We start from the raw sequence: 113328 nt of genomic DNA on the forward strand, positions 1-113328 counted from the left end.
GATGGATTAATCGTTATCCGGTACTGCAGCAGCATACCCGCTTTGGGGATCGATGTTGGAGCGGCTGTGGTACAATCCGGAGTAACAGGGCTCGAACCGCCGTCTCGTCGCCATCAATCGACCATTTCGATCCGCCGGCAACGCTTCAACGGGCGGTTGTCAGCCACAGGTAGCCATTGACCGAGTGGCCTTCAGTTCAATTCATCGTAGAACATTCTCGAACGGTCGTTGTCAAACCTTCAACTGGCTTGATACAATGTGGGTGGGGCCACTATGCGAGAGCAAGCACGCTCACCATGACGGTTTGTCGTGTATCGCCTGGGGGTGGGCGTGTGGAGGGAGAAAAACCATGGAACGACGAAAGTTTCTGATCGGAATGGGATCGCTCGCCGCCGGTTCGGCGGCTGCAATGGGGACGAGTGCGTTCACCAGCACATCCGCGAACCGACAGCTCTCCGTACAGGTGGCCAACGACGCGGCCGCGTACATGGGGTTGTCGGCCGTCGACGGGTCGCCGAACTCGGCGTACGTGAGCCAGGATGGATCGAACGGTGAACTCGCGATCGAGGTCGCCGATACGAGTGCAGGCGGCAGTGGGGTGAACCTCAACTCGCACACGCGCATTGATGATCTGTTCGAAGTCACGAATCAGGGCACTCAGCCTGTGTACGTGTTCGTCCGACTGACTGGCAATGGGTCGAAGACGAACGCGTACTTCTACGACTCCGATAACCCGAAGATGGCGCTCTCGCCGGATTACGGGAAACCCGGAGCGTACGCGGATCAGGGAGACGCCGACTCGCTCGGACCGAACCCCAAGGACATCAAACGGTCCGCGGCCAAACTCGAACCGGGGGAATCGATGGCCGTCGGGCTGGACGTCGAAGCGCTGGATACCGGGACGAAATTCGCCGCCGCGGGCGGGCTGCAGGTCAATGCCGTCGCCGAGAAGGACGCCGTCCCGGGACAAACGTATGATCCCTGAGGCGGTGTCCGACACGGAGTGTACTGATCAGCAATCGAAGACAACCATAGATACCAACGGATGAAACGACGAAACCTACTCTCAGCACTCGGCGCGCTCGCCGCCGGTGGGGCTGTGGCAACCGGCACGGGGGCGTTCACCGCGACCACCGCGGATCGGCAGTTCTCGGTCTCCGTCGCGGGGGATTCGAACGCCTTCCTCGGTCTCAGCCCGACGTCCGGGCCCAACGGTGCGTATGCGGACGGAGCGGACGACGGCGAGCTCGAGTTGGACTTCACCGAGGACAACGAGAACATCGGCAGTGGAATCGCGGGGGGAAACGGCATCAATTCGAACTCGATCACCCACTTCGACGACGTCTTCGAGGTCCAAAACCAGGGCACTCAGGAGGTCATCGTGTCGGTAACGCCGATCGGCTTCTTCGAAGCCGACAACGGCAACGCGATGTTCGTCCTGCTGGTGCCACCGGTTTGGGCATTCAACAAGTGGAATCTCACGAAAATGAAACTCGACGTTGGGGAGACTGCGAAGTTCGGTGTCATCGCTGCCAGTTCCAGTGAGTTCCCGCCGGGTCTCGCCATGAACGACGAGCTGACAATCACCGCGGAGGCACTCTGACATGACGGACGAACTATCCGTAGAGGCGTACTTCAGGGCGTCAGAACAGTACGATGCGGAAGACGTGACCGAGATCCCGGAGGATGTCCGTGAAGACATAAACGCAACACTGCGAGCGCTTGAGTCGAACGAAAACTGACGGATGGCAGTGCAAGTCGGGTATGCGGCCCGGCTCCACTGTTCGATCGATGGTGGGGCTGTCGTAGTTGGCGAAGGGATGATGAACCCGTTCGTCTTGGGGGCCAGCCGAACCGTCGCTCAGTTGGGGGACTGAGTAATCGGCTACAGTGGCCCGAACGAGCGGATTTTTGCCTCCAGATAGAGTGACTGTAACAGACGTCTAGTTGTGGCTTTCGGCTGCGTGTACGCTCGAATCGCCGGAACGTTCATTTCTCCCGGTGGTCTTACGGTCGGATATGCAGGTGTCTTGGAAGTTGTTCGCGACGCTGCGGGAGGCTGCTGGGGAATCCGAGATTGAGATTGAGATTGCCGACAGCGCGACGGTCGCCGACGCACTCGAGGTGCTTCTCGCCAAGCATCCCGTTGTCGAGACCGAAGCGGTCGATGGCGATGAACTCTATTCCCATATTAGCGTCGTCCACGATGGGGTCCGCGTCGAGGAGCCACTGACATCAGACCGAGAGGTCTCCGTAAACGACGAACTCGCGCTGTTGCCCCCGCTAAGCGGCGGATGAGGACGGGAGCATCGCCGGGCGGCAATCAATGTGGCTCCGGAACCTACAATATTCCAGCGACCGATTCGTGCAGCATGACCGAAGCGTTCACGCACGTCGACGATGGAGCCGCCGATATGGTGGACGTCGGCGACAAACCCGCTTCCAAGCGTCGGGCGGTCGCTGAAGGCGAGATCGCACTGACCCCTTCGACTATCGAAGCGATCCGTGCGGACGAGATCGGCAAGGGGAACGTCCTCGCGACCGCACGCGTCGGGGCGATCCAGGCCGTCAAGCACACCTGGGAGACAATCCCGCTGTGCCACCAGATTCCGATCACGAACGTGACAACGGACTTCACTGTCGGCGAGGACGCGGTACAACTCCGGGTAACTGTCGAGACGATCGGGCAGACTGGGTGTGAGATGGAGGCCCTAGAGGGCGTCACCACGGGTCTGAACGTCGTCTGGGACATGGTCAAGGCCGCTGAAAAGGACGACGACGGATCCTATCCTGAGACGGCGATCCGAGACGTAACTGTTGTCGAAAAGACAGTCCAACAAGCAAGTGAGTCAGAGTAACCAGTATTGGGGTTGATCGCTGCGCCAGGATGGCAGATTCCTTGTGAGGTCACCAGCGCGTCGAGAACTGTCCCTGTCCGAGGCGACAGTCCACGATGTGGCGAAGATGTTCGCTGCAAGGTCTTTCACGATGAGTCCCGTGGCTTCGTCCATGTCGGGAGCGACGGGAGATGATACAGCGGTCGATCCGGACGTGATTGCCCGCCGGGTTCGTGATCGTGCCGAGCAGACGAAACGCCGAGAAGTTGCCGTCGCGACCGCAAAACTCGACGGACGCTATCACGAAGAACTGGAAGCGCTCAGTGAGCAATTAACCGGCCGGCTTCTCGCGGGGCCGCTGGCCGCACTCGAAGTGGCCGCCGAACGTGACGACCAGGCACTCGCAGGGGACGTAGCGACGTTGTTCGGTGTCGACCGCTGTGCGGAAACAATGGAGGCGACTGGTGACGACATCCAAAAGCGGGTCACATCACTCGAGCATTAAGTATCGCAGTGTCGCGTGGTTATTGTCCGTGACTTGATTGGATGGTCGTGTCGGACTGGTTATTTGACCCGTCCAGGAACCCTTCCAGGAGATTGCGTTGGGCGGCCGCCAGATGTTCGGTGAACGTCGGCGTCGCGACGTCAAGTTCCGTTGCGACCGCTTCAGCAGTGGCGTTCCGTGGATATTCGAAGTAACCCATTTCGTGTGCAGTCTCTAAGACTTCCCGTTGGCGGGCCGTCAATTCGCCAGGATCAGTGACCCACAGCGGCCCCGATTCGCTCTCCGGCGGGGCTCGGACGAGTGTTCCCACCTGGACGCCATCACGGGATTCTCGAAGTGTTGAGACAATGGCTCTGATGCCATCGAGATCGGCGGCAAGGACGGTCACGAACAGCGTTCCGTCGACGACTTGTACGTCTCGAACGGTACAGCCTTCTCGCTCGATACATTCACAAGCACAGCCCTGGCCATGGGATCGCGCCAGCCGATAGATCGTCCGGCGATCATCCTGAAAGATCGCTGTGGCGTCACCCAGCGTGTCCGGACAATCGCCCTCGCGGACAGTGAACTCGTCGTGGACCCGCCCATCCTCGTCCGGGACGGCGCTCCGTGACACCGATGCCACTGGTCCACAGTCCCGGGACACAGCCGCGACGTCACACTGGGGTGGTTCCTCGATGACGAGTTTCGCCCGAATACCCTCCATTGGTGTACATACGGGCGGTGGATCCGTAACCTGTTTGGGCCGAACTGGTTCGGCTCTGCTCCCGCAGAGAGACTTAAAGGTCGTCCCGAATATATTTTACAAACTTTCAACATAAAACCCCTCAGCGTTGAGGGTCTGCCTCTTTGGAGAGTGCCTATCATTATCTAGGGGACCGGCGTCTTCACCCGGCCAACCCCGGTGGTCGGCCGTGGGACGCGTCAGTACACAGTGATCACTATGAGACGGTCCACACTCGTCATCGCCATCGTGGTGCTCGCCGTTCTCCTGCCGATGTGGTTCGTGGCGCTACACGGCGAGCCCCCGTCAGAAGAGATCGCGATCGATCAGAGCGTCTCCGATATGAAACCATTGGAGGGGCTGATCGATACGCCGAACAAACTATCGCCGAGTCAGGTCGGGGTGATCGTCTGGATCGCGCTGTTCGCACTGGTTGGTATCCTGGCCGGGGCTCATCAGTTCATGAACCGGGCAGTGAGACGATCGAAGCCGGGTGATTCCCCCTCGGTCCCGGACCGAATACTCCCCTGGTTCGAGACTGAGGACCGCTGGCTCGTCGCCTACGAGGATGCCCCGGACTCGATCGCGGGGCTGATCGCGATGGCCGGCCTGACGGTACTGGCTATCGCCTTTGGGGCGTTGTTCACCGGCGAGTACCTCACGCTGGCCAGGACGCAGTACTTCGGGCTGTACGCGACCGGGCTGTTCACCTCGTTGGCGCTGCTCACGGTCGCCTACTACGCCTGGTTCATGCCTCACGTCGCCGTCGCCGAACGGAGGGGTCACGGTGAGTGAGGATTGCCCCTGTGAGCACGACGGTGAGGAGTCCGGCCCCGTTCGACCGAGCATCTTCGACGACGACCGGGCGGAACTTCAGCGGCGTGACATCGCCAAGCTCCTGGCGACCGCGGGCGGTCTCACGGCGCTTGCGAGTCTGGCCGCGCCGCTCGCCGGCCTCCAGCAGGTCTTCCAGCGGACCTACACCGGCCCGATCTACGGCGACGGGATCCCGCTGGTCGACGGCGAGGGCAACCGAATCACGCCGGATCGCTTGGCTGAAGGCGAACAGCTAACCGTCTTTCCCGAGCCGCGGCCGGGGATCGGTGACGCGCCGACGCTGTTGGTTCGATTCCCTGAGACGGACTACGGCGACGGGACGGAACTTGCCTATACTGTCGAGGGTTACGCCGCGTACTCGAAGATCTGTACGCACGCGGGCTGTACCGTCTCGGATCGGGAAGACGATACGCTCGTCTGCCCGTGTCACTACGGGAAGTTCGATCCGAAGAACGGTGCGGTAGTGACCGGTGGCCCGCCGCCGCGGGCCTTACCCCAGCTTCCAATCACGCTCGCCAGCGAGGGACACTTGATCGCAACAGCCGACTTCGACGGGCACGTCGGCGCGGGGGGTGAGTGATGTCCCGCAGCCAACGCGTCTATGCGTGGGTCGACGACCGCCTCGACCTGGACGAGGCCGAGAAGTTCCTCGGGAAGGCCTTCCCCGCTGAGGACTCGTTCCTGCTCGGCGAGGTCGCACTGTTCTCCTTTATGATGCTCGTGCTGACCGGGATCTTCCTCGGCTTCTTCTACGAGCCCTCGACGACTGAAATGACCTACGAGGGTAGCGTCGCCCAGTTCCAGGGCGAGGACCTGCCGGCCGCGTTCGGCAGCGTACTCCAGCTAACCTACGACGTTCCCTTCGGTATGTTCATCCGCCGGTTCCACCACTGGGCGGCCCACCTGTTCGTCGCCTCGATCGGCCTGCACATGCTACGGGTGTTCTTCCACGGGGCCTACCGCAACCCGCGTGAGATCAACTGGGTCGTCGGCACGACGCTGGCGATTCTGGCGATGGGTGCGGCCTACACCGGCTACGCCCTGCCCTTTGACGAGTTCGCTTCGACGGCGACCGGGATCGGGTACAACATCGCGGGCTCGATCCCGATTCTGGGCGACCCGATCGCGTCGATCGTCTTCGGCGGGGACTTCCCTTCCAGCGCGACGATCCCGCGGCTATACTTCCTGCACGTCTTCGTCATTCCCATCCTGATCGCTGGCGGCCTGGCAGTCCACATGGGCCTGCTCGTCCGGCAGAAACACACTGAGGCACAGCGCGATGGGGATGTCGAACCCGTCGCGGCGTCCTCCGGGCAGGTGAACGACGACCGCGACACCGTCGACAGCGAGGACGACAGCGTCGTCGTCGGGCTGCCGGCGTTCCCGAACCAGGCGGCGGTCAGCGCCGTCGTGTTCTTCCTGACGCTGGCGACGCTGTCGGCGCTCGCCGGGTTCCTGCCCGTCCACAACATCGCCGAGTACGGACCCAACAACCCCGCTGGCACGCCCGCGTTGATCATGCCAGACTGGTTCTTCATGTGGCTGTATGGCTTCCTGAAGGTCCTGCCATCCTCGCTGGGCTTTCACCTGGGTCCGATCGAGATCAGCGCGGAGTTCCTCGGCGGGGTCGCGCTGCCGTCGCTGGTCTTCCTGGCGGTGTTTGCCTGGCCGTTCATCGACCGCCGGCGGGATAGCGTTCACTTCACGGCCGACCCCTTCGAGCGGCCGGTCCAGACTGGCGTCGGCGTCGCCGGCGTCGTCTTCATCATGATCGCCTCGATCGCGGGCATGAACAACCTGCTCGCGGAGGCCCTCGGCGTCTCGACCGGGGTCGTCAACCTCCCGCTCCTGCTCGCGATGGTGATCGGCCCCGTCGTCGCGTTCGGCGTCGTCCACTGGACGATCAGCCACGAGCGCGAGGACGCCACTGTGACGGACGGGGCGCAAGACCGGGAGGATCCAGCGGAGGTGCCCGACGATGAGTGAGCGCCTCCCCGCACTGTCCGGCCGGATGTATCGACGCGTGGATACGGCGAGTAAGCTCCTCGGTCTGGCAGTGGTCGCCGCGGCCCTCGAAGTTGGGCCGATGACTGCTGCCGGAGTGACACTTGCCGTGATCGGCGCAACGCTCGCGACAGCAACCGTTTTCATCGACAGCCAATGAGTAACTCAGAACACACCGACGACAGTACAGACGGCCTCTCGCGCCGCGACTTCCTGCTGGGTGCCGGCGCGGCCGGCGTGGTCGGCGCGACCGGTTTGAGCGTCGCCGACCGGGCACTCGACGGTCTCCAGGCCGTTGACGATCCCATCGGCAGCTATCCCTACCGCGACTGGGAGGACTTCTACCGCGAGGAGTGGGACTGGGACTCGGTCGCCCGGTCGACGCACTCGGTCAACTGCACCGGCTCCTGTTCGTGGGACGTCTACGTCAAGAACGGCCAGGTCTGGCGCGAACAACAGGCCAACGACTACCCTACCTTCGACGAGAGCCTCCCCGATCCCAACCCCCGGGGCTGCCAGAAGGGGGCCTGTTACAACGACTACGTCGACGCCGAACAGCGCGTCCAGTACCCCATGCGCCGGACCGGCGAGCGCGGGGCCGGCGAGTGGGAGCGCATCTCCTGGGACGAGGCGGTGACCGAGATCGCCGAGCACGTCATCGAGGAGGTCCAGGCGGGCCGATACGACGCCATCAGCGGCTTCACGCCGATCCCGGCGATGAGTCCCGTGAGCTTCGCCTCGGGGACGCGGCTGGTCAACCTGCTCGGCGGCGTCTCCCATTCGTTCTACGACTGGTACTCGGACCTGCCGCCGGGCCAGCCGATCACCTGGGGCCATCAGACCGACAACGCCGAGAGCGCCGACTGGCACAACGCCGAGTACATCATCGCGTGGGGGTCAAACATCAACGTCACGCGCATCCCCGACGCGAAGTACTTCCTCGACGCCGGCTACGAGGGCGCAAAGCGGGTCGGCGTCTTCTCCGATTACTCCCAGACGGCCATCCACACCGACGAGTGGATCGCGCCCGACCCCGGCACGGACACCGCGCTGGCGCTGGGCATGGCCAGGACGATCGTCGAGGAGGAACTCTACGACGAGGACCACCTCAAGGAACAGTCCGACATGCCACTGCTCGTCCGGAATGACACGGGCAAGTTCCTCCGGGCGAGCGAGGTGCCGGGTCTCGACATTGACGCCGACGAGCCCGAGAAGGTCATGGTCATGCAGGACGCGGACGGCAACCTCCGGGCTGCGCCGGGATCGCTCGGTGAACGCGAGGCCAAGTACGACGACTCCCTGTCGATCGAACTCGATTTCGACCCGCAACTGGCCGTCGAGGACACCGTCGGGACGACCGACGGCGAGGTGGCCGTCACGTCGGTCTGGAACAACCTCCGGGAGGAACTGGCCAACTACACCCCCGAATACGTCCACGAGGAGACCGGCGTCGGGAAGGAGACCCACCAGAAGATCGCCCGGGAGTTCGCCGCGGTCGACCGCGGGAAGATCATCCACGGCAAGGGCGTCAACGACTGGTACCACAACGACCTTGGCAACCGCGCGATCCAGTTGCTCGTCACGTTGACGGGCCACATCGGGCGGAACGGCACCGGCGTCGACCACTACGTCGGCCAGGAGAAGATCTGGACGTTCAACGGCTGGAAGACCCTCTCGTTCCCGACTGGTTCCGTCCGGGGCGTCCCGACGACGCTGTGGACCTACTACCACGCGGGCATCCTGGAGAACACCGACGCTGAGACCCGACGGAAGATCGAGGAAGCCGTCGAGAAGGACTGGATGCCCGTCTACCCCGAGGAGCGCGAGGACGGTACCCGACCCGATCCCTCGACGATGTTCGTCTGGCGGGGCAACTTCTTCAACCAGGCGAAGGGCAACGTCGCCGTCGAGGAGGTCCTCTGGGACAAACTCGACCTCGTCGTGGACATCAACTTCCGGCTGGACTCGACGGCGCTGTACGCCGACATCGTCCTGCCGGCCGCGAGCCACTACGAGAAACACGACCTCAACATGACGGACATGCACACCTACGTGCATCCGTTCACGCCCGCCGTCGAACCCCTCGGAGAATCCAAGTCCGACTGGCAGATCTTCCGGGAACTCGCGGCGAAGATCCAGAAGATCGCCCGCGATCGAGATATCGACCCGATCGACGACCGGAAGTTCGATCGGGAGATTGACCTTCAGTCGGTCCACGACGACTACGTCCGGGACTGGGTGAGCGACGAGGACGGTGCCCTGGAAGAGGACCGGGCGGCCTGCGAGGCCATCCTCGAACACTCCACGGAGACTAACCCCGAGGACGGCGGCGAGATAACCTTCGCCGACACCGTCGACCAGCCCCAGCGCTTCGAGGCCGCGGGCGACCACTGGACCTCCGACATCGAGGACGGCACGGCCTACGCCCCCTGGAAAGACTTCGTCCAGGACAAGGAGCCCTGGCCAACCCTGACGGGTCGCCAGCAGTACTACATCGACCACGACTGGTTCCTCGACGTCGACGAGCAACTCCCGACGCACAAGCGCCCGGTCGAAACGAACGATCAGAGCGAGTATCCCCTGCGGTACAACACGCCCCACGGCCGGTGGTCGATCCACTCGACGTGGCGCGACAGCGAGAAGATGCTCCAGTTGAACCGGGGCGAGCCCGTGGTGTTCATCCACCCCGAGGACGCTCAGCATCGGGGGATCGAGGACGGCGACACGGTCGAGATCTACAACGATCTGGCGACGATCGAGGCCAACGCCAAAATCTACCCGGCCAGCGAACCCGGGACCGTCCGGCACTACTTCGCCTGGGAGAAGTACCAGTACCCCAGCCGCGACAACTTCAACTCGCTGATCCCGATGTACATGAAACCAACCCAGCTGGTCCAGTACCCCGAGGACTCGGGCGAGCACCTCCACTTCTTCCCCAACTACTGGGGACCGACCGGAGTCAACAGCGACGTCCGCTGTGATATCAGGCCAAAGGAAGGGGGTGGTGACTGATGGCCCACGACGACGTCGACATCGCGGAGGGGGTCGACCACCAGGTCGCGATGGTAATGGACCTCAACAAGTGCATCGGGTGTCAGACCTGCACGGTCGCCTGCGAGACGCTGTGGACCGAGCGGGAGGGCACCGAGTACATGTACTGGAACAACGTCGAGACTCGCCCGGGGTCCGGCTACCCACGCGACTGGGAGGAGAAGGGCGGCGGCTGGGAGTCCGAGGAACACAACCAGCGTTCCGTCGGCGAGATTCCCTCCCAGCAGGATTACGGCGAAGACTGGGAGTTCGACCACGAAGGGATCCTCAAGGAGGGCGCCGAGAAGGCCCTCGAACCCGAGAACGTCGATCCCGAGTGGGGGCCCAACTGGGACGAGGACCAGGGGGCCGGCGAGCATCCCAACAGCTACCACTTCTACATGCCCCGGATCTGCAACCACTGCACCCACCCATCCTGCGTGGAGGCCTGCCCCCGGAAGGCCATCTACAAGCGCGAGGAGGACGGCGTCGTCCTGGTCGACCAGGAGCGCTGTCGGGGTTACCGCTACTGCGTCGAGGGGTGTCCCTACAAGAAGGTCTACTACAACGCCGTGACGAAGCGCAGCGAGAAGTGCGTCTTCTGCTACCCGCGCATCGAGGGCGAGGGGCCCGACGACGAAGTCCACCCGCCGGCCTGCGCCGATCAGTGTACCACCCAGCTCCGTCTGGTCGGCTACCTCGACGATCAGGACGGGCCGATCTACAAGCTCGTCGAGCAATACGAGGTCGCACTCCCGCTGCATCCGGAATACAGTACCTCGCCGAACGTCTACTACATCCCGCCGACTGCGCCGCCACAGCACAGCGAGGACGGCGAGACGGTCGACGTCGAGCGCATTCCGCGGTCGTACCTCGAAGAGCTGTTCGGCGAGCAGGTTAACGACGCCCTGGACACGATCGAGCGCGAGCGCGCGAAGGTCGAACGCGGCGGCCACAGCGAACTCATGGAGATCCTCCAGGACAAGAACCCGGCCCAGCAGTACAGATTGGAGGTGTTTTCCGATGACTGAGATCGTTAGGGGAGGTCGACCGCTGCTCGTCGCCGGTCTCCTTGCGGGCTTGCTGGTCGCGAGTGCTGCGCTCGCGCCGCTGATCGCCGACGCCAGGCCCGCCCGCGAGATTCCCGTCGAGAACGTCGAGAACTCGCTGGCCGACCCTGGCGCTGACGGGTGGGGCGAGGTCCCGGCGGCGACGGTCCCGCTTGCGAGCGCACCGAGCAGCGTCCCGAACGCCGACGACACGACGGTCCGCGAGGTCGAGGTCGAAGCGGCACGGACAGATGGCAAGCTGTTCGTCCGCTTGCGCTGGGCTGATCCGAGCGCGGATCGATCGGCGAGTTCCCCGCGTGCGTTCGCCGACATGGCAGCGATACAGTTCCCCGTCAACGCGACCACGCAGCCGGCGATTGCGATGGGGAGCGAGCGGAATCTGGTGAACGTCTGGCAGTGGTCGGCGACCGACACCACCCAGGAACTGCTCGCCGGCGGCCCCGGTACGACGACGATTTTCGAGCAGCCCGCGGTCAGCACGGAATCGACCCGGAGTGACGTTGGCGAGGGCGAGGGATGGAGCGTCGTCTTCGCGCGGGATCTGAATGCGTCAGTGGACAACCGGACGGCACTCGACGCTGACGCCGATCTGAGCGTCGCTCTCGGCATCTGGAACGGCGAGAACAGCGAACGGGCCGGCCAGAAGGCCGTCAGCGAGTGGTACTACTTCCCGTTCGGACCTGACGACGGGGGTGCACCGTTCCAGACGGTCCTGTGGGCGATTGCCGGCGCGGCGATCGCGCTGGTGATCGTCGTCACCGCACTCAGTGTCCGTCGAACCAACGAGGAGGGCAAACTGTGATGAGCCGGACTGATACTGGAGAGAAAACACCGCAAGGCGACCGCCTCGACCGCGAGGAAATCGCGGCGGATCCGGCAGCCAGAGGCGTCGTCTATCAGACACTCGCAACGGCGTTCGAACACCCGACCGAGGAACTCCACGCCGGCCTTCTCGCGGGCCAAGTGAAAAACGGCATGCAGGACGCCCTCGAGGCGACCGCACTTGACGTATCGGTGCCGGAATTTGCCCCCGGGGAAGGGTATGAGAGACTCAGTGCGCGATACAACCGTCTGTTCGCGCTCGGGTCGGCCGTCGTTACCGATCGGACGGACGGATCGGTCGACAAGGAAGGGCCGGCCGTCTCGCTGTACGAATCCAGCCATCGCGATGATGCGACGTGGCAGACGATCAACGTCGATCTGGCACGTGCCTACGAACACTACGGCCTCTCGGTCGACACCGAGGAGCGCGATCACCACGACAATCTCGGTCTCCAACTGGAGTTCGCGGGCTATCTCGCTCGCCGGGAGGCCCTCGGTGAGGCAGACGCCGGGGCCGCCCGCCGGGATTTCCTCGATCGCCATCTGACTGTGTTTGCGGAGTCGTTGCGAGACTCGCTGGAGTCGACGGACGTTGCCGGCGTGTATGCTGATCTGGCAACGCTGCTTGAACAGTTCGTCGTGGCCGACCATGCAGACTTGGCCGACCGATACGATGGCCCCTCCTCAACGGACCGGAGTGAGGTGAGCTTTTGATGAGCGGACGCGTCGCTACTCTCGGTGCGAACGGTGCCAAGACCCTGAACGGTGACTGGCTCGACGATATCGATCGAGAAGTACTGGCGCTGCCGGCTGTGATCGCGGCTGGGACGCTGTTCGTCAGTCGGGTCGCTATCAACGCCCGGGCGGAGGTTCCGATTGATCTTGTCGCACTCCAGGAGTGGCTTGTCCCACTTACGGCGATGGCATGTGCCGGATCGCTGCTCGCAATCGCTGTGGTTCACGGCAAGCCATTCGAGATGCTGGGGCTGGCGTTCGTCGGCGTCTTCGGCGTGGCCGGCAGCGTCGCGCGTCCAGCGTACACGCCTACCGTCGTCGCGATTGTCGTTGGGACGCCGATCGCGCTCGGCGATCGACTCCGGACTGACGAGGGCGTTCGCGTCGGGCCGGCTCTCGTCACTGGCGTCCTCCTTAGCGGCTTGGTCGCTTCACTGGCCGGAACGCTGGGAGTCGATGTGGCGCTCAGCCGGTCGCTCGGCTCCCAACTCACGCTAGTGGGCGTGGCCGGGACGCCGGTCTTCCTCGCTCGCGGTCGTGGGGACTGGCTCGTCGGCGCGGTCGGTGCCGGGCTGCTGGTCGCCCTGGGCGTGTTCACACCGTTTCTCCTCGGGGCGACCGGGCTCGTGGCCGGCGCAGTTGTCGGGGCGACCGTTCCCGTGATGGCGCTCGCTGTCGGCGGGTTGACGACGACCGCAAGCGCCGCGTTGCGAACGCGCCATCGTCCGGCCCTGCTGGGGGCTGGCCTCCTCTTGTTCGCTGGGATCCCCGCAACGGTCCCGCGGGCACTGCCATTCATCCTCGCGTTGACACTACTGGTCGGATCAGTGCCAGGAGGTGTTGGGGATGACTGAGCGTGACGAAGAGACGCCGCCGGAACCCAGCCCCGGCCCGGAGGGGTATCACCCGGACGTGACAGTTAGCCGTGAAGATATCGAGTTGGGAGAGTCCGGCGAAGCCGACTTCGCGGCGGCGGACACGAACCCAGTTGCCGACGAGAGTGTCGACGGACTGCTTGCAGCACTCGAAGCGGCGGACGCGACCGAACGACAGCGAGCGACGCTCGCGCTTTCCGAACGCGAGCCCGGCGAGGATGTCCGCGACGCACTTGCCGATCGGGCAACTGACGATCCCGAGGCGCTCGTCCGGCAGTTCGCCGTCGAAGCACTGGGTGATCTCGCGGAAACGACGCCGGATGCAGTCGTAGCCGCCCTTTCGGATGCCGACCCATGGGTTCGCGCGGAGGCGGTTGTCGCCCTCGATCACCTCGACCGGGAGGCACATGCTGAACGGATCGAGGCCGGCCTTGACGATGACCACCATGCAGTCCGCCGGAACGCCGTCATCTCGCTGTGGAAAAGCCGGAGTGAGGACGCCTTGCCAGCGTTGCTCGCACTGGCCGACGACGAGGCTGATCGGGTCCGGGAGTGGGTCGCGGAACTTCTCGGCCGGATCGACCATCCGGACGCCGAAGACGCTTTGAAAGAACTTCGAGCCGACGAGGAGTCGGTCGTTGCCAAGACCGCCGCGAACGCACTCGATGGCCCTGACGCGACGCCAGGCCCGCCAGGCGGAACGGCTCCGGACGGGACTAACCCAGCTGGTTCGAAGGATCAACCGCCACAGCTCTGAGCAGTAGATCAAGATATCGACCCGACCAACCCACGACTGCTGTCACCAATGACCACAGACACGATCGCAATGGCGGTTAGACAAACGATCGCGGATCTCACGGCCGACCAGGCGGAGAGTCCGGTCGAACTGCTGTTCGTCGGTGAGCACTCGGTCTGGCTGGTCGTCGCCCCCGATCGGATCGAAAGCGAGGAGGCCATCATCGACGTGTTCCGGGAAATTGAATCGATTCCGGGCGTCAAAACCCTCTACGTCGAACGAGACGACACAACCCGGGCAGCGCTTCCGTGAATCATATTGAACGGCGAAAACACCGTTGTCTTGTTGCAATACACTTCCTAACGGAAAATTAAAACAATAGGTATTTGTATTTGATCTTTTATTAGCGGCTATGGAACAGCGACGACGACATGTCCTTGAACGTCTCGGTGTCCTTGGGATTACGGCTCTCGCGGGTTGTAATACCCTCTCTAGCGATACAACGAATGCAGAGACGGACACTCGTTCGGACCACAATCCGAGTATCACCTCACAGCACACTGAAGGACGGTCTCCCACCGCGCCACCCACACCGCCGTCCACTCAAACCACGAAACTATCGGCTGGTGATGGCGACGCAGACGACTCCTTGGGCCAATCAGTGGCGGTGTCGGGAGACGGGTCAACAGTTGTCGTTGGGACCAACACTGATGAAGATCCAAACGGGAGAGGTTCGGGGTCGGCATACGTGTATTCGAACGCTGGCGGGTCCTGGATCCAGGAAGCAAAACTCGCCCCTACTGATGGCGATTTGGAGGACTGGTTCGGCATGTCAGTGACAATATCAGGTGACGGGTCGATAGCCATCATCGGGGCTCCTGGTGACGAGGATCCGAACGGCCCGACGGCGGGTTCGGCATACGTCTTTACAAAAGCGGGTGAAGATTGGACCCGCGAAACGAAGCTCGCAGCCAGCGATGGCGATGCAGGGGATCGATTCGGCAGGTCGGTGGCGATATCCGGAGACGGATCGACGGCGATCATCGGGGCCTCCTGGGATGCGGATCCGAACGGGACCTCCGCAGGCGCAGCGTACGTATTTTCACAATCGAGTGGATCATGGTCGCAAGAAGCGAAACTGTCCGCCGACGATGGCGAACCAAAAGACGGGCTTGGGAATCCAGTGGCCACCTCACGTGATGGCTCGACCGCGATTGCCGGAACCTCCGGTGGAACCTCGGCGTACCTGTTTTCGAAAACAGGGGGATCCTGGACGCAAGAAGCCAAATTGGCCATTGACGATGGCAATGTCACAGGCGGGTTCGGCTGGTCAGTGACGGTAGCAGGTGACGGATCAACCGCCATCGTCGGGGTCCCTTTCGAGGAGGATATGCTCAATGATTCGGGGTCGGCATACGTCTTTTCGAAGGCAGGCGGGTCCTGGACACAAGAAGCAAAGCTAGTGCCCTCCGATCGCGGTGCTGGGGACTTCTTTGGCAGGTCTGTCGCTATATCCGATAACAGCGCAATTGCGACCGTCAGTGCGATCACCGCCACGAAATCGGGCACATTCTCAAGCGGTTCGGCATACGTGTTTACTAAGGCTGATGGGGACTGGACCCAGGAAGCGAAACTGGCAGCCGACGATAGCGATACGGGAGACCAGCTCGGCTTCTCGATGGCACTGTCAGGTGACGGATCGACGGCCGTCGCTGGGGCACCTGGTGATGATGATCCCAACGGTGAGGATGCAGGGTCAGCCTACATATTCGAGTAACCAGTTTCACGGAGACCTCAAGTCGGTACCAAACGGCGACAGTGTGAACGGTGATCTCTACGTCAGTCGATCGCTGTAGCCCGGATTGTTCGCTCCTATCAATCGAGAAGCGTCGCATTCGGGGACGCCATTCCTGTTTTTCTGATAGCATTCAATCCATCGTAACTCGTGAGTGAGTTGTGCTAATGGAGGTGGAAGGTGCTGCCCTCCAAACGGAGGAGTACCGTATTGAACATATTCGGGAAGGTTGCCACTATCCCTGAGTGAAACATATCGGTATGGCCAATACTGGTGACTGCTTCACCCGTGATTCCGCCGAACCGTCTCTGCCCGTGGGAGGGGGTTGACGTGCGACCGACCGATATCGACCCGAGCGAGCGCCCGATCGTCCTCATCTGGGAGCTCACCCAGGCCTGTGATCTCGCCTGCAAACACTGCCGGGCCGAGGCCGAAGACCTCCGCCATCCGGACGAACTCACGACAGCGGAAGGAAAGCAGTTGCTCGCCGACGCGTCGGAATTCGGCGACGAGCAACTTGTCGTCCTCTCCGGTGGGGACCCGCTCTACCGGGACGACGTCACCGAACTCGTCGAATACGGAACTGACCAGGGACTCCGGATGACGCTGACGCCGAGTGGGACGGCCTCGCTGACGCCTGAACGCATCGAGGCGCTCGCCAGCGCTGGTCTCCGGCGCATGGCAGTCAGCCTGGACGGTCCGGACGCCGAATCACACGACGAGTTCCGGCAGGAAGCGGGGAGTTTCGAGCAGACGATCGCCGCTGCACGGACCGCTCGCGAGAAGGGGCTGCCGTTGCAGGTCAACACGACGGTCTGTGCGGAGACTGTCGACGAGCTGCCGGCGATCCGCGATCTGGTAGCTGATCTGGGCGCGGTGCTATGGTCGGTGTTCTTCCTCGTGCCGATCGGTCGGGGGACGGTACTCGATCCGATCTCGCCAGAGCGTGCCGAAGACGTGATGGAGTGGCTCGCTGGCGTCCAGCGAGACGCTGACTTCGGCATCAAGACGACCGAAGCGCCGCACTACCGACGGGTTGCGCTCCAACGACGGCAAGATGGAGCAGGTGGTCGCCCGCCCATGGGGCAGCAGCGTCACTCATCAAGCGGGGACCGGTCGACGGGGATCACCGCCGGCAACGGCTTCGCGTTCGTCAGTCACACCGGCGAGGTGTTCCCGTCAGGCTTCCTCCCGCAGTCAGCCGGCAACGTCCGCGAGACGAGTGTCGTCGACATCTACCGCAACGGGGACCTCTTCGAGCGACTCCGGGATCCTGATGAACTCTCCGGGAAGTGTGGGGCCTGTGAGTTCCGATTCGTCTGTGGTGGCAGTCGCTCGCGAGCGTTCGCGACTACGGGCGATCCGATGGCGAGCGATCCACTCTGTGCGTACGTTCCCGAGGGCTACGACGGTGCGCTCCCCGATGGAGCTCCGGAAACCGCGGACTGAGGAACAGCGACGACATTGGTGTGTGCCCGCTTAAAACTGCCCCGTGGTACGTCACTTCTTCGGCAACGTCGCGACGAATTTGCCCTCGCCCTGACACGCTACCTCGTAGTTGTCCGCGTCGAAGGCGTCGACTTCGGCCTGGAATTCATAAAACAGCGGTTTCGGTTCGTGGTCGTTGATGATTTCGAGGGACTCGCCACCCTCTAACTCCTCGAAAGCGTCGTGAATTTTCGGATGGCGCTCCGGCGGCGGCACGTCCCTGAGATCTAGCGTGGTTGCTGGCATACAGGCGTCTTCTGGGATGTGGCCGTGAAGCGATTCCCCCGAACATATTCCGCCGGTCGTCATCCGAGGACCTTGACCGGGTCGCCGACCGCGATCTCCGATTCCCTGTCGGACTTAGGAATCGACGCGATGAGCATCAGCGTATAATAGTGATTGAACGCGTCTTCGTCGGCCCAGTCGGGGAAGGTACGCTCGCGCATTTCGACGAACCGTTCGCGGAACGCGGGCGTCGGCTCTCCAGTGTCTGGATCGCGCTCGGGAACGACACACCGTCCACAGGGCGTCACACCGTCGAACCGGACGTCGGCAGCCTCGAAAATGGGGGCGTCGTCGCCGACAAAGCGGTCCTCCCAGAACGCGGGCACGCCGGAAACCTCGACGTTGGCCCGGAGTCTGCGGCGCACACTCCCGACTGTCAACTCGTCGAACCACGACGCGACTGCCTCTAGGGTCGCCGTGGAGACGACCGACGGCCCCATGTCCCGGCGGTCGACGAATCCCAGGGACTCGTCCCGGCGTAGCGTCAGGTCGGCCTCGAAAAACTCGCCGAACCACGACTCCGCCTGCCGACGATCATCCTCCACGTCGAGGTCGAACTCTCGTTGGTCGCCGGCAGGGGTTTCGACCGTCAATACACCGGTCGCCGTCTCGAACCCGGTCGTCAACTCGTGGATTCGATCGGTCCGCTTGCCGTTGAAGACCTCGCCGTCGGCGTCAAACAGTGCATACTCCCGGTCGTGCTCGAGCGTCCCTCCTTCGAGAACGCGAGCGGTTTCGACGTCGATCCCGTCGAGTCCCTTGACCGGGAATACACGAAGTCGTTCGAGCTGTGCCATCGCTTTTTCTTGGAACGATCCGGGGAAAATCTTGGCGTCCTCGACGTTCAGGCGTGCCGGATCTCGACGTGGTACTCCTGTGGACCGACCTGCTCGGTCTCATGGGTGAACCCGCGGGCTTGAAGAACGTCGTACAGCGGCTCGGGCTCAAAGCTATTGATCAACAGGAACGACCCATCTTCTGAGAGCGTTGCCAGGCCGTCCATGATTGCCTCGAAAGGCTCGCCGTCGATCTCTCGGGCGTCGAGCGTTGCCTCGTGAGCGTCGGCGTGTTGCTCCATGGGGTTCCTTGTGGGTTCCCCGGTATTCGCGTTCTCCCGAACTTGTTCGTCTCGCCACTCGGTCTGCGGTGGACACATCGAGTGGTGCTACCTGTCCAGGTCTCGCGCTAGTATTCGACGCCGCACCATCCGAACATGTTCTGCTCAACTCCTTTCGATGTCCGTCGACGACGTTCGATAGAGGCACAGACTGATGTCATCTATCCCGGTCGCCACACGACGGCGCGTTCTCCAGGCCCTCGGAGTCGGCGGCGCCGCGGCCCTCGCCGGCTGTGGTGCGTCGAGCGACACCGACGACCAGCCTGCCGAGAATACGTCACCCACCGAACCACGCATGAACGATCCCCAGACGACAGACGTCGACCGTATCGCCGCCGATCCGACCGACGTCCCTGATCCGATCGATCGATCCTCGCCGGCGACAGTCAACGTCGAACTCGAAACGCGCGAACTCGTCGCCGAAGTCGAGCCGGGCGTCACTTACACGTACATGACCTTCGACAACCAGGTTCCGGGGCCACTGATCCGGGTCCGCAAAGGTGACACGGTGAATATGACGGTCACCAGCCACGAGGACAACACGATGCCCCACAACATCGACCTCCACGCGGTCAGGGGGCCAGGTGGCGGGGCCGAGGCGTCGATGGTCGCCCCCGGCGAAACCGAGACCTTCCAGTTCAAGGCGACCTACCCCGGCGCGTTCATCTATCACTGTGCCGTCCCGAACCTGGACTATCACATCGCCTCGGGGATGTATGGCCTCATTCTCGTCGAACCCGAGGACGGGCTTCCCGAGGTCGATCACGAACTCTACTTCGGCCAGAACGAACTCTATACCACAGGCGACGTCTCCCAGGATGGCCACCACGACTTCGACATGGATGCGATGACGGCCGAAGAGCCGACGTACGTGCTCATGAACGGTGAGAGCCGCGCTATTACGGAAAATCGGTATGGCCCGGTAACCGTCGACGTCGGCGACACCGCCCGCGTGTACTTCGTCAACGGCGGTCCGAACCTCACGTCGAGTTTCCACCCGATCGGGTGTGTCTGGGACGAAGTCCATCCCCAGGGTGGGATCGGGGGCCAGCCCCATCGAAACATTCAGACGACGCCCGTCATGCCCGGCTCGGCGACCATCGCGACGATGCACTTCGAGGTCCCCGGCCCAGTGAAACTCGTCGATCACGCTCTCTCACGGGTCGCCCGGAAAGGGCTCCTGGCAGTCGTCGAAGCCGAGGGCGACGCCCGTCCTGATCTCTTCGATCCCGATCCGGACTGACGCTCGCCCCGGCGGGTCGGTCCCGCTCCGTCCCGTTCGGCCGATTCACTCACTCGCCAGTCGGTCGCGCAGTATCCGGACACCGGCTTTCTCCAGCCGATCCGCCGCGGCAACGATCTCGACGCGCTCTGTGCCGAGTGACACGAACGTCACGTCCAGGTCCGCAGCGGTTTCCGCCAGTGTGACCCCAGCGTCGGCGTCCCCGGCAACCACCCGCCGCGCGGGGCTTTCGAACGATCGCGTCTCGATCGTCCGGAGCGAACGCTGGAGCGTGGCTTGCGCCTCATCACGAGAATTCACGAGTTCGCCGATCGCCGCGTCGAAACTCCCAGCGAGTCCCCACTGGGAATCGACCGTCGCCACGAGGAGATCGCCGTCGATCAGGTCATCGAGACCGGTCACGTCGTCCGGATTGCCGGTGGGAACGGCCAGCCCCCACTCGCGCTCCCAGGAATCAAGGACCTCGCTGTCTGCCGGGGCTTCGATGGGACCGGCGATCACGGCCACATCCGTGACGCCGTCTTCGAGCAGGCGGACGCCGGTCCGCGATCCCTCAGCGAGATACCGAGGTCGGTCGAGTTGGTCCAGCAGATCCCACAGGTGTGGGTCGCCTTCGCCGGCCCCGAGCAACGACGGGATGGCGGCGGCAGCCGAGAACAACTCGACAGTGACGGACTCCTCGGGATCGAGGTACGCCGTTTGGGCGCTGACGTCGACGACGCCGTCGGCGTCGACCAGTGTCGTGGTCGCGCCGCTGCCCTTGTCGACGGGATACGCGAGCGTCCGTCCGACCCCATCTTCGACGAGGGCGACCGGGAGAAAGCGCCGTCGTCCTTCCTCGAAGCGTGCGCGAGTCGCCATGTCGGCGTCGACCGTTGCCGTCCGGCGCTCAGGGAGTCCGGCGGCCGCGCGGATCGCCGGTGCGACGAACACCCGGAATATCGTGAGCGCGGACACCGGATATCCGGGAAGCCCGATGTACGCTGCGTCCTCGAACTCCCCGACGATCGTCGGCTTCCCCGGCTTGACTGCTGTGCCGTGAAGCAGCAACTCCCCACGCTGCTCGATCACCCGATAGATGACGTCCATCGTACTCGCGCTCGTCGATCCCGAGGAGAGCACGAGGTCACACTCGTTTGCCGCCTGGGTGAGTGTATCCGCGATCGACCCCTCGTCGTCGCCGACGTGTGGGTACACCCGAGCAATGCCGCCCGCTTCTTCGACTGCTGCGGCGATCGTGTAGCTGTTGACGTCGTGAATCTGGCCGGCGGCACTGTCGAGAGTATCGTCGGGACGGACCAGTTCGTCACCGGTCGAGATGATGCCGACCGTCGGCGGTTCTCGAACCGTAACTGCGTCACAACCGATCGCCGACAGCAGCCCGAGCTCACGGGGCGTCAGTCGCGTTCCCGGGCCGAGGACGCGCCGGCCGGCCGCCACGTCGGCCCCCGCCGGCATGACGTTCTCGCCGGGGGTCACCGCATCCCGGATTGCCACCGAGCCGTCGCGCTCGCTCGTCACCTCGATCACGACGACCGCGTTCGCCCCTGGCGGCAGGACCGCACCGGTCGAGATCTCGATTGCCTCGCCCGCCTCGATCGATTCTGTCGGGTTCTCTCCCGCATGGAGCGTCCCAGCCACAGTGAGTTCGACGGGTGACACCTCGCCCGCGTCGACGGTGTCACCGGCCCGGACAGCGTACCCGTCCATCGCTGCACGGTCGAAGCCTGGCACGTCAATTTCGGCCGTGGTCCGCTCGGCGAGCACTCGCCCACGGGCATTTTCAAGGCTGACTCGTTCCGTCCCGGCTTCGAGTTCGAGACTGTCGATTGTTTCGGCCAGTTCTTCCCCTGAGGCCAGATCACGGAACTCGCGTCGATCAGTCACGGCGACCACTCCCAGTCCTCGACGCTGACTGTCGCTCCGGCCTCGATCCCCTCCTGTGATTCCGGGACGACGACCCACCCATCCGCGGCCGAGACGCTCGACAGGACGCCCGCCCCACCGGATCGGATCGGTTCGACACCCTCGGCGACGTGGCGAACGCGAACGTAGCTGCGGACGCCCGGTTCGCTGGCGATCTTGCGTGTCAGTTCGCCCGCTGTGGTCGGGGGCGCTTCGGGCTCCCGGTTTCCGGCCCACGCGACGGCCGGATACAGCAACTGGACGGCGTTGACGAGCGCGGAGACCGGATAACCGGGCAGCATGAGCACCGGCGTCCCGGAGACGGTGCCAAAGCCGACCGGATGGCCGGGTTTGTGCGCGACGCCGTGGACGACCACCTCACCGAGATCGTTGACGACCTCCGGCAGGAGATCACGTTCGCCGACCGAGGAGCCGCCGGTGGTGACGATCACGTCGGCGTCGAGGTCGCGCTCGATCGCGTCGGCGAGGACTTGCTGATCGTCGGTGACGATATCTCGGTACCGCGGATCGCCGCCCCACCGTTCGACTAACCGTGTGACGACGAGCCCGTTCGTTTCGACGATCTCGCCCGGGCCGGGATCGGCGTCGACCACCTCTTCGCCGGTTGGAATGACGGCGATCTCTGGACGCTCGTAGACCGGTACGGTCCCGATCCCCGTTGCTTTGAGGACGCCTAGATCCGACGGTCGAAGGCGGTCACCGGGCTCGAACAGCGTCGCCCCGGCGGCGACGTCCTCGCCGGTCGGGGCGACGTTTTCCCCTGGTGTGACAGCCGTCTCGATAGCGAGGCCGTCAGTCCGTTCGGTGACGTCCTCGACGCGGACGACGGCGTCGGCAGTGTCGGGCATCTCGCTGCCAGTGTGGACCCGGACGGCCTGTCCGGGCCCCATGCTCTCGGCCGCTTCGAGTCGCGCCGGAGCGCGTTCGCTCGCCCCGACCGTCTCCTCGGCGACCACGGCGAAGCCGTCCATCGCGGCCCGGTCGTAGTGTGGAACTGGCTGCTCCGCCGTGATCCCGTCCGCGATCACGCGGCCGGCAGCCGTTTCGGTCGGCATTCTCTCGGTACGGTCGACCGGCTCGACGAGTGATCGCAACTGTTCCCGGGCCGCGTCGACTGACGCTTGCCGTTTGAACCCCGCCTCGTGTCGGTCACCGCTCACCCGGATCCCTCCCGGACGTATCGGTCATGTGTGATAGTGAGGTGCCGCCGGGTAAGAAGGCTCGGCTGATGGGGCACCTTGGCCGTGTGACCGCCTCTAGTTTGGATGCTGCTCCCCGGTAGAGCCCCCGTCGTTGATCGCCTGGAGGTCTCCCACTGTGTTGACGTTCGTGAGCGAGCGTTCCAGCGTCGAGGGGCCGGTATCGATACTGACGTCCTCGACGGTCGATAGGTCACCGAGCAGCGCGTGGAGCCCTGCGGACGCGGGGAGGTCTTGGCCGGCTTCGAGAATCGCGGTCCGGCGATAGCGTCCGTGCAAGGGTTCGCGACCGCCGGCGGTCCGGGGAACGAGTGCGTCCGCCGCCGAGTCGTCTTCCAGGAACCATCGCACTGCCGCGACGTCGAGCAGCGGCATGTCACAGCCAGTCACGAACAGCCACTCGGCGTCCGCCTGTCTTGCGGCCCCCATGACGCCCCCGAGCGGCCCGTCGAACCGCTCGTCGTCGACCGCAAAAGAGAGGTTCTCCGTCGGATATCCGTCGCCACCGAGTCGATCGGTGATCGATTCGCCCTGTTCGCGATCAGGGACGACCACCAGCGCTGAAGCGTCCGTCGCTGCTGAGACGGTCTGGAGTACCCGTCCAAGGATGGGTTCGCCGCCGACGGTCGCGAACGCCTTGTCCCCGTCCGCAAAGCGCGAACTCTCCCCGCCAGCGAGGACGACGCCACGGATTGAACGGTCGTCGGTCATCGCTCGTGGGCCCAGAACTCCTCGGAGACGGTGACTTCCTTCTTGAACAGCGGGACTTCGTCCTTGACCCGGTCGATCCCGTCCTCGACTGTTCTGAATGCCTCTTTGCGATGCCCGGCGAGCACGACCACGTAGACGACATCCTCGCCCGCTTCGACGACTCCCGTGCGATGATGGAGGCGGACGTCAAAGACGCCATCTCGGTCGCACAGTTCCTCACGGATCGTCGCCAGCTGCTCCGTTGCGACCTCGTCGTAGCGCTCGAATTCGAGGTATTCGGTCGGGTCGTCGTCCGGGCTATCCTTCCGGCGGACCCGACCGGTAAACGTCGCGATCGCACCGGCCCGGTCGGCGTCGGCGGAACGTTTGACGTCGGCAACCAGCGACGGAAGCGTCTCGTATGGTTCGACGGACTCGATCGCGTTGACCGCATCATCGAGGTCGATGTCCGCGGCACTTTCGGCGGCAAGGACCGCCGCGGCGTCATCCTCGCCCAGCACGATCTGCGGAAGGTCCATCTCGGCATATCCTTCGACGACGGCGTAGTCACAGTCCGTCGAGAGCTCCTCGAGGGCGTCATGGAGCGTGGTTGACTCACCGGTCCCAAACCACGATCCGTCGGCGATCCCGTAGGTTCGCTCGGCACCGGCCGCCCGGTGGCGGGCAGTGTCTTTCCCCTCGGTATCAATGGTCGGGTCGCAATCGACATGCTTGACCGTTCCGACGGTCCCGCGCTCGCTCAATCGTTCGACAAGCGCTTCGACGAGCGTCGTCTTGCCTGCGTTCGACGGGCCGGTGACCCCGATGAGCTGCATGAACACACTTGCGGATAGGGGCGCTTGTAGGTGTCGTCTACGACACTCGCTACAGCCGGCGTCGACTTAGCTCTCTTCGGCCAGGAGCCCGACGAGGTGGCCCAGTACTGGCGTGACGAGTTCGGCTGTCCCGAAGTCCGCCGCGGACTCGCTGCCGGGGAGACAGAAGACCGGAACGTCGTCGACAATTCCTGCGGTGGCCCGAGTCAACATCGCGTGTGGTCCTGCCTGTTCGACCGATCGTGCCCTGAAGCGTTCGCCGAATCCCGGAAGTTCCCGGTCGAACAGCGGTGTAAGTGCTTCGATGGTCACGTCGTCGGGAGTGACGCCGGTGCCGCCGGTGGTGATGATCACGTCTACGTCTTCACGGTCGGCGAAGGTTCCCACGCGCTCGCGAATGGCGTCGACGTCGTCGGCAACCAGATCACGGGTGCTGACGGTGTGGCCCGCGTCTTCGAGCGCCGTGATGATCGCATCTCCGCTGTCGTCAGCGTCGAGAGAACGACTCGACGAGATTGTCAGAACTGCGGCGGTGACGTCACTTCTATCGTGCCCGTGGTGCCCGCTCATGGTGGCTGGTTCGGATCGCAGGCCGCTTGAAGGGACCGGTCGCGGTGGTCGGACGATGATTTCGACAGCGCTCTGGACTCTCTTGGCCGCTATGCGGTGATCACTACTTGCCAGGCTCGCGGGTGTCGAACCGGTCGGCAACATACGAGACGGCGACCAACAGCACGCCAAGGCCGAGGCCGATGGTGACCATGCCATAGATAGCCATCCCCAGGGCTGTCGGCGGGAGCGCGATGACGCCGAACAGCTCCGGCTCGACGACGTCCGGCCGCGCCGCGCCCAGGATCGCCCCCATCACCCCGGCAATCACGGTGATAATCAGGTACACCCCGACGACCACGCGACGGCCACGGATCGGACTGGAAGTCGACACACCCCCCGATATGTGCCGGAGGCGATTAGGCTTTTCACTCCCGGCGGGTATCAGGGAGTATGTCCGAAAAAGAACTCATGCTCGTGGCGCTCGTCGCGATCGCGGTGATGATGGGGGTCGCCGCGTTCATGCTCGTGCTTGGATAAGCCAGTCCTGTGACGCTCCTGCATCGAGTGGATCCTGCGTCGCTTCTATTGGCCGGTGAAAACTCGGACGGGGAAGAGAAACCGCGATTTCAGATCATGTGCGCCGCCTTTCAGACCGCAGCCGTCACTCGTTTGTCTCACGCTCGCCGCCGTCGGCCCACAGATCCGCGTCCGCTTGCGTATCGTCTTCGGCGATTCGAGCCTCGTTCCAGGCGAACTCACGGGTGAACAGCCCCTCGTCTTTGAGGTCCCACGGGTCGCCGTCCGTGAGTTTCGGGCCGTCGAGCCACGACTGGAGGACGTTCCAGACGAAGATGAGTTGGCCCACTAGCAGGATCAGAGCCCCGACGGTGGCTGCCTGATGGAGGAGCGTAATCACCTCGATCGGGCCGACCGTGATCGCGCCGTAGGTCGCGTACCGCCGTGGCAAGCCGAAGTAGCCCAGCAGGATCATGGCGAAAAAGGTCACGTTCGTGCCGATCATCGACAGCCAGAAGTGCCACTTCCCCAGTGTCCGCTGGTACATCCGGCCCGTAAAGATGGGGAACCAGTAATAGATGCCCGCGAACACCGCAAACGCGATCGCGCCCATGATGATGTAATGGAAGTGGCCGACGACGTAGTAGGTGTCAGTCAGGATCAGGTCGATCGGGATCGACGCGAGGAACACGCCGGTCACCCCGCCGATGATGAAGTTCGCGACGAACCCGATACAAAACAGCATCGGGGTCGTCAGCCTGATGCGGCCGTTCCACATCGTCGTGATCCAGTTGAACGTCTTGACGGCGCTCGGTACCGCGATCGCTAACGAGACTGCCATGAAACTCGCCCGGAGGCGTGGGTCGATCCCGGTAGCGAACATGTGGTGGGCCCAGACGCCGAAGGAGAGGACGCCGATCGCCAGCGTCGAGTAGACGACGAACTTGAACCCGAACAGTTTCCGCCCGGCAAATCGCGGGAGGATGTAGCTTATCAGTCCCATCGGTGGGAGCACGAGGACGTACACCTCCGGGTGACCGAAGAACCAGAAGAGGTGTTGCCAGAGGATCGGATCGCCCGCGCCGACCGCGAAGAACATCGTCCCGAGGTTTCGATCGAGCAACAGCATGATGAGCGCGCTCCCGAGTAGCGGGAACGCAAAGAGGATGATTCCCGACTGGGTGAGCATCGTCCAGGAGAAGATATCGAGGTTCGCCCAGGAAACGTCGTCACCGCGTTCGGTGAAGATTGTGACGATGAAGTTGATCGCCCCCATCGTCGCCGAAATCCCGGTGAGATGGAGCCCGAGCAACATCATGTCCGTCCCGAGGTGAGCCTGCTCGACCGACAGCGGCGCGTACATCGTCCAGGATGCCTGGGAGGGAGCGATCCCGGGAATCAGAAAGCCACTCCAGATGAGCAACGCGCCCGGCGGTAGCAACCAGAATGCGATCGCGTTGATCCGGGGAAAGGCCATGTCGTCGGCCCCGATCAGGAGTGGGATGAAGTAGTTGCCAAAGGCCGCGATGATCGGCGTCCCGAAGAGAAACAACATGGTGATGCCGTGACTGGTGAGCAACGCGTTGTAGAAGCTCGCACTCACGATGTTCGAGGTCGGCGTGACGAGTTCCAATCGCATCACGACGACGGCCAGCCCGCCGACCGCCAGCGCGATCAGCGCAAACAGGCCATAGAGGAGCCCGATATCCTTGTGATCGACCGTCGTGAGCCACCGGAGCACCCCGGCGGGTTTCTCCCGGTGACCGTAGCCAGTCTCGCTGACGGTTCCGCCACTGCCCGCCGGTGACGCGTAGCTCCGCCAGTCTTCAATGCGCGTGAGAAACGCCGCGACCACGACCAACAACACCCCCATCAAAACCGTCAATGCGAGCTGTTCGCCTGCCATGGCGTACACTCCGGGAGGTTCCCACTAAAAGGGTGCGTTAGAGGCACCATTCGCTCCCGATTCCGTCCGTCGAATCAGGGACGTGACGTCGAAATCGGTACCGCCCTCAGTCGAAGATCAGCGCGTGTAGTTTCGTCCCGAGTTTGGGCGTCCCGAAGTGCCGGCGGAGTTCCCGCTCGATCTGACCGCCGAGCAACGGTAACAGGCTCATCCCGAGGACGACTGCCCAGCCCTCGAGGCCGATCGGTGCGGTACTCAGCGCCAGCGAGATGCCGGGCAGGTAGGTCGCCCCGATCAGGATCAGCGTCGAGAGCGCGAGCGCGCCCCAGACGTAGCGGTTCTCGGTGACCTCGTTTCGGAGGATCCCCGACGTAAGCTCGCGCATGTTGAAGACGTGCCACAGCTGGGCGAACGCGAGCGTGAGGAAGGAGACGGTGACGGCCGCCTCGCTGCCGAGTCCGCCGGCGTATATCCCGCCGGCGATCGCGAACGCGCCGACGACGGAGACCGAGATGAACAGGCCATAGAGCCCGAGCTCGGTCCAGTTGGTCCGCGTCATGATCGGTTCGTCCGGGTCCCGCGGCGGTCGCTGCATGATATCCTCGCCGCCCTCGCAGGCTCCGAGCGCGAACGCCGGGAAGATGTCGGTCACGACGTTCAAGAACAGAATCTGCAGCGGGAGCAGCGGCAGCGGGAACGCCAACAACGTCGCGAGCAGAATCGTCGTGAGTTCGCTGAGGTTACACGACATGAGATAGAGGACGAACTTCCGGATGTTGCCGAAGATGATCCGGCCTTCCCGGACCGCGTGATAGATGCTCTCGAAGTTGTCGTCGCTAAGGATCATGTCGGCCGCCTCCTGGGCGACCTGTGTGCCGCGTTTCCCCATCGCGACGCCGATGTCGGCCTTCTGTAGGGCCGGGGAGTCGTTGACGCCGTCGCCGGTCATGGCGACGATCGACCCGGCGCGCTGATGGAGGTCGATCAGGTCGAGTTTGTTCTCCGGATTGACCCGGGCGAAGATCGAGGCGTCCTCGAAGCGCTCTTTCTCCGCGTCCGAGAGGCTCTCCGGGTCGTCGAGTTCGCTGCCCTCGACGACTTCGGCATCGTCGGAATCGACGATCCCGACGCTCCGGGCGATGTTTTTCGCCGTCCCGGCGTGGTCGCCGGTTACCATGACGACGCGCATTCCGGCGTCCTTACAGCCCTGGATTGTCGACTTGATCTCCTCGCGTGGCGGATCGATCATCCCGACCAGCCCGATCAACTCGAGGTCGCCGTAGGGATCGTCCTCGGTATCCGTGACCGTTTTCCGCGCGAGTGCGAGGACGCGTAGACCGTCTGCAGCCATGCGGTCGGCCTTTGCGATCCACTCGTCGGTTTCCTCGGGTGAGAGGTCCGCGACACCCTCGTCCGTCACCTTCCGGGTGGCCGACTCGACGACTGACTCCGGTGCACCCTTCACGGCGACCCGGTAGTGGCCGTCCTCCTCGTGGTAGGTCGCGACGGACGGATCGCCCTTGGCGTGGTAGGTCGCCATCATCTTCACCGAGGGGTCGAAGGAGACTTCCCGGGCTTCCGGCAGCGAATCGAGCAGCGATTCCCGATCGATGCCGGCTTTCAGCCCCGCGATCAACAGCGCGGCCTCCATCGGGTCGCCGGTCGTCTCAACCCCCTCGTCGGTCCCGGTCACGGAGGCGTTGTTACAGAGGACGCCCACCTCGAGGGCTTCCCGCAACGGATGGTTCTGTGGCTCGTCGAGTTGGAGTGTCGCGTCGCTCTCTGGGGAGTCTGTGCCGTCAACGTCCGGATCACCGCGCCGGAACGACCCCTCGGTGTCGAGGCCGGTCCCGGTGACTTCGACCGACCCAGACGCCAGTTCGAACCGGCTGACGGTCATCTCGTTTTCCGTCAGCGTCCCGGTCTTGTCCGTGGCGATGATGTTCGTCGACCCGAGCGTCTCGACGGACGCGAGATCGCTGATGAGGGCGTTGCGCTCGGCCATCCGCCACATCCCGCGGGCGAGGACGAGCGTGGCGACGATCGGCAGCCCCTCGGGGACGGTCGCGATCGCCAGCGCGATCGCCTCCTCGACCATGAGAAGGAGGTCCTGACCGCGGATCCACCCGGCGATCAAGACGATCGTAGCCACAACCAGCAGGAACGGGACGAGTTTGTGTCCCAGACTGTCGAGTTTCTCCTGTAGCGGCGTCTTCTCCTCGGCGGCCTCCTGGAGGGACTGGGAGATCTTCCCGAGTTCGGTGTCCATCCCGGTCGAGACCACGACGGCCTCGACAGAACCACGCGTCACGTACGTCCCCTTGTACAGCATGTTCGAGCGCTCGGCCAGTGGAACATCGGCGTCGAGTGGCTCGCTGGTCTTGCCGACCGGGACGCTCTCGCCGGTGAGGGCCGACTCGTCGGCCTGGAGCCGGGACGGTTCGATCACCCGGAGGTCGGCCGGAACGATGTCGCCGGCCTCAAGTATCACGACGTCCCCCGGGACGAGTTCCTCGGCCGGGATCTCCTGATCCTCCCCGTCGCGGCGGACCCGGGTCTCGATCTGGGTCATCTCCTGGAGGCTCTCCATCGAGTTCCGGGCCCGCATCTCGGTCACGAACCCGACGAGGCCGTTGATGACGAGGACAGCGACCACGGAGATCCCCTCGATGGTTTCGCCGATCGCGAGTGCGCCGATCGCGGCGATCCCCAGCAGGATGATGATGAAGCCGGTGAACTGCTCGACGAGGATCTTCCACCAGGGCTTGCGGTCGGTTTTCCGGAGTTCGTTCCGGCCGTACTGGTCACGTCGGTGCTCGACCTCCCCTCCGCTCAATCCGTCGTCCGTCGAGACGTCGTGATACGTGAGTATGTCGTCGACGGACTGTGTCCACGGGTGGTCTTCGTCGGTTTGGGCGTCAGTCATTGTCTGGCAGTCGTATCCGTACTGGCGTTTGCGTCACATGATCCACGTCTCTCTGTGCGAGTCGGCTCGCCGAATTAGCTGGATGCATGGTAGTACGATATCATATGTTTGCTGCTGTGTGAATGGCCGTTGGTAGTCGCTCCCCTGTTGGACTGTCTTCGTCCTCGGCGTGCCGGTGGTGACACTGTCGGCGTGTGATCCCTCTTATCTGCGGACGGCAGCGTCCCACCACCAGACGGGGTGGCCCTACTCGCGCGGGGACGTAAGCGATGGGCGGGGCGTGCCACCGTCGACACACCATCGCGGGCGACTGACGGACACGTCAGTACCATTTAGTAGCGTGCAACGGAGAATTTGCGCAAACTTCAAATTAAACGTTTTGGTATACCTGCTAAATTAACCGGTATTTCCTCAGGCGGCCCCGATCATTCCCGGGTTTCGGGCACGACGCCCGGTGGTTCTTCGGCTTCGCCATCGGCTTCCGCTCGCGAGACGGCCCGGCCGGCATAATAGGACAGCACCGCCAGCAGCACGATCATCGATCCGACGATCGCAAGCTGAATCCCGGAGGCGACGCTGTTCCACCCGAACGGACTGGCGACGACGAACGCGACAAAAAAGAACGTCAGGATTGCGAGCGGAATCGCATTGACCGTTAGATCGAGCACTGTCTCGCGATCGAGGTCCCCGAGTTGCATACGTGCGCGTTCGCCGACGGAGATAAATAGACTGTTGAAACCGGAAATCGGCGACCGGCCCGTTATTCGAAGAGGGAGCCCGTCAACCCGAAGGCAACGAGAATCCCACCCGCTCCAACGACCGACAGCCCACGTCCGACGACGCCGCTTGGCTCCTCGACGAGGGCGACGATTTCGACTGTCGCCGGGTCAACAACGGTCGCGACGATGGCGACACCGAGAACGGAAAACGCCGCACCGAGTCCGGTTAGCGGCCGCCAGAGATCACGGACATACCCTGATTCCCGGAGGATGCCGGCGACGCTCGCACCGAGAAGCAAAAGTCCGCCCACGGCGACCGGATACAGACCGATGAAGATGCCGACTTCCGAGAGTGCGAACCCGAGTGCGACGAACACCGGCCACGGGCTGGCACGCCGGCTCTGGGTCCGCACGTTCGGTTGTTCGCTCATACCGTTGGTTGGGCTGGTGGCGTCAAAGGTCCGTCGGAGGCGACAATGCCGGCCGGAACGCCCACTAGCCGATGGTTGCGGTTCCTGTATCGGACCGACAATGGGCGATGACACCGACGATCGGCGAACCTATCGAAGGGGGATTGTAATCGCAACTCTGTCATTATCAAGCTCGCGCGCTGGCGCAAAGTATATGGCGCGCATGGGATTTGTTAGGGATAATGACTACACGTGCGATCGAGCGCATCGACCAGTGGGAGACGCGCTCGTTTACTGGGGGATATCGCGGCGTTCACGACCTCGCGGATCGAGAATTCTCGGGTGTCGTGCGCGCAGACATCGCCACGCTGTGTATGCTCAACGGGGCTGTCGTCGGCGTGCTCGACGGCACGATCGAGGACTTCGAAGAAGCCGAAGGAACGGCCTACGTCGCGCCGACGCCCGCGTTGCCCCTGTTGATCGTCATGCAGGAACGCAGCGACGAGGTCCGGGCAAAGTACTACACTGAAGACACGCCGCTTTCGAAGGTCGATCAGACTCTCTCGGACGGGAAGTTCACCGGGTTCGTTGTCCTCTCGGAGAACGTTCTCAGCGGGGACTACTACCTCGTCTACCACGGCGGGCGCTCGATGAGCGTCGCGTTCGTCGGCGAGCGTGGGGAGCTCCTGACTGAACAGGAGGCCTTCGAGCGCGCCGACGGTGAGGTCGGCATCTACGAAGTTCGGCCGGTCGACATCGACGTCATCGACATTCCCGATCCGAAGTCCGGGGTCACGTCCACGCCGTCAGGCGTTGCCGGGACTGGTGGCAACGAAGCTACTGAGACGCCAACCGAGGCTGATTCGACTTCCGCCGGTGGCAGGAATTCGGCGGACATCACGGACGATTCGTCGGACGGATCCGATATCGCCGCTGACAGCGGTGAGGAGGGCACACCTCCAGAACCGAGCAGCCAGGAACCCGCCGTCGAAGACGACCCTGATCACGCGGAGACTCCGGATGCTGAGGGCGATGGGTCTGGTGATGCCGATGTGAACGTCGAGGCGACTGACGGTGCCCCGGATGCATCACGGCGATCCGCCGACACCCCGGCTGAGGACACACCCGATCCGGACACACAGGACACTGCCGTCGCCGAACAGCCAAGGACAGATGAGCCCCAGTCGTCGACTTCGAGGTCTGAGCCACAACCGAAAGCGGCAACTGGGGCAGAGCAGGCCACCGAACGGACGCAGACAGAGACGACTCCTGAGGAGACCGCTGGCGAGCGGAATCAGGCCGACACCGCGCCGGCGACGGCAACCGACCAACGACATGGGCCAACCAGTGACGCAGGCTCGACGACGGCGTCCGGGACGGAGTCACGTTCCTCCCGGGACGAGCGCGTCGAAGAGCGGAGAGAGGCGGTATCGCCAGACCATCCCGGTGCGGGTACGAGCGGGCGGATCCGGGCCGAATCGACTGCGTCCGCCGGGAGCGCGTCGGACCTCGAAATACGGACGATCCCGTCGCTCGATCCCGAGCGGTCCTGGGGTGAAGACGAGAACGGCTCAGGGGCGAGTGGCCCGCCGATACCGCCGGTCGATGCCGGGCAGTCACCGTCCTCCCGCCGGAGTGTCGACGGTCATCAGCAGGATCGGGACGGTTCGAACGGCCGATCGTCGGATGGCCAAACAGAGCAGCCGGCCCAATCGGGGTCGGCTGGACAAGCCGAGCCGAACGACCCGAAGGCAGCCGCTGGGGACACCGAAACAGCCCATCAATCGCCCGCGGGGGCCCACCAACAAACCCAACAGACTGACGAGCGATTGCGTGAACTAGAGGAAATCATCGACCAGCGCGAGGCCCGAATCGAAGATCTAGAGGATCGTGTCGAGACGACAGCGGAACAGCGAGACGAACTCAAAGCCGAACGTGACGAGTTACAGGCCGAGCGCGACGAATTGCGTGAGGAACTCTCAGAGGTTCGTTCGGAACTGGCGTCACTCAAGGAGGAACGCGATAGCCTTCAGGCCCAACTCGACGGCCTCGATGTGGACGCCGAGGGTGTCCAGCGTCGGATGAGCCGGGGCGAGGCGATCGACGGGACGAACCTGTTCGTCAGATACGGGTCGAAAAGCGAGCCCACGCTTGCGGCGGCCCGGGAGTCCGGCGCGAGCCAATCGGACGTCAGGCAAAACCTCTCGGTCGAATATCACACCCAGTTCGAAGTCGAGGGCACACACGTCGAGGGCGACCCCTTCGAGGCCTTCCTCGAAAGCACGATAGAACACCAGTACGTCTCGTGGGTGGTCCAGAACCTGCTGTTCGAGATCCGTGATACCGGCCATCGCGAGGCGCTGGCGGATCTTTACGACGGGTTGCCACATATCGACCGCGTCGAACTCAACGGCTCCGTCGGCGTCGAATTTACCGAAGACGGACAGACCAAACGCTCCCAGGAGTCGTTTGACGTCGTCTTCCGGGATCGGATGGGGAACCCACTCATCGTCGCCAACATGAACGACTCCCGCCAGGCGGCGACCGAGAGCCAGTTGAACTCCCTGGTCACCGCTGCAACCCGGGTTGGCGAAACCAGTGACTCACTCGCAGGCGCGATGTTCGTCACGTCGAGTTTCTTCGAACCGGCCGCCCTTGAGACGACAGCCGAGGCGACCGGCGGTGGCTTACTCAGTCGCGACAAACGGGAAAGCTTCGTCAAGCTCTCGCGAAAACAGGGGTATCATCTCTGTCTGGTCGAGGCACGTGACGATCAGTTCCACATGGCGGTTCCCGAATTGTAGGTGCCAGCCGATCCAAGATATCAGAAAGTCACGACTGGGGCAGTATCCAACTGCCGGCTTCCCAAGATGGATCTCTTAGCCTTCGACTTCGGCCGCATCCTCGATTTTCATCCCTTCGAGCTTTTCGATCGTCTGGTCGACCTTGTTGTCGAGGTCGTCGACGAACTCGTGGGTGTGGTCGGTGGTGATAGCACCCTGACTCGAGGGCTCGATGAGGTTCTCCTCTTCGAGAACTCGCAGCGAGTACCGTACCTTGTGATGGGGGTAACCTGTCTCGTTGGACATCTTCACGATGCCGATCGGTTCGTTCTCGATGACCATCCGGAGAACCTGGAGATGCCGCTCCAGCATATCGACTTCCTTTTCGAGCCTATCTATCATGGCACTTGTTAACTTGTGTTCGGAGGGTTTAAAGGTTGCTGTCCGAACGTCAAAAACAACTGGTGTAGGTTTGCTGCTTGGAGATATAACCCTTGTGGAAGAGTGACTATCAGGACGCGCCGACCGTAATCTGTTTACCGGGGTGGAAAAAACGACCGAGTGATGACCGTTACGATCGTTGGGTCACAACTCGGCGACGAGGGAAAAGGCCGGGTCGTCGACCTCTATAGCGACGAGGCAGACGTCGTCGTCCGATATCAGGGCGGCGATAACGCCGGTCACACGGTGTGTCACAGTGGGGAGGAATACAAGCTGTCACTGGTTCCAAGCGGTGCGATCCGTGACAAAGTCGGTGTACTCGGAAACGGGTGTGTCATTAACCCGCGGACGCTGTTCGACGAACTACAAATGCTCCGGGATCGGGGACTCGATCCCGACGTTCGGGTCGCCGAGCGCGCACACGTGATCATGCCGTTCCACCGCGTCCTCGACGGGATCGAGGAGGACGTCAAAAGCGAGGACGACCAGGAGGTCGGCACCACCGGTCGTGGGATCGGTCCGACTTATGAGGACAAAGCCGGCCGCCGTGGCGTCCGAATCGGCGACCTGCTCGACCCCGATGTCCTGCGGGATCGACTCGAATACGTGGTCCCGCAAAAGCGTGCGATCGCCGAGGACGTCTACGGTCTCGATGTCGACAACCTCGAGGAGTATCCGAACGCCTTCGACGTCGAGGCGCTCTTCGAGGAGTTCAACGAGTACGGCCGCCGGATCGAACGCGAGGACATGGCCGTCAACGCCGGTGCGTACCTGAGTGAAGCACGGGCATCCGGGAAGTCCCTCATGCTCGAAGGTGCCCAGGGGACGATCATCGACATCGATCACGGAAACTATCCGTTCGTCACCTCCTCGAACCCGACAGCGGGCGGCGCGACGGTCGGCACCGGGCTCAGCCCCGGCGTCATCGGCGACGGCGAGGTCGTCGGCATCGTCAAGGCCTACCTCACGCGGGTCGGCAGCGGGCCACTCCCGACGGAACTCGCTGGCGTCGAAGGGGACACGCCGGGCTACGACGGCGAGGCCGATCCCGAGGAAGAGAAACTCGCAACCTCAATCCGCGAGGCCGGCGACGAGTACGGCACCGTCACCGGTCGGCCGCGCCGGGTCGGGTGGCTCGACCTGCCGATGCTTCGGCATTCGACTCGCGCCAGCGGGTTCACTGGACTTGCGATCAACCACGTCGACACGCTCGCGATTCTGGACGAACTCAAAGTCGCCGAGACCTACGAACTCGACGGCGAGGAGCGACAGACGATGCCCGCGACGACCGAGCAGTGGGCCGAATGCGAACCGGTCTACCGGACGTTCGAAGGCTGGGAGCAACAAGACTGGGAAGCGATCGCAGCGGACGGCTACGACGCGCTTCCGGCGAACGCCCGCACCTATCTCGATTACATCAGCGACGAACTCGACGTCCCGATCTACGCGATCGGCGTCGGTCCCTCGCGTGAGGATACGATCGTCCGCGAGACGCCGTACTGAGCGTCGAACGCCGAAACTAGCTCTCGTCGTCCGGACCGACCTCACCCGCTTGTACCATCGCCTCGAAGGGGTTGTCCTCGATATCCAGCGGGAAGTCGACGCGCCCACGACGACGGACCGACTCGTAGCCACCGAAGATGATCTCGGCGGTGTTCAACCCGTTTTGCGCCCGGAGTTCGGACTCGCGGTCGCTTCCGAGCGCATCGATCACGTCGTCGATCGCGCGCTGGTGATAGGCATTGCCGTACTCGAAGTTGCCCGTCCCGGCGTGATGGAGCGTCTCGCCGTCGACGTCGACAGTCTCCCAGGTCCCCGACCCGGCCCGCCGGCATTCGAGCATCGGCCCGTCGTCGGTATCGATCCGGATCGCCCCGTCGCTGCCGACGAGATGGAACGCAGCCCCGACCAGGTCGGATCGGTCGCCGGTCGAAAGGAGCCCATCGACGCCGTTGTCGTACGTCCACTGGGCGAGCATCTGGTTCTCCTGATGCATCCCGAATCGGACGTCTTCCTCGCGGTAATCGAGCTGGGCCAGCACCCACTCCGCCTGGGGCTCGCCGGCGAACATCCCCGCGAGGTCGATGCTGTGTGCGCCGGTGTCATAGAAGTCGTCCCACCCGATCTCGATCCGCTGGAGGTCGCCGATCTCACCCGCGTCGAGTAGTTCCGTCGCGGCCCGAAACGGCCGGCCGAAGCGACGCATTCGGTGGAACGTCAACTGGGCGTCGGCTCGCCAGGCTGCCTGTGCCATCCGTTGTGCGCCGGCCCACGTGGCTGCCATCGGCTTCTCACAGTGGATCGCGTCGACCCCGCCGCGGGCGGCCGCAACCGTGAGATCAGCGTGGGCCTCGGGCGGGACCGTCAGGCTCACCACGTCCGGTTCGACCGCGTCGAACAGTTCGATTGCATCGTCGAAGCGGCCCTCCTCCGGGATGTCAAACCGATCAGCGAACGCGTCGACGCGATCGGGGTGTCGATCAGCGGCGGCAACGAGGCGGGTGTCGTCGTTTCGCTCGTAGGCCTCCGCGTGCCGATATGCCATCGACCAGCTGTCGACCGTCGGGTTCTCGGGCTCGGCACCGGTCCCGACGACGGCGACGTCGTAGGTTGCCATGTTCGTCCCGAGGGTCGGCTGGACCACGTAATGGCGTTTCGGTGGGGGCCTCTCTCACGCTCCCCACCGGGACCCATCGAGCGGCACGTTTTTGCCGAGGCGGGCGTAGACCTAGGTATGCAAGACGATCTGATGGACATCATCTGCTGTCCGCTCGACAAACACGATCTCGAACTCGACGTCGAGGAACGCGAGGACGGGGAAATCGTCGCCGGGACGCTGACGTGTACCGAGTGCGGCGAGACGTACCCGATCGAGGACGGCATTCCCAACCTGCTCCCGCCGGACATGCGCGAGGACGCACCGGCCTAGAGCTTTTTTACCGGTCCCGTCGGAGAAACACGTGTGGTAGACCCGCTCCCCGTCCACGTCAACCGCGAGGAACTCCACGAGATAGCGGTGCCCACGTCCTTCGAAACCACCGGCACGTTCGACGTTCGACTCGTCAATCACGGTCAGCCACTGCACGTCCATCTCCACCTCGACGACGACCTCTCGACCGTCGCGAGCCTGGAGGCGACTAATCACTACGTCGACGGCGAGAGCGAGCGACGGGTTACGATCACGGTTCGTGATGGAGCGACCGTCCACGGCAAGCTCAAGGTCGTCAGCGGGTACGGCGCACAAACCCGCTACGTCGACGTGATCGTAACCGAACCCGACGAGGAGGAAGGCTCCGTTCGAGTCGACGAATCGCTTGCCGAACCCCAGCCTGTCGCCGCGGACCAGACCGAGGGGCTCGTTGCCGACGGGCCGGTCGTGCCGGTCGCTGCCCTCGCTATCGGTGCCCTCGTCGTCACTGCCGGGATCGCATTTGCCCTCCAGGCGTTCGTCGTCGGTCTCGGTGCGCTCGTGGTTCTGGCCGGCGTGATCGTCGCACTGTACGTCCTTTTCGTCGAGTGAGTGTCACGGCCTCGCAGTACAGTTATGGTGGTGTCCGCCGGAGACGAACACATGACGCTGGCAGCGAGAGCCCGCGAAGCCGCCCGCGCCCACCCGTTCGTCCACGAAGGCCTGCGTGCAGGCGTGATCAACTACTCCGCCGCCGCGCGGCTGCTCGACGTCGGTGACGAGGAAGCGGTTGCCGCTGCGCTTCGGCGATACGCCGCGGAACTCCCCGAACGTGATATCCCGGATGGGTCCCCACGGGTCACGATGCACAGCGGGCTGGGCGCTGTAGAGCACGGCGACGACGGCGACGGCGGGTTACTCACAGTCGGCGAGACGACGTATGCAGAGAACGCCGGGTCCTTAACCGCCGTGGCGGCCACCGGCACCATCGACGCACGATCGCTGGCCCGTGTGCTCGCCCGACTCGAGGCCGAGGACGTCGCCGTCGAGGCTGCCGCCGTCGCCGACGGGTATCTCGTCCTCGTCGTCGATCGCCGTGACGGGCCGGACGTGGTCCGGTTCGTCGAAGCGATGATCTGAGAGACGTGATCGGCGTGTCGGGCCGGCTTCGACGGATTGAAGCGCTCGCCCCGTCGACCGTCCCACGATGACCCTACGCGTGACGAACACGCTCTCGGGCGAACGTGAGGCCTTCGAGCCACAGGATCCGGACGCAGTCACCTTGTATTACTGTGGTCTCACGACGTCCGATCCGCCGCATCTCGGCCACGCCCGCGGCTGGGTGCACGTCGACGTGATGCACCGCTGGCTGTCGTGGCTCGGCTACGATGTCCACCACGTCGAAAACTTCACCGACGTCAACGAGAAGATCGTCGCCCGCGTCGGCGAGGTTGGCGGGAGCGAAGCCGACGTCGCCCGGACGTATATTCAGGACGTGATCCGGGACATGCGGTCGCTGAACCTCAAACGGGCCGAGGTGTACCCGCGCGTCTCCGAACACGTCCCCGAGATCATCGACCTCGTCGAGACGTTGATCGACCGAGGCTACGCATACGAGGCGAACGGCTCGGTGTACTTCGACGTCACCGCGTTCGAGGACTACGGCGAACTCTCGAACCAGACGGTCGAGGAACTCGACGCCCAGGGCGATCCCGACGAGCGGGGCGAGAAGCGCCATCCGCAGGACTTCGCGCTCTGGAAGGCCGGCGGCGTCGACCCCGCCGACATCGGAGCGCACCGCCATGCTGACGCTGCACCCGCCGAGGACGCCTGTCAGACAGCGCAGACGTGGGATTCGCCCTGGGGCGAGGGCCGGCCGGGTTGGCATATCGAGTGCTCGGCGATGAGTATGACCCATCTCGGAGAAACCATCGACATCCACGTCGGCGGCCAGGATCTGGTCTTTCCCCATCACGAGAACGAGGTCGCCCAGAGTGAGGCGGCGACCGGCGATCGGTTCGCCAACTACTGGCTCCACGTCGGGTTGCTCGAAACCGGCGAGGAGAAGATGTCTTCCTCGCTCGGGAACTTCGCGACTGTCGAGGACGCCATCGCCGAATACGGCCTCGGTGTCGTCCGGACCTTCCTGCTGTCGACGGCCTATCACAGCCGCGCGGCCTACACCGAGGAGACGCTCTCGGAGGCCACAAAGCGGTTCGAGACGCTCGAACGCGGTTACGAACGCGCCGTCGAGGCGGCCGACAGCGTCGACGCGACCGCCAAGACGACCGACGACGCGCTCCGGGACGCGGTCGAAACAGTCCGCGAGGCGATCCCGCGTGCGATGAACGACGACTTCAATACCCGCGAAGCACTGGCAGCGCTGGTCGAGTTCACGAGCGCGGTCAACCGCCATGTCGACGAGTTCGAGACCCACGACTACCGTGGCCTTCGACGCGCGATCGACGTGTACGACGAGTTTGCGGTCGGCGTCCTCGGTCTCCCGCTGGGTGACGGCGGGGGCGACACCGGCGACATCCGCCTGGCCGAGGATCTGGTCGAACTCGTCCTCGACGTTCGTGCCCAGGAGCGCGACGCCGGCAACTACGAGCGCGCCGACGAGTTACGCGACGAACTCGCCGCACTCGGTGTCGAGGTCCAGGACAGCGACGACGGCCCGACCTATCGGCTGCCCTGAGATAGCGGCTTTCCCCGTTCGGTCGGAGTTCTCACGCCAACGCTTTTTTCACAGGCTCACGAGGAACGGATATGCGAATGCTGATGGCCGGAGGGGTGCTTTCGCTTCTCGGCTTCAGTGGCTACCTCGCGGGCGTCGTGACTGCCTATCCGGGGCGATCAATCTCGCTTGCCGCGATCATGATCGGGCTCACGTTCGTTGCGATCGGTCGGGCGAGTGCGATGGAGGGATCGGCGTGATCGACGCGCTCGTCTACGACGGGACCGGCGTCGAGTCCGTCGAGGATATCGCCGCCGCACGCGCGGCAGACGGAACAACGTGGGTCCACGTCGAGGATGCGAGCGACGCGGAGATCGATGCCGTCGCCGACGCGTTCGACCTCCACGCGCTGGCCATCGAGGACGTGCGGAACAACGTCCGGGCGAAATCCGAGGAGTTCAGCGCCTACACCTTCGCCCTGGTCAAGACCGCCCGCCTGACTCGGGGCGAGACCACCTTCGAGGAGGAGATCGACGACGAGCCGGTTGGCCTCTTCATCGGCGATGACTGGCTGGTCACCGTCGCCACCGGCAGTGCCGACCCGGTCGCTCGTGTTCAGGAGAGCGTCCGTCGTGGGGACGAACGGCTGCTCGAACGGGGGCCGGATTTCACCGCCTATCGAGTTCTGGACGTGCTCGTCGACAGCTACTTCGAGATCCTCGAACATCTAGAGGGCCAGATCGAGGCCATCGAGGACGAGGTCGTCGAGTCGCCCGACGCCGACCTGCTCGGGGAGATCAACAGCGTCCGCCGGGAACTGCTTTCCTTCCGGAAAGTCGTCTGGCCCGTCCGGGAGACGCTTGCGGTGCTCGCCCGCGGTGACGTCACCACGATCCATGCAGACACCCAGAAGTACTACCGCGACGTCTACGATCACCTGGTCCAGCTCGTCGACCTGCTGGAGACGTACCGTGATCTGGTGGTCGGGACGCGGGATATCTATCTCAACGCCCTCTCCCAGTCGACCAACGAGGTGATGAAGGTCCTGACCGTCGTCGCGACGATCTTCATCCCGCTCACGTTCGTCGCCGGCGTCTACGGCATGAACTTCTCCGGCGGGCCGTACAACATGCCCGAGTTGACCTGGGAGTTCGGCTATCCGGCGGTCATGCTCGGCATGGCCGGCGTCGCGGCACTGATGGTGTTTTACTTCCGGCGGCAGTCGTATCTGTGAGAAGTAACGCTGTCTGTGGCCTTCGCTGCCACGTTAACGGCCCAATTGTTCAAGACGAACGCATTGAGTGTAGTCATGCTTCGTTGGATGCCCTTCGTATGTCACATTTCCCTGCTGTGACTGTCCGCTATCACTGAGAACTCATGAACAAACCACTTTAAAATAGACATTTCATGTTTGAGACTGTATCCTCTCTCGCAAAACAATAACAGCCACAAAAGACATAATCGTGAGAATCACGGATGGCAGAGATGTCCGTATACCCATGCGGTAGACGCTGTCATACACCCATACAGAGAAAATGAGTGGGATAACGAAAAGCACGTTCCTTTTTGAAACAAATATGTCCAAATACGCGAGGGTGCCAGCAATCAGTGATAAGACGGCAATGACCTTCGTTGCAAGCATCTCTGGACCGAAAAACATAATCAGACATATGAATATCAAAATCCCAAATAACAGTCCTCGTATCTTTTGTGAATACAGTGGATTGTCGTGCATGGGTTAGGTATACTTTCGATCGTTTCTTTCTGGGTTTTCCGGTGTAATTGGTACTGTATCAACGTGAATTTTCGTGGAGACGGAATCGGTACCAAACGATATCGGATTATAGCATACTAAATCATTCTGTCTGAGTATCACTCGCTGTTTGAACGATCCAGACATACGTCGCCTCATTCTCACTCACACGCCCAAGATCAACGGGCCGATCAACACGCCCATCAGCGAGACACGTCGGGCACCCAATCTGGCAGGGATCAGGCCGACCAGCGTGCTGACGGCGAAGACGACAACCCCGATCGGCCCGGCGAACAACCCCGAGAGCAACGCCAGTACGGCAAGCACGCCGACCGACAGCCGGACGTGATCGAGCCGTCTGACTGCCCGGAGATACCAGTCGCCGACCACCACGACGAGGACGAAACCGACGGCCGCCGCGATGAGAACCGAAGCGACGAGCAGCGGCCACGCGAGCGGCGCGCCCGAGCGGTCGAGCGCGACGAGCACGCCGGTTCGTGGATTGCCGAAGGCGATGAGTGCACAGAGTGCAAAGAGTGTATTCGACGTATTGACACCGCTGGTGGTCACGACGAACCCGCGGCTGCCGTACTTCGACGGCGCGCTGACGAGCGCCAGCGTCGCCGCGATGGCGCTGGAGACGCCCGGCAGGTAGCCAACGATCGCCCCCGAGACGGTGCCCAGCAGCGCGAGTCCGCCGACTGACTTTCGTGTAGTTCGGACGGTGGGGCCGTCCTGGCTCGGGACGCCGGCGCCACGCATGGCGTCGATCAACACCGGCGCGCCGAACAACCCGCCGAACAGCGGCGCGAGCATGCTTCCGACCGGAAGGACGCCGTCGGCGGGCACGTCGAGGGTGACGACGCCAAGGGCGGCACTGACGAGAAACGACAACAGGGCGGCCTTTCGGGCGTGATTGGTCGGCTCCGTCGCGATGACTGCGGCTGCGATGGCCGTCAACACGACCGGCAGCCGGGCGGCAAGCATGGGATAGACTTCCAGCATGACGAGCGTCACCGGGACCGCGAGTGGGAGCGCGAAGACGACAGCGAGCCCGCTCCCCAGCGCCGAAAGTCGAAGCGCCTCGCGACCACGCCCGCCGAGGACGAGGCGATGGCTCGGCAGCGCGCTCGCGGCCATCGCGGGATCGGGGACGCCGAGCGCCAGTGCGGGCACGAAATCCAGAAATGTATGCACGACGCCGGCGGCGAGCATGGCTGCCCCGACCAGCCGCGGCGGGGCTGGTACGCTCGGCGCGACGGCTGCGAGGAGCAACGCGAAGTTGTTCGCGTGCAGTCCCGGCGTCAGCCCGCTGATCGTTCCCAGGCAGATCCCGCCGGCGATGGCCACGATAGCGAGGGCAGTGGCTTCCGGGGCGAACGCGAGTCTGACGCCGAGGTCGAACACGGCGGAAGTGGTCTCCCTCTGTGATTTAAACCTCCGTCAAGAGTGAGTCTCGATGCCCGCTTCCTCGACCGAAAGCGACTCGTTAAGTGAATCCACGACCAACCTTTCGGTAATGACGGAAACCGATCTCGAAGATCTACGTCGGGGTACTGATCTCGTCAAGCGTGGCTTCGCGAAGATGCAGAAAGGCGGCGTCATCATGGACGTCGTCAGCCCGGAACAGGCCCGGATCGCCGAGGACGCCGGTGCTGTCGCCGTCATGGCCCTAGAGGCCGTCCCGGCTGACATCCGCAAGCGCGGCGGCGTCGCCCGGATGGCCGACCCGGCGGACATCCAGGAGATCATCGACGAGGTTTCGATCCCGGTGATGGGCAAGTCTCGGATCGGCCACACCAAGGAGGCCCAGATCCTCGAAGCCATCGGCGTGGACATGGTCGACGAGAGCGAGGTCCTGACGCCCGCCGACGACGCCTATCACATCGACAAGCGCGACTTCACGACCCCGTTCGTCTGCGGGGCACGGAATCTCGGCGAAGCCCTGCGCCGGATCGACGAGGGCGCGGCGATGATCCGGACCAAAGGTGAGGCCGGCACGGGCGACGTCAACCAGGCCGTCCACCACCAGCGGACGATCAAGGGTGCGATCCGGCAACTCGACGGCATGAGCCACGAGGAACGCGAGGCATGGGCACGAGAACACGAAGCCCCAGCCGAACTCGTCCACGAGACCGCCGAGATGGGTCGTCTCCCGGTCGTCAACTTCGCCGCCGGCGGGATCGCGACGCCCGCCGACGCAGCCCTGATGATGCACCACGAGTGTGACGGCATCTTCGTCGGCTCGGGCATCTTCGGCGCGGAGGACCCGGAAGCGATGGGTCGGGCGATCGTCGAAGCCGTCAACAACCACGACGACCCCGAACGGCTGGCCGAGATCGCCGCCGGAACAGGCTCCGGCATGAAGGGTGACGCCAACGTCGATCTACCCGAGGACGAGCAGTTGCAGGGACGGGGCGTCTGAGACGTTTTTACTACCCTCGTGTCGTCATTCGGCAAGACATTGTTTTTTCACTGTGACCAACAGCCATCACCGTCACAGAAACATCCAAGTTCGCGCACCCCGCTTTGGCGGATATGGCCTCTCTCGCCTCTCTGGTCTCGGAATTTCAACAGTTTCTGGAGAGCCTGGCATCGACACAGGCGCGCATCGCGGCGACCGTTGCCGTCGGGATGCTTGCCATCATCGTCGCCGCGTTCATCCTGCCGGTCGGCCTCGATCGAGCGTATCGGCTCATGTCGACCCGTCTCGGGACAAGTCGACTCGCCGATTGGATCCGACTCGTCGGTGAGTACGTTCCACGGACGGTCGCCGAGGCCTTTGTCCGCCTCGTTCAGGGTCTGGTCCTGGCGGCAGCAGGGCTTGCTTTGCTGGTTATCTGGGGGCTCGTTGATACCGCGGAGTTGGTCCTGCGATATCTCGGCGGGTCGTTGCCGGTTCTCGGTCGTGGGAGCCTAACGCTGGTGGTTGCTCTTCTGGCGTACGTCGGGGCGGACCAGTACAAACAGATGGTCGTCCGGATCGGCAAGGAGGCCACCTGGCTGACCGATCACCAGCAGGAGATCGTGATCCGGCTGGGACAGATTGGGATCCTCCTGACAGCCGGCCTTGTCGTTCTCACCGTCTGGGAGGTCAACTTACAGGGACTGCTGGTCGGGGCGGGCTTTCTCGGCATCGTCGTCGGTCTCGCCGCCCGCCAGACGCTCGGCGCGCTGATCGCCGGCTTCGTGTTGATGTTCTCGCGCCCGTTCGAGATCGGCGACTGGATCGAGATCGGCGAGGAGGAAGGGGTCGTCACCGACATCACGATCATGAACACGCGCCTGGAGAACTTCGACGGCGAAGTCGTTTATCTCCCGAACGACCGCGTCAACGAACAGGCGATCGTCAACCGGAGTCGCCGTGGCTCGCTCCGGCTCCGCGTCGACGTCGGCATCGACTACGACAGCGACCCCGAACACGCAAAGGCCGTTGCCCTGGAGACGATCAAGGAGATCGACGTCATCGCGGACGGCCCGCCGCCACAGATCGTCCCGAAGTCCTTCGGCGATTCAGCCGTCATCCTGGAGATGCGCTTCTGGATCGATCACCCGACGCCGCCCCGGAAGTGGAACGCGGTCGAACGGGTCGTCACAGCGGTAAAGACCGCCTTCGAACGCGAGGGGATCAAGATCCCGTTCCCACAGCGCGAACTCAGCGGCCGCGCCGAAACCAACGGCTTCCAGGTCCAGGAATCAGCAAGTGGGAGCGAGGATGTCAGATAACAGCAGCACAGCCGGCTTTCATCGACGTGTTCAGTACAATCGCGCCCCGTCGCCGATGCTGGTCTGATAGGCACGGGCGTCGATACCGCGATCGTCGAACGTATCGAGCATCGCGTTGGCAACAGCCCGCTGGTCGTGGGCTCGCGTGACTGCGAGGACGGCCGGGCCGGCCCCGCTGATCGTGACGCCGGTCGCACCGGCTGCAAGCGCTGCATCCCGGACGGCATCGTAGCCGTCGATGAGCTTTGCCCGTGCCGGCGTGACGACGCTGTCCTCCATCCCCTGCCCGACGAGCGCCGGGTCGTCGCGGTACATCCCGGCGGTGAGCGTCGCCGCGTTGCCGACCGTCTCGACCAGTTGCTCGACAGTCGTCTCCGTCGGCACTACCTTCCGTGCGTCCCGTGTCGAGACGACGATTTCCGGGAGTGTCACGACGATGGAGATATCGGTATCGACCTGTGTAACGCCGCCGGGTGTGGCGATCGTGAACCCGCCGAGAATCGCCGGAGCAACGTTGTCGTCGTGGGCATCGCCGGAGACGACGGCTTCGCCCTTTGCGGCGATCGGGACGAGTTCCTTCCGGGATTTCCCCCGCTCGTAGAGATCGTTGAGTGCGACGGCCGCCGCCGCGGCGCTGGCGGCCGAAGAGCCCAGGCCCGATGCCGGTCGAATGCCCTTGTCGATCTCGATGTGGGCGGGCGCATCGAGTGCGTCGGCGACGGCTCCCACGGTGTTTTTCTCGGGATCCTCCGGAATGAATTGACTCCCGGCTCCAGTCACTTCGATGGTCGTCCGGTCGGCTCGCTCGACGCGAACGACATCAGCCGGGCGGGAAAGCGCGATCCCAAAAACGTCGAACCCGCTCCCGAGATTCGCGCTCGTCGCCGGGGCTCGCGCCGTGCGCATACCCGTCATTTCCGGACTGCGGTCAAAAAGGTAGCGAACCCAACCGCGGCGATGACCCCTAAACATAAGCCACCGTCCCCCGAATCGGGGACATAGTAGCGTCGATGGTGCAACTCTCAGTCCCCGTCCTGGTTGCTGCTGGTAGTGCTGGTGGTGGTGTCATCTCCGCCTGGTTGGCCGTCTTCGCGTGGCAACGGCGTGCAGTTGACGCGGCCGGTCCCTTTGCCGCACTTGCCGCCGCCGTCAGCGTCCTGTCGTTCTGTTATGCGGGTGGGTTGATAGCGGACTCGACAACGACCGCGTCGATACTGCTGACGGCCGGGAACGTCGCTGGTTCGCAAGTGGCTCCGCTATGGGTCGTGTTTGCGATCGTCTACACGCGGTTCGAGCAGTATCAGCGACCGTCGATCTACGCGTTGCTGTGGGTCGGCCCGCTGGCCTATGTCCTGTTGCTGGTGACGGCACCGGTCCACAGCCTCGCTGACACGGCGGTACAGTTCCAGACCGTCGCCGGAATTACGGCGCCAGTTCCCGCCACCGACATCGCCACGGAGGCCTATACGGCGTTTTCGTATCTGCTGTTGGTCGGCGGATACCTCCAGCTTGTGCGCTTTCTGATCGAATCCCGGAACGTCTATCGCCAGCAGACTGTCGCGATCATCATCGGGAGTGTCGTCCCGCTAACCGCCAACGCGTTGTTCGTGATGGGCTTTAGTCCGCATCCCGGCTTGAACCCGACGCCGCTGGCCTTCGTTATCACTGGTGGGATTGTCGGCTGGGCGCTGTTCGAGTACGATCTGCTCTCGATTGCGCCGCTGGCCAGCGATCTGGTCGTCGACGAGTTGCCCGACCCGGTGATCGTTCTCGATGAGAGCGATGTCGTGGTCGATCACAACACGGCAGCCGAGGCTGCGTTCGAAGCGAACGAACTGACCGGACGGGACATTTCGGCGGTCGTTCCCGAGTTCACCGAGCGTCAGGGCACTGATCGGCTGATTTCGGCCACCGCACCAGCCCAGTCGGACTCAACGGCATTGTACAACCCTCAGACGACCGAGATTACCGACCAGCATAGCCAGTACCGTGGCCGGCTGATCGTCTTCCGAAACGTGACGGCCCAGCAGCGGCGCCTCGACCGGATCGAAGCCCTTCAGGCGGCGACCGAGGCACTCATCGACGCACGTATCGACGACGAAATCGCCGAGGTCGCCGTCTCGTTCGTCGATCGGATCCTCGATCAGGAGATCGCCGTCGTCTTCGTCGCCACCGACGACGGCGCACAGCTCCGTCCGGCAGCAGTTTCGGAATCGATCGACGCAGCGAGCGACGGTCAGCCGCCGAATCTGACCGCCAACGACGGAACGCTCTGGGCCCGATATCAGCAATCGGATGCGGACGGTGTCGTCTCCGCGGACTGGGAGTGGGAACCGCTGACTGCGGTCGACCTCGACGAACTACTGGTGCTATCACTGGGCGATCACGGGCTGTTCTGTATCGGCTCCGCCGAAACGGGATATACAGTCGGGGATCGACAGTTCGCCAGGATACTTGCCGACGGGACGGAAACGGCACTCGACCGCGTGGCCCACGAACAGGATCTCCGGGAGAGTCGCCGGGTCGTCCGACAGCACACCGAACAACTCGAATTCCTCAACGGCGTCCTCCGACACAACATCCGCAACGGGATGCAGGTCATCGAGAGTAACGTCAGCTTACTCGATGCACACATCGACACCGATCCGGACAGCCAACAATATCTTTCACGGATCCGGGATCGAACGGGAGAACTCTCGACGCTGACCGCCAGGATCCGTTCGATCACCGATACCGTGACGACCGACCCGGGGAACCGTTTGTGGCCAGTCGAACTGCGCCCGGCACTCAAAGAGCAGATCGCGGAGATCGAACGGCGACATAAAGACACGTACATTGAACTACACCACGACGGAAACCCGGTCGTCCTGGCGAATGGACTGCTCGAAGACGTCTTCGAGATCATCTTACAGAACGCCGTCGAGCACAACGATGCCGACCGGACGCGCATCGAGATCGACGTGAAACACGTCGGGGACTGGATCCAGGTGCACATTGCCGATAACGGCCCCGGCGTCTCCGATCACCTGAAAGAGTCACTGTTCGAGCGGAACGTCTCGGTCAGTGAGACGGCACACGGGTTCGGATTGTATTTCGTGGCGCTGATTCTCGACCTCTTCGGCGGCGACGTCTGGTTCGAGGACAACGAGCCACGGGGCGCGATCGCCGTTCTGGAGTTCCAGCGCGCACCCGACGAGTAATTCAGCCCGGAATATCCGTTGCTGTCGGGAATCGCCCGGGGACCACAGCAAAAAGCATATTCACCGTACCGGCCAATTCCAGTCCATGATCGGCGTCGTCGGCGGCGGGGTCGCAGGACTGGCAGCAGCACGTCGTCTCCAGAAGGCGGGATACGACGTCATGGTGCTCGAAGCGAGTGACGACCTCGGCGGACTGGCGGCGACCTACGAAACGAAGGGGGACCCGATCGAGCGGTACTATCATCACCTCTCGAAGTCCGAAGAGACGATCGTCGAGCGGTTCGAGGAACTGGGACTCGGATCTGACCTGGTGTGGGGCTACGGCAGCGACGCCTACTACGTCGACGGTGTGGTCCATCCGATGGACAAACCCTGGGAGATTCTCGCCTATCCGCACCTCTCGCTGTATGACAAGTTCCGCCTCGGCCTGCTCGTGTTGGACGTCGATATCCGCGGGGGGATCCCCTCCTTTGACACCTACGAGCAACTCGAAGACTTCGAGGACGTTCCAGTCAAGGAGTTTATCCTCGATCACACGTCTCGGGGCTGTTTCGAGCGGTTTTTCAAGCCGTTGCTCGAGGCGAAGTTCGGCGAGCGCTGGGAAGACGTCAGCGCCGCGTGGCTCCTCGGCCGCGTGAAGTTCCGCGGCGAACGGGATCCGTTGCGGGGGGAACTGCTGGGCTACCCACTTGGCGGATTCGGCAGCCTGATCGACGCGCTTGTCGATTCCGTCGGCATGATGGACATCTTTACCGGGGAGCGTGTGACCGATATCGGTATCGAGGACGGGGCCGTTCAGTCGGTGACCGCCGAAACAGACCTGGGAGCCGTTCCTTACACAGTCGACGGCGTCGTCATCGCCACGATGCCCGACGTACTGGAGTCGATCACGGGCTATGCATGTGACATCGACTTCCAGGGCACCGTCTGTTCGGTCATCAGCATGGCGGAAACGCTGACAGACACCTACTGGCTCAACATTGCCGACGACGCCCCCTTCGGCGCACTCATCGAACACACGAACTTCGTCTCGCCGGAGCAATACGGTGGCGAGCACCTGCTGTACGCCGTCAAATACATCCAGGATTTCGAGGACGAACTCTGGCAAATGGACGACGAACGCGTCGAGGAAACGTGGCTCGCCGGCATCGAGGATCTATTTCCCGACTTCGACCGGGCATCCGTCAACTGGATCGAAACCTCGCGAAGCCCGAAGACCGCGCCCATCTACGAGCGGGGCTATCTCGAGAAGGTGATCCCCTATGACCTGAGCGGGGAGGTGGCAGACGGCGTCTATTACGCCGGCATGGCCTCGCGGGCACAGTACCCCGAACGCTCGCTCAACGGCGCGTTCGTCGCCGGTGAGACAGCCGCCGAGCGACTCATCCAAAACCAGTAGCACAACGCAGCTGCGTACTCCAGACACATTCGACAGGCCGGCTCTCAGCCCTCTACCTCAGCGTCGTCGACGGCGTCCGGATCAACGCCGGGGGCTGCCTCGACATCGACTTCCTCGGGTTCTTGGCCGCCGCCGATCACGACCTCGCCGTCATCCGTCTCGACGTAGACGTCGTCGGCGAACCCGCCGATCGCGTGCGGGTGGTCGGGATCGTCGAGTTTCTCCGGCGTCGAGGGTGCGTCCGGGAGTCCGCCCTCGGGTGCGAACTCGCCGAGGGGGTCGTCGATCGTGATGCCGTGGGATTCGAAGAAGTCGGCGTAGCGGTCGTAGTGGGCCTCGACTTCCTCGACGGGGAACTCCATCATCTCGGTCCAGCCGTGGTTATAGAAGTCGAAGTTTGCCTGCGCGTGAGTGATCTCGCGGGCTTGGGCCTCGGGATAGCCTTCCTGGAGTGCCGCGACATAGGTGTCCATGGTCGCGTCGAACATGGCCGCTAAGCGCTCGCGCCGCTCTTCCTGGCGTTGTTCATCGGCCCAGTCCAGGAAGAAGTCGGTGTGGATATCGACCAGTTTGTCGGCCACCATCTCACCGACGACCGGGGCAGTCAGACTTTGCTTGGCTGCCCAGTGTTTGACGCCTTGTTTGAGTTTCATCGTACCGGGGCCTATACCCTCCATTCACATCAATTCCGGGACGACGGCAACGACGCACAGGGCGCTCGTTGTCCCTCTCGGCGTGACTCTCGTCAGTTGCTTGGTCGTCGTTTACGGGTTGCGCTGGGCCGCCATCGGTTTCATGGCCGGCACACGGCAATCGGATCCGAACCCCGCGGTTCAGTTCACTCCGTTCCTCGGGCTCTTGCTGGTGGTGATCGGGCTGGAGGTGTGGGAACGCAGATGGACTGCGTGGTCGCTTGCTGTCATCATCTCTGGCGAGATACTCATCACATCTCTTCACCGGATGGCGTTCACGTTCGACGTCGTCGTGGCCGTGATCATCGTCGGCTACCTGTTCGTCAAACTGAACTAGTATTTCACCGCTAGGTTGGGGGCACGGCAGTCTAGCCCTGAGTGAATGCCCGTGTGGAAACGGGAACGGTCGAACTGGGCTAGACGGGAGAGACCCATCACAGGGTGTTCGGTCTCTCGCCTCGAACAGTTCCAGCCGATAGATTGTGACGATAGCAATCCACATTAGGCCCCGGTACGAACACCGGGAGCATGACCACGTCGCACGTGATCCTCGGCGACGGCATCGCCGGGAGTTCCGCCGCGGAAACGATCCGTGAAGCGGATCCCGACGCCGACGTCACGATCATCACCGACGAGGGCGAACCCCTGTACAACCGCATTCTCATCAAGGAGTTCGCCAAAGGAACCCTCCCCGAAGAACCCGTCTCGATCCACGAGGAGGAGTGGTACGAGGAACGGGACATCGACCTCGAACTCAATACCCGCGTCACGTCCGTCGATACCGACGCGAACGTCGTCGAGGCCCAGGACGGAGCCACCTACGAGTACGACAAACTTCTCGTGGCCACCGGCGGCACGCCGACGAGGCTCCCGGTCGAAAACAGTGACGCCGAGGGAGTCCACTACTTCTGGACGTTCAAGGACGCACGGGCGATCCGTGACCACGCTGCCGAGGCTGAAACGGGTGTGATCGTCGGGGCCGGGCTGCTCGGCATCGACCTCGCTGCGATCTGTGGCGCACAGAACGTCGAGGCCGACTACCTCATGCGTGGCAACCGGTGGTGGCGCTACGCGCTGAGCCTCGACGGCGCGGAGATCATCCACGAGGCGCTCAGGCACAAAGGCGTCACGCCCGTCTTCGATAGCGGCGTCGAACGGTTCGAAGTCGACGACGACGGTCATGTCACGGGAGCTGTGGACGCAAACGGCGAATTTCACGCGGGAGAATTCGCCGCCGTCGCGATCGGCCTGGATTTCAACACGGCATTTCTCGAAGACACGGCGGTTGAACTCGATGACGGCATCGTCGTCGACGAACACATGCGGACAGGCGTAGAAGATATCTACGCGGCTGGCGACCTGACGCGGTATTACGACGTCATTCTCGACGAACGCGCCCAGAACGGCTCGTGGGGGAGTGCCAAAGAACAGGGCGTCGTCGCCGCCGAGAACATGGTCGCCGACGAGCCAGTCGAGACGTTCCGGTACGTCTCTTCGTACTCGATTACACACTTTGAGTTCCCGTTTCTGTCCTTTGGTCACCCGACGATCGGCGACGACGAGGCCGAACGGAAGTACTCAGACACCGAGTGGCGGCGGCTCACGTTCAAGGACGGCCAACTCATCGGCGGCGTCCTGATCGGCGACCTCTCCCAGCAACAGGCGTTCAAACAGATCATCCGTGAAGAGCGGCCTGTCGCCGACCAAAAGGAGAAGCTCCTCGAACCCGACGTCGATCTCGACGCACTGCCAGCCCCCGCTGTCGAGTGATCGGACTCGCCGGATCGACACCGTTTTGCTCGCCACGCCAATTTTTCAGGACATGGACGCCGACGCCGATGGAGAGATGACGCTCGCGTTCGATCTCGACGCATTGCAGCACCTGGCACATCCGGACGCGGTATTCACCGATGCTCGCCAGTGGAGCAAGTACGTGGGTATCGTCTCCGATGAGCCGACCTACGTCGTGACGAACTTCGCCCGGAAACACCGGATTCGACAGGATTTCTTCTCCGGGCCACGCGGACGAGCCGAGAGCTTCGAGACGATCAAAGACCAGTTCGACACCCCGCGGTACGTCTACGTCGGGACCGACGACGCGGCTGCGGAGGCCGCCACAGCCAACGGCTGGGAATACCTCGACGTGGAAGCCGCTGCCGACGCTGCGGAGTGGACACTCGGTGACCCAGAGGTGCCTTCGGCGGCGGACGAATCCGAAACGCGCGACGACTGGCCCTGAACGATCGACGCGTTTTCGCGCAGTCGAATCCCTTCGGGTACCGCGTCGTTTAACCACCCGGACGCGCAATCTCCGCCGATGGCTACCCCCCGCGTGCCGAGCGACGAAGACCGCCTGGAACTCCCGTGTGGCGAGACCGTGGACGTCCACACCTTCGACATGGGCCGTCGTGAATTCGCGTGTCAGTGCGGCGAAACCCACGCGCTCGTCATGGACATCCACCCGCTGACACGGTTCTTGCCGACGTTTCTCGTCGACACTCTCTCCGAGACGGTCGAACCGAGCGGGGACGCCGACGAATTCGGAACCCCCCACCTCATGGGCATCGTCCTGGAGGAGTTTCCCGACGACGTGGTCGCGAAGGATGTCGAGGACGACGGCGCGATCGGTTGTGGCCTGTTGTGGGTGACGGACTTCGACTCGCGTCGCCTCCACGAAATCGTGGTGGAACTCGTCGTCGAACTTATGGAACACGCGATCAGCCACGCCGAAGATGAGACCGCCCGGGACGCCTTCGAGGAGGACATGCGCGAGTTCGACGTGGCTGCGTTCGTCGACGCCTACCGGGCTGACCGCGACTTCGATGGCGAACGCGACACACCAGTCTGACTGGTTCTGGGTCGAGTTCGTCCCCGGCGCTGGAGGTCTGTGTCGTCTGACCGGCGTGTGTGACACGGCCGGCGTCGATTCCGTCTGTGTGACGAGTTACTCCGCTACTGTCCCCCGAATAGACGCCAAGGGCCGTCAGACGCTAGTCTGACGGTGTTTAATGGTGTTCGGGGACGTTTGTCAGACCATGCTGCGTCACGGCGAGTTCGAGCGGATCCGCGCCGTGCTTCGGGAGTCGGATCTCGACGAACCCCTCACCGCGCGTGAGATCCACGACGTGCTGGAGGCCCACGATGAGTCCTTCGAGAGCCCCCACGAGATCGCGACCGTGCTCGGCCGTCACGCCGAGACCGGCGCGGTCGAAGTGATCCGCGGCCACCCCTACCGGTATCGATTCGACGACCGCGGGCAATGAGGTCTCACGCGTAATTCTCGACCACAACTGGTTTGAAACGACCCGGCGTGGCTCCGTTTGTGAATCGTGTCATCGATCGGCTGGGGCTGAAAGAACCGCGGCGAGCGCTCGCTCTTGTCGTGCTCGCCGCACTTGTTGCCCGACTTATCGCTCTGGACGTCCGGGTCGCCCACTGGGACGAGGCGCGGGTCGGGTACTGGATCCTCCACACTGCCGACACGGGATGGTGGGAGTACCGGCCGATCATCCACGGCCCGTTCGTCCAGCACGTCACGCGCTGGACCTTCGCCGTTGCGGGCGTCTCGGACTTCACGATGCGACTGCCGGTAGCTCTGATCGGGTCGGCGCTCCCGGCGACGGCCCTGCTGTTCCGGTCGCGTTTGCGCGATGTCGAAACCATCGCGCTCGGTGTCATTCTCGCGGCGAATCCACTCCTCCTCTACTACTCGCGGTTCATGCGCAGCGACCTGCCGCTGGCCGCATTCGCCTTCGTCACGCTCGGTGCGATCGTGGCCGCGATCGATACGGATCGGCGGCGCTACCTTCACCTCGCTGCGATCGCGTTCGCGCTCGCACTGACGACCAAGGAGAATGCGGTCCTCTATCCCGTCTCGTGGCTCGGGGCCGGCACGCTGGTTGTTCTCTCCCGGTTGGCCGCGGATCACTACGATGGGGGTGATCCGATCGCGACCCTGCGAAGTTGGGTGACAGCGACCCGGCGGCGCGCGTGGGCCTGGCGACGGACGCTCCTTGCGCTTCCGTTTGAGATTCTCGCCGTAGTCGCGTTCTTCTATGCGCCGCGCTCGCCCGAGGCTGACGCCGGCCTCTTCAGTGCGCTTGCCGACCCGACGTTGCTCCCCGGCGTCCTGGGGCAGGCGACGGTCGGCGCGACTGGTGAACTCATGGACCTCTGGCTGTCGCCCAGCGTCCGTGGCCACGCCTACGCCCCGTATCTCGCGCACTTTCTGGTAGTTCTGGCCATGGCTTCGGCCGGCACTGCGGTGCTTGCAGTCCTGGCAGTTCGTTGGCAGCCTCGTCCCCTGGTAACGTTCTGTGGCTGGTGGGCGCTGTCGGGGGTTGTCGGCTACCCGTACGTCGCTGACATCAAAGCGCCGTGGCTCGCGATTCACGTCGTCGTTGCGCTTGCGATCCCGGCGGCTGTCGGGCTACTCGCCGTCGTCGAGCGGTTCCGGGCGGCCCGCATCGAGCGCCGTCAGCTTGCATCGGTCGGATTGGCGCTGCTCCTCGTTTTTTCGGGCGTATTCGCCGTCGCTTCGGCGGGATTCACGACATACCACCAGCCACCCGACGGCTTCAACGTCGTCGCACAGAGCGGTCAGCCGGGCGGGGATATTCGCCCAGTTCTCCAAGACATCCGTGCGGTGGCAGGCCACAACGATGGAACCGATGTCCTCTACTACGGGAACCTCTCGTTCAGGGACGAGACGTGGGCGAACCACCCCCCCGCGCCCAGCGACTGGTTCAACCGATTGCCGATACCGTGGTACACCGAGCGGGCCAACGCCACCGTCGATAGTGTTGAGACCGCCGAGGGACTCCCCACGAACCCGCCGCCGGTCGTGATCGCCGAAGGCCGCGATCGGGCGGAACTCGCGGCTGCGCTTGACGGATATGCGGTCCGCGAGGAGGCGATTTTGATCCGCGGCGGGCGACGGACCATCGAGGTGTTCGGGTTCGAATACCACCTCGGCGGGAAAACGTTCGCCTTTTTCATCGACCGTGACGCCCTCGAAGCCGCCACAGCCGGCCGTGATAGCGCGCCCCCGTGATACGATATTCGAAATCAAACTTCGAGGATCGTAACCTTTCGCCGGGTTTATTACGATGAGCGAACTCCGAATGCACAATGACAGCTGAGGACCAACCGACGATTCTGCTGATCGGGAGCGGCCCGATCAAGATCGGCCAGGCCGCGGAGTTCGACTACTCCGGCGCACAGGCGTGTCGCGCGCTCCAGGAAGAGGGCGCGCGTGTCGTCCTGGTCAACTCGAACCCGGCGACGATCATGACCGACCCGGAGATGGCCGACAAGGTTTATCTCGAACCCATCAACACGGAGGCCATCGCCGAGATCATCCGCAAGGAACAGCCCGACGGCGTCATCGCCGGGCTTGGCGGCCAGACCGGCCTGAACGTGACCGCTGAGCTTGCTGAAGAGGGTGTCCTCGACGAGCACGATGTCGACGTCATGGGCACCCCCCTGGACACCATCTACGCGACGGAGGATCGCGAGCAGTTCCGAAAGCGCATGGAGAAGATCGACGAGCCGGTCCCCGCCTCGACGACGATCAAGAGCATGGACGAGGTCGAGGCGGCCGTCGAGGAAGTCGGCGGGCTCCCCGTCATCATGCGGACGACCTATACGCTCGGTGGCGCTGGCTCGGGCGTCATCGACGACATGGACGAACTCAAGGAAGCCACACGCAAGGGGCTGCGGCTCTCCCGGGACGACCGCGTGATGATCACCGAGTCCATCGACGGCTGGATCGAACTCGAGTACGAGGTGATGCGCGACGCCGATGACTCCTGTATCATCATCTGCAACATGGAAAATCTCGATCCGATGGGGATCCACACCGGGGAGTCGATGGTCGTCACGCCCTCTCAGGTCATCCCCGACGAGGGCCACCAGGAGATGCGCGACACGGCGCTGAAAGTGATCCGGGAACTCGAGATCCACGGCGGCTGTAACATCCAGTTCGCCTGGCGCGACGACGGGTCGCCCGGCGGCGAGTACCGCGTCGTCGAGGTCAACCCTCGCGTCTCTCGCTCGTCGGCACTCGCATCGAAAGCGACGGGCTACCCGATCGCCCGCGTGACCGCGAAGGTCGCGATGGGCAAGCGCCTCCACGAAATCGAAAACGAGATCACCGGCGAGACCACCGCGGCCTTCGAACCGGCCATCGACTACGTCGTCACGAAAGTTCCCAGGTGGCCGATCGACAAGTTCCAGGACGTCGACTTCGAACTCGGCCCGGCGATGAAGTCGACCGGCGAGGCGATGTCCATCGGCCGGACCTTCGAGGAGTCACTGCTGAAGGCGCTGCGCTCGACGGAGTACGATCCGGCGGTCAACTGGGCCGAGATTGACGACGACGACCTCGAATCGGAGTATCTCGTCCGCCCGTCGCCCGATCGGCCCTACGCGATGTTCGAGGCCTTCGAACGCGGCTATTCGGTCCAAGAGGTCTCGGAACTGACCGAGATCCGCGAGTGGTACGTACAGCGATACAAGCGGATCGCCGACGCCGCCGAGGCCGCCAGTGCGGGCGAACTCGATATCGCGGCCGAGGCCGGGTTCACCAACCACGAGGTCGCGACGCTCGCCAGCGGCGGGGCCTTCGAGGACACCCACGCCTCCTGGCTGCCGGATCGCCTGCTCGACGAGCGGGGTGTGGTCAGCGACGACAGTGAAGCGACGCCACAGACCGACGGCGGCGGCGTTTCCGTCGCGGACGTCGAAGACGCCGCGCCGGCCCGGTCGTTCAAACAGGTCGACACCTGTGCCGGCGAGTTCGAGGCCTCGACGCCGTACTACTACTCCGCGCGGGAACCCCTCTCGGGACTCGAACGTAACGAAGTCCAGGTCGATCCGGATATCGAGAGCGTCGTGGTCGTCGGCGGCGGCCCGATCCGGATCGGGCAGGGCGTCGAGTTCGACTACTGTTCGGTCCACGCCGTCCGGGCCCTCGAAGAGATCGGCATCGACGCCCACGTCGTCAACAACAACCCCGAGACGGTCTCGACGGACTACGACACCTCGGATGGCCTGTTCTTCGAGCCGATCACCGCCGAAGAGGTCGCCGACGTGGTCGAGGAGACCGGGGCCGACGGCGTGATGGTCCAGTTCGGCGGTCAGACGTCGGTCGACATCGGCCATCCCCTGGAGGCCGAACTAGAACGCCGTGACCTCGACTGTGAGGTCATGGGGACCTCGGTCGACGCGATGGACCTCGCGGAGGATCGCGACCGGTTCAACCGACTCATGGACGACCTCGGTATCGCCCAGGCGGAGGGTGGCACGGCGACCAGCGAAACCGAAGCGCTCGAACTCGCGCGTGATATCGGCTATCCGGTGCTCGTCCGGCCGAGCTACGTGCTCGGCGGGCGTGCGATGGAGGTCGTCTACAACGACGACGACCTCAAGACGTACATCGAGGAGGCCGTCCGGGTGAGTCCGGACAAGCCGATCCTCGTCGACGACTTCCTCGCGGACGCCATCGAACTCGACGTCGACGCCGTGGCCGACGGCGAGGATATTCTCATCGGCGGCATCATGGAACACGTCGAGACCGCCGGCGTCCACTCCGGCGACTCGGCGTGTATGATCCCGCCCCGCAGCGGCGAGATCGAGGACGTCATGCCCCGGATCCGCGAGGTGACCGAACAGATCGCCGGCGCCTTAGAGACGGTCGGGTTGATGAACGTTCAGCTCGCGGTCCGGGACGGCGAGGTGTACGTCCTCGAAGCGAACCCGCGCTCCTCCCGGACGGTCCCGTTCGTCTCGAAGGCGACGGGCGTCCCGATCGCCAAGCTGGCTGCGAAAGTAATGGCGGGTGCGAATCTCGACGAACTCGACGTCGCCGAGCAACAGCCCGAGCAGGTCAGTGTCAAGGAAGTCGTGCTTCCGTTCGACCGGCTTCCCGGTTCGGATCCGCGTCTCGGCCCCGAGATGAAATCCACGGGCGAGGTCATGGGCACCGCTGGCAGCTTCGGGAAGGCCTACCAGAAGGCCCAGATGGCAGTCGACAAGCCGATTCCCCTGGCGGGAACCGCGATCGTCGATCTGCCGATCGTCGGCTTCGAGGAGCACTTCGAGACGCGTTCCCTCGATGACTACGAGTCACAGGAAGCCGTCGAGGCCGCTCTGCGCGACGGCGAGATCGACCTCGTCGTTTCGCGGAACCGAGACGTACTCGAAGTATGCGTCGAGGAATCGATCACGTATTTCTCGACGATCGCAAGCGGCAAGGCCGCCCTGGAGGCCATCGAGTCGGACGACCAGCCGCTGTCGGTCCAGGACATCGCAACGCGGCCGAAAACGACTCGGAAGTGGGGCGGAAACTAGCTGGCACATGGATCCCAGCGAACAGGCACTGGCATCGCTGCTCGATGAGGGTGAGTCCCTCGAAGAGACCTGGACAGTCGATACGATCTCCCGGGGCTTCGAGTTGGCCGCCCCCGGACTCGGCAGCCGAGAGACACTTGGCTTGACCGGCAAGCGGCTCGTCTGGCTCGACGAGGAGTTCGAAACGGTCGACCTCGAGGCCGTCGAATCGGTCGAAACGAATGCTGTCAGCCAGTCACCCACGTCGATCCTCATCGTGATCGGGGTGTTGGGGATCGTGCTCGGGACGATCGTGACGCCGCTTCTCTGGGTATTTACCTCACTCTCGATGGAACTGACGCTTGCACCGCTGGTGGTTGGGTTGCTCGCGCTCGTCCTGGGTGTTGTCGGCACCCGTCTCTGGGACCGCGAGGATGCCGAGCAACAGCATTATCTCGACGTGAAGACGATGACGGAGACGATCCAGATCTACGCCACGGAAGCGACTGTCGAGACGATCACCGAACGCATTCGATCCGAGACCGAGTGAGCCCCGGCGGCTCCCAGCGACCGGCAAACACTTGCCCCCGTCGGTCGATAGAGGGGGTATGAGCGACGTGGACCTTTCGGCCGAGAAGTACGAGAAACACAGACAGGCAGGAAAGATCTTGGCAGAAGTACGCGACGAGGCCGCCGATCGCGTCGAAGTCGGTGTGAGCCATCTCGAAATCGCCGAGTGGGCCGAAGACCGCATTCGGGAACTGGGCGGGAAACCGGCGTTTCCGGTCAACATCAGTGTCGATGAGGAGGCTGCGCACGCGACCCCCGGCATCGACGACGAGGCGACCTTCGGCGAGGAATTGATCAACCTCGACATCGGCGTCAGCATCGACGGGTGGCTCGCGGACACGGCCGTTACAGTCGACCTGTCGGGCCACGCCGAACTCACGGAGGCCTCTGCCGAAGCTCTCGAGGCAGCCCTCGAGATCGTCGAACCGGGCGTCGAGACTGGCGAGATCGGGCGGGTCGTCGAGGAGGCCATCGACGGGTACGGCTTCAACCCGGTCGTCAATCTCACTGGGCATGGACTCGGCCAGTACGAACAGCACACCGAACCCAACATCCCCAACCGGGCGGTCTCCCAGAGTGCAACGCTGTCGGCCGGCGACGTCGTCGCCATCGAACCGTTCGCCACCGATGGGGCCGGCAAGGTCCGGGAGGGCAGCGACGAGGAGATCTTCGCACTCGACCGGGAGGGGTCGGTTCGCGACCGGCGTGCGCGCCAGGCACTCGAACAGATCACCGAGGAGTTCAAGACCCTGCCCTTCGCAACGCGGTGGCTCGACGTCAAACGGCCGTCGATGGCACTCAAACGCCTGAAGCGCAACGACATCGTTCACGGCTATCCCGTCCTCAAGGAGGAAGATGGAAAATACGTCAGCCAGAAGGAACACACGATCATCGTGACCGAGGACGGGTGTGAGGTCACGACCCGGAGCCGGTAGGTCGCCGCGAGACGGACGAGTACAGTCGGCCGAGCGGGGAGTCCTCAGGCGTCGTTCATCCGGCGTTCGGTTCGCTGCCCGCAGGATCGACAGACAGACACCCGATACGGTTCCCGGGAGTAGGCGGCGTTGTCCGAGGCCTCGTTTTCGGTCAGCAACGTGATCGAGACGTCGTGTGGGTGTTCGCCACGACAGGAGGAGCAGTACTCGACGCGGGTATTTGTCGCCTGATTGGCGGTCGCCATAGAGGAGAGAAGTCGGCAGGTACCTTTTAATTGGAGAGTCGTTCGTACTGTTCAGCGGCTGTCGGGGGACCAATTTGGGTGTCACGGCCCAAAATCCTCCTAACGCGGCTATTGAGCGTTCTACGCTCGTTTCATGGGATAAAAACAGTCCGAAAACGGCCGATAGATATTTATATTTGGGTTAACGAAGCGAGGTCGCTTCCAATTTTGAGACCGTCAACCGCAACCGATCGAATCCGTCTCCGCTCAATTCGGTATTTCGACGCGAGTCGACGATACTCCCCTCGGAAGCTTCTTTGGACCCCAGCGGCGAGTGTCCCAGCATGGATCAGGTCTTCGCCCCGTGGCGCATCGAGTGGGTCGAACGCGCGGAGAAGAACCCCGACGTCGATGAGTGTATCTTCTGTGAACTCCCCGCGTGGGACGACGATCGGGAGCACCGCCTCCTCGCCGAGAACGACCACGCCTACGTTCTTCTCAACAACTACCCGTACAATCCCGGTCACGCGATGGTGATCCCGCGCGCACACGCCGGGGCCTACGGCGACCTCGACGACGCACAACTCCTGGATCACGCCCACCTCAAACAGCGAACGATCGACGCCATGGACGCCGCCTTCGACCCCGACGGCTACAACGTCGGGCTGAATCTCGGCGGTAGCGCGGCCGGCGGGTCGATCGACGACCACCTCCACACCCACGTCGTCCCGCGCTGGTCGGGCGACAACAACTTCATGGCGGTGATCTCCGACACGAAAGTCATCGTCGAGGCACTTGAGGACTCTTACGACCGACTCCACGACGCCTTTGCCGATCAACCCGGGGCAACCGTCTCCGATCCGGACGACGCCGTCTCCTTTTCGTGATCCGATTCGCCCGACAGCAATTCACGCCGCTGTCGATCACAGTCCCTGGTCGGTGAACCGACCCTCTTGCTCGTAGATGGTCACCAACTCCGTGAGGAACTCCTCGATCGTTTCGTCGTCTTCGAGATGTGGCTCGATCCGTTCGACCAGTTCGTCGTCGAGCTCGATCGTGTGTGGCATTATATACCGTACATGCTATTGACTCTTATAGATGCCGACCGGGTGGCTAACGGCTGTCAGTCAGTCTTGCCTGGATGCAAACACGAAGTCACTTTAGGCCCGGATCACCAACTCACGATCGATGACTCGTCGCAGGACGCTCCGGCGTGTCGGATTACTGTTGTTCGGAGCGAACCTGGCACTCTTCCTGTCAAAAGGCGTGGTCGCCGTCGAGACGGGGAGTCTCGCCGTCCAGTCCGAAGCGATCAACAGTCTCGCCGACACCGTGTATTCGCTGGTGATCGTCGGCGGGCTGTACCTCACGACGCGGCCGCCCGACTTCGAGCATCCCCATGGCCACGAACGGATCGAGCCGTTCGTCTCGTTGTTCGTTGCGGCCGGTATCTTCCTGGCCGGCGGCGCGGTGATCTACCAGTCCGGAACGGCTTTGCTTGCCGGTGACATCGAACCGTTACGGAGTCCAGCCGCCGTCGGCATCCTCGTGCTCACCATCGCCGCGAAACTCGCGCTCTATCGATACTGTCTGACTGTCGGGCGAACCTGGCAGTCCCCGGCACTGGTCGCGACGGCTCTCGATAATCGAAACGACGTGCTGACAGCCGGGGCTGCACTGGTCGGCGTCATCGGGGCAGCCGTCGGGGCACCGATTCTCGACCCGCTCGCTGCACTCGTGGTGGCCCTCGGGATCCTCCATACCGGCGTCGAGGTCGTCCGGGACAACGTCAACTACCTCGTCGGCGCGGCCCCGCCTGACGAACTCCGCAAAGAAATCCTCCAGACGGCGCTGGACCATCCGGACGTCGAGGGTGCCCACGATGTGATCGCCCATTATGTCGGTCCGGAAATCGACGTCAGCCTTCACGTCGAGGTCGAAGGCGATCGAACGCTCCGGGAGGCCCACGACATCGAATCGGCCGTCGTCACATCCGTCGAAGCCCTCCCGCAAGTCGACGACGCGTTCGTCCACGTCGATCCGCGGGAACTCGGCGAGTGGAAGGCTGACGAGGAGGTCGAGCAGTTCGTGGATCCAACGCCCGACGATGGCGAGACAGATTCGAGATGAGTGGATAGCTACACGAGGCCGCGGGATACGCTGACACGAAACCACCACACTCAGTGCCTACCGTCCGTTCTGCGGTTCGATACGGGCGGACGGTGTTGACGCGGAGGCCGATATTGAGGACATTTGGGCGTATAAATCGATATGCGGCGTTGTTCTGTCTATATAATTCTATATATGCAGGCATGTGCTGGATATATTCATACGTTTGGCCGTTCTTTCGGGGAATTTGGCACAAGCCTTTTGGTGTATATCGCCGAAAATTCATACGGGGTAGTATGGCATTACTCGATAATACGGTCGCCGTGGTCACCGGCGGTTCGAGTGGTATCGGTCGGAATATCTGTGAGACGTTTGCGTCGGAAGGCGCGTCAGTAGTGAACGCTGATATCCGAGAGGAACCCCGGGAAGGTGGAGTCCCCACCCACGAGATGGTGACTGAAGCGTACGGCGTCGCGGCGACGTTCGTCGAGTGTGACGTCTCGGAGAGGGCCGACTTGGAAGCCGTTGCCGACGCGGCTGAGGATCTCGGTGGGCTCGACGTCTGGGTCAACAATGCCGGGATCTTCCGCGGTGAGGAGTTCACCGAGGTCACGGAAGCGGAGTACGATCAGTTGATGGACATCAACGTCAAGGGGACGTTCTTCGGTGCCCAGGTCGCCATCGAGCGAATGGTCGAGGACGGCGGCGGGAGCCTGATCAACCTCTCCAGCGTGGCCGGCTTGGAGGGGTCGGGTGACTTCGTCACGTACTGCTCGTCGAAGGGGGCCGTCAGACTGATGACCTACTCGCTGGCGGACAAGTACGGGCCGGACGGCGTCCGCGTCAACGCCATCCACCCGGGCGTCATCGAGACGGAGATGGTAACCGACGACGTGCCGATCATCGGCGGCGAGAGCGAGGACGCGTTCCGCCAGCAAATCCCCTCCCGACGGTTCGGCAAGCCGGAAGACATCGGCAACGCAGCGCTCTTTCTCGCCAGCGACATGAGCGACTACGTCAACGGGGAGTCACTGGTCGTCGATGGCGGCCAGACGAACACCTGACGGGTTCCATCCGCCGCGTCGGGTGCCGAACCGCGGACCAGCCGTTTTTTAGGGACCGCGAGATTGGTGAGTACATGGACGAGGCGATCGAGTTCGGTACTGACGGCTGGCGCGCAGAGCTTTCGGAGTTTACCACACCACGGGTTCGAATGGTCGCACAGGGGATCGCGGACTATCTCCGTGAGGAGGCCGACCGCGCGGGCCATACCGTGGCTGTCGGCTACGACGCCCGGGAAACGTCACCCGGGTTCGCGGCGGACGTGACGGAAGTGCTGACGTCGAACGGGTTCAACGTGCTCCTTTCGGAGCGTGACTGCCCGACGCCGGTGACAGCGTATACAATCGTCAACCAGAACCTCGCAGGGGCAGTTGCGATCACGGCCTCGCATAACCCGCCGGAGTACAACGGCATCAAGTTCATCCCGGACGACGGTGCGCCCGCACTCCCGGAAGTGACCGAGGCGATCGAATCCCATCTGCGTGAGCCTGATCCGTTACCGGCCGAAGAGCACGGTGTCTATCGCGAAGACGATTTCATCGAACCGTATCAGGAGAATGCGTTCATGCTGACGAACGCCAATCTGAATGACCTGACAGTTGTCTACGACGCGATGCACGGGAGTGGTCGCGGCGTGACCGACGAGCTGCTCGAACTGGCCGGAGCGGATGTCCACAAGCGGCGTTGTGAGTACGATCCGACGTTCGGCGGTTCCCCACCCGAACCATCCGCTGAAAACCTCGAGGGACTCGTTGAAGCCGTCGAGGAACACGACGCGGATATCGGCATCGCCAACGACGGCGACGCGGACCGGATCGCCGTAGTTACGCCCGAACGCGGCTTCCTCAACGAGAATCTCTTTTTCGCCGCGCTGTACGATTATCTGCTCGAATACAACGACGGCCCGGCGGTTCGATCCGTCTCGACGACGTTCCTGATCGACCGGATCGCCGAGGCCCACGGTGAGGAAGTTTACGAGACGCCGGTCGGGTTCAAGTGGGTCGCCCAGGCGATGGGAGAACACGACGCGCTGATCGGCGGCGAGGAGAGCGGCGGGTTCTCGATCCGTGATCACGTCCGCGAGAAGGACGGTGTGTTGATCGGACTGCTCGCCGCGGTGATGACAGCCGAACGCCCGATCGACGAGCGAGTCGACGACATTCTCGACACCCACGGCGAGATCTACCAGGATCGACGGAGCATCGACTGCCCGGACGCTCGCAAGGAACCCGTCGTCGCGGCACTCGAATCACAACTTCCCGACACCGTCGCCGGCGTCGCCGTCGAACGCGTCAACGACGCTGACGGGTTCAAGATCCTGTTAGAAGACGGCTCGTGGCTGCTCGTTCGGCCCAGCGGGACCGAGCCGAAACTTCGGGTCTACGCCGAATCGGACAGTCAGGAACGGATCGAAACGCTGCTGGCTGCGGGCGTCGACCTGGTCGAGCCGCTGGTCTGACGACGCACTTCGGCTTACCGGGTGGGGCCTCGCGGACGTCAGGCTTCGACGTCGAGATGGCGGCAGTGTTTTGCCTCGGCATCGTAGCAGTCCGGACACTCGGGCCGTCGCTCGACGTACCGGGTTAACCGGGCTGCAACGTCGTCGCTAAGGGCGTGTTCGAGCCGGCAGGCCTCGTCATGGAACCCCTCAGTCACGTCCAACCCCTCGACGAGGAACCGCTCGATCAGGCAGTGTTTGGCGAGGAGATCCCTGGCCTGTTCAGCCCCGGCCTCGGTGAGTTCAGCGCCGCGTCGCTTCTGATATTCGAGGAGGCCCTGATCTTGCAGCCGCGAGAGCATCTGCGTGACACTGGGTGGTGAGACGCCGAGTCGATCGGCGATGGCCCCGGTCCGGGCCGGATCACCGTCCCGCGAGAGGAGGTAGATCTCCTTGAGATACATTTCCACGCTCTCGCTCGTGGCGGACTCGCTGTGGTGACTCACAATTACCAGTATTACATGACGAGCCAAGAAATACTCACCGCTCCCCACAACCACGTTACCCGAGGGCGGCCCACAGTATCGCTCAGGTTCGACCGATTCACGGATATATTACTACTGGACATTTTCATGAATAGGAAATATTAAGCCTCGTCATTTCCTACCCCGGTGTAATGACACAGGTGGTAGCTACCACGACCGGACTGTATCCCCTTCCGGACTGGGCGAAAGACGAACTGGCGAACCTGAAAGGCCACCAGCGAAGCGATCTGATCGATGGCGAGGAAGGGCCGGAGATCACCTCGGCGTACGATCAGGCGCGCGAGGACGTCATCGAGGCCCAACAGGCTGCGGGACTCGACCGGGTTGTCGAAGGACAACTCCGATGGGACGACATGCTCGCCCACCCGCTTTCGGTCCACGATGCCGTCGAGACCCGCGGGATCGTCCGGTATTACGACAACAACAACTTCTATCGCGAGCCTGTCGTCGAAGGCGAACTCACGTTCGACGGCGACGTCGGTGCGGAACTCGACGCGGCAGCCGAACTTGCCGAGGAAGGACTGCAAGCAGTGCTTCCCGGCCCGTACTCCCTGGCTGACCTGGCCACCGACGAGTACTACGGCGACGAAGCCGCCTTCCTCGACGCGATCGCGGACTTCCTCGCCGAGGAGGCCGGTGCGTTCCCCGAGGTCGAGACGCTGTTCCTGCTCGAACCGTCCCTCGTAACCGACCCGCCGGCTGACGGTGGCGAGCACGCCAGCGAGGCGATCGACACGGTCGCGGACGCGATCGACGCCGACGTCGTCGTCCAGACGTACTGGGGCGCACTCGAGGAGAAAGTCTACGCCTACCTCCTTGACGCCGATATCGATGCCGTCGGTCACGATCTCGTTTCCGATCACGAGCAGGCCATCCACAACGTCAACGAGTACGGGACGACCGACGACGTGGCGCTGGGGCTGGTCGACGGCCAGAACACACTCGTCGAGACGCCCGCGGAGATCCGCGAACGCATCGAGTGGTTCCTCGGCGAGACGACCAACGACTTCGAGACGATCTATGCGACGCCGAACACCGAGTTGCTGTATCTGCCCGACAACAAGTTCGAGGCCAAACTCGACGCACTGGCCGCAGCCACAACGGAGGCGATCGACCAATGAGCGACACACGCGAACAGTTCCGACCGGACGACCACGACAACGACCACTTCCTGCTGACGACCGTCGTCGGCTCCTACCCGAAACCGGAATGGCACGATCGCGCCCGGGAACTGTTCGAGGCCGAAGACACCGGCTTCGACGAGGACGACTGGGAAGAATCCAAAGACGATGCCTCCCGCGTCATCACCCACGAGCACGAACGCGCGGGCATCGACGTCGTCACCGACGGCGAGATGCGGCGCAACGAGATGGTCGAGTACTTCGCCCACCGGATCGACGGCTACGAGTTCAACGGCCGCGTGAAGGTCTGGGGCCACAATTACTTCGATAAGCCAAGCGTCGTCGAACCGGTCGAGTACGACCAGCAATGGCTCGTCGAGGAGTTCAAGTTCACCGACGAGGTCGCCGACGTGCCGGTGAAGGTTCCGATCACCGGGCCCTACACGCTGGCGTCCTGGAGTTTCAACGAGGCCTACGACTCGGAGGCCGAACTCGCCTACGACCTCGCGGACCTCGTCAACGAAGAGATCGAGGCCTTGGTCGAGGCCGGCGCGCGATACATCCAGATCGACGAACCCGCGCTGGCAACGACACCCGACGATCACGCGATCGTGGGAGAGGCGCTTGAACACATCGTTGAAGACGTGCCCGATGAGGTCCGCCTCGGACTGCACGTCTGTTACGGTGATTACTCGCGGATCTACCCCGAGATCCTGGAGTTCCCCGTCGAGGAGTTCGACCTCGAACTCGCCAACGGCGACTTCGAGCAGATCGGCGTGTTCAAAGAACACGAGTTCACCAAGGACTTCGCACTGGGGGTCGTCGACGTTCACGACACCGAGGTCGAATCCGTCGCCGAGATCAAGGAAAACATCAAGAAAGGACTAGAAGTCGTCCCGCCCGAGCGACTGACCGTCTCGCCGGACTGCGGCGTGAAACTTCTGCCCCGTGAGGTGGCCTACGAGAAGATGGCCAACCTCACGACCGCCGCCCGCGAGATCGAAGCCGAACTCGACGCTGGTGAAATCGACGTCCCGGCTTGCGAATGATCCCGCCGCAGTGAGTGCCGACTCGAGAACGGCCGTCCGATTGCGAACCCGATGCAGTTATTTCGCCGACCCACAGATTGAACAAGTGTCGGAGAAAACCATCATCTGTAATATATGGTCGAACAGGAGGTGAACGGCGCTACGCACACCTGGCCATATCGACCGCGGAATGTCGGTGGCACACTGCTCGCCGCTGTCCCCGTCGTGCATGTCGCGGCTCGGGCCGGCGTGGAGCCACCGGTGATCGGATTCGGGATGCTTGCCGTTGGCGGTCTTCTCGTGGTGATTTCACGGTTCGAACGAACGCTTCGGCCGTTTGCCGTCGGGATACTTCTCACCGGAATGAGCGTGTTTCTCCAGGCAAGCTTGGACGGTGCCGGTGTCGAGCGGGCAACGATCTTTCTGGGACTGTTCGGGGTCGTTCTCGTGGTCAGCGAAACGAGTCCGGTTCGTCACATCAGCCGCCGTATCAATGAACGGATCGACCCGTACGTCGAGGCTGCGGGAACTCGGCTCGGCCGCTGGCTCGCACCTCTCCTGTCCAGACTGAGTTAGGACGGGAACGGGGGACCGGATCATTCCGCTTCGACCGTCTCGATCGCCCGCTTGCCGATCTCGATCACGTCACTCGGGAGTCGGTCGCTCGCCGCGTCGAGGTCGGCCGGCGAGAACCACTCCCAGGCGTCGGCTGGCGCTTCGCCATCCCCGGGCTCAATATTTCGGCTGTCGGCTTCGCCATAGAAGATGAAGTCGACGTGCTGGTGGCCGACCTCGCCGTCGTGGACGTTGATGTCCTCAAGCAGGAAATGCTGGGGCTGGGGGATACTCTCGACCGTTGATGAGGTAATGTCCTCCTGTGGTGCGAGGAGGTCGACGTCGAGTCCGAGCTCTTCCCGGGTTTCCCGCTTCGCCGCAACGTGGGGGAGTTCGTCGCGGTCGATGTGCCCGCCGGGCGGGAGCCACATGTCCAATTTCTCGTGATCGTGTAGGGCTGTCTCGCCGTCGTGGACGACGTACACCGTCGCGACGAAATGACGCGTCGTTTCCATGGACGCCTTCGAGAACGGGCCGGAGTTGAACCTGCCGAAACTGGCGAAGGCCAAAATCAGACTGACTAGCTGACGGTCCTCAGGCCGTCCGGATGTCCTGTTTGGCTTCCAGCAGTTCGTGATACCGGTTGCGGATCGTAACCTCGGAGATGTTCGCGACCTCGCTGACCTCGTTTTGGGTCACCTTCTCGTTGGCGAGCAACGAGGCCGCGTAGATCGCAGCAGCGGCGAGGCCGACCGGGCTCTTCCCGGAGTGGACGCCCTCCTGCTTTGCGTTTTCCAGCAGGTCACGTGCGTGGCGTTCGGCCTCCTCGCTGAGTTCGAGATCCGAAGCGAATCGCGGGACGTAACTCGTCGGATCAGCGGGCTTCACTTCCAGTTTCAACTCGCGAACGACGTATCGATACGTGCGAGCGACTTCGTCTTTTTCGACCCGCGAGACGTTGTCGATCTCGTCGAGACTGCGGGGGTTGCCGGCCTGTCGGGCGGCGGCGTACAACGACGCCGTCGAGACACCCTCGATGGAGCGGCCGGGCAGGAGGTTCTCGTCCAGCGCGCGGCGATAGATGACGCTTGCCGTCTCCCGAACGTTTTCGGGCAGACCGAGCGCCGAGGCCATGCGGTCGATCTCGCCGAGTGCCTGCTTGAGGTTGCGTTCTTTCGAATCGCGGGTGCGGAAGCGCTCGTTCCAGGTGCGCAACCGCTGCATTTTCTCGCGCTGGCGGCTGGACAGGGAGTTACCGTAGGCGTCTTTGTCCTGCCAGCCGATGTTGGTCGAGAGCCCCTTGTCGTGCATCATGTTCGTCGTCGGTGCGCCGACACGGGACTTTTCGTCTTTTTCCGCAGCGTCGAAGGCCCGCCACTCCGGGCCGGGATCGATTTCGTCCTCTTCGACGACGAGGCCACACTCGCCACAGACGGTCTCGCCGCGCTCGGAATCCGTTACCAGGTTGCCACCACACTCCGGACAGACCTGTGTCTCGGTCTCCTCATCGGTGGTAGTCTCGTGCTGATTCGCTCGCTCGTGGCTTCTGAGGGTCGTATCTGACATTGGTCAATTACGTAACGGGCACGATGCCCGGAGAACGCCATCACTCGATTCACTGTATTTTCCCTGAGAACTTAAATTCTTTGGTCAGCCAAAACCTTGGTTTTGCGGAAGGATAAACGGATCCCGGGGGTTTCGAAACCCTTAGTGGCAATCCCGCACTGAGCACAGCCATGAGCGAATCGGCCGTCGATCCTGATGAGGTCGAACACGTCGCGGACCTCGCGCGAGTGAATCTGGATGACAACGAGCGCGAGCGATTCACCGAACAGTTCGCCGATATCCTCTCCTCGTTCGAGACGCTCGACGAGGTCCCCGAAGTCGACCCCGAGACCGAATTGACCAACGTCATGCGTCCCGACGAGGTCGAGGCGAGTCTCGACCAAGACAGGGCACTCGAAAACGCGCCGGAAACCGAGGACGGCTTCTTCAAAGGGCCACGTGTCTCATGAGCTACAACGCCTACATTACCGAGGAGACGATTTCCGGCGACGGGGACACCGATGGTCCACTCGCCGGCCGGACCGTCGCCGTCAAGGACAACATCTCGACGGACGGCGTCCGGACCACTGCCGGTTCGGCGATGCTCGCCGAATACGTTCCACCCTATGACGCGACCGTCGTCGAGCGACTCAAGGAGGCGGGCGCGACGATCCCCGGGAAGACCAACATGGACGAGTTCGGGATGGGGACAACGACGGAGACCTCCGCCTTCGGACCAACCGAAAATCCTGCCGCCGAGGGCCACGTTCCCGGCGGGTCCTCGGGTGGCTCGGCTGCCGCCGTCGCCGCCGGCGAGGCCGATCTCGCGCTGGGCAGCGACACGGGGGGATCGGTCCGGTGTCCGGCCGCATTCACGGGCACTGTCGGTATCAAACCCACCTACGGGCTGGTCTCGCGATACGGCCTGATCGCCTACGCCAACTCACTGGAGCAGATCGGTCCCATCGCGCCCACCGTCGAAGAAGCGGCCGAACTGCTCGAAGTCATCGCCGCTCCCGACGAAAACGACGCCACGACGCGGGCTGCTCACGAGGAAATCGATGGCGAAACCCCCGAGGACATGCGCGAGTATGCCTTCGCCGACGCAGCAGACGGCGACGTCGACGGGCTGGACATTGGTATCCCTACGGAACTACTCGACGGTGCCGACGAGGACGTCGTCGAGACGTTCTGGGACGCCATCGACGAGCTGGAATCGCTGGGCGCAAGTTACCACGAGGTCGATCTCCCCTCCGTCGAACACGCCGTCGAGGCCTACTACGTCATCGCGATGAGCGAGGCGTCCTCGAACCTCGCGCGCTTCGACGGCGTCCGCTACGGCCCGACGCCCGACTACGAGGGCAACTGGAACGAGGAGTACGCGAAGGTTCGCGAGGAAGGTTTCGGCGAGGAGGTCAAGCGCCGGATTCTGCTGGGGACATATGCGCTCTCGGCGGGCTATCACGACAAGTACTACAAGAAAGCCCAGGACGCCCGCGCGTGGGTCAAGCAAGACTTCGATTCGGCACTCGAGGAGGCGGACGTGCTCGCATCGCCAACGATGCCGGTCCCGCCGATGGAACGCGGCGAGAGCCTGGACGATCCGCTCACGATGTACCTCGCCGACGCCAACACGACGCCGGTCAACCTCGCGAACCTGCCCGCGATATCGGTGCCGGCGGGCGAGACGAGCGACGGCCTCCCGGTCGGTCTCCAGTTCGTCGGCCCCGCGTTCGGCGAGCGCGCGATCATTCGGGCCGGCAGTGCGCTGGCGTAGAACGCAGACGAGTCCCGGATGGGGCAGCGTTCCGGTAAACGCAGTTTCTGACGGCAGTGGAGGCACTCATTCTCACGGACTGTCACAAAGCATTTACCGAATAAATGTGGACCTGGTGATGTGAAGCGGCGATCAGTCATCGCCGGGGCCGTGGCCGGTCTGGCTGCCGTTGGCGGCATCGGGTCGGCAGTCCTGGGTTCAGAGGCCAGCGTGGAGACGAGACGACCGGACGAGCAAAACGGAACAGTCACGCCGACGGGCGACGGGTCGACCGGTGACCAGTCGGCCACACCGTCGCGGACGCCGGCGGATAGTGTTAAACCTGGACAGGAGTCCGAATCGGAAGGTGAAGCGAATCAAACGGACACGGTCGAGTCAGATCGGATCAACGCCGGCGCGTCGATCTGTCTCTATCCGGGCGAATCCAGGGACGGGACGCTGACGGTTGATGTCGCCGAATCGTCGTTCGTTTCGGTCGGGACGGATCTCGTCACTGAGCACTTCGAGGCGACGGTGACGGGGACCGACCCGTCGCCGAACGCAACGCTGGAGTCGGACCCACCAGTCTGGAGTTGGGGCCGGGATAGGACGGTCTCGATTTCGTATACCGTGTCCGTCGGCGACGATATCGAGCCGGGAACCTACACCGTCCCGGTGTCCATCAGAGAAGAGCTATCCCTGGAAGGGGACTCGCCTGAGCGTCGAGCGGACGTCCACATTGCTGTCAGGTCACCTGACGCGGACTGTCGCCCGTAATTCACAGCAGGTCCCGATAAACGTCTTCGAGCGTGTCGACGGCGTTCTCGATGCTGATCGCCTCCCGGCTGTCGAGACATGCCTCGCCGAGTGCCTCGCGTTCGTCGAGCACGCGCTCGATTGCCTCCCGGAAGGCCCCGATGTCTCCTTGGGGATACGTGTAGCCGGTGACGCCGTCCTCGATAGTGACTGAGAGTGCGCCGCTGTCGACGCCGGCGACTGGCGTCCCGCAGGCGTTGGCCTCCAGGGCGACCAGTCCCTGGGTTTCGACGGGACTCGGGAACGCAAAGGCGTCAATGACGGAGTAAAACGCGGGCAACTCCTCGCGGGGGAGAAACCCGAGGAAGCGGACGTCGACGTCGGCCGCGGCGGCACGGGACTCGAGGTCCTCGCGGGCGGGGCCGTCGCCGCCGAAGACGACCGTAACGTCCATCCCGTCGGTGGCAGCGACGATGTCCGGCAGACACTTCTCGTAGCCGTGGCGGCCGGTGTACCCGACGATCGGCCGGTCCTCGGGCAGGTCGTATCGATCACGGAAGTCGGCCGTCTCGACGGGCTTGAACCGCTCGATGTCGACGCCGTTCGAGACCACCTCGACGGGCGTTGACACGCCAACCGATTCACGGACGTGCTCGCGTGTCCGCTCGCTCGGCGTGACCACCACGTCGGCACGATCGAAGAACCATCGTTCGTAACTCTGGGCCGTCTTGCGGATCGTCCGCTCGACGCGATCACCAAGCGAGACGTACGACGCGTATTCACTGGTCGGCGTGTGATAGGAGGCGACCAGCGGGAGATCCTGTGAACGTGCAACTCGCTTTGCACTCATTCCGAGCCCGAAGGGCGTGTGAGCGTGGACGAGGTCCATCTCGCCAACTTGGTCCGGGACCTGCGGGACGCCGATCCGGAATCCCTCGTAGAACGGAAACGGCAGGCTCCGGACCGGATACTCCCGATCGCCAGGTTCGTAGTCGTCGGCAGCGGGGTAGATGATCGGCATATCACCGCCTCGACGGTGCCAGGCGTCGCGCCAGGACTGGACCGTGTAGGTGACGCCGTTGACCGTCGGGAGATAGGTGTCGGTGAACGCGGCGACGGACGGCAGACTCATGCTGACCGTGGATTCGGCGACGAGTGATTAATGCGTTGTGACTTGTTTCGACGGCGGATCGACATCCCTAACCGCGACTCGCCGCTATCGCTAGCCAATGAGTGATGACGCAGCCATCGCCACAGAGCGGATTCAGCGGCTGCACGAAGCAGCCCGCGAGGCTGCCCGTTCCGGAAAGGACCAACGGGCTCGAAGCCACGTTCGCCGGGCGAAACGTATCGCCCAGCGCCATCGGTTGTCACTACCCGACCGGTTCGATCGATTCACGTGTGCGGACTGTGGGGCGTACTTGCTTCCCGGTCGATCGGCCCGCGTCCGCACGCAGAACGGTCACGTCGTGATCACCTGTGACTGTGGTAGCCACGCTCGCTATCCCTACGACGACCAGTAGCCGATCGTTCGTCAACGACATTTTCTGCGCCGCTGTGGTGGCTCAACCCCGGTCCAGTGCCGAAGCTTCAAACAGTCTGGGGACGAACAACGGGGTATGAGTGACGTGACACCCGAAAACGCGATGCATGACCTGGACGTGACGGTCTGGGTCGGCAAAAAGGGGCTCGACGCGGTCGTCGACGAACTCGGTGATCAGTTGCACGAACGCGGCCTGGTCAAGGTCAAGTTCTTACGTGCCGCTCGATCCGAGGGCGAACCGGCGACGCTCGCCGCGGAGCTTGCCGAGCGGACGAACGCAACGGTCGTGGACACACGGGGCCACACAACTGTTCTCAAACGATGAGCTCGATCACGTTCGTGCCGCTGGTGGGCGTCATCAGTGATCTGCTTGCCGAACAGAACGTCCCGTATGCGGGGGCGATCGGCTCGACGATCACGTTCGTCCTCGTGCTCGGGCTGGTGTCGCTTCTCGGTCGTGCCACAGTCCAGCCCATCGTCCGACGTGGCCTGCGATCACGTGGCGTGGACAAACACGCATCGATACCGATTCTGAAGCTCACGCGGGGCCTGATCGTCTTCGTTGCCGTCGCCGTCGCCTTCCAGATGGCCGGGTTCGGCAACTTCCTCACGTCGCTGGCGACCATCGCCGCCGCCGCGACGCTCGCCATCGGCTTCGCGATGCAGGACGTCATCGCGAACTTCGTCGCCGGCGTGTTCATCTTCACCGACAAACCGTTCCGGATCGGCGACTGGATCGAATGGGACGACCACTCCGGGGTCGTCGAGGACATCAGCCTCCGGGTGACTCGGATCCGCACGTTCGACAACGAACTGCTCACCGTTCCCAACTCCCACTTGACCGACGGCGTCATCAAAAACCCCGTGGCCAAAGACGAGCTTCGGATGAAGTTCACCTTCGGTATCGGCTACGACGACGACATCGACGCGGCGACTGAGATCATCATCGAGGAGGCCGAGGCACACGACGAGATCCTTGAGGATCCCGCCCCGTCGGTTCGACTCGTCGAACTTGGCGATTCCTCTGTGGGTCTGCAATCTCGGATCTGGATCTCGAATCCAAGCCGGTCGGACTTCGTGAAGATCCGCGCCGAATACGTCAAGACTGTCAAGGAACGCTTCGACGAGGCCGACATCAACATCCCGTACCCCAACCGCACGATCGGTGGTGAACTCGAACTCGCGGGCTCCGGTCCTCTCGCTACCGAGGAGTAAACGGCGTCCGCAAACGATCTGTGACAACGCGAGAATTATTTTCGGCGTTCGTCGAGGCGCGGTGCCAGCCCCGCCGCGATGGAACGCATCCCCTCGTCAGCAGGATGGAGGATGTCCCAGGTGAGTTCCGATGCGTCGAGAAGCTCCGTGCCGTCGACAAGGGAGACATTTTGGTGCGGTGAGTCTTCGACGACAGTTCCCAAGGCACTCCGGAACGCTTCGGCGCGCGCCGGATCGCCCGATTCGGTGACGTCGGCGAAGTACGGGAACAGCGTCACGCAAACGACCGGTTTCTCGGGATGGGCTTGTGCGATGGTATTGACGAAGTACTCGGCGCGCTCGCGGAACTCGGCCCTCGTGAACTCGGCGTTCGCCATGTTGACCGACAGCGCCAGCGTCGCGACGTCCCAATCCTCGCGATCGGCGATGTACTCGGCCATCGCGGGGTCCGCGTACGCCGACCCGGAACAGCCGAGGTTCACCACGTCGTAGTCGTTGGCCCGCGCGATCTGTGTGACGAAGCTCAAGTGTGCCGCGGAAGCTTTCGCCCCCTCGGTGATCGAGGTGCCGTACGCGAGATACCGCCGGTCCGGGAGTTCCGCCGCTGTCGGTGGGCGACAGTCCCCGGCGACGTCGTGGAGTGCGACGGGGACGAACCGCTCGAAGGCGATCCAGCAGACGCGCGGATCGAATCGGCCCTCGTCGACGCTGTCATCGAGTTCAGCTAATCGCTCGGGCACACCGAGCGTGAACGTCTTCGGCGTCGAATCGATCGCCTTGGCCTCCCACGGCTGAAACGACCCCCAGAAGATCCGAAGCTCCGCTCGCTCGGGAGCCGAGAGCGTGATCTCGATCTCCTCGGTGTCGTCTTCGGGGACGAACCGAATCTCGCTGTGCGTGGGATGGCGAACTCTGTGACGTGCCTCCTCGTTCAGGTCACTTCTGACTGATTCCGGGACGCGAGACAGTCGATCGCCCTGAGTTGTCCATTCCGCGTTCTCCAACTCCGCGACGTTGTGCAGCGAAACGGACGGGTACTTCTCCGTGGACATTGGGACACAGTGTGATCGATAGGGGCGAATAAATCCCTGGCTATTTCGATCGCGTGACGGCGATCCAACGGGATGGAGTTTTGGGACCCATCGCTCACTGATTGCTGAATCGGTATGAATGGAGTGGACGCCCGGGATTGCCCGGCGTTCGAGCGTGGGGAATCCCGCGTGCCTCCTCCACCCCGCGACCCTGCGAGCGGCAGGTGTCCGGGGGTCCGCTGCTCGCTTCCGCGCCTGGCGGATTGCCCCCGGTTAACGACACCGGCACGCCCCTGCAGGCGATTCAGCGTCGACCGCTACCCCCGCAGGACGAGGCTTCGACGTTGGCTAACGGGGCCCGCGCCCGTCTGCACGGACGCCCCCGGGGTTTGGCCCCCGCTGAAGACCATAGCGCGGGGAAAGAGCGGGGCCTAACCGCCCGGCCTAGTCCAGTTTACTCTTCCTCACTAACCCATAAGGGCCTTTCGGCTCGTGGATTTGCTGGCGAAACGACCGCTCACCAGATTCCCAATTCGCGAGCGTACCAGATCGCCGTGATCGGGATCGCGACCGCCGTCCCGGCGAGTGCATACCGGTGGAGCCAGGTGATCGAGAGGACGTCCGTTCGGGCGGTCACGAGCCAGAGAACGACGATCGCTGCGATCAGGATACCAAGCGCCAGTGCGACACCGGCTGCCAGTGGCGGATCCGTGCGATCTTCCCGACCCGCGGCAAAGACGATCACCGTGACCAGGGCAAATAACCCACCAAAGAGAGGATTCAGCGCCCCTGACGTATAGTACGTGCTCACCGATCCAGCGCGGAACGGAAACACCAACGCGCCCAGAAACGACAGACACGCGAGGATCCCGACGGCTGGCGCGAGACGCATTCGGTTCATAGCAGGCAGTCCGACCGCCGGTATCTTAACACCGACGCTCGTCGATCCCCACCGAAAAGCGCACAAATCCCGAGTCGCAATTGCTGGGCATGGGATTCGGAGACACGGCCAAAAAACTGCAGAAAGTCACCAGTGCGGCAGAGGATCTCTACGAAAAGATGAACCAACTCCGCGGGCAAGTCCAGTCACTCCGCGAGGAGGTCGCGACCACGAGCGAGCAAGTCGACGAGATCGAGACTGATCTCGCCGAACAACGCGCTCTGATCGAAGCCATCGCCGAAAGCCAGGGCCTCGATGTCGAGACCGTGATCGCAGATGCCGACATCGACGCCGTCGAAGAGGGTGCGGAGGTCACCGACAAAGCAGGCGACACTGATGGGAACAGGAGTGAGGCCGCCGATGTCGACGCCGAAACCAGTGACGCCTAATCAGTGAACGCCACCACCTGGCAAGTGATGCTGGGCATCGATTCGGGCCCCGGACGGATCACCCGAGCAGCCGCTGGTGTTCGACCTTCATACACCGGTCCTGAACGAATTGGCGACCCGCAGCTTCCGCCTTTCGCGCGCTCTCGTCGTGGGTGATCCCCTCCTGAAGCCAGATCACGGCGTCGTCCTCGCGGTCGAGTGCACTCTCGACGATATCGGGGACTTCCTCGCCCGGGCGGAACACGTTGACGACGTCGACCTCGTCGGGGACGGCCAGCAGGGAGTCGTACGCATCACGGCCGAAGATGGTTTCGGCGAAGGGATTGACGGGGATCACGTCGTAGCCCGCTTCCAACAGGTACTTCGGGATATCGTGAGCGGCCTTGCCGGGTGTCGATGAGCAACCCACAACTGCGATTGTCTCGCTCGTTTCGAGGATCTCGGCCATTAGCTCGTCGTCAGTGACAGGCATTGGGAATATTATGGGCATGGTATGGAAAAGCGTGGCGCAATCTGGGAAATGAGGTGGGGTCGCCGGGACGGATAGAGACATTTTTTACAGTGGGTACGTTTTGGGGTAATGCGAAGGGTCGGCCACGGCTCCGTGGGCGCTTAGCTCAGCCTGGACAGAGTACTTGGCTTCGGACCAAGCTGTCGGGGGTTCAAATCCCTCAGCGCCCGTACTTCTGTCGCTCGCAATTCGCGAGCGACGAATTCGTCATTCTGAGGGATTTGAACCCTGGCAGTCGCAGCCCGCGCAGCCGAGCGAAGCGAGGCAAGCAGGACCGTCTCCATTCGGTTCAAATCCCTCAGCGCCCGCTTGCTATCGCTCGCACGAAGGCGATCGACCTGTTCGAAATACAGAGTAGTTGAACCCCGTTCGATGAACGGCTACGGGGACCGGAATGGGAAGTATGCGCACCAATCGACCGCGACAGAGAGTTCGGCACGGATGGAAAGACCTCGCGGTTGCGTGGACCGGTCTGTCCAACCGGGGTGTCCAACCCTCACGACAGACGCAACCACTTGAACCGGTATCGGTGATTCTTCACTCCCCAGCGAGGCCGGTCAGCGGCGACGCGCCGCCGATGATCGCGGCAGCCGAAATGATCGCCGCCGACAACGTCACGAAGCCGGCGTCCGGTGACAGTCCCGCCAGCCCCGCGCCGGCGTCCACGATGAACACCGTCACGAAGAAGCTCAATATTGCGAACACCAACAGTACCAGGGCCGCGATGAGACTCGCGACCAGGCCGCCGAACGAATCGAGTATTGCCATTGGAATTTTCACTCCATCAATGTAGTCAGCCCGCGGACAGATAAATGGCCGTGCTCCGCTCGGCGGAATGCTTTTCACAGAACGTCTATCCTTTGATAGCATACGCCGATGTCCCTGCTCGATCCGATACGGCGGACTGGGGAGTAGTTCTCCGAATGGTCGTTGCGATACATTCCGGACCCATACACGATCGAAATAATACTCACGTTCCTGACGTTTCTGGGGGCGCTCGCCGCCGGGACGGGCCCGCGGGCGACCATGGAGGGGTGGGTCGACGGCGTCTGGACGCTGCTGCCGTTCATGGCGACGCTGTCGGGCATGCTGATGGCCGGCGACGCCATCGCCAAGTCGCCGGCGCTGATGATGACCGACGTCTCGCTGATCCCGGCGTCCTGGCCCGCCGAGTTACGGGAAGTCATCCCGCTGGTCGAGACGATCGGCTGACCCGGAACCTCGACTGGCACACGAAGCTCGATCGGGATCCGCAATTCATCGAGACGCTGATCGAGGACGGACGGGAGTCGGCTCGGAGGTTCCTGTCGGACCACGACGCCGGCTGACCGGCCGGCCAACGCTCTTGAGTGTGCGGAGGGATGGGTCCGTATGAGCGTCCTCTCGACACTGGTTCCCTCGGTCGTCGCCGTCGCCATCCTGCTGGGCGTCAGCGCCTTTTTCTCCAGCAGCGAATCGGCGCTGTTCTCGCTGCCCGCGGACTGGATCCAGGCCGCCGCGGCCGATGAGTCGGCGGCGAGTCTGACACTGCAGGAGTTACGCGGGAACCCACACCGGCTGCTGGTCACGCTGCTGGTCGGCAACAACCTCGTCAACATCGCGATCACGAGCATCGTCACGCTGCTGGTCGCGACGTACGTCCCGCCCGGGATCACGGTCGTGCTTTCGACGCTGGCGACGACCGTCCTCATCCTCGTCTTCGGCGAGATCGTCCCGAAGTCCTACGGACTCGGACACGCCGAAGCCTGGAGTCTGCGGGTCTCGCGCCCGATCGCCGCCGTCGAATGGATCCTGGGCCCGCTCGTCACGGTGTTCGACAGGGGGACGCGGTCGCTGACTGGCCTGCTCGGCGGCGATCAGGGGATCGAGGAGACGTACCTGGAGGACTGACGCGTCACGCCGGCGGTCGACACGGTCGGCAAGTCGGCCGAACAAGATCGATCCCGGGCCCCCGACGATCGCGGCCGTCGAGGCCAACACGCCGAGCTGGACCGGCGACGCGCCCAGTTCGACGATGTACCGCGGCACGAGAAGCGAGGCACCTCCCGAACGCCACGGAGCCCAGTCCCCATGGATACAGCCAGCGATCACTCATGTGGTGACGGCTCCGCGTGCGGCCGTCACGAGGGGGGATCGACCCGCGTCGTCGCTCGTCAGTATGTCAGACTCATCCCACCCTCGTGGGTCATGTCGCCCCCGTTGAGGTGGTTGCTGTGTTCCGAACACCCCATCACGAAGAGGTTCGCGACCTCGTAGGGTTCCATCATCTCCTTGACGCGGGTGCGTTCGAGCATGACGTTCTCGACGACCTCCTTGACGGTCATTCCGCGTCGGTCGGCGGTGTCGGGGAGTTGCTTCGCGACGAGTGCGGTCTTGACGTAGGCCGTACTGACCGAAAAGGCCCGGACCTGCCCCTCGCCCTCGGCGGCGATCGACTGGGTCAGTCCACGGAGGCCGAACTTGATGGTGTTGTAGGCCACTTTGTCCCGGGTGACGATGTGACCGTGGACCGAGCACATGTTGCCCACGACGCCGCGGCCGTCGTCGTTCGCTCTGAAGTGCGGGAGACAGTGTTTGCTCAGCACGAGCGGCGCGCGCTGCATCACGTCGTGCATCAGGTCGTACTTCTCGATCGGGAACGCCTCGATGGGGGCGACGGTCTGGATCCCCGCGTTGTTGATCAGGTACCGGAGCGATCCGTGCTCGCCCGCCCGATCGACGATCCGTTCGAGCGCGTCGTCGTCGGCCAGGTCCCCGGCGACGGTGACGACTTCCCCCGGAAGATCCATGGCAGCCGCTTTTGATCGCGTGTCCGCGAGTCCCGCTTCGTCCCGGTCAGTGGCGACAACGGTCAGGCCGTTCGCCGCGAACGCGTGGGCGGTCGCGCGCCCGATCCCCGCCCCGCCACCCGTGACGATGGCGACGTTCTCGGGGGCGTAGTTCGGATCGTCGATCTCCAGGAAATCCGCCCGAGTCGTCTCGCTGGGCCCGTACTTCTCCAGGGCTTCGTCGGCAGTCATGTCAGCCATGGTGGTTTCGACGGGTGCGGAACAGATAATAGCTCGTCCGCCACCGGCGAGTGAACGCTCCGGCTCCGCTACCCGAACCCTTCGGCTTCGATCCGGGTTTGGGGGACACCGAGCTCTTCGACCACCCTGACGAGTCCATACACCATCGCGTTGATTCCGCAGGCGTAGACGTCCATGGTGGACGGATCGAGTCGGGCATCGACACCAGACCGCGGTCGTTTCCGGAGCCAGCCTTCGAGCGGCTTGCCGAGCCCTGCCGTCACGACCGACGGATCGACATGTTTGAGCAGGCTGTGCTGGACGAACTCCGTCTCCCCGTCCCAGTCGGCCAGTAGCGGCTCGAAGACGAGACACGGCACGAAGTGAAAGTTCTCGTGCGTTCGATCGAGTTCGCGGAGCTCCTCGCGGTATGGCAGATCGTCGTCCCAGTCGGCCCCGAGGAACAGCCAGATGTCACGCTTCTCCCCGGCGTACTCATCGCGCCCAGTCTCGAAGATGTAGTCGATCATGCTCTTCAGCGGGGCGACACCCGTGCCGGTCGCGACGAACACCGTGTCCCGCGGCGAGTGATCGCCGAGGACGAGTTCGCCGTACGGGCCGCGGATGGTGACCGAATCGCCGGGTGAGAGGTCGTCACAGATCCGCGGCGACAGCCGGCCGCCCGGGACGCGCCGGACACAGATCTCGAGGTCCTCGCGCGTCGGCGAGCCCGACAGCGAGTAGGCCCGTGGGATGCCGTCGTACTGAAAGCCGACGTACTGTCCCGCGACGAAATCTACGTCCTCGTCGGTCTCGAACCGGACGCGCGTGAGCATCGGCGTCGGTCGATGATAGCGCCTCGACAACGTCGTCACGGTTCGAGCCACGTCCGCATGCCCGTCCTCGACAAGCCGTTCGGACAACTTGTCCCACGTTTCTGGATCGTCGAGCGAACCGTACGTACCTCCGAGCCCTGCCGTTTCGAGTTGTCGGGTGACGGCGTCCTCGACGTCCGAGCGGCGGTCGGCGTCCATCGCGACGACATCGGTGATCCGGGCCAACTCGGTCACCAGCGGGAGGTCCGCGATGGAATCGTGCTGTGACGCATGTTCACGAACGCCTGTCATTTCGATAAGGATACAGCCCGACGTCGAAAGTCCTTGTGCCTCGATGGCGGAAATCCGACATCCCCCGGGCAAGTGGCCAGTGTGGGCCACCGACGGAACGCCTACCGCCAAATGACGCCGTTGGACGACCGGCGAGCCATCGCTTCACTCATGCCCGGATGGATGGGGCCGCGTGGGCTGGCCGAGTGCGTCCTGACGGCCACCCCATGTGTGGTACTTACACCCGCTGTCCCGTCGATTGAGAACGCTTTAGCCGCCCATGGCCCGCTAGTCGCCAATGAGCTACAAGATCGGTCTCGTGGGCAAACCCTCGGTGGGGAAGTCCACGTTCTTCAATGCGGCGACGATGAACGACGTGCCGGAGGGGGCCTATCCGTTCACGACGATCGACCCCTCGGTCGGCGAGGCGTACGTCCGGGTCGAGTGTGCAGCCCCCGAATTCGGCCACACCTGCACGCCGAATCACGGCTACTGTGACGATGGCGTCCGCTTCGTCCCGACGAAGCTGGTTGACGTCGCGGGGCTCGTCCCCGGCGCTCACGAGGGCAAGGGGCTCGGCAATCAGTTCCTCTCGGACCTGAACGAGGCGGACGTCCTGATCCACGTCGTCGATTTCACCGGCGAGACGGATCTGGAAGGCGAACCGACGACGGATCACGACCCACGCGCGGACATCGACTTCCTGGAGAACGAACTCGACATGTGGTATGTCGATGTCTTCGAGAAGGGGATCGAGCGCCACCAGACGGGGTATAATGGCGCAGATGGGGACATCGAGGCCGACCTCGCCGAACAGCTCTCGGCGTTCGGGATCGGTGAAGACGAGATCAAGCAGGTCATCCTCGCCGAAGAGTTAGAACTCGATCCCGACACGTGGGACGAAGCCGATCGGCAAGCTCTGGCCCGCGAGATCCGGATGCGGACCAAGCCAATCGTCATCGCGGCCAACAAGATGGACACCGAGGCCGCACAGGACAACTGGGACGCGGTGACGAGCGATCCCGACTACGAGCACCTGACGTTCGTACCTGTCTCGGCCCATGCCGAAAAGGCGTTGAAGAACGGCAACGAACAGGGTGTGCTGGACTACCGGCCCGGTGACGAGGACTTCGAAGTGACGGCTGACCTCCCCGAGGCAAAAGCAGCGGGCCTCGAAGAGATCCGCGAGTTCATCGGAGCCTACGGCGGGACAGGTGTCCAGGACGTCATCGAAACGGCGCTGTTCGAAGTGTTAGACGCGATCGCCGTCTTCCCTGGCGCGCGCAAGCCACAGGACGACGGCACCTTTTTGCAGGACTGTTTCGTCCTCCCCGACGGCTCGACGGCAGAGGACTTCGCGTATTTCCTGCATACCGACATCGGCGAGGGCTTTCTTCACGCTCACGACGTCCGTTCGGAGCGTCAGGTCGGCGCGGAGACGGAACTCGATCACCGTGACGTCGTCGAGATCACGACGACGAACTGAGGCGACGTGCCGACTGCCGGAAGACGGCTATATTCGCTACAGAATACCCATCGCTTCGAGACGCTCGGGTAGATACGTATCAGTCACGAAGTCGAGGCCGTAGGAGGCCAGGGCCTGCTGTTCGGACTTCTTGTCGATGTCGAGCTGGAGTTCGATCTGTTCCTCCCAGTAATCGGTCTGGAAGCGGGGGTCTTCGAGTTCTGATTCGAGGGCGTTGACGTCCGAATCCGCGAGGGGGTCGGTCGGGAGGTCGTACTCGACGATGTCCTCGGGCTGGACGCCGATGAACTGCGCTTCCGGCGTCGCGAGGTACTTCGAGAGGTGGGCGGATTTGATCGACCCGTAGGCGACCGATCCGTAGATCCGGTAGGACCACGGGTCACCGTCAGTGAACACCGTCACCGGCAGATCAAGTTCGTCGTGGAGTCGCTTGGTCAGCCGGCGGGTCGCACGGGCAGGCTGGCCGCCCAGATGGACCACGAGGGCGTTGTACTCGTCGTCGAAGCCGTTCTCGACGAGTCGATCGCGCATACCACCGGTCTCGACACAGAGGACGAAGTCGGCGTCGTTGTCAAGGAACTCGATGGTGTCGGGGTCGTTCGGGATCTGATAGCCGCCCTGGCCCACGTCGTCCTGGCAGTGGATCTCCCGATCCCCGCGGTTGGTTTGCTCCCGAAGTCGCAACGGGCCCATCACCTTCGCGCCGGACTCCTCGGGACGCATATGGAACTCCTCACGGCGCACGTCCGAGACGATTTCCAAGTCCTCGATGATCTGATTTGACTCGTCCTGGCTGTTGAACTGCGCCTCGTCGAGGTCCCAGGATTCGCTGAGGTAGTACAGTTCACGCAGCGTCGAAGAGCGGTCTTCTTCGAGTTGATTCGCGAGGAAGTCGATCGAATAGATGACCTTCAGGAGCTTCTGTGCCCCCCGAACGCTGTTGGCCGAGCGTGTACTCTTCCGATCGCCGTAGACCCAGACTTTCTGTTCGGGGTCGTACTCGATGTTGGTCTTCGTCCGGGTCGGGACGTCCATGTGGGGCACGTCACCGCGGTCGAACTGGTCGTAGAACTGTGCCGCCAGCTCGATCAACCGCTCGCGGGCGTCCCCGTCGGTTCCGTCGGTTCCGTCTGTGTCCGTGCTCATTGTTCACCGTCCACTGTGAGTTTCTCCTCGGCGATACCCTCGACCGAAATGTCGAACGCTGCGTCCTCGCTGACCTCGTAGGTCAGAACCGCCTCGTCGCCACTCGAAACGGTCGGCGACCACTTGATGAACCACTCGCCGTCCATCTCGACGACGCGGGCCTCGTCACCGTCGGCATCGACGCTCACCGGCTCGGCGGTCACGATCTCCGTGATCTCGACGTCGGCGTTCGTGCTGTCGTTGTTCTCGACGACAAGACTGACTGTCCCGTCCTCGCGCTCCCGCTCGAGGAGGACGTTGTTCATGATCCGGGCCAGCGAATCGTCGATGTTCAACTCTGCGCGCCCGGTCACCGCAGTCAGCTTCGTCGCCATCTCCGGGAGGATCGTCCCGAGTTTGTCCTGCTTTTCGCGGCGCTGACGACGCGACCGCCGCTCGTTGAGGAACGACTTGAGTTCGCGGGCCGCCTCCCGGATCGCGAGTTCGATCTCGTCTTCGATCTCGGGGATGTTGGCGATGGCGTCCTTCGATTCGCTCGTGAAGGGGACGTTCGTCGAGGCGACGTGGACCATCACGACGGCCGGCCCGCTGGGAATGCCGCTGCCGCCCGGCTGGTCGAGCCCGTAGTTGCGCCAGTTGATCGTCTTGACGACGTCCGTCGTCGCACACGCCCCACGCTGGTAGACCAGCGGGACGCGGTTCGCGAATCGCATTACGTCGACCGGCCCCCCTTCCTCAAGTTCGCCGCCATAGGCGATCCCGGCCTCGACGATGAACGGATCGCCGCCGTGGACAGAGGCGTCCCGCGTGGATGCGGCGTAGAAGTCGGCATCGAACTCCTTGCGGAGCCCTTCCTCGACGAGCCGCTCGGAGATCGGGGCGAGACAGCCGGTCGGCGGCGCGATGATCTCGGTCTCACGCATCGCTTCTAAGAGTTCGGCGGCCGCGTCGCGGTCGTCGGCAAGGGTCGCGACGTTCGGCACGTCGTCAGGGACCGTCGCCATCACGCTCCAAACCGCTTCGACAACGTTCTCGCGGGCGGTTTCACCGATCGTCGCGTCGTCGTACTCCTCGGTGTTTTCGGCGGCTCGCTCGACGTACTCGGCGAGCTGCTCGCGGGTGCAACGGTGGCGGTCATCCCTATCGGCGAACTTCGAGGCGATGCGGTCGGCCAGCCCTTCGATCGTCGCGTCGTCTTTTCGTTTGCTGGTGGCTTCGTCGACCAGGCCATAGAGGTCCGAGGCCAGCGTCTCGCGCTGATCGCCCTCGTCCGTGTCCCCGACGATCTGGGCCCAGGCTGCCGCCGTGGCTTTCTCCCGGACGGTGCTGCCGAACGTCGTCCCGAAGCCCTCGGCGGCGGTTTCGGCTGCCTCGTCGACGATCGTACGGAGCTGGTGATGGGCGATCCGTTCGCGACCATCGACGGCGTCGGCCACCTCACGGGCGAAGGATTTGGTGGCGTCTTTACCCTTGTTGGCGACGGCAGCCCTGACGGCCACCTCGACGTCACCTTCGTGAACCTGTGGTGGCTGCCAGGCCATCTCGCGGCCGAAGTGCCGATCCCGGAAGTTGTCGAGGATCTTGTCCGACGTCTTCCCACCCACGCGGGTGAACTCCCCCTGCAAGAAGCCGGACACGGAATACGAATCGGTGGCATCGAGCATCTTGAGTACCGTCCCGAGTTCGACGCCGTGGGGGTGGGGACGGATCTCTTCGGTCTCGGCCGGGAGATCCGCGCCCTCGACGCGCTCGAACTTCGCCGGCTCGGCCATGTTCGGTTCGTGGAACTCGATACGGGCATGTGGATTAACCACGGCCGTGTGCTTGATGTAATCGTGCAGTTGCTGGCGCGCCCGGAGATTAGCTTCCAGTTCGAGTTCGATTCGCGTCCCGTGGGGGCGATCCCAGGCCGTCGTCTCGTCGACGTCGATCTCGGGCTCGTTGGTGTCGGTGTCGATGATCAACTCGAAGTAGTGGGCCTCCTCGCTGCCCTTCGTCCGGGAGGTGATCTTGGCGGGCTTGCCGGACGTCAACTGCGAATAGAGGACGGCTGCGGAGATTCCGATCCCCTGCTGACCGCGATTCTGCTCCCGTTTGTGAAACCGGCTGCCGTACAGCAGCTTCCCGAAGACTTTGGGGAGTTGTTCGCGCGTGATCCCCGGACCGTTGTCCTCGATGACCAGCCGGTAGTACTCGCCGACGTCCTCGATTTCGACGTAGACGTCGGGGAAGATATCGGCCTCCTCGCAGGCGTCGAGGCTGTTGTCGACACCTTCTTTGACGGCCGTGACGAGTGCGCGGGCTCCCGAGTCGAACCCGAGCATGTGCTTGTTTTTCTCGAAGAACTCGGCGATGGAGATCTGGCGCTGACTTGCGGCCAGTTCCTCGGCGATCCCCTCTTCGCCGAGCGTTGACTGCATCGATGGCATTCTCTATCAAATCAGGGACCGCGGTCGGGTTAAAGCCTTCCGGGTGGTCGATGGCTCGGCCGTTGGCGCTCACTCAGCGGCCTCGAGTGTGACCGTCCTGGCGGCGTATTCCTCCAAGAAGGCTCCGTGGCCGCCGACCGTCGTCCGTCCCTCATCGGTCTCCAGCACGAGCGTGTGTTCGATCGGGAACTCGTTCGTAATCGGGTCGACGACCCCCTGACGGGTCGCGACGACCCGGCCGGTGACCGTTTCGGTGTCCGTCTCGGAAGCGGCCGGCGTCGCTTCGACCCGGGCAGTAATCGCAGTGTCATTTCGCAGGTGCAGCGTCGCCTGGAAAACGGCCTGTTCGATGCTCTCGTAGGTCCCCGGCAGCGACGCAGCATCGATCACGTACTGTTGGTCGGCGCTCGACCAGAAGTTCGCCAGGAACGATCCGAACAGCGTCGGGACGATCCGGTCCTGTACCAGCGAGATCGCGCGCTCGTCGCTGTTTGCGACCGTCATCATCTCCGAAGACGAGATGATGCCGAGTTCGTGATCGACGGCCAACATGACCGGAATCGGGACGTTCCAGCTCCGAACGACACTCGCGATCGGGCGATCGTACTCGGTGAAGTCAGCTGGGTCCGAGTCGACGTCAGTTACCAACAGGAGGACGAACACGCCGCGGTCGACGGCAGCCTGTAACTCCTCGACGACTTGGGGGAGCGTCGAATACGGGATCGAGAGTGCAACACGTTGCTCGGCGTCGTCGATGTACTCGCCGATGCGTTTGACCACTGTGACCCGGGACTTGATGACGTCGAAGCGCTGTGGGCGTGTCTCGGCTTCCGAAAAGCGGCGTTCGAGTGCCGGTTCGATTTCGTCGAGGCGATTCGAGAGGATCTCGATGACGTCTTCCGGTCGCTTGGCACGGATCTTCGTCGGGACGACGTGGTCGTTGACCTCGACGAATCCCTGATCTTCGAGTTCCTCACACACGCTGTAGACGTATCGCTTGGAAACGCCGGTCGCGTCGGCGATCGTACTCGCCTTTGCCTCTCCGTGTTCGAGGACAGCCAGATACGTCTGGATTTCGGTATCCGAGAGCCCGAAGTGTTCTAACTGCCGGGCAAGCGCCGAATCGTCGTTTTCGCTCATGCTTGGCCCTCGGAGGGGAACGGTCCACTTGATCGACGGTATCCTACCCGACCCGTCCCACGACCCACCGGGAGATTGAAGACGGTTGCCACTGATCTGTTAGTCAGTAGCCCACCACACTGTTCGTTTGCCATGTTGGTACCTACTTTCGGCGCCGATCGTATAAATTGTTTGTATCATTTCTTCCCAAATCCACCGCACATGCCCGCGCGCACGTGAAATTTAAGACCCCCCAGACGTAACTTCCCATCAAGGTTTTTTATGAGCGACGACAACGCCTACGGAGCCGGCCAGATTCAGGTGCTGGAGGGGTTACAAGCCGTCCAGAAGCGACCGGCAATGTATATCGGCTCTACCGATACCAGGGGATTGCATCACCTCGTCTACGAGGTAGTCGACAACGCCATCGACGAGGCGCTCGCGGGACACTGTGACCACATCGAGGTCACGATCCACGACGATGGCTCTGTCTCCGTGAGCGACGACGGTCGGGGGATTCCGATCGATATTCACGACGAGTACGACCGGCCGGCCGTCGAAGTCATCATGACGGTGTTACACGCCGGCGGGAAGTTCGACAACAAGTCCTACCAGGTTTCGGGGGGGCTTCACGGCGTCGGCGTCTCGGTCGTCAACGCCCTCTCGGAGAAACTCGAGGTCGAGGTGAGCCGGGAGGGGGGCGTCTGGAAGCAGACCTTCGACCACGGCGCGCCCGCGGACGACCTCACGGAGGTCAGTTCGCTGGACGACCCCGATGAAACGGGCACGACGATCAGGTTTTGGCCCGACGGGGAAATCTTCGAGACGACCGACTTCCAGTTCTCGACGCTCGCGAACCGCCTCCGGGAACTCGCCTTCCTCAACTCCGGGGTCGAGATTACGCTCGCCGACGAGCGCGAGGGGACTGCGGAAACGTTCAAATACGAGGGCGGAATCCGGGAGTTCGTCGAGTACTTGAACGAGACCAAGGACCCGCTACACGACGAGGTTGTGTACTTCGAAGACGAGGACCAGGACATCCAGGTCGAGGTGGCCCTCCAGGCGACCACCGAGTTGCAGGGTTCGATCCACGCCTTCGCGAACAATATCAACACCCGCGAGGGTGGGACTCACCTCACCGGGTTCAAAACCGCGTTGACCCGGGTCGTCAACGATTACGCCACCAGCAACGACCTCCTCTCTGATCTTGAGGAGACACTCAAGGGCGAGGACATCCGAGAGGGACTGACGGCAGTCATCTCGATCAAACACCCCGATCCCCAGTTCGAAGGCCAGACCAAGACCAAACTCGGCAACAGCGAGGTTCGGGGCGTCGTCGAGAGTGCGATGCACCAGAACATCGGGACGTACTTCGAGGAGAACCCCGACGTCGCCCAGGCGATCGTTCGGAAGGCCGTCGAGGCCGCCAAGGCCCGCAAAGCCGCACAGAAAGCCGAGGAACTAACCCGCCGAAAAAGCGCCCTGGAGTCGACGGCGCTGCCGGGCAAGCTGGCCGACTGCCAGACGAAAGATCCCAGCCGGGCGGAGCTGTTTATCGCCGAAGGGGACAGCGCGGGCGGGAGCGCAAAGCAGGCTCGCGATCCCGACTTCCAGGCCGTCCTGCCGATCCGCGGGAAGATCCTCAACGTCGAGAAACACCGTCTCGACCGGATCTTGGAGAACGATCAGATCCGGAATATCATCACCGCGCTGGGTACCGGCGTCGGCGACGAGTTCGACCACGACGAGTTGCGATACGAGAAGATCATCTTCGCCACTGACGCCGACGTCGACGGCGCACATATTCGAACGTTGCTTCTCACGTTCTTCTATCGCCACATGCGACCGTTGCTCGAAGGCGGCAACATCTACGCGGCTCGGCCGCCGCTCTATCGGATCCGGTACCGTGGGGAAACCTACGACGCGATGACGGATGCCGAACGGGACGAGATCATCGAGGAGAAATGCAACGGCAATCCGACACAGATCCAGCGGTTCAAGGGGCTGGGCGAGATGAATCCCCAGCAGCTCTGGGATACGACGATGAACCCGGAGAATCGCTTCCTCAAGCAGATCACCATCGACGACGCCGCGGCCGCCGACAAGATGTTCTCGGTGTTGATGGGTGACGCCGTCGAACCGCGCAAGCAGTTCATCAAAGAGCACTCGCCGGAAGCCGAATGGGTCGACATATGAGTTCAGACGTACCAGAAGGTCCGGACGTGAGTGCCGACGCCGCACGCGTCGAACACGTCCGGATCGAAGACGAGATGGAGCAGAGTTACATCGACTACGCGATGAGCGTCATCGCCGGACGCGCCCTCCCGGACGTCCGTGACGGCCTCAAACCCGTCCATCGGCGCATCCTCTATGCGATGCACGAGATGGGTGTCTCCTCGGGGTCGTCTCACCGCAAGTCCTCGTCAGTTGTCGGCGAAGTGATGGGTGACTATCACCCGCATGGGGACAGCGCGATCTACGACACCCTGGTGCGGATGGCCCAGGACTTCTCGATGCGGTACCCGCTGATCGACGGGCAAGGGAACTTCGGGTCGATGGACGGTGACCCGGCCGCAGCGATGCGGTACACTGAGGCCAGGATGGCACCGATCGCCGAGGAACTGCTCGCGGATATCGAGAAAGACACGGTCGACTTCCAGGCTAACTACGACGACCGCCTCGAAGAGCCCGAAGTGTTGCCGTCGGCGTTCCCGAACCTGCTGGTCAACGGTTCCTCCGGGATCGCGGTCGGGATGTCCACGAACATCCCGCCGCACAATCTCGGCGAAGTCATCGACGCGACGATCCACCTGATCGACAATCCCGATGCCGAGGTTGCCGACCTCATGGAGTACGTCAAGGGGCCGGACTTCCCGACCGGCGCGAACATCGTCGGGAAGAACGCGATCCACTCGGCCTACGCCACGGGCCGGGGTCGACTGACCGTTCGCGCCGAGTACGAGTTCGAGGAGACGGATTCGGGCCGCCCCCGGATCGTGATCACGGAGATCCCCTTCCAGGAGAACAAAGCCCGCATGGTCGAGCGGATCGCCGACGACGTCAACGAGGGGATCATCGAGGGCGTCTCGGACCTCCGTGACGAGTCTGACCGCAACGGGGTCCGGATCGTCATCGAGTGCAAGCGCGGGGCGAACGTCGATGTCGTCGAGAACCAACTGCTTGATCACCACCTCGAATCGACTTTTGGCGTCATCAACCTCGCCTTAGTCGACGGCGAGCCCCGCGTGCTCACCTTAAAGGAGACCTTGGAGGAATACGTCGCCCACCGGAAGGAAGTCGTCCGTCGGCGCTCGGAGTTCGACCTCGCGGAAGCCGAGGACCGCGCGCACATCCTCGAAGGCCGACTGAAAGCCCTCGGGAACGTCGACAGCGTCGTCGATCTGATCCGGGACTCCGAAGATCGCGACGAGGCCAAGGCCGCGCTCGAAGAAACGTTCGACTTCTCGACGGAACAGGCCCAGCACATCGTCCGGATGCAACTCGGCAGCCTCACCTCGATGGAAACCGCCGAGGTCGAAGAAGAGTACGAGGAAGTCCAGGCCGAGATCGAACGGTTAGAGACGATCCTGAACGACGAAAGCGAGTTGCTCGACGTCATCAAGGACGAACTCCGGGCCGTCGCCGAGGAGTACGACGACGACCGCCGGACGAGCATCGTCGAGGACGACGGCACGGTCACCCGTGAGGACCTCATCCCGGAAGAGGAGTGTCTGGTCGTCGTCACCGAGGACGACTACATCAAGCGCATGCCTGCGGACCGCTTCGACGCCCAGCACCGCGGCGGAAAGGGTATCATCGGTGCCGATCCCAAGGAGGGCGACCGTGTCTCGACGGTCTTCCGCGCGAACACGCACGACTATCTGCTCGCCTTCACGAACCACGGCCAGGTCTACCGATTACGGACCTACGAGATCCCGGAAATGTCCCGGACTGCGCGCGGGAAATCCGCCGTCAATCTCATCGACTTCGACGACGGTGAAGAGATCACCGCTGTCGTCAGTATGGACGAGATCGACGACGACGAGTGCATCACGATGGTGACCCGCCAGGGATACGTCAAGCGGACCTGCTGTTCGGCGTTCGAGAACATCCTCTCGACGGGCATCATCGCCGCAAAGCTCGAAGACGGCGACGAACTCATCGACGCTGTCGTGACCGACGGTGACAGCGACCTCGTGATCGCCACCGCAGACGGGATGACGATCCGGTTCGACGAGACCGAGGCCCGCCAGATGGGTCGGACGGCCCGTGGGGTCCGGGGGATCGATCTGGAGGACGGCGACAGCGTTGCCGGATTGGTTGCAACCGACGAAAGCGACGAGCAAGCACTGCTGACGGTCACCGAGCGCGGGTACGGCAAGCGAACGCCCCTCTCGGAGTATCGCACGCAATCTCGGTACGGCAAAGGACTCATCGACATCAAGACCGGTGATCGGAATGGGTCGGTCACGGCCGTCAACGCCGTTTCCGACGACGATCACCTGATCGTCATGAGTGCCGCCGGACAGATCATGCGGTGTCCGGTCGAAGACGTCTCGACGGTCGGCCGGAACACGATGGGCGTCACGATCATGGACGTCGCCGCCGAGGACACCGTCGCGAGCGTCGATGTGATTCCAGGGACAGTGATCGAGGACACGTAGCGATCCCCTGGGTGAATGTTCTCAGTGGAGGGGCGGATTGTATTCGTGTGGGACGAGCATCCGTCGAAGGTTCGTCCCGACTGCACTCCCGATCATGCCCAATATGCCACTCACCGGGATCCACCCGATCCCACGAAGCGAAAACAGCCAGACAGCATTGGTCACACTCGTCCCGAGCTCTCCGAGTGCTACTCCGAGACTGTCAAGCCCGATGAGGAGGATCAAAAGCACCACGCTCCCGACCCAGATCATGACAGCGGCAGTGATCCCGATACGGAATCCGACCCCCCCAGCGGCGAAGGTGTTCTTTCCGAACTGAAACCCGCCAGCGAGTCCACCAACCGCCGGACTCAAGAGGGCTACATCGAATCGGCCGATAGACGCCCCGACGACAGCCGTCAGCGCCATGATCGTGAACCCCACGACCACTGGGTGCGGGTTCGTACCGAAAACGCGGGTTTGGAGGGACTGCTGTTGAGCAGGGATGCTCATATTCGTGATTCTCAAAAAAGCACTATAAATCTTTATCATTTTTGACCGTGAGAACTAGACAGAATGCGGGTACGTTCCTTCAGAGAATCGAACGAACGACTGAGTTCGATCGGACGGGTGGCAGTCGAATCGGTGTACCAACGGAGCTAGATAGTGGGTTGTCCCCGACGGACGAGCCGGGGGGTTCATCGCGGTCATTCCTTGATGGCCTCAGAAAAGCGGTGGATTGTATTTATCCGGGATCACTGCCTGCCTGACGTTGGTCCCGACAATACTTCCAATCAGTGCGATCAGCGCACTTGCCGGAATGAAGAGCATACCGAAAACGAGCAAAAATCCCATCGATATGCCGGCACTAAGTTCTTCGACGCCCGAGTCGCCTGTCGTTGCTTCGTCGACACCTGCTTCCCCCATATCCGATTCAGCCACGCCCGATTCTCCACCACCGATCCCTGACACGCCAGTCACGCCCGCGCCATCGCCGGTCGCGTCATAGACCAGCGCCCAGCTGCCACTTGCCAGCAACACTAGCCCGATGCACATGGCCAGGCTAGCGCCGATCAACCCGACACGCAATCCGAGCCCAGTCGTCGCTGTGCTGTGCTTGCCGAACAAGAACCCAGCGACGAGTCCGCCAATTCCGGACGTAGCGAACAGGAGTTCCGGATTTCCAGTACCGATACTCAAAAGCCCAATCCCCAACATCACGGCAATGCCAGCGACAACTGGTCGCCAGTTGTCGGTGAACACCCGTGAGTGGAGAGACTGAAGAAGGGCGAACAATACCATGTCAATTAATATCACTCATCTTATATAAATCTTGTCCACATTCGACCGTTTGAACTATACAGATCGACCCGCAACCGCTACAAACAATGAGTACGATCAGACGGCTGGTCATCGACCTCCTGAAACCCAACGAGATCGAGAACGTCGAGTTCGCCCGGACGATCGCCGACCTCGACGGCGTCGAGGGGGCGAACGTCTCGCTGCTGGAATCGGACAAGGACGTCCAGAACCTCAAGATCACGATCGAGGGAGAGGGGATCGACGACGGGAGCGTCACGACGGCGGTCGAGGACCTCGGCGGGACGGTTCACTCCGTCGACGAGGTCGTCTGTGGCGATCGCATGGTCGAGGAAAGCGCGACCCACCAGGACTGACCCGTGTCCTCGAGATTGGCCGACCTTCGGGAACTCTTAGAGGACGAGGACGTCCGCTCGATCTCTCGTCGATACTTCATCTCGAACGGCTTCGACGGGACGCTCACCACCATCGGCATCATCGTCGGTTCGTTCCTGGGTGGGAGCCAATCGAGCATGGAGATCGTACGGGTCGTCGCTGGCGGGACCGTCGGGCTGGCCGCCTCCGGCGTCTGGAGCGTCTGGGAGATCGAGCGCGCCGAAAAGCTCGCCGAACTCAAGGCAGTCGAGGAGAAAATGCTCACCGGACTGGAGGGAACGGAACTCCACGAACGGAAAGGCGACGCCCGGAAGGTCAACGCCGCGATGAGCGGCCTCGGCCCGACGATCGGGATGTTGCTCCCGATCATCCCGTATTTTTTCGTCGGCGTCACACTCTCGATGCTGTGGGCGACGGTCATCGGCGTGTTGATCGGCGTCTCCCTCCTGTTCGTCTTCGGGGCGTACATGGGGAACCTCTCGGAGCAGAACTGGGTCATCGCGGGGCTCCGGACCGGCCTCGTGGGTCTCGTCGTCGGCGGCATTAACATCATCCTGCCTGGCTAATCCAGGGTCCGACTCACTGTCAGTCGGACTGTTATGCCTGTGTGAGTCGGCAGACGGCCCCCGTCGAACCGACTAGCTGGCCCCGGTCACTCGTACAGACGTAGATCTCGCCGGCCCCATCGCGACCGAACGCCAGCACCAGCGAGCCGAAGCTATCATCGTCAACCGGCAGCGTCGTCGTCTCCCAGAGCCCGTCCTCCGTCGGTGTGCCGACGAACAAGGTCCCGTCAGCTTGCCAGTCGGCGAAGAGGTATCGATCACGAAGCCCAGGAATCGACTCACCCGCGTAGAACTGCCCGCCGATGACCGCGACGCCGCTGACCGGCTGCCCGCTGTGAGGGTACTCGATAACCGGATCGAGCAGGGGTTCGCCGTCCGGGGTTTCGGTCGGGCAAGCATCGGCCGACGATCCGGGCGAGAAACACTGTGTTCCCTCACGGACGTTCCAGCCGTAATTCCCGCCGTTCGTGACGTGGTTGACCTCCTCGAAGCGGCCCTGGCCGACGTCCGCCGCGTACAACTCGCCGTCGTGAAACGCCATCCGCCAGGGGTTGCGCAATCCCCAGGCGTAGTACTCGGAGCGTCCGTCCCGGCCAACGAGCGGGTTGTCAGCGGGGATCTGATACGGCTCGTCCCCGGTGTCGGTGACGTCGATCCGGAGGATGCCCCCCAGGAGATTCTCGGTGACGTCCTGTCCGTTCCCGCCCGCATTTGCATCGTACCAGTCCGAAACATGCCCGTTGCCGGTATCGTCAGCCCCGCCACCGTCGCCGACGGCGACGTAGAGGTGTTCCTCCGGCCCGAACTCGATCGCACCGGCGTTATGATTTGTCTGTGGCTCCGGGAGTTCGAGGATCCGCTGTTCGGTATCAGGCGCCGCGAGGAGTGCGTCCGTATCGAGCGTAAACGACGAGAGAGCAAACGTATGGGAGTACCCCTCAGGGGTTCCGGGTTGCGGTGGGGCACTGTAGCGGACGAACAGGCGATCGTCCGCGGGATAGTCCGGGGGCAACGCAAAGCCGAGCAGCCCCCGCTCCTCGTAGCCCGAGACGTCGACCATCCGGTCCCGGAGGTCGATCAGCGGTTCGTCCCGAACTGTCCCGCCCGAAACGACGTGGATCGTGCCGACCTGATCGGCAACGAGCAACACGTCGTCGTTCGGCAGGAACTCGACACCGACAGGTGCCGTGAATCCGTCGGCGATTTGCTCGACACCGACGCTCCCCGGCAGGGCCCCCTCTTCAGGTTCACTCGGTGCTTCGTCCGTCTCAGTCGTCGCTGTTTCGCTCGGGGTCGATGGGGTCTCGCTGGCGTCAACTGTCTCACTGGTAGTTGGCGTCTCCGATCCATCGGAACAGCCTGCAAGTCCACCCCCGATCGCTGTCATCCCCGCTGTGAGCATCTCCCGCCGAGTAAAATGTGAACTCATGACATAGTTGTCCGGCCCGATGGAAAAAACGGTTCGTGTGGCGGCAGGACGAACGCTGATCGCGAGGGGAAGGCGTTCACGACCGGCGACCGTCGTCAGGTCACCCGGAAAACTCGTAGAGGTCGTCGCCGACGTGGTGGATCGTGTCGACGACCTTTCCTTCGTCGCCAAGCATTTGTGACCCGTCGACGCGTGCGCGGCCGACGGCCAGAATCTTGCCGTGGTTCTCCTCGCTGATGACGACCAGATCGCCACTCTCGATCGAATCGTCGGCGTCGACGATGCCGGGCCGCATCACGTCGGCCCCGTCGGAGACAAACGAAATCGCGCCGGCGTCGACGGTGACGACGTTCTCGGCGGGTGGATACGCGTTCGCGCCACGGACCGTGAGGAACGGATCGTCCGTGCTGTCCGGCGATTCGTCGTCGGGAACGTAGAAGACCGCGGGCTCGCCCTCGACGAGGACGACTTCCCAGTCGCTGTCCTCGAAGGTGACTTTCTCGTAGGTGTCGGCGTCCAGTTCGACGTCCAGTCCATCGGCGAGTGCGTCTTCGATCTCGTCGATCGCGTCGGCCCGAAGGTGGTGGCGGGATTTGACGTTCATGTGCGATGGCTGGTCGCGAGTCGGGATAAATCGATTGTTTGTCGAAACGCCTACCTAGCGGGTCCCCGTAGCGGGTGCCATGACCGCCCAGCAGGACGACGACCAGGCCGCCGCGGGCACGCCAGAGGGCCAGGGGCCCGTCGAAATCGACGAGGAACTCGCTCGCCACCTCGAGAACAAACGGGAGGAGCTCTTCGAGAAGTTCGAGATCCCGGACGGATTCCCACCGGAAGTCCTCGAAGAGGCGAACGCGCGAACCGAGGACGTCGGAAGCGAGATCGAAGACGAGATCGACGAGCGCCGCGACCTCCGGGAGATGACGACCTGGACGACCGACCCGATCGACGCCCAGGACTTCGACGACGCCATCTCGATCGAGCACCGCGAGGACGAGATCGTCCTGTGGGTCCACATCGCCGACGTGACCCACTACGTGAATCCTGACACCGCGATGTGGCGTTCGGCCGTCGAACGGGCGAACACCGTCTATCTACCGGGCTACACTGTCCACATGCTGCCGCCGATCCTCGCCGAGACAGTCTGCTCGCTGGTGCCCAACGAGGATCGGCTGGCCCACACCGTCGAGATGCACCTCGACCCCGAGAACCTCGGCTACGAGAACATCGAGATCTACAAGTCCGTCATCCGCAGCGATGCGCGACTGACTTACACTGAGGCCGAGCGGCTGCTCGACGAACCCGAAACGGCCGAAGACGTACTGGAGGACCAGTCGGTCGACCTCGCGGAGAAGACCCAACTTGTGTGGGAACTGGCCGATCGGATGCACGAGCAACGGAAGGAAGACGGGTCGCTCGTGTTGAACCCCCGGCGCGACAGGGCACATACCATCATCGAGGAGTGTATGCTCAAGGCCAACAAGGCCGTCACCCACGTGCTGATGTGGGAGCAGGGTGTCGAAGCGATGTACCGCGTTCACCCACAGCCCAGTCCCGAGGAGTGGAACGAGGCGCTCCAGGAGATCCAGGACCTAGACGGCGTCTCGATCCCGGGCGGGGCCTGGGACGATCCCAGACAGGCTGTCAACGCAACACTTGAGGAGGCCCCAAAACGACAACTCGACAAGATCCAGTGGGCCGTCATGAAAGTGATGCCCCGGGCGAAGTATATGAACGACCCCTTCGGCGGCCACCACGCCCTGAACTTCGAAATCTACGGCCACTTCACGTCGCCGATCCGCCGACTCTCAGACCTCATCAACCACTGGATCGTTCACACCAACGACGTCCCCGAGGATCTGGTCGCGCTGTGTGATCGCGCCAGCGACAAACAAAAAGACGCCGAACAGTGCGAACGGGAGTATAAGAAGTTCCTCGAAGAAGTCGGTCTCGACCCGGCGGCGGTCAACAATCGCGGAATCGAGGTTATCGACGAGGAGTGACCGCGCCGGCGACACGACAAGTGGACCTACAGGACAAGTATGTAAAATCCGTCCGAACTGATTGGGTACGATACTTATGCTCTCTGGCGGAATACTACGATCGTAGTGAGAAGTTTAATTCGCGTTGCAGGTGTCGTCACCATTACAAGCGAGCCACTCTAACTGCGAGTCAACCGATTGTTGCTATGACAGGCCGATCCGTCAAAACAAGCAAGGCGATTCACCGGCGGACCGGGAAGACGTTTTACGTCGCCACCAGATTGCTTCCCGAACGAGTTCGTGAGGCAACGTACGCGCTATACGCGTTTTTCCGGATTGCTGACGATGTGGTCGACCGCCCGGACCCACCTGACGACGATACACAGCGACAGCATCTCGAAGCGATCCGTGCTGCAGCGAAGGGCGACACCCCGCCGTCGGACGTCCTCACGGAAACCGACCGTGAAGTCCTAGAGACGTTCCGGACGCTGGCGACCGAGGCGGACATCGACCCTGAAGAGATCGACGTCTTCATCGATGCGATGGCTCAGGACATCGATCACTCTCGATACGACACCTACGAGGAGTTGCGCGGGTACATGCGCGGCTCCGCGGCTGCCGTCGGGAACATGATGCTGTCGGTCATGGACCCGCCCGAAAGCGAGGCGGCCAAACCCCATGCCAGATCCCTGGCCGAAGCCTTCCAGTTGACGAACTTCGTCAGGGACGTCCGTGAGGACATCTGCGAGTACGACCGGGTGTACCTGCCAGCGGAGACCCTGGACCAATACGGCGTGACGGAGCCACAGCTTCGAACGGGCGAGATGTCCCAGGATGTCGCTGCCGTGATCCGGACCGAACTCCACCGGACGGAGTCGCTGTACCGTCACGGCGTGGCCGGCATCCGGTATCTCCCCGAGGACTGCCAGTTCGCCGTCCTGCTCTCGGCTGTGCTGTATGCGGACCACCATCAACAGATCCGACAGCTCGACTACGATGTGCTCGGTGGAGACGCGTCGCTGACGATGACGAGACGGCTGTGGCTGGTCGTCCGAACCTGGTATCACTGGCGACGAACCCGGGATCCGGAGGCCGCGTTCTACGCAGCCAGCGCCATCTCCGAAGACGGGCCGGCGAGCAACCGACCGGAACCGCAGTTGCGCCCGGACCACGTACTCTAATCAGACGATCGTCGTCCCACCGGGACGACAACCGTGCCAACGAGCGCAATCGTGTCTGACGTAAAACCTATACCCGTCCCGAACACCGGATAAGATATGGGACTAATGAGCAAAATTCTGGGGGGATCAGGTTCCTCTCGCCGGACGGATGATTACGTCGAACTCGACGCCGGTGACGCGAATACAGCCGCCCAGGATGCGGAGACGGAAGTCCGAATCGCTCGAATCGGTGACAAAAAAGACGTCATCGAAATCAAAGACGCCGTCTACGATGGGGACATCGTCCTGGCCGACATCACGCGTCACACGACACAGGATCGAAAGATGGAGCACATCACCGACGAACTCAAGCAGGTCGCAAGCGAAGTCGGCGGCGACATCGTCCAGAAAGACGACGACCAACTCATCATTACTCCGTCCGACGTTGCGGTCAATCGCGAGCGACTCGGCCGGTAGACGGGTCCCGCCGACTTCGATCAGACCGAGTCAGGCGCATCCGCGTCGTCTTCGACCGATCGCTTCATCGAATCGCGACGGGATTTGGCGTCCCGGCCCGTCGCCATCTCCAGAAAGTCGTTTTTGACGTTGACCGCGTCCTCGGCGGCGTCGACGTGCCCTTCAGCGATAACCTCCTCCGCAGGCCGCTCTTCGATATCGAGGGCGAGTTTGTCCTTTTTGCTCCCGTACGGAACAGTCCCGACGGTAACGCGCTCGAACACCGGGTTGTCCGGATCCTCGACGATGTATAGTTCAGTATCGTTGTACGGTTCCGTTCCCGAGATGGGGCCGAAGTACTCTTCGACCGTCTCTCGCATGTCCGGAACCCTGTCTTCGAGATACTCGCCGCGCCGCATCTTGTACTCGCGCATAGGGGCCCGTTCGATACTGTCGGGTTTACCCTTTTCGCGTCGGATTGATCACGCCGCCTCGATGGCGAGCATCCCCTGATGACACTCGGGACAGTAATCCCCCTCACGGAGCGACGACGACTCGATCGGGGTCGTAAATCCACACTCGCGACACCGAAACTCGCCGTCAGTGACGGTCCCGGACTCGGCGTCCGTCCGTTCGATATCGGATTCCGCCTGTTCCAGATCCGGATCGCTGCCCGACCAGACCTCCGCCTGGTCGTCCGCCACCGAGGCGGCTTCCTCGGCCATGCCGTCGGCCGGGTGGTCCGATTCGTTGCCCGGCGTGTCCGGTTCGTTTTCCTCGGCGTGGCTGACTGTCTGTGTTGGAGCCCCGGCATCGGCCTGGGCTTGTTCGTCAGGTTCGGACTCGGGCCACTCGCCGGGATCGCGGTCGAGTTCCTCGTCTGCATCGTCTTCGAGAATAACGCCGTCGTCCTCGGCAGCGGACTCGAACTCCGTCGCATCCTCGGACGGTTCCGCCGTCGTCGTGTCGACGTCATCGACCGGTTCGCCCTCCTCGGCGTCGACGATTTCGGCGTCCGATTCTGTATCCGCTGTCGCTTCGTCGGTCGATTCCTCGCCAACGTCGTCCGGTGTCTTGATCGTGGTTACTTCCGTGTTCTCGGAGACGACGCGCGTTTCCCCACACCGGGCGCACGTTTCGATCTCTCTGATCGTGCTAACGACCTCGTTTCCCTGTTCTTCACGGTCGCGCTCGACGGTGGTCTCACCGAAGTCGTGACCGAGCAGCGAACACTTGATACCCATTGCCATGAAGTGGCCACCTGCGAGTTATAAGCGTACTGCTTGGACAGTGGGGACAAGTGTAAGACCTGCCGCCGCAAACGTATTGGTATGCAAGCGAAGCCGGAGTATCGTGACCGGGATGAGACGGACGTGGCGGTGCTCGATGCCCTGGCCGAACGTGGCGAAGATGGCATGACCGTCTTCGAGTTGCGATCGTCCGTCGACGTCGATATCGACCAACTCGAGACGGCGCTGTCGAAGCTCAAAGCTGACGACCTCATCGAAGCGACCGACGAGGGCGAACAGACACGGATCGCTCCGGATAGCGACGTCATCGGTCCCGAAAGTGACGACGACACCGACACGTTCGTCGATCGAATCCGAGAGCGATTTTCCCTGTAATCAGGTCAGATCGTTACGAACACGACCGACAGATTCTGTGCCACGATCACCATTCCGGCACCGATCATCCCGAAAAACCAGAGTCGCCATCCGGGGACTTGCTTGACTTGCTCGCGACAGGCGAGCAGGACGAAACTGGCGTAGAGGGCGACGGCTCCTTTGAGGAACACGACAGCGAAGGGATCGACCGCGAGGAGCAGCCGAAGCAGGGGATTGATTTCACTGGCCAGCGATCCCGTGACGTTTGCGGCCAACACCGTCGAAAACGTGTCTCCGATGCCCCAGATGACACCCATCAGTAGCACTAAGACGCCATACCGAGGCGTCTCGATCTCGAGTGACTGGCGGACACGATGCCGAACTGCCATGCAATTGCGCTAAATTCCGGCAGCCGGGGTAAAAAACACCGTGGTCGAATTATTCTTTCTGATTATTGGGTCTGGTTTCAATTTGGCGGTCAGAGAGTCTGCTATGGATTTTACCCAAATAGATAATGGAATTGAATTATCAAATGTGGAAGTAGCCTACGTCGGCTCGTCCCCGGTGTGCGTGCCGGATCACCCGGGATCGCTCCATCGGGCATGATGGGGCCTCCGTGGTTGATCCCGATGCAGTGAGCTATCCTTCCGACGCCGGACTGTGTTTCGGGCCATCGCCAGCCGTTTCGACGGCCGATTGCCCGCCGCAAGTCTGACAGTCCGGCCGGGATTCGAACCCAACCTCGGAGAAGGACATCGACCGGGCATCGTATCTGAGTAGTCGCCCGGTAAGCGTCCCGTCGATATCCAGAAGTAGTTTTATCGCTTCACTCGCCTGGATCGACCCGATTACGCTCGGGACGGCACCCAGTACGCCCGCCGTTGCACAATCCGGAACCGCGCCGTCCGGTGGTGCCTCCGGGAACAGACACCGATAGCATGGGTCCCCGCCGTCGAATGTCGAAACCTGGCCGTCAAACCCTGAAACGGCCCCGTGGACGAGTGGCCGGTCGGCCGCCGTACAGGCGTCATTCAGCGCGTAGAGGGCCGATAGACTATCAGTCGCATCGACCACGACGTCGTACCCCTCAAGTATCTCCCCATCGCCGTCGAACCGCAGCTCGTAGCGATCGACGGTGACATCGGGGTTGAGTTCGGCGACGAACTCGGCGGCACTGTCCACCTTGGCCCGGCCGATGTCGCTGGTTCCGTGGACGACCTGTCGCTGGAGGTTACTCCGCTCGACGATGTCGTCATCGACGAGCCCCAGGGTACCGACACCCGCGGCCGCCAGATACTGGACGACGGGTGCGCCGAGCCCGCCGACGCCGACGACGAGCACGGACCCCTCAAGGAGTTTGGCCTGTCCGCTCGGGCCGATGTCGTCCATGACGATCTGTCGGGCGTAGCGATCGAGTTGCCCCTGATCCAGATCCGGTGATGGCATGGCGGAAACTACTGTCTTCCGCGTGGATAAGGGATCCGCCCTAATATGAAAATGCTTAGTACACATGAACTGTCACCATCGCTATGGCCCCAACCACGCCGCTTCGAAGCCCCTCCGAGTACTTTCAACGCAACGATCGCCCCTCGCTGTTACTCGGTGCTGGGATCATTCTGTCTGAAGCGATTCTCGTGGCGATCCTCGCCTGGCAGTTCCTTCGGGACGTCATGGCACAAATCGACATGTCCCCCGCTGAACGTGCCAGCGTGGAGGGTGTGATCAATAACGGCGTTTTCAGAATCTTCATCAGCATTTTTCTCGGCTGGCTGCTCATCGCCGCCATCTTGCACGTCTTCGTCTGGTTCGCCGACGGCGACCGGGGATTCGGGACGACGCTGGCGGTCGTCGGCGAGGCGGACCTGGTCTCGATCGTTCTCTTGCCGGTCACAGCCGCTGGGCTGTTTCTGATGGTTGGAACGGTCCCATCGGATCCCGCTGAAGCCGCCAGGTTCTTAGAGCGGACCGGGGTCCATTCGTCGGCGGTTGGGTTGTTCGCGAGTATCTTCGGACTCGTATGGAAAGCGAGCATCCAGGGGATTGGACTCGCCGAAGCCCACGATGTCTCCGTGAGCAAAATGCTGACGGTAACGTTCGTGCTCGGCTTTCTCGGTTTCCTGCTCAATCTGGCCTGAGCCCTGCTGACAGGGAGTGACTTCAGCAGAGAGAATCAGAGATCGTACAGGGCCCCGTACTTTTCCGTCACATACTCTAAGAAATGATCAGCGGTGTAGGCTTGCCCGGTCGCTTCCTCGATGAGGGCGTCGGTCGTGTATCGCTTGCCGTGTCGGTGGACGTTCTGCGTGAGCCACTCGTGGAGGTCCTCGAACTCACCGGCGCGAACGGCGTCGTCGATCGGGCCGATGGCCGCCTCGGCAGCATCGTAGAGTTGGGCCGCCAGCACGCTCCCCAGTGAGTACGTCGGGAAGTAGCCGAAGGTGCCGTTCGTCCAGTGGATATCCTGCAGACACCCCTCGGCGTCAGTGTCCGGCCGGATGCCCAGGTACTCCTCCATCTTGTCGTTCCAGACCGCCGGGACCTCGCTGACGTCCAGATCGCCGGCGATCAGATCGCGTTCGATCTCGAACCGGAGGACGATGTGCATGTGATAGGTGAGTTCGTCCGCCTCGACCCGAATGGGATTGTCGTCGTAGACCCGGTTGACCGCGCAGTATGCGTCTTCGGCACTCGTTTCGATACCGAGGTGATCCTTGACAGTCGGCATGAAATACTCCCAGAAGGCGTGTGAGCGGCCGACGTGGTTCTCCCAGAGACGTGATTGTGACTCGTGGACTGTCAGGTCCCGGGCATCGCCCAGCGGCGTGCCGTACTGCTCGTCGGGAAGTCCGAGGGCATACGTCGCGTGGCCGAACTCGTGGATCGTCGAGGACAGTGAGTCGAGTGGCTTCGCCTCGTCGAACCGCGTCGTGATCCGGGCGTCGAACTGGGTCCCGGACGTGAACGGATGCGATGAGGTATCGAGTCGCCCGCGATCCCAGTCGAACCCCAGGTCCTCCAGCGCCGCACGGACCAACGCCTCCTGCTCGTCGACGGGATACGTCCCATCGAATGGACGGGGCTGGGTCACCTCACTATCGGCTATCTCGTCTATCAGTGGGACGAGTTCGTCTCGAAGTCGACCAAGAATCCGCTCGGCGGTGTCCAGCCCGAGATGCGGTTCGAACTCCTCGAAGAGAACTGCATATGGATCACGGTCAGGGTCGATGGCTTCAGCGTACTCCCGGCGAAGGTCCACCAGCTCCTCCAAGACGGGTGCGTACGTCTCAAAGTCGTCGTCCGCCCGTGCCTGCTCCCAGACTGGCAAGGCTTCCGACGTGGCCTCCGAAATCCGCTCGACGAGATCCCGCGGAACCTTCCGCGCACGTTCGTGTTCGCGGCGGATCTCCCGTACGACCGCTTGCTGTTCGGGGTCGAGCGACGTATCTTCGAGGGCCGCGAGGTATTCGCCCAGATCGTCGTCCGTCAGGAGATCGTGATGAAGCGTCGAGAGTGCCGACTGCTGTTTGGATCGTGCGGGTGTCCCGCCCTCCGGCATCATCACCTGTTGGTCCCACTGGAGCAAGCCGCCTGCATCGGCCACGTAGCTGAGTTGCTGTACGTGATCGAGAAACTCGTCGTACACATCTGGCGTGTCGGCTGACATACCGAGCAGTTCGGTCGGCCCCGGCAAAGACCCGACGGTTCAGTCGGAACTCGCCGGCGACCGAACTCCCAGTTGCCCGTTCGGAGTGTGTGCATGGTCGAAAGCGGTGCAGTTCCGTAATCTGGGCCACCGGCGGAGCGAAACGCCGATCCTCGTCACTGTATACCCGGGAGATGTAGCTCCCCGACCCACTCGGGGGCATCCCCGCGCCACTCCTTGCTGGGTACTTCCGCCGGTGTCTTCGCAGTTTCGTACCAGGTGCTGTTCCCTCGGAGGGCCCCAAACTGTGCACGAAGCCGGGACACGTTACCAACGCCGCGTCGGACGTACAGCGCGGGGACCGACACCGGAGTGGACCGGTAGATCGAAAGCGATGACGGGGCACGGAACTCGTCGGTTGCCGCCAGCGCGACCCGTTCGTTGTCGAGTGCCTCCCCGGATGGGGCAGTATGCCACCGCACCCGTGTCGGCGGTACCCGCAAGTTCCCCACGCTGGCGAGCGCGGCGTGGGCCGGTGTCGAAAGCGGGTCGCCAACTGCAATCCAGCGATCCTCTGGCAGGCGGTCCAGGTCCGGGTTCCTGGTGACGATCCGCACGTCGTAGGTCATCCCGTGGTCGGTACCGCCGAGACTAGGCCACACGAGCGGGTCCACCAATTCCGCCTCCAGCGCGGCAGTCCCCGCGACGGCACCTAACTCGACCACGTCGTAGTCACCGTCAGCGAGCCCCCGGAGAAGTCTGTATTCATTGTGTGCCCGTCCGACACGCACGTTCATCAACAACGGTAGGGCGTTCTCAAGCTGGTCGATGACCCGCCGGCGAGCAGCGGCGCGATAGTCTGTAGGGACCACAGGGGCCAGGCCGACGCGGAGCTGCCCGCCGAAGGACCTCCAGGCGTCATTAGTTGCCACAGCGGTCACCGCAAGCCCGCCGGCGCTCGTTCCCGCGAGCGCGAGCAGGCGACGGCGGTTCATTGTGGCTCTGACCCCACGCGATCGGCAGCGAGTGTGACGACTGCCTGGCCGAGATCCGTCCCAGTCGCCCCGAGCATGTAGGCCTCGGTCCGCTCTGCTGGGGTCGTGACAGGCATCCGGCGGACGGTCGTACCCTCCGGCCCCACGTCGATGACAAGATACGATGGCGGATACGAACACAGCGCCGGCGCGATCACCTCGTGAACGTCACCATCGCGCTGGACGGACGGAATGTGATGATGCCCGCTGACGACGAGCACCGGCCCGTGCCCGGTGAGAACGTCCTGCAGGGCGTCCGCGTTCTGGAGCGGAAAGTTCCGCCAGAATCCGCCGGTGTGTTCCGGCTGTGCGAACAGGTTGTGGTGGACGACGACCACCGGCACTCTGGGACCATCAAGCCGCTCGGCCAGCCAGTCTAGCTGGTCCTGGGAGACGCGTCCACCCCAGGTGTCACGGAGCGACCCGTCGGTGGTTGCCGCGCTGTTCAGACAGTAGACGTCGAGTCCACCGACCCGCTCACGGAACGGGTAGCCACCCGACGTGTACCGGTCGGCGAAATCTTCGACGGGCAGCACCTCGTGGTCGACGAACGACTTGGGGACGTCGTGGTTACCCGGAACCGTCAGTGGGCCCGAGAGTGGGGCGACGAGTTCGTCATAGCGGTCGAAATTAGCTGGTTCGCCGTCCTTCGTAAGGTCGCCCGCGACGACCGTGGCATCGGGCGACGCCGACTGGATACCGTCGACAGCCCGACTGAGGAACGTCTCGGTTCGGTGGTAGCACTTCCAGGTGCCCTGTGCTCGCGTCGACAGGTGTGGGTCAGCGATAACCCCCAATCGGGTTCGTTTGGCTGCCGTCACTGCGGGGAGGCGGGCAAGGAGGTGCCCATCGACCCCGTTCATGCGTTGGCGGCGTCCGTCGGGAGCAGGTGGACACGGTCCGAATCGAGCGAGAGTGTTACGTCGCCGTTATCAGGCGCGTTCTCGGGGTCAAAGCGCAGTGTCAACTGCTGGTCGTCAGGCGTTCGCGCGCTCACCCGGACGTGTTCACCCAGATAAAAGCGATCCTCGACGGTCGCCTCGACGGGACCGCCGTCGAGGGCGAAGGCCTCCGGACGGGCGACCACCGTCACGTCGCCCTCCGGGGCACCCGGGGGTGCCTCGATGGCCGCGTGACCCAGATCCAGCGTCCCGTTTTGGACCGTCGCGTCCAGCCGGTTCGACGTGCCGACGAAATCGGCCACGAAGCCATTGGCCGGTGACTCATATATCTCCGCCGGGGTGCCCACCTGTTCGATGCGGCCGTCGTTCATCACCGCGAGACGATCACACATCACCATCGCCTCGGCCTGGTCGTGGGTGACGTACAGCGACGTAACGTCGATATCCTCCAGCAGCGTGCCGATTTCCTCTTGCAGCCGAGATTTGAGTTTCGCATCCAGGCCGGTCATCGGCTCGTCGAGCAACAGGACGCGTGGCTCGATGGCCAGTGCCCGGGCGAGTCCAACTCGCTGCTGTTGGCCGCCCGAGAGTGTCGTCGGGTCGCGGTCGCCCAGCCCGCCGATATCGAGCAGGTCGAGCAACTCGCTCGCCCGCTTTGCCCGTTGTTCCGGGGACACGTCCCGCATCTGCAGGCCGAACTCGACGTTTTCCCGAACGGTCATGTTATCGAACAGCGCGTAGGACTGAAAAACCAGTCCGACATCGCGCTGTTCGGGCGGGACGTGGGTCACCGCCTCGTCGTCAAACAGTACCCGTCCCGCATCGGGAGTTTCGAAGCCCGCGACGGTTCGGAGGGTCGTGGTCTTGCCACAACCTGAGGGACCGACGAGTCCCAGCGTCTCACCCGGTTCGACCGTCAACGAGACGTCGTCGACGGCGAGCGTTTCGTCGAAGCGTTTCGTGATGTCGTCGATTCTAACACGTTCGGCCATCTATTGGACACCTCCAACCGAAAATCCGTTCTCACCGACGTAGTTCAACAGCGCCGTCACCGCGGCCACGATGACGAAATAGATGGAGATGGCGGCCGCGGCCCGCAAAAACGGGTTGTTCGAGATGTTCTCGAAGAGGAACAACGAGAACGGACGTGGGCCACTCGCGTAGATCACGTACGAGAAATTGAATTCGGCGGCCGCAAGCGTCCAGCAAATGATCGATCCCGAGATAATGCCCTGCTTTGCGCCGGGGACGATGACCCGGAGAAACGTGGTCGTCCAGGAAGCCCCGAGCGACCGGGCGCTTTCCTCCATGCTGCGCAAGTCCATCGATTCGAACGCCGACTGGACCGCAAGCACCATGTAGGGAATCTTCAGCAACGAGTAGCCAAGCACCAGCGCGATGATGCTTGGCAAGTTGGGGTAGGTTTTCAGGAAGGCGATCCCGAGGATGATGCCCGGGACGATCGGCAGGACGGCGAAGGTATTCATCCACCGCCGGCCGGTGAACTCGTAGCGAGTCACCGCGTAGGCGATCGGAACGCCGACGAGGAGGTTGATACACACGCCCGCAAGCGCCAGCAGGACGCTGAGTCCGAGCGCCATCGGGATCGGCGTCTGTACGGCAAAATCGAACGGGAAGTGCACCGTCAAATCGGGCACCACGGGCAGTTGGAGGACGAAAAGGATATCCGGCGCGACGAACGTCCAGAACCCCCCCATCCCGCGCTGTGCGCCGAGGTCGCCTCCCGCGATGCCGAGCGCCTGCGCCCAGTTATCCAGTGTGAGTCCGCCGCTGGGCAAGATACCGGTCCAGTTCTCGAAGAACGATCCGACGACGGTTATCAGCACTGGTCCGATGAGGAAAGCCACGGTGGCAAACAAAAGCGCCGTGATCACCGTCCGGCCGTATCGGGCGGACAGCCGACCCAGACGGCCCGGCGTGCGATCGGGGACCGTCCCCGTTACGATCCCCGTCTCGTCGGGAGCGGTCATCGCCCCACCTCCGCGCTGGTATAGCGCAGGCCGAGAAAGGTAAACAGGACCGTGAAGACAAAGAACACACTCGCGAGCGCGGAGGCGATGTTCAGTTCGTAGCCGACCCCGACCAGTTGATCGAACCGGAACGTCACGACTGACAGAGACTTCAGGACGAGGACGGTCCCGAAGATGGCGAGTGCCGTCCGGAATGTGAGGATGAGGGCACCGACGATACCCGGCCGAATCTGCGGGAGAGTGACGTACCGGAACGTCTGAAGGGGAGTCGCACCCAGCGATCGGGCAGCCTCCTCGGCATCGGTGTTGACCTCCGCGTAGGTGCCACGCAACAACAGCGTCGCCCGGGGAATCATCGAGTAGATGTAGCCGAAGAACAGCCCGACGATGGCCAGGGTCGTTCCGGAAGGCTGGCCGGTGAGTTGGATGTCGACCGGTTCGGCACCGGTTATGACGGCGAAAACATTGGTCAGAAACCCAGTCTGACCGAACAGCACGATCATCATGAAGGCGGCGACGATCCCTGGCAGGCTGATGGGGAAGGAAATGAGCGTTATTAGCATGTCCTTGCGGGGGAGATCGTACTTCTCGAGCCCGTGGGCGATAGCGATACCGAGCGCCACACTCGCGACGGTAGTAACCGCGCCGAACCACAGGGAGTTCCAGATGGTCCGCCCGTAGACCGGATTGACGGCCTCGCCCCCGACCGCGATGGCGGCCGAGAGGTCCGTCCCGACGACCGGGACGAACGCAGCAATGGAGGCGAACAATTGCCGATAGGGCTCCAGGGTCCACCCCTGAACCTCGTAGAGGAACTGCTCGGAGACGCTGATCCGGAACATCTTCACCAGCGGAATGAAGGCCCCGAACGTCGCGAGGGCGAAAAACGGGACCGCCAGCAGCGCGATACGACGACGCTTGCGGCCCCGCTCGGTGGCTGGGAAAGCCAGCCGCCCCGGGCGGGTTTCCCTGATGCGACCACGCAGGCCGGACTCCTCAAGTGTGGACATGGACTCAGTAGCCGGTTAGGCCGACGCCCTGGCCGATTTCCTTGATGATGCTTTCCTGATTGTCGATCAGTTTGCCATAGTCGACTTGGAACTCTTTGCCCTCATAACGGTCCTGGGATGGGAATTTTTCCGGCGTTTCGAGTTCGTCCGCGCGAATCGGGCGGACGAAGGCGTCGAAGAATTTTCGCTGCCCGTCCTTCGAGAGCACGTAGTCCATAAACAGCTTGCAGGCCTCAGGGTTGGGCGCATCCTTCAGCATTGCGTAGCCGTATGGCTGGTTCAGCGCACCCATGCCTTCGGGGCCGTTCAAGAACCTGACGCCGACCTGGTCCTCGGAGACGGAGTCCGCGTTGTACTTCAAGTCCAGCCCGGTATAGTCATATTCGACGAAGGTCTGGATCTCGCCTTTGCTGAACTTCTGCTCGACGTTACCGGCAAAGACTGCGCCCTTGCGCTTGACCTCGTTGTAGAAGTCGATGACCGGCTGGACATCGTCCAAGGAGCCGCCATAGGCGTTGTTGATCGAGAGCGCCCCAGCTAGCCCGACGGCTGCCTGCGGGGGCTGGTACTGGGTCTTGGCAGCGATCTCCTCCTGTTTGAGATCCTCCCAGGTCTCGGGTGGATCGATATCCTGCTCCTCGTAGAGGTCCTTCCGGTAAATGACCGCGGTGGTCATCCGACGCGTCGCGGTGACGTGGCCGTCATCGGTCTTCAACGAGTCCGGCACCTTGTCGTAGTTGGCCGGCTTGTAGGGCTGGGTGAGCCCCTCGTTGCGAGCGATCACGCCGAAGGTGTAGCCACCGTTCATCGCCGAGTGATTCGGATTCTGGGCGTTCTGGCGGGCATGGGAGAGTGCCTCGCCGGAGGAGCGCTGGTCGTCGTTGAGTGAGACGTCGTACTCATTCTCGAAGCCCTCCATAAGCGCCTCCCAGTTCGACCACCCCGTCTGGACGGCGTAGATGAAGAGTTTATCCGGAAAGGTACTCGCTGAGACCGTCGTCCTATAATCACCGTAGCCGACTTCATGAGTCCCACCGCTACCACCCGATCCATCGGCGTCACCGGGAGCATCGGTACCCGCACCGCCGCCCCCGTCATCACTGTTCGCCGAACAGCCCGTGAGTCCAGCCCCGGCTGCGATACTGATACCAGTCAAGAACCGCCGTCTGGTGGAGTTCATCCAGGTGGACCGGCGGACGAACCCAACAAAGGGGTTTATAATACCCGTATCGGGTAGTCGGTTCGGCTCATGCCCCCTGGTCTGTGATCTAGTCTCAGTGGGAGCCAACAAGACCGATCACGAGCAGTTTATAGATTATTGACCCACTATAGAGACTCTACAGCGGGCGATGGATGAGATGAAACCCACAGTGAGCAGTCCTCACTGACGGGACTCACCGCTCATTTCCTGACCGGTCACGACCAAGCGAGCTACTCAAAGTCCGTATCTCCGAGATCTCCCAAGGTTCGCGAGCACTCCGATCAGACCACCAACTCTCGGCACACACCTCATGAGACAATCAGTCTCAACTGCTGGAGAAGACTGAGATCATATAGCGATATTTGGTTTACGAGTGGCAGATGCGAGGATAATACGTATACCGACCATTGAGAACCCATCACTGAAAATTATAGTTTTGGGCTGGTCCTGGGGAACGAAGCACTGGACAAGGGCCCATTGTAGGTCCTGGACTCGCCTCGAATGAACAATCAGCGCCATTCGCACGCCCATGGAGTCGCTACTGTGGGGCCCCCACACGAACTACGGTGAAAGCGCCCGAAAGGCGTGTCAATCGTTTCGTATACGGCCTGCGGATTCAACGTCGTACAACGACAATGGGACTCCAAAACGGACTGAAAGCTGAACGTATCCTCCTCACGCTGTCCCGGGTTGCTGTGTGTAGACTACGACATGATGCAAGCACGCCTCATCGGTAGTGGTTAGTAAACGAA

The 113328-nt window shown here is 62.9% G+C and carries 116 protein-coding genes, 1 tRNA gene, 1 other RNA gene and 1 pseudogene; 68 read left to right on the forward strand and 51 right to left on the reverse strand.

What is annotated here, in order from left to right; all coding sequences use genetic code 11:
• Positions 1–349: 349 nt before the first annotated feature.
• From HBNXHr_RS06740 to HBNXHr_RS06765, 6 genes are all read left to right on the forward strand, one after another.
• Complete coding sequence (locus HBNXHr_RS06740; RefSeq protein WP_275883634.1) at positions 350–985, forward strand: hypothetical protein; 636 nt, start codon at positions 350–352, stop codon at positions 983–985.
• Positions 986–1045: 60 nt separating this feature from the next.
• On the forward strand, positions 1046–1603 hold the full coding sequence (locus HBNXHr_RS06745; RefSeq protein ID WP_275740664.1) for a DUF1102 domain-containing protein: 558 nt from the start codon (positions 1046–1048) through the stop codon (positions 1601–1603).
• Position 1604: 1 nt separating this feature from the next.
• The gene (locus HBNXHr_RS06750) at positions 1605–1742 is read left to right on the forward strand and encodes a hypothetical protein (RefSeq protein WP_275740666.1); all 138 of its coding nucleotides are present in this window, start codon (positions 1605–1607) and stop codon (positions 1740–1742) included.
• Positions 1743–2019: 277 nt separating this feature from the next.
• The gene (locus HBNXHr_RS06755; RefSeq protein WP_275740668.1) at positions 2020–2298 is read left to right on the forward strand and encodes a ubiquitin-like small modifier protein 1; all 279 of its coding nucleotides are present in this window, start codon (positions 2020–2022) and stop codon (positions 2296–2298) included.
• Between the two features lie 74 nt (positions 2299–2372).
• Positions 2373–2858 (forward strand): cyclic pyranopterin monophosphate synthase MoaC, encoded by a 486-nt coding sequence (gene moaC / locus HBNXHr_RS06760; protein WP_275740670.1) that lies wholly within the window; start codon positions 2373–2375, stop codon positions 2856–2858.
• Between the two features lie 151 nt (positions 2859–3009).
• Complete coding sequence (locus tag HBNXHr_RS06765) at positions 3010–3342, forward strand: hypothetical protein (RefSeq protein WP_275883635.1); 333 nt, start codon at positions 3010–3012, stop codon at positions 3340–3342.
• Positions 3343–3361: 19 nt separating this feature from the next.
• Here HBNXHr_RS06765 and HBNXHr_RS06770 read toward each other — a convergent pair whose 3' ends face one another.
• On the reverse strand, positions 3362–4048 hold the full coding sequence (locus HBNXHr_RS06770) for a helix-turn-helix domain-containing protein (protein WP_275883636.1): 687 nt from the start codon (positions 4046–4048) through the stop codon (positions 3362–3364).
• Between the two features lie 237 nt (positions 4049–4285).
• Here HBNXHr_RS06770 and HBNXHr_RS06775 point away from each other — a divergent pair, with 237 nt between their 5' ends.
• The 13 genes from HBNXHr_RS06775 (at position 4286) to HBNXHr_RS06835 (ending at position 17419) form a co-directional block, all read left to right on the forward strand.
• The gene (locus HBNXHr_RS06775) at positions 4286–4861 is read left to right on the forward strand and encodes a hypothetical protein (RefSeq protein WP_275883637.1); all 576 of its coding nucleotides are present in this window, start codon (positions 4286–4288) and stop codon (positions 4859–4861) included.
• Positions 4854–5483: a Rieske (2Fe-2S) protein gene (locus tag HBNXHr_RS06780; RefSeq protein ID WP_275740677.1), complete on the forward strand. Its 630-nt coding sequence runs from the start codon at positions 4854–4856 to the stop codon at positions 5481–5483. Before HBNXHr_RS06775 ends, HBNXHr_RS06780 begins: the two co-directional genes overlap by 8 nt.
• On the forward strand, positions 5483–6889 hold the full coding sequence (locus HBNXHr_RS06785) for a cytochrome bc complex cytochrome b subunit (protein ID WP_275883638.1): 1407 nt from the start codon (positions 5483–5485) through the stop codon (positions 6887–6889). Before HBNXHr_RS06780 ends, HBNXHr_RS06785 begins: the two co-directional genes overlap by 1 nt.
• A complete protein-coding gene (locus HBNXHr_RS06790; protein ID WP_275883639.1) occupies positions 6882–7067 on the forward strand; it encodes a hypothetical protein in 186 nt (61 codons plus the stop codon). Before HBNXHr_RS06785 ends, HBNXHr_RS06790 begins: the two co-directional genes overlap by 8 nt.
• On the forward strand, positions 7064–9919 hold the full coding sequence (locus tag HBNXHr_RS06795) for a molybdopterin-dependent oxidoreductase (protein ID WP_275883640.1): 2856 nt from the start codon (positions 7064–7066) through the stop codon (positions 9917–9919). The genes HBNXHr_RS06790 and HBNXHr_RS06795 overlap by 4 nt, the downstream gene beginning before the upstream one ends.
• The gene (locus tag HBNXHr_RS06800) at positions 9919–10968 is read left to right on the forward strand and encodes a 4Fe-4S dicluster domain-containing protein (RefSeq protein WP_275883641.1); all 1050 of its coding nucleotides are present in this window, start codon (positions 9919–9921) and stop codon (positions 10966–10968) included. The genes HBNXHr_RS06795 and HBNXHr_RS06800 overlap by 1 nt, the downstream gene beginning before the upstream one ends.
• Positions 10961–11809, forward strand: coding sequence for an ethylbenzene dehydrogenase-related protein (locus tag HBNXHr_RS06805; RefSeq protein WP_275883642.1), 849 nt, complete (start codon positions 10961–10963; stop codon positions 11807–11809). The genes HBNXHr_RS06800 and HBNXHr_RS06805 overlap by 8 nt, the downstream gene beginning before the upstream one ends.
• Positions 11809–12543, forward strand: a complete 735-nt coding sequence (locus HBNXHr_RS06810; protein WP_275883643.1) for a molecular chaperone TorD family protein — start codon at positions 11809–11811, stop codon at positions 12541–12543. Before HBNXHr_RS06805 ends, HBNXHr_RS06810 begins: the two co-directional genes overlap by 1 nt.
• Entirely contained in the window at positions 12543–13418 is an 876-nt protein-coding gene (locus HBNXHr_RS06815) for a hypothetical protein (RefSeq protein WP_275883644.1), read from the forward strand. Before HBNXHr_RS06810 ends, HBNXHr_RS06815 begins: the two co-directional genes overlap by 1 nt.
• A complete protein-coding gene (locus tag HBNXHr_RS06820) occupies positions 13411–14196 on the forward strand; it encodes a HEAT repeat domain-containing protein (protein WP_275883645.1) in 786 nt (261 codons plus the stop codon). The genes HBNXHr_RS06815 and HBNXHr_RS06820 overlap by 8 nt, the downstream gene beginning before the upstream one ends.
• Positions 14197–14244: 48 nt before the next feature.
• Positions 14245–14487, forward strand: a complete 243-nt coding sequence (locus HBNXHr_RS06825) for a hypothetical protein (protein WP_275740696.1) — start codon at positions 14245–14247, stop codon at positions 14485–14487.
• A 232-nt stretch (positions 14488–14719) separates the two neighbouring features.
• Entirely contained in the window at positions 14720–15952 is a 1233-nt protein-coding gene (locus tag HBNXHr_RS06830) for an FG-GAP repeat protein (RefSeq protein ID WP_275883699.1), read from the forward strand.
• Positions 15953–16300: 348 nt separating this feature from the next.
• On the forward strand, positions 16301–17419 hold the full coding sequence (locus HBNXHr_RS06835) for a TIGR04053 family radical SAM/SPASM domain-containing protein (RefSeq protein WP_275883646.1): 1119 nt from the start codon (positions 16301–16303) through the stop codon (positions 17417–17419).
• 51 nt (positions 17420–17470) lie between these two features.
• Here HBNXHr_RS06835 and HBNXHr_RS06840 read toward each other — a convergent pair whose 3' ends face one another.
• The 3 genes from HBNXHr_RS06840 to HBNXHr_RS06850 are packed head-to-tail and all read right to left on the reverse strand — an operon-like array spanning position 17471 to position 18821.
• The gene (locus HBNXHr_RS06840; RefSeq protein ID WP_275883647.1) at positions 17471–17704 is read right to left on the reverse strand and encodes a DUF2249 domain-containing protein; all 234 of its coding nucleotides are present in this window, start codon (positions 17702–17704) and stop codon (positions 17471–17473) included.
• Between the two features lie 59 nt (positions 17705–17763).
• Positions 17764–18540: an MOSC N-terminal beta barrel domain-containing protein gene (locus HBNXHr_RS06845; RefSeq protein ID WP_275883648.1), complete on the reverse strand. Its 777-nt coding sequence runs from the start codon at positions 18538–18540 to the stop codon at positions 17764–17766.
• A 47-nt stretch (positions 18541–18587) separates the two neighbouring features.
• Positions 18588–18821 carry a DUF2249 domain-containing protein gene (locus HBNXHr_RS06850; protein WP_275740703.1) on the reverse strand — a complete coding sequence of 78 codons (234 nt, stop codon included), beginning with the start codon at positions 18819–18821 and terminating at the stop codon, positions 18588–18590.
• A gap of 193 nt (positions 18822–19014) precedes the next feature.
• On the opposite strand from HBNXHr_RS06850, the gene nirK reads away from it, so the two are divergent.
• A complete protein-coding gene (gene nirK, locus HBNXHr_RS06855; RefSeq protein ID WP_275883649.1) occupies positions 19015–20103 on the forward strand; it encodes a copper-containing nitrite reductase in 1089 nt (362 codons plus the stop codon).
• Positions 20104–20148: 45 nt separating this feature from the next.
• On the opposite strand, the gene HBNXHr_RS06860 is transcribed toward nirK, so the two are convergent.
• The 10 genes from HBNXHr_RS06860 to HBNXHr_RS06905 form a co-directional block, all read right to left on the reverse strand.
• Positions 20149–21990, reverse strand: a complete 1842-nt coding sequence (locus tag HBNXHr_RS06860) for a molybdopterin biosynthesis protein (protein WP_275883650.1) — start codon at positions 21988–21990, stop codon at positions 20149–20151.
• A complete protein-coding gene (locus HBNXHr_RS06865; RefSeq protein WP_275883651.1) occupies positions 21987–23189 on the reverse strand; it encodes a molybdopterin molybdotransferase MoeA in 1203 nt (400 codons plus the stop codon). Before HBNXHr_RS06865 ends, HBNXHr_RS06860 begins: the two co-directional genes overlap by 4 nt.
• 96 nt (positions 23190–23285) lie before the next feature.
• Positions 23286–23939: a molybdenum cofactor guanylyltransferase gene (locus tag HBNXHr_RS06870; protein ID WP_275883652.1), complete on the reverse strand. Its 654-nt coding sequence runs from the start codon at positions 23937–23939 to the stop codon at positions 23286–23288.
• The gene (locus tag HBNXHr_RS06875; protein ID WP_275883653.1) at positions 23936–24754 is read right to left on the reverse strand and encodes a molybdopterin synthase; all 819 of its coding nucleotides are present in this window, start codon (positions 24752–24754) and stop codon (positions 23936–23938) included. The genes HBNXHr_RS06870 and HBNXHr_RS06875 overlap by 4 nt, the downstream gene beginning before the upstream one ends.
• 66 nt (positions 24755–24820) lie before the next feature.
• The gene (locus HBNXHr_RS06880; protein ID WP_275883654.1) at positions 24821–25324 is read right to left on the reverse strand and encodes a MogA/MoaB family molybdenum cofactor biosynthesis protein; all 504 of its coding nucleotides are present in this window, start codon (positions 25322–25324) and stop codon (positions 24821–24823) included.
• Between the two features lie 103 nt (positions 25325–25427).
• Entirely contained in the window at positions 25428–25697 is a 270-nt protein-coding gene (locus HBNXHr_RS06885) for a hypothetical protein (RefSeq protein WP_275883655.1), read from the reverse strand.
• A gap of 270 nt (positions 25698–25967) precedes the next feature.
• On the reverse strand, positions 25968–27728 hold the full coding sequence (locus tag HBNXHr_RS06890; protein ID WP_275740719.1) for a cbb3-type cytochrome c oxidase subunit I: 1761 nt from the start codon (positions 27726–27728) through the stop codon (positions 25968–25970).
• Between the two features lie 106 nt (positions 27729–27834).
• Positions 27835–30654: an HAD-IC family P-type ATPase gene (locus tag HBNXHr_RS06895; protein ID WP_275883656.1), complete on the reverse strand. Its 2820-nt coding sequence runs from the start codon at positions 30652–30654 to the stop codon at positions 27835–27837.
• Positions 30655–31079: 425 nt separating this feature from the next.
• On the reverse strand, positions 31080–31352 hold the full coding sequence (locus tag HBNXHr_RS06900; protein ID WP_275740723.1) for a DUF6684 family protein: 273 nt from the start codon (positions 31350–31352) through the stop codon (positions 31080–31082).
• A 62-nt stretch (positions 31353–31414) separates the two neighbouring features.
• The gene (locus HBNXHr_RS06905; protein ID WP_275883657.1) at positions 31415–31804 is read right to left on the reverse strand and encodes a cox cluster protein; all 390 of its coding nucleotides are present in this window, start codon (positions 31802–31804) and stop codon (positions 31415–31417) included.
• A 221-nt stretch (positions 31805–32025) separates the two neighbouring features.
• Here HBNXHr_RS06905 and HBNXHr_RS06910 point away from each other — a divergent pair, with 221 nt between their 5' ends.
• Positions 32026–34587, forward strand: coding sequence for a hypothetical protein (locus HBNXHr_RS06910; RefSeq protein WP_275883658.1), 2562 nt, complete (start codon positions 32026–32028; stop codon positions 34585–34587).
• A 75-nt stretch (positions 34588–34662) separates the two neighbouring features.
• On the opposite strand, the gene HBNXHr_RS06915 is transcribed toward HBNXHr_RS06910, so the two are convergent.
• Entirely contained in the window at positions 34663–34968 is a 306-nt protein-coding gene (locus tag HBNXHr_RS06915) for a hypothetical protein (RefSeq protein ID WP_275740729.1), read from the reverse strand.
• Between the two features lie 162 nt (positions 34969–35130).
• On the opposite strand from HBNXHr_RS06915, the gene HBNXHr_RS06920 reads away from it, so the two are divergent.
• Positions 35131–36510 (forward strand): adenylosuccinate synthase, encoded by a 1380-nt coding sequence (locus HBNXHr_RS06920; RefSeq protein WP_275883659.1) that lies wholly within the window; start codon positions 35131–35133, stop codon positions 36508–36510.
• A 16-nt stretch (positions 36511–36526) separates the two neighbouring features.
• On the opposite strand, the gene HBNXHr_RS06925 is transcribed toward HBNXHr_RS06920, so the two are convergent.
• Positions 36527–37624: a Gfo/Idh/MocA family oxidoreductase gene (locus HBNXHr_RS06925; RefSeq protein ID WP_275883660.1), complete on the reverse strand. Its 1098-nt coding sequence runs from the start codon at positions 37622–37624 to the stop codon at positions 36527–36529.
• Between the two features lie 117 nt (positions 37625–37741).
• Between HBNXHr_RS06925 and HBNXHr_RS06930 the strand changes: the two genes are divergently transcribed.
• From HBNXHr_RS06930 to corA, 6 genes are all read left to right on the forward strand, one after another.
• Complete coding sequence (locus tag HBNXHr_RS06930) at positions 37742–37936, forward strand: methytransferase partner Trm112 (protein WP_275740735.1); 195 nt, start codon at positions 37742–37744, stop codon at positions 37934–37936.
• Positions 37937–37969: 33 nt separating this feature from the next.
• Complete coding sequence (locus tag HBNXHr_RS06935) at positions 37970–38527, forward strand: hypothetical protein (protein ID WP_275883661.1); 558 nt, start codon at positions 37970–37972, stop codon at positions 38525–38527.
• Positions 38528–38578: 51 nt separating this feature from the next.
• On the forward strand, positions 38579–39055 hold the full coding sequence (locus HBNXHr_RS06940; protein ID WP_275883662.1) for a hypothetical protein: 477 nt from the start codon (positions 38579–38581) through the stop codon (positions 39053–39055).
• A 67-nt stretch (positions 39056–39122) separates the two neighbouring features.
• On the forward strand, positions 39123–40613 hold the full coding sequence (cysS, locus tag HBNXHr_RS06945) for a cysteine--tRNA ligase (protein WP_275883663.1): 1491 nt from the start codon (positions 39123–39125) through the stop codon (positions 40611–40613).
• Positions 40614–40684: 71 nt separating this feature from the next.
• Complete coding sequence (locus HBNXHr_RS06950; protein ID WP_275883664.1) at positions 40685–40852, forward strand: hypothetical protein; 168 nt, start codon at positions 40685–40687, stop codon at positions 40850–40852.
• Positions 40849–41826: a magnesium/cobalt transporter CorA gene (corA, locus tag HBNXHr_RS06955; protein WP_275883665.1), complete on the forward strand. Its 978-nt coding sequence runs from the start codon at positions 40849–40851 to the stop codon at positions 41824–41826. Before HBNXHr_RS06950 ends, corA begins: the two co-directional genes overlap by 4 nt.
• 684 nt (positions 41827–42510) lie before the next feature.
• Here corA and HBNXHr_RS06960 read toward each other — a convergent pair.
• Complete coding sequence (locus HBNXHr_RS06960; protein WP_275883666.1) at positions 42511–43752, reverse strand: tripartite tricarboxylate transporter permease; 1242 nt, start codon at positions 43750–43752, stop codon at positions 42511–42513.
• Between the two features lie 112 nt (positions 43753–43864).
• Between HBNXHr_RS06960 and pdxS the strand changes: the two genes are divergently transcribed.
• A complete protein-coding gene (pdxS, locus tag HBNXHr_RS06965; protein ID WP_275883667.1) occupies positions 43865–44770 on the forward strand; it encodes a pyridoxal 5'-phosphate synthase lyase subunit PdxS in 906 nt (301 codons plus the stop codon).
• A 113-nt stretch (positions 44771–44883) separates the two neighbouring features.
• The gene (locus HBNXHr_RS06970) at positions 44884–46071 is read left to right on the forward strand and encodes a mechanosensitive ion channel family protein (protein ID WP_275883668.1); all 1188 of its coding nucleotides are present in this window, start codon (positions 44884–44886) and stop codon (positions 46069–46071) included.
• A 30-nt stretch (positions 46072–46101) separates the two neighbouring features.
• On the opposite strand, the gene HBNXHr_RS06975 is transcribed toward HBNXHr_RS06970, so the two are convergent.
• The gene (locus HBNXHr_RS06975; protein WP_275883669.1) at positions 46102–46977 is read right to left on the reverse strand and encodes a homoserine kinase; all 876 of its coding nucleotides are present in this window, start codon (positions 46975–46977) and stop codon (positions 46102–46104) included.
• A 104-nt stretch (positions 46978–47081) separates the two neighbouring features.
• Here HBNXHr_RS06975 and HBNXHr_RS06980 point away from each other — a divergent pair, with 104 nt between their 5' ends.
• Both HBNXHr_RS06980 and HBNXHr_RS06985 read left to right on the forward strand, forming a co-directional pair.
• Positions 47082–49271 carry a histidine kinase N-terminal 7TM domain-containing protein gene (locus tag HBNXHr_RS06980; protein ID WP_275883670.1) on the forward strand — a complete coding sequence of 730 codons (2190 nt, stop codon included), beginning with the start codon at positions 47082–47084 and terminating at the stop codon, positions 49269–49271.
• An 85-nt stretch (positions 49272–49356) separates the two neighbouring features.
• Positions 49357–50670, forward strand: coding sequence for an NAD(P)/FAD-dependent oxidoreductase (locus HBNXHr_RS06985; protein ID WP_275883671.1), 1314 nt, complete (start codon positions 49357–49359; stop codon positions 50668–50670).
• Positions 50671–50714: 44 nt separating this feature from the next.
• On the opposite strand, the gene HBNXHr_RS06990 is transcribed toward HBNXHr_RS06985, so the two are convergent.
• Positions 50715–51323, reverse strand: coding sequence for a DUF6149 family protein (locus HBNXHr_RS06990; protein ID WP_275883672.1), 609 nt, complete (start codon positions 51321–51323; stop codon positions 50715–50717).
• Between HBNXHr_RS06990 and HBNXHr_RS06995 the strand changes: the two genes are divergently transcribed.
• From HBNXHr_RS06995 to map, 9 genes are all read left to right on the forward strand, one after another.
• The gene (locus HBNXHr_RS06995) at positions 51313–51699 is read left to right on the forward strand and encodes a hypothetical protein (protein WP_275883673.1); all 387 of its coding nucleotides are present in this window, start codon (positions 51313–51315) and stop codon (positions 51697–51699) included. The two genes, HBNXHr_RS06990 and HBNXHr_RS06995, sit on opposite strands and share 11 nt — an antisense overlap.
• Positions 51700–51890: 191 nt before the next feature.
• Positions 51891–53132 carry an FAD-dependent oxidoreductase gene (locus HBNXHr_RS07000; RefSeq protein WP_275883674.1) on the forward strand — a complete coding sequence of 414 codons (1242 nt, stop codon included), beginning with the start codon at positions 51891–51893 and terminating at the stop codon, positions 53130–53132.
• A gap of 52 nt (positions 53133–53184) precedes the next feature.
• Positions 53185–53601 (forward strand): hypothetical protein, encoded by a 417-nt coding sequence (locus tag HBNXHr_RS07005; protein ID WP_008525277.1) that lies wholly within the window; start codon positions 53185–53187, stop codon positions 53599–53601.
• 78 nt (positions 53602–53679) lie between these two features.
• Positions 53680–54210 (forward strand): DUF5815 family protein, encoded by a 531-nt coding sequence (locus HBNXHr_RS07010; protein WP_021029663.1) that lies wholly within the window; start codon positions 53680–53682, stop codon positions 54208–54210.
• A 160-nt stretch (positions 54211–54370) separates the two neighbouring features.
• A complete protein-coding gene (locus HBNXHr_RS07015; RefSeq protein ID WP_008525271.1) occupies positions 54371–54625 on the forward strand; it encodes a hypothetical protein in 255 nt (84 codons plus the stop codon).
• Between the two features lie 59 nt (positions 54626–54684).
• Positions 54685–56415, forward strand: coding sequence for a flippase activity-associated protein Agl23 (locus HBNXHr_RS07020; protein WP_275883675.1), 1731 nt, complete (start codon positions 54685–54687; stop codon positions 56413–56415).
• A 77-nt stretch (positions 56416–56492) separates the two neighbouring features.
• Positions 56493–59714 (forward strand): carbamoyl-phosphate synthase large subunit, encoded by a 3222-nt coding sequence (carB, locus tag HBNXHr_RS07025; protein ID WP_275883676.1) that lies wholly within the window; start codon positions 56493–56495, stop codon positions 59712–59714.
• Between the two features lie 7 nt (positions 59715–59721).
• The gene (locus tag HBNXHr_RS07030; protein WP_275883677.1) at positions 59722–60243 is read left to right on the forward strand and encodes a hypothetical protein; all 522 of its coding nucleotides are present in this window, start codon (positions 59722–59724) and stop codon (positions 60241–60243) included.
• Between the two features lie 58 nt (positions 60244–60301).
• On the forward strand, positions 60302–61198 hold the full coding sequence (map, locus tag HBNXHr_RS07035) for a type II methionyl aminopeptidase (RefSeq protein WP_275883678.1): 897 nt from the start codon (positions 60302–60304) through the stop codon (positions 61196–61198).
• Between the two features lie 44 nt (positions 61199–61242).
• On the opposite strand, the gene HBNXHr_RS07040 is transcribed toward map, so the two are convergent.
• Positions 61243–61443 carry a hypothetical protein gene (locus HBNXHr_RS07040; protein WP_275740779.1) on the reverse strand — a complete coding sequence of 67 codons (201 nt, stop codon included), beginning with the start codon at positions 61441–61443 and terminating at the stop codon, positions 61243–61245.
• A 323-nt stretch (positions 61444–61766) separates the two neighbouring features.
• On the opposite strand from HBNXHr_RS07040, the gene HBNXHr_RS07045 reads away from it, so the two are divergent.
• Positions 61767–62309 (forward strand): HIT domain-containing protein, encoded by a 543-nt coding sequence (locus HBNXHr_RS07045; RefSeq protein WP_275883679.1) that lies wholly within the window; start codon positions 61767–61769, stop codon positions 62307–62309.
• Positions 62310–62345: 36 nt separating this feature from the next.
• On the opposite strand, the gene HBNXHr_RS07050 is transcribed toward HBNXHr_RS07045, so the two are convergent.
• On the reverse strand, positions 62346–62489 hold the full coding sequence (locus HBNXHr_RS07050; RefSeq protein ID WP_275740782.1) for a hypothetical protein: 144 nt from the start codon (positions 62487–62489) through the stop codon (positions 62346–62348).
• A 121-nt stretch (positions 62490–62610) separates the two neighbouring features.
• Between HBNXHr_RS07050 and HBNXHr_RS07055 the strand changes: the two genes are divergently transcribed.
• From HBNXHr_RS07055 to HBNXHr_RS07065, 3 genes are all read left to right on the forward strand, one after another.
• Positions 62611–63552 carry a cation diffusion facilitator family transporter gene (locus tag HBNXHr_RS07055; RefSeq protein WP_275883680.1) on the forward strand — a complete coding sequence of 314 codons (942 nt, stop codon included), beginning with the start codon at positions 62611–62613 and terminating at the stop codon, positions 63550–63552.
• A 275-nt stretch (positions 63553–63827) separates the two neighbouring features.
• Positions 63828–64595 carry an SDR family oxidoreductase gene (locus HBNXHr_RS07060; protein WP_275883681.1) on the forward strand — a complete coding sequence of 256 codons (768 nt, stop codon included), beginning with the start codon at positions 63828–63830 and terminating at the stop codon, positions 64593–64595.
• Positions 64596–64669: 74 nt separating this feature from the next.
• A complete protein-coding gene (locus HBNXHr_RS07065) occupies positions 64670–66052 on the forward strand; it encodes a phosphoglucomutase/phosphomannomutase family protein (RefSeq protein ID WP_275883682.1) in 1383 nt (460 codons plus the stop codon).
• Between the two features lie 38 nt (positions 66053–66090).
• Here HBNXHr_RS07065 and HBNXHr_RS07070 read toward each other — a convergent pair whose 3' ends face one another.
• Positions 66091–66537: a metal-dependent transcriptional regulator gene (locus tag HBNXHr_RS07070; protein WP_275740790.1), complete on the reverse strand. Its 447-nt coding sequence runs from the start codon at positions 66535–66537 to the stop codon at positions 66091–66093.
• 170 nt (positions 66538–66707) lie between these two features.
• Here HBNXHr_RS07070 and HBNXHr_RS07075 point away from each other — a divergent pair, with 170 nt between their 5' ends.
• The 3 genes from HBNXHr_RS07075 to HBNXHr_RS07085 all read left to right on the forward strand — a co-directional run bounded on the left by HBNXHr_RS07075 (position 66708) and on the right by HBNXHr_RS07085 (position 69301).
• Positions 66708–67697 (forward strand): 5-methyltetrahydropteroyltriglutamate--homocysteine methyltransferase, encoded by a 990-nt coding sequence (locus HBNXHr_RS07075; protein WP_275883683.1) that lies wholly within the window; start codon positions 66708–66710, stop codon positions 67695–67697.
• The gene (locus tag HBNXHr_RS07080; protein WP_012795146.1) at positions 67694–68746 is read left to right on the forward strand and encodes a methionine synthase; all 1053 of its coding nucleotides are present in this window, start codon (positions 67694–67696) and stop codon (positions 68744–68746) included. Before HBNXHr_RS07075 ends, HBNXHr_RS07080 begins: the two co-directional genes overlap by 4 nt.
• Before the next feature lie 114 nt (positions 68747–68860).
• Positions 68861–69301, forward strand: a complete 441-nt coding sequence (locus tag HBNXHr_RS07085) for a hypothetical protein (protein ID WP_012795147.1) — start codon at positions 68861–68863, stop codon at positions 69299–69301.
• A 20-nt stretch (positions 69302–69321) separates the two neighbouring features.
• On the opposite strand, the gene HBNXHr_RS07090 is transcribed toward HBNXHr_RS07085, so the two are convergent.
• Positions 69322–69795, reverse strand: a complete 474-nt coding sequence (locus HBNXHr_RS07090; protein ID WP_275883684.1) for an NUDIX hydrolase — start codon at positions 69793–69795, stop codon at positions 69322–69324.
• A 79-nt stretch (positions 69796–69874) separates the two neighbouring features.
• Positions 69875–70846, reverse strand: coding sequence for a transcription initiation factor IIB (locus tag HBNXHr_RS07095; RefSeq protein ID WP_275883685.1), 972 nt, complete (start codon positions 70844–70846; stop codon positions 69875–69877).
• A gap of 170 nt (positions 70847–71016) precedes the next feature.
• Between HBNXHr_RS07095 and gatC the strand changes: the two genes are divergently transcribed.
• The 3 genes from gatC to HBNXHr_RS07110 all read left to right on the forward strand — a co-directional run bounded on the left by gatC (position 71017) and on the right by HBNXHr_RS07110 (position 73358).
• Positions 71017–71295 carry an Asp-tRNA(Asn)/Glu-tRNA(Gln) amidotransferase subunit GatC gene (gene gatC / locus HBNXHr_RS07100; protein WP_275740801.1) on the forward strand — a complete coding sequence of 93 codons (279 nt, stop codon included), beginning with the start codon at positions 71017–71019 and terminating at the stop codon, positions 71293–71295.
• Complete coding sequence (gatA, locus tag HBNXHr_RS07105; protein ID WP_275883686.1) at positions 71292–72602, forward strand: Asp-tRNA(Asn)/Glu-tRNA(Gln) amidotransferase subunit GatA; 1311 nt, start codon at positions 71292–71294, stop codon at positions 72600–72602. Before gatC ends, gatA begins: the two co-directional genes overlap by 4 nt.
• A gap of 120 nt (positions 72603–72722) precedes the next feature.
• Positions 72723–73358 (forward strand): hypothetical protein, encoded by a 636-nt coding sequence (locus tag HBNXHr_RS07110; RefSeq protein ID WP_275883687.1) that lies wholly within the window; start codon positions 72723–72725, stop codon positions 73356–73358.
• A 1-nt stretch (position 73359) separates the two neighbouring features.
• Here HBNXHr_RS07110 and HBNXHr_RS07115 read toward each other — a convergent pair whose 3' ends face one another.
• Positions 73360–74469, reverse strand: a complete 1110-nt coding sequence (locus tag HBNXHr_RS07115) for a glycosyltransferase (protein ID WP_275883688.1) — start codon at positions 74467–74469, stop codon at positions 73360–73362.
• A gap of 97 nt (positions 74470–74566) precedes the next feature.
• Here HBNXHr_RS07115 and HBNXHr_RS07120 point away from each other — a divergent pair, with 97 nt between their 5' ends.
• The 3 genes from HBNXHr_RS07120 (at position 74567) to HBNXHr_RS07130 (ending at position 76095) form a co-directional block, all read left to right on the forward strand.
• Positions 74567–74860: a ribonuclease P protein component 4 gene (locus HBNXHr_RS07120; protein ID WP_275883689.1), complete on the forward strand. Its 294-nt coding sequence runs from the start codon at positions 74567–74569 to the stop codon at positions 74858–74860.
• 96 nt (positions 74861–74956) lie between these two features.
• Entirely contained in the window at positions 74957–75205 is a 249-nt protein-coding gene (locus HBNXHr_RS07125; RefSeq protein ID WP_275740812.1) for a YhbY family RNA-binding protein, read from the forward strand.
• Positions 75202–76095 (forward strand): mechanosensitive ion channel family protein, encoded by an 894-nt coding sequence (locus tag HBNXHr_RS07130; protein ID WP_275881626.1) that lies wholly within the window; start codon positions 75202–75204, stop codon positions 76093–76095. Before HBNXHr_RS07125 ends, HBNXHr_RS07130 begins: the two co-directional genes overlap by 4 nt.
• A gap of 35 nt (positions 76096–76130) precedes the next feature.
• Here the strand turns inward: HBNXHr_RS07130 and HBNXHr_RS07135 are convergent, their stop codons facing one another.
• The 3 genes from HBNXHr_RS07135 to HBNXHr_RS07145 all read right to left on the reverse strand — a co-directional run bounded on the left by HBNXHr_RS07135 (position 76131) and on the right by HBNXHr_RS07145 (position 78027).
• Positions 76131–77147: an SGNH/GDSL hydrolase family protein gene (locus HBNXHr_RS07135; protein ID WP_275881627.1), complete on the reverse strand. Its 1017-nt coding sequence runs from the start codon at positions 77145–77147 to the stop codon at positions 76131–76133.
• Positions 77148–77268: 121 nt separating this feature from the next.
• Positions 77269–77581: signal recognition particle sRNA (ffs, locus tag HBNXHr_RS07140), an RNA gene on the reverse strand.
• Positions 77582–77643: 62 nt separating this feature from the next.
• Positions 77644–78027, reverse strand: a complete 384-nt coding sequence (locus tag HBNXHr_RS07145) for a hypothetical protein (RefSeq protein WP_275740817.1) — start codon at positions 78025–78027, stop codon at positions 77644–77646.
• Between the two features lie 89 nt (positions 78028–78116).
• On the opposite strand from HBNXHr_RS07145, the gene HBNXHr_RS07150 reads away from it, so the two are divergent.
• Positions 78117–78455 (forward strand): DUF5798 family protein, encoded by a 339-nt coding sequence (locus HBNXHr_RS07150; protein WP_275740819.1) that lies wholly within the window; start codon positions 78117–78119, stop codon positions 78453–78455.
• Between the two features lie 58 nt (positions 78456–78513).
• On the opposite strand, the gene HBNXHr_RS07155 is transcribed toward HBNXHr_RS07150, so the two are convergent.
• Positions 78514–78927 (reverse strand): CoA-binding protein, encoded by a 414-nt coding sequence (locus HBNXHr_RS07155; RefSeq protein ID WP_275740821.1) that lies wholly within the window; start codon positions 78925–78927, stop codon positions 78514–78516.
• Between the two features lie 134 nt (positions 78928–79061).
• Between HBNXHr_RS07155 and HBNXHr_RS07160 the strand changes: the two genes are divergently transcribed.
• A tRNA-Arg gene (locus HBNXHr_RS07160) sits at positions 79062–79136 on the forward strand.
• 367 nt (positions 79137–79503) lie between these two features.
• Here HBNXHr_RS07160 and HBNXHr_RS07165 read toward each other — a convergent pair.
• Positions 79504–79734: a hypothetical protein gene (locus HBNXHr_RS07165; RefSeq protein ID WP_275881628.1), complete on the reverse strand. Its 231-nt coding sequence runs from the start codon at positions 79732–79734 to the stop codon at positions 79504–79506.
• Positions 79735–79896: 162 nt separating this feature from the next.
• Between HBNXHr_RS07165 and HBNXHr_RS07170 the strand changes: the two genes are divergently transcribed.
• Both HBNXHr_RS07170 and HBNXHr_RS07175 read left to right on the forward strand, forming a co-directional pair.
• Complete coding sequence (locus HBNXHr_RS07170) at positions 79897–80178, forward strand: TIGR00366 family protein (protein ID WP_275881629.1); 282 nt, start codon at positions 79897–79899, stop codon at positions 80176–80178.
• Between the two features lie 159 nt (positions 80179–80337).
• A complete protein-coding gene (locus HBNXHr_RS07175) occupies positions 80338–80856 on the forward strand; it encodes a DUF21 domain-containing protein (protein ID WP_275881630.1) in 519 nt (172 codons plus the stop codon).
• Positions 80857–80862: 6 nt separating this feature from the next.
• On the opposite strand, the pseudogene HBNXHr_RS14315 reads toward HBNXHr_RS07175, so the two are convergent.
• The 3 genes and pseudogenes from HBNXHr_RS14315 to HBNXHr_RS07185 all read right to left on the reverse strand — a co-directional run.
• Positions 80863–81061, reverse strand: a pseudogene (locus tag HBNXHr_RS14315) (MFS transporter); the annotation flags it as partial.
• 58 nt (positions 81062–81119) lie between these two features.
• Positions 81120–81986, reverse strand: coding sequence for an SDR family NAD(P)-dependent oxidoreductase (locus tag HBNXHr_RS07180; RefSeq protein WP_345893721.1), 867 nt, complete (start codon positions 81984–81986; stop codon positions 81120–81122).
• A gap of 77 nt (positions 81987–82063) precedes the next feature.
• Entirely contained in the window at positions 82064–83101 is a 1038-nt protein-coding gene (locus HBNXHr_RS07185; RefSeq protein WP_275740831.1) for an FAD-binding oxidoreductase, read from the reverse strand.
• 277 nt (positions 83102–83378) lie between these two features.
• Here HBNXHr_RS07185 and HBNXHr_RS07190 point away from each other — a divergent pair, with 277 nt between their 5' ends.
• Entirely contained in the window at positions 83379–84566 is a 1188-nt protein-coding gene (locus HBNXHr_RS07190) for a redox-regulated ATPase YchF (RefSeq protein ID WP_275881632.1), read from the forward strand.
• Between the two features lie 36 nt (positions 84567–84602).
• On the opposite strand, the gene HBNXHr_RS07195 is transcribed toward HBNXHr_RS07190, so the two are convergent.
• From HBNXHr_RS07195 to HBNXHr_RS07205, 3 genes are all read right to left on the reverse strand, one after another.
• Complete coding sequence (locus tag HBNXHr_RS07195) at positions 84603–85712, reverse strand: DNA topoisomerase IV subunit A (RefSeq protein ID WP_275881633.1); 1110 nt, start codon at positions 85710–85712, stop codon at positions 84603–84605.
• Complete coding sequence (locus HBNXHr_RS07200) at positions 85709–88141, reverse strand: DNA topoisomerase VI subunit B (protein WP_275881634.1); 2433 nt, start codon at positions 88139–88141, stop codon at positions 85709–85711. Before HBNXHr_RS07200 ends, HBNXHr_RS07195 begins: the two co-directional genes overlap by 4 nt.
• Before the next feature lie 69 nt (positions 88142–88210).
• The gene (locus HBNXHr_RS07205; protein ID WP_275736567.1) at positions 88211–89281 is read right to left on the reverse strand and encodes a TrmB family transcriptional regulator; all 1071 of its coding nucleotides are present in this window, start codon (positions 89279–89281) and stop codon (positions 88211–88213) included.
• A gap of 261 nt (positions 89282–89542) precedes the next feature.
• Between HBNXHr_RS07205 and gyrB the strand changes: the two genes are divergently transcribed.
• Both gyrB and gyrA read left to right on the forward strand, forming a co-directional pair.
• On the forward strand, positions 89543–91456 hold the full coding sequence (gene gyrB, locus HBNXHr_RS07210; RefSeq protein WP_275736568.1) for a DNA topoisomerase (ATP-hydrolyzing) subunit B: 1914 nt from the start codon (positions 89543–89545) through the stop codon (positions 91454–91456).
• Positions 91453–93924 carry a DNA gyrase subunit A gene (gene gyrA / locus HBNXHr_RS07215; RefSeq protein ID WP_275881635.1) on the forward strand — a complete coding sequence of 824 codons (2472 nt, stop codon included), beginning with the start codon at positions 91453–91455 and terminating at the stop codon, positions 93922–93924. The genes gyrB and gyrA overlap by 4 nt, the downstream gene beginning before the upstream one ends.
• A gap of 21 nt (positions 93925–93945) precedes the next feature.
• Here gyrA and HBNXHr_RS07220 read toward each other — a convergent pair whose 3' ends face one another.
• On the reverse strand, positions 93946–94416 hold the full coding sequence (locus HBNXHr_RS07220; protein ID WP_275881636.1) for a hypothetical protein: 471 nt from the start codon (positions 94414–94416) through the stop codon (positions 93946–93948).
• 210 nt (positions 94417–94626) lie between these two features.
• A complete protein-coding gene (locus HBNXHr_RS07225) occupies positions 94627–95205 on the reverse strand; it encodes a hypothetical protein (protein WP_275881637.1) in 579 nt (192 codons plus the stop codon).
• 86 nt (positions 95206–95291) lie between these two features.
• Here HBNXHr_RS07225 and HBNXHr_RS07230 point away from each other — a divergent pair, with 86 nt between their 5' ends.
• Both HBNXHr_RS07230 and HBNXHr_RS07235 read left to right on the forward strand, forming a co-directional pair.
• Positions 95292–95579, forward strand: coding sequence for a DUF211 domain-containing protein (locus HBNXHr_RS07230; RefSeq protein WP_275736572.1), 288 nt, complete (start codon positions 95292–95294; stop codon positions 95577–95579).
• A gap of 3 nt (positions 95580–95582) precedes the next feature.
• Positions 95583–96164, forward strand: coding sequence for a VIT1/CCC1 transporter family protein (locus HBNXHr_RS07235; RefSeq protein ID WP_275736573.1), 582 nt, complete (start codon positions 95583–95585; stop codon positions 96162–96164).
• 31 nt (positions 96165–96195) lie between these two features.
• On the opposite strand, the gene HBNXHr_RS07240 is transcribed toward HBNXHr_RS07235, so the two are convergent.
• Positions 96196–97593: a PQQ-dependent sugar dehydrogenase gene (locus HBNXHr_RS07240; protein WP_275881638.1), complete on the reverse strand. Its 1398-nt coding sequence runs from the start codon at positions 97591–97593 to the stop codon at positions 96196–96198.
• 100 nt (positions 97594–97693) lie between these two features.
• A complete protein-coding gene (locus HBNXHr_RS07245; protein ID WP_275881639.1) occupies positions 97694–98197 on the reverse strand; it encodes an RNA-binding protein in 504 nt (167 codons plus the stop codon).
• Between the two features lie 79 nt (positions 98198–98276).
• Between HBNXHr_RS07245 and HBNXHr_RS07250 the strand changes: the two genes are divergently transcribed.
• The 3 genes from HBNXHr_RS07250 (at position 98277) to sepF (ending at position 101212) form a co-directional block, all read left to right on the forward strand.
• Positions 98277–99596, forward strand: a complete 1320-nt coding sequence (locus HBNXHr_RS07250) for a ribonuclease R family protein (protein WP_275736576.1) — start codon at positions 98277–98279, stop codon at positions 99594–99596.
• A 185-nt stretch (positions 99597–99781) separates the two neighbouring features.
• Positions 99782–100756 carry a phytoene/squalene synthase family protein gene (locus HBNXHr_RS07255; RefSeq protein WP_275881640.1) on the forward strand — a complete coding sequence of 325 codons (975 nt, stop codon included), beginning with the start codon at positions 99782–99784 and terminating at the stop codon, positions 100754–100756.
• Positions 100757–100852: 96 nt separating this feature from the next.
• Positions 100853–101212, forward strand: a complete 360-nt coding sequence (gene sepF / locus HBNXHr_RS07260) for a cell division protein SepF (RefSeq protein WP_275736578.1) — start codon at positions 100853–100855, stop codon at positions 101210–101212.
• A gap of 20 nt (positions 101213–101232) precedes the next feature.
• On the opposite strand, the gene HBNXHr_RS07265 is transcribed toward sepF, so the two are convergent.
• Both HBNXHr_RS07265 and HBNXHr_RS07270 read right to left on the reverse strand, forming a co-directional pair.
• Positions 101233–101625, reverse strand: a complete 393-nt coding sequence (locus HBNXHr_RS07265) for a DUF5611 family protein (RefSeq protein ID WP_275736579.1) — start codon at positions 101623–101625, stop codon at positions 101233–101235.
• A 48-nt stretch (positions 101626–101673) separates the two neighbouring features.
• Entirely contained in the window at positions 101674–102435 is a 762-nt protein-coding gene (locus HBNXHr_RS07270) for a hypothetical protein (RefSeq protein WP_275881641.1), read from the reverse strand.
• Positions 102436–102522: 87 nt separating this feature from the next.
• On the opposite strand from HBNXHr_RS07270, the gene HBNXHr_RS07275 reads away from it, so the two are divergent.
• The gene (locus HBNXHr_RS07275; protein ID WP_275881642.1) at positions 102523–102816 is read left to right on the forward strand and encodes a DUF6432 family protein; all 294 of its coding nucleotides are present in this window, start codon (positions 102523–102525) and stop codon (positions 102814–102816) included.
• Positions 102817–102821: 5 nt separating this feature from the next.
• On the opposite strand, the gene HBNXHr_RS07280 is transcribed toward HBNXHr_RS07275, so the two are convergent.
• Both HBNXHr_RS07280 and moeB read right to left on the reverse strand, forming a co-directional pair.
• Entirely contained in the window at positions 102822–103184 is a 363-nt protein-coding gene (locus HBNXHr_RS07280; protein ID WP_275881643.1) for a hypothetical protein, read from the reverse strand.
• Positions 103185–103434: 250 nt separating this feature from the next.
• Entirely contained in the window at positions 103435–104241 is an 807-nt protein-coding gene (gene moeB / locus HBNXHr_RS07285) for a molybdopterin-synthase adenylyltransferase MoeB (protein WP_275881644.1), read from the reverse strand.
• Between the two features lie 83 nt (positions 104242–104324).
• Between moeB and HBNXHr_RS07290 the strand changes: the two genes are divergently transcribed.
• Positions 104325–104930 (forward strand): YIP1 family protein, encoded by a 606-nt coding sequence (locus HBNXHr_RS07290; protein WP_275881645.1) that lies wholly within the window; start codon positions 104325–104327, stop codon positions 104928–104930.
• 35 nt (positions 104931–104965) lie between these two features.
• Here HBNXHr_RS07290 and HBNXHr_RS07295 read toward each other — a convergent pair whose 3' ends face one another.
• From HBNXHr_RS07295 to HBNXHr_RS07325, 7 genes are all read right to left on the reverse strand, one after another.
• On the reverse strand, positions 104966–106459 hold the full coding sequence (locus HBNXHr_RS07295) for a carboxypeptidase M32 (RefSeq protein ID WP_275881646.1): 1494 nt from the start codon (positions 106457–106459) through the stop codon (positions 104966–104968).
• 155 nt (positions 106460–106614) lie between these two features.
• Entirely contained in the window at positions 106615–107433 is an 819-nt protein-coding gene (locus tag HBNXHr_RS07300; RefSeq protein ID WP_275881647.1) for a hypothetical protein, read from the reverse strand.
• A complete protein-coding gene (locus tag HBNXHr_RS07305) occupies positions 107430–108335 on the reverse strand; it encodes a metallophosphoesterase (protein WP_275881648.1) in 906 nt (301 codons plus the stop codon). Before HBNXHr_RS07305 ends, HBNXHr_RS07300 begins: the two co-directional genes overlap by 4 nt.
• The gene (locus tag HBNXHr_RS07310; RefSeq protein ID WP_275736588.1) at positions 108332–109366 is read right to left on the reverse strand and encodes an ABC transporter ATP-binding protein; all 1035 of its coding nucleotides are present in this window, start codon (positions 109364–109366) and stop codon (positions 108332–108334) included. The genes HBNXHr_RS07305 and HBNXHr_RS07310 overlap by 4 nt, the downstream gene beginning before the upstream one ends.
• Complete coding sequence (locus HBNXHr_RS07315) at positions 109367–110365, reverse strand: ABC transporter permease subunit (RefSeq protein WP_275881649.1); 999 nt, start codon at positions 110363–110365, stop codon at positions 109367–109369.
• Entirely contained in the window at positions 110362–111375 is a 1014-nt protein-coding gene (locus tag HBNXHr_RS07320) for an ABC transporter permease subunit (protein ID WP_275881650.1), read from the reverse strand. The genes HBNXHr_RS07315 and HBNXHr_RS07320 overlap by 4 nt, the downstream gene beginning before the upstream one ends.
• Positions 111376–111379: 4 nt before the next feature.
• Positions 111380–112555, reverse strand: coding sequence for an extracellular solute-binding protein (locus HBNXHr_RS07325; RefSeq protein ID WP_275881651.1), 1176 nt, complete (start codon positions 112553–112555; stop codon positions 111380–111382).
• Positions 112556–113328 lie beyond the last annotated feature (773 nt).

It is taken from the genome of Halorhabdus sp. BNX81 (assembly GCF_029229925.1).
Lineage (GTDB): Archaea > Halobacteriota > Halobacteria > Halobacteriales > Haloarculaceae > Halorhabdus.

Coding starts and splice junctions, on each gene's coding strand:
- HBNXHr_RS06905 (WP_275883657.1), bottom strand. CDS start 31,804: ATGAGCGAACAACCGAACGTGCGGACCCAGAGCCGGCGTGCCAGCCCG.
- HBNXHr_RS07060 (WP_275883681.1), top strand. CDS start 63,828: ATGGCATTACTCGATAATACGGTCGCCGTGGTCACCGGCGGTTCGAGT.
- HBNXHr_RS06980 (WP_275883670.1), top strand. CDS start 47,082: ATGGTGCAACTCTCAGTCCCCGTCCTGGTTGCTGCTGGTAGTGCTGGT.
- HBNXHr_RS07275 (WP_275881642.1), top strand. CDS start 102,523: ATGCAAGCGAAGCCGGAGTATCGTGACCGGGATGAGACGGACGTGGCG.
- HBNXHr_RS07010 (WP_021029663.1), top strand. CDS start 53,680: ATGGCTACCCCCCGCGTGCCGAGCGACGAAGACCGCCTGGAACTCCCG.
- HBNXHr_RS07320 (WP_275881650.1), bottom strand. CDS start 111,375: ATGTCCACACTTGAGGAGTCCGGCCTGCGTGGTCGCATCAGGGAAACC.
- HBNXHr_RS07265 (WP_275736579.1), bottom strand. CDS start 101,625: ATGCGCGAGTACAAGATGCGGCGCGGCGAGTATCTCGAAGACAGGGTT.
- HBNXHr_RS07200 (WP_275881634.1), bottom strand. CDS start 88,141: ATGCCATCGATGCAGTCAACGCTCGGCGAAGAGGGGATCGCCGAGGAA.
- HBNXHr_RS07220 (WP_275881636.1), bottom strand. CDS start 94,416: ATGAGCATCCCTGCTCAACAGCAGTCCCTCCAAACCCGCGTTTTCGGT.
- HBNXHr_RS07165 (WP_275881628.1), bottom strand. CDS start 79,734: ATGGCAATACTCGATTCGTTCGGCGGCCTGGTCGCGAGTCTCATCGCG.
- HBNXHr_RS07310 (WP_275736588.1), bottom strand. CDS start 109,366: ATGGCCGAACGTGTTAGAATCGACGACATCACGAAACGCTTCGACGAA.
- HBNXHr_RS07295 (WP_275881646.1), bottom strand. CDS start 106,459: ATGTCAGCCGACACGCCAGATGTGTACGACGAGTTTCTCGATCACGTA.
- HBNXHr_RS06900 (WP_275740723.1), bottom strand. CDS start 31,352: ATGCAACTCGGGGACCTCGATCGCGAGACAGTGCTCGATCTAACGGTC.
- HBNXHr_RS07125 (WP_275740812.1), top strand. CDS start 74,957: ATGAGTGACGTGACACCCGAAAACGCGATGCATGACCTGGACGTGACG.
- HBNXHr_RS07115 (WP_275883688.1), bottom strand. CDS start 74,469: ATGAGTCTGCCGTCCGTCGCCGCGTTCACCGACACCTATCTCCCGACG.
- HBNXHr_RS07315 (WP_275881649.1), bottom strand. CDS start 110,365: ATGACCGCTCCCGACGAGACGGGGATCGTAACGGGGACGGTCCCCGAT.
- HBNXHr_RS06770 (WP_275883636.1), bottom strand. CDS start 4,048: ATGGAGGGTATTCGGGCGAAACTCGTCATCGAGGAACCACCCCAGTGT.
- HBNXHr_RS06775 (WP_275883637.1), top strand. CDS start 4,286: ATGAGACGGTCCACACTCGTCATCGCCATCGTGGTGCTCGCCGTTCTC.
- HBNXHr_RS06750 (WP_275740666.1), top strand. CDS start 1,605: ATGACGGACGAACTATCCGTAGAGGCGTACTTCAGGGCGTCAGAACAG.
- HBNXHr_RS07300 (WP_275881647.1), bottom strand. CDS start 107,433: ATGAACCGCCGTCGCCTGCTCGCGCTCGCGGGAACGAGCGCCGGCGGG.
- nirK (WP_275883649.1), top strand. CDS start 19,015: ATGTCATCTATCCCGGTCGCCACACGACGGCGCGTTCTCCAGGCCCTC.
- HBNXHr_RS07180 (WP_345893721.1), bottom strand. CDS start 81,986: ATGACTGCCGACGAAGCCCTGGAGAAGTACGGGCCCAGCGAGACGACT.
- HBNXHr_RS07040 (WP_275740779.1), bottom strand. CDS start 61,443: ATGGCGACCGCCAATCAGGCGACAAATACCCGCGTCGAGTACTGCTCC.
- HBNXHr_RS07130 (WP_275881626.1), top strand. CDS start 75,202: ATGAGCTCGATCACGTTCGTGCCGCTGGTGGGCGTCATCAGTGATCTG.
- HBNXHr_RS06985 (WP_275883671.1), top strand. CDS start 49,357: ATGATCGGCGTCGTCGGCGGCGGGGTCGCAGGACTGGCAGCAGCACGT.
- HBNXHr_RS06845 (WP_275883648.1), bottom strand. CDS start 18,540: ATGGCACAGCTCGAACGACTTCGTGTATTCCCGGTCAAGGGACTCGAC.
- HBNXHr_RS06795 (WP_275883640.1), top strand. CDS start 7,064: ATGAGTAACTCAGAACACACCGACGACAGTACAGACGGCCTCTCGCGC.
- HBNXHr_RS07000 (WP_275883674.1), top strand. CDS start 51,891: ATGACCACGTCGCACGTGATCCTCGGCGACGGCATCGCCGGGAGTTCC.
- map (WP_275883678.1), top strand. CDS start 60,302: ATGAGCGACGTGGACCTTTCGGCCGAGAAGTACGAGAAACACAGACAG.
- carB (WP_275883676.1), top strand. CDS start 56,493: ATGACAGCTGAGGACCAACCGACGATTCTGCTGATCGGGAGCGGCCCG.
- HBNXHr_RS06990 (WP_275883672.1), bottom strand. CDS start 51,323: ATGAAACTCAAACAAGGCGTCAAACACTGGGCAGCCAAGCAAAGTCTG.
- HBNXHr_RS07075 (WP_275883683.1), top strand. CDS start 66,708: ATGACACAGGTGGTAGCTACCACGACCGGACTGTATCCCCTTCCGGAC.
- HBNXHr_RS07155 (WP_275740821.1), bottom strand. CDS start 78,927: ATGCCTGTCACTGACGACGAGCTAATGGCCGAGATCCTCGAAACGAGC.
- HBNXHr_RS07205 (WP_275736567.1), bottom strand. CDS start 89,281: ATGAGCGAAAACGACGATTCGGCGCTTGCCCGGCAGTTAGAACACTTC.
- HBNXHr_RS06910 (WP_275883658.1), top strand. CDS start 32,026: ATGACTACACGTGCGATCGAGCGCATCGACCAGTGGGAGACGCGCTCG.
- HBNXHr_RS06925 (WP_275883660.1), bottom strand. CDS start 37,624: ATGGCAACCTACGACGTCGCCGTCGTCGGGACCGGTGCCGAGCCCGAG.
- HBNXHr_RS07145 (WP_275740817.1), bottom strand. CDS start 78,027: ATGAACCGAATGCGTCTCGCGCCAGCCGTCGGGATCCTCGCGTGTCTG.
- HBNXHr_RS06810 (WP_275883643.1), top strand. CDS start 11,809: ATGAGCCGGACTGATACTGGAGAGAAAACACCGCAAGGCGACCGCCTC.
- HBNXHr_RS07305 (WP_275881648.1), bottom strand. CDS start 108,335: ATGAACGGGGTCGATGGGCACCTCCTTGCCCGCCTCCCCGCAGTGACG.
- HBNXHr_RS06820 (WP_275883645.1), top strand. CDS start 13,411: ATGACTGAGCGTGACGAAGAGACGCCGCCGGAACCCAGCCCCGGCCCG.
- HBNXHr_RS07055 (WP_275883680.1), top strand. CDS start 62,611: ATGACTCGTCGCAGGACGCTCCGGCGTGTCGGATTACTGTTGTTCGGA.
- HBNXHr_RS06870 (WP_275883652.1), bottom strand. CDS start 23,939: ATGACCGACGACCGTTCAATCCGTGGCGTCGTCCTCGCTGGCGGGGAG.
- HBNXHr_RS06755 (WP_275740668.1), top strand. CDS start 2,020: ATGCAGGTGTCTTGGAAGTTGTTCGCGACGCTGCGGGAGGCTGCTGGG.
- moaC (WP_275740670.1), top strand. CDS start 2,373: ATGACCGAAGCGTTCACGCACGTCGACGATGGAGCCGCCGATATGGTG.
- HBNXHr_RS07005 (WP_008525277.1), top strand. CDS start 53,185: ATGGACGCCGACGCCGATGGAGAGATGACGCTCGCGTTCGATCTCGAC.
- HBNXHr_RS07050 (WP_275740782.1), bottom strand. CDS start 62,489: ATGCCACACACGATCGAGCTCGACGACGAACTGGTCGAACGGATCGAG.
- HBNXHr_RS06815 (WP_275883644.1), top strand. CDS start 12,543: ATGAGCGGACGCGTCGCTACTCTCGGTGCGAACGGTGCCAAGACCCTG.
- HBNXHr_RS06745 (WP_275740664.1), top strand. CDS start 1,046: ATGAAACGACGAAACCTACTCTCAGCACTCGGCGCGCTCGCCGCCGGT.
- HBNXHr_RS06950 (WP_275883664.1), top strand. CDS start 40,685: ATGCGAATGCTGATGGCCGGAGGGGTGCTTTCGCTTCTCGGCTTCAGT.
- gyrA (WP_275881635.1), top strand. CDS start 91,453: ATGAGTTCAGACGTACCAGAAGGTCCGGACGTGAGTGCCGACGCCGCA.
- HBNXHr_RS07015 (WP_008525271.1), top strand. CDS start 54,371: ATGGTGTTCGGGGACGTTTGTCAGACCATGCTGCGTCACGGCGAGTTC.
- HBNXHr_RS06740 (WP_275883634.1), top strand. CDS start 350: ATGGAACGACGAAAGTTTCTGATCGGAATGGGATCGCTCGCCGCCGGT.
- HBNXHr_RS07230 (WP_275736572.1), top strand. CDS start 95,292: ATGAGTACGATCAGACGGCTGGTCATCGACCTCCTGAAACCCAACGAG.
- HBNXHr_RS07190 (WP_275881632.1), top strand. CDS start 83,379: ATGAGCTACAAGATCGGTCTCGTGGGCAAACCCTCGGTGGGGAAGTCC.
- HBNXHr_RS07065 (WP_275883682.1), top strand. CDS start 64,670: ATGGACGAGGCGATCGAGTTCGGTACTGACGGCTGGCGCGCAGAGCTT.
- HBNXHr_RS06940 (WP_275883662.1), top strand. CDS start 38,579: ATGACGCTGGCAGCGAGAGCCCGCGAAGCCGCCCGCGCCCACCCGTTC.
- HBNXHr_RS06975 (WP_275883669.1), bottom strand. CDS start 46,977: ATGCGCACGGCGCGAGCCCCGGCGACGAGCGCGAATCTCGGGAGCGGG.
- HBNXHr_RS06970 (WP_275883668.1), top strand. CDS start 44,884: ATGGCCTCTCTCGCCTCTCTGGTCTCGGAATTTCAACAGTTTCTGGAG.
- HBNXHr_RS07085 (WP_012795147.1), top strand. CDS start 68,861: ATGGTCGAACAGGAGGTGAACGGCGCTACGCACACCTGGCCATATCGA.
- HBNXHr_RS06880 (WP_275883654.1), bottom strand. CDS start 25,324: ATGAGCGGGCACCACGGGCACGATAGAAGTGACGTCACCGCCGCAGTT.
- HBNXHr_RS06805 (WP_275883642.1), top strand. CDS start 10,961: ATGACTGAGATCGTTAGGGGAGGTCGACCGCTGCTCGTCGCCGGTCTC.
- gyrB (WP_275736568.1), top strand. CDS start 89,543: ATGAGCGACGACAACGCCTACGGAGCCGGCCAGATTCAGGTGCTGGAG.
- gatA (WP_275883686.1), top strand. CDS start 71,292: ATGAGCTACAACGCCTACATTACCGAGGAGACGATTTCCGGCGACGGG.
- HBNXHr_RS06790 (WP_275883639.1), top strand. CDS start 6,882: ATGAGTGAGCGCCTCCCCGCACTGTCCGGCCGGATGTATCGACGCGTG.
- HBNXHr_RS07045 (WP_275883679.1), top strand. CDS start 61,767: ATGGATCAGGTCTTCGCCCCGTGGCGCATCGAGTGGGTCGAACGCGCG.
- HBNXHr_RS07270 (WP_275881641.1), bottom strand. CDS start 102,435: ATGGGTATCAAGTGTTCGCTGCTCGGTCACGACTTCGGTGAGACCACC.
- HBNXHr_RS07225 (WP_275881637.1), bottom strand. CDS start 95,205: ATGGTATTGTTCGCCCTTCTTCAGTCTCTCCACTCACGGGTGTTCACC.
- HBNXHr_RS06890 (WP_275740719.1), bottom strand. CDS start 27,728: ATGGCAGGCGAACAGCTCGCATTGACGGTTTTGATGGGGGTGTTGTTG.
- sepF (WP_275736578.1), top strand. CDS start 100,853: ATGGGACTAATGAGCAAAATTCTGGGGGGATCAGGTTCCTCTCGCCGG.
- HBNXHr_RS06930 (WP_275740735.1), top strand. CDS start 37,742: ATGCAAGACGATCTGATGGACATCATCTGCTGTCCGCTCGACAAACAC.
- HBNXHr_RS06920 (WP_275883659.1), top strand. CDS start 35,131: ATGACCGTTACGATCGTTGGGTCACAACTCGGCGACGAGGGAAAAGGC.
- gatC (WP_275740801.1), top strand. CDS start 71,017: ATGAGCGAATCGGCCGTCGATCCTGATGAGGTCGAACACGTCGCGGAC.
- HBNXHr_RS06895 (WP_275883656.1), bottom strand. CDS start 30,654: ATGACTGACGCCCAAACCGACGAAGACCACCCGTGGACACAGTCCGTC.
- HBNXHr_RS07150 (WP_275740819.1), top strand. CDS start 78,117: ATGGGATTCGGAGACACGGCCAAAAAACTGCAGAAAGTCACCAGTGCG.
- HBNXHr_RS07135 (WP_275881627.1), bottom strand. CDS start 77,147: ATGTCCACGGAGAAGTACCCGTCCGTTTCGCTGCACAACGTCGCGGAG.
- HBNXHr_RS07120 (WP_275883689.1), top strand. CDS start 74,567: ATGAGTGATGACGCAGCCATCGCCACAGAGCGGATTCAGCGGCTGCAC.
- HBNXHr_RS07290 (WP_275881645.1), top strand. CDS start 104,325: ATGGCCCCAACCACGCCGCTTCGAAGCCCCTCCGAGTACTTTCAACGC.
- HBNXHr_RS06850 (WP_275740703.1), bottom strand. CDS start 18,821: ATGGAGCAACACGCCGACGCTCACGAGGCAACGCTCGACGCCCGAGAG.
- cysS (WP_275883663.1), top strand. CDS start 39,123: ATGACCCTACGCGTGACGAACACGCTCTCGGGCGAACGTGAGGCCTTC.
- HBNXHr_RS07030 (WP_275883677.1), top strand. CDS start 59,722: ATGGATCCCAGCGAACAGGCACTGGCATCGCTGCTCGATGAGGGTGAG.
- HBNXHr_RS06840 (WP_275883647.1), bottom strand. CDS start 17,704: ATGCCAGCAACCACGCTAGATCTCAGGGACGTGCCGCCGCCGGAGCGC.
- HBNXHr_RS06915 (WP_275740729.1), bottom strand. CDS start 34,968: ATGATAGATAGGCTCGAAAAGGAAGTCGATATGCTGGAGCGGCATCTC.
- HBNXHr_RS06825 (WP_275740696.1), top strand. CDS start 14,245: ATGACCACAGACACGATCGCAATGGCGGTTAGACAAACGATCGCGGAT.
- HBNXHr_RS06765 (WP_275883635.1), top strand. CDS start 3,010: ATGTCGGGAGCGACGGGAGATGATACAGCGGTCGATCCGGACGTGATT.
- HBNXHr_RS07195 (WP_275881633.1), bottom strand. CDS start 85,712: ATGAGCACGGACACAGACGGAACCGACGGAACCGACGGGGACGCCCGC.
- HBNXHr_RS07090 (WP_275883684.1), bottom strand. CDS start 69,795: ATGGAAACGACGCGTCATTTCGTCGCGACGGTGTACGTCGTCCACGAC.
- HBNXHr_RS07280 (WP_275881643.1), bottom strand. CDS start 103,184: ATGGCAGTTCGGCATCGTGTCCGCCAGTCACTCGAGATCGAGACGCCT.
- HBNXHr_RS07175 (WP_275881630.1), top strand. CDS start 80,338: ATGAGCGTCCTCTCGACACTGGTTCCCTCGGTCGTCGCCGTCGCCATC.
- HBNXHr_RS07095 (WP_275883685.1), bottom strand. CDS start 70,846: ATGTCAGATACGACCCTCAGAAGCCACGAGCGAGCGAATCAGCACGAG.
- HBNXHr_RS06785 (WP_275883638.1), top strand. CDS start 5,483: ATGTCCCGCAGCCAACGCGTCTATGCGTGGGTCGACGACCGCCTCGAC.
- HBNXHr_RS07250 (WP_275736576.1), top strand. CDS start 98,277: ATGACCGCCCAGCAGGACGACGACCAGGCCGCCGCGGGCACGCCAGAG.
- HBNXHr_RS06800 (WP_275883641.1), top strand. CDS start 9,919: ATGGCCCACGACGACGTCGACATCGCGGAGGGGGTCGACCACCAGGTC.
- HBNXHr_RS07255 (WP_275881640.1), top strand. CDS start 99,782: ATGACAGGCCGATCCGTCAAAACAAGCAAGGCGATTCACCGGCGGACC.
- moeB (WP_275881644.1), bottom strand. CDS start 104,241: ATGCCATCACCGGATCTGGATCAGGGGCAACTCGATCGCTACGCCCGA.
- HBNXHr_RS07325 (WP_275881651.1), bottom strand. CDS start 112,555: ATGAACTCCACCAGACGGCGGTTCTTGACTGGTATCAGTATCGCAGCC.
- HBNXHr_RS06875 (WP_275883653.1), bottom strand. CDS start 24,754: ATGCAGCTCATCGGGGTCACCGGCCCGTCGAACGCAGGCAAGACGACG.
- HBNXHr_RS07245 (WP_275881639.1), bottom strand. CDS start 98,197: ATGAACGTCAAATCCCGCCACCACCTTCGGGCCGACGCGATCGACGAG.
- HBNXHr_RS07240 (WP_275881638.1), bottom strand. CDS start 97,593: ATGAGTTCACATTTTACTCGGCGGGAGATGCTCACAGCGGGGATGACA.
- HBNXHr_RS07080 (WP_012795146.1), top strand. CDS start 67,694: ATGAGCGACACACGCGAACAGTTCCGACCGGACGACCACGACAACGAC.
- HBNXHr_RS07185 (WP_275740831.1), bottom strand. CDS start 83,101: ATGACAGGCGTTCGTGAACATGCGTCACAGCACGATTCCATCGCGGAC.
- pdxS (WP_275883667.1), top strand. CDS start 43,865: ATGACGGAAACCGATCTCGAAGATCTACGTCGGGGTACTGATCTCGTC.